The following is a 115,343-nucleotide window of genomic DNA, read 5'->3' on the forward strand; positions in this document are numbered from 1 at the left end:
TGATGGCAGAGAGGTCACACCCGTTCCCATACCGAACACGGAAGTTAAGCTCTCTAGCGCCGATGGTAGTTGGGACCTTGTCCCTGTGAGAGTAGGACGTTGCCAGGCAATATTATTCCGCAGTAGCTCAGCGGTAGAGCTATCGGCTGTTAACCGATCGGTCGTAGGTTCGATTCCTACCTGCGGAGCCATTGGAGAGCTGTCCGAGTTGGCCGAAGGAGCACGATTGGAAATCGTGTATACGTCACAAGCGTATCAAGGGTTCGAATCCCTTGCTCTCCGCCATAGGATTTATAATATTTGGCCCGTTGGTCAAGTGGTTAAGACACCGCCCTTTCACGGCGGTAACACGGGTTCGAATCCCGTACGGGTCACCACTTTGGAGGATTAGCTCAGCTGGGAGAGCACCTGCCTTACAAGCAGGGGGTCGGCGGTTCGATCCCGTCATCCTCCACCATATAAATTATATGAATAGTATTATCGCGGGGTGGAGCAGCACGGTAGCTCGTCGGGCTCATAACCCGAAGGTCGCAGGTTCAAATCCTGTCCCCGCAACCAAATGGTCCCGTGGTGTAGTGGTTAACATGCCTGCCTGTCACGCAGGAGATCGCCGGTTCGACCCCGGTCGGGACCGCCATTTTAATAAGGCTCGGTAGCTCAGTCGGTAGAGCAGAGGACTGAAAATCCTCGTGTCGGCGGTTCGATTCCGTCCCGAGCCACCATTTATCTTAATCATATACGCCGGCTTAGCTCAATTGGTAGAGCAACTGACTTGTAATCAGTAGGTTGGGGGTTCAAGTCCTCTAGCCGGCACCATGTAAGTTTCGGAGGGGTAGCGAAGTGGCTAAACGCGGCGGACTGTAAATCCGCTCCTTCGGGTTCGGCAGTTCGAATCTGCCCCCCTCCACCATTTACATAGGGGCATAGTTTAAAGGTAGAACTGAGGTCTCCAAAACCTCCAGTGTGGGTTCGATTCCTACTGCCCCTGCCAAATATATTTACACAGCATGGCGGCTGTGGCGAAGTGGTTAACGCACCGGATTGTGGCTCCGGCACTCGTGGGTTCGATTCCCATCAGTCGCCCCATTTTTATTTTAAAAATTATAAATAATCTAATGGATACTTACATATAATTAAGTAAGAATTCGATGGGCTATAGCCAAGCGGTAAGGCAACGGACTTTGACTCCGTCATGCGCTGGTTCGAATCCAGCTAGCCCAGCCATTTTTGCGGAAGTAGTTCAGTGGTAGAATACAACCTTGCCAAGGTTGGGGTCGCGGGTTCGAATCCCGTCTTCCGCTCCAGTAAAATTTTATATGGCGGCATAGCCAAGTGGTAAGGCAGAGGTCTGCAAAACCTTTATCACCGGTTCAAATCCGGTTGCCGCCTTTTCTTTTGTGCCGATGTGGCGGAATTGGCAGACGCGCACGACTCAAAATCGTGTTCCTTCGGGAGTGTCGGTTCGACCCCGACCATCGGTATCAAGCAAACGTTGATTTAAACGGTTCTTACGTTCAGTAGGAGCCGTTTTTTCGTGTTCTTAAAAGTTTATTACATACGATTATCTCCTTGTTAAATAAGCGTACTAAATCATGTACCAAAGGGAGGTAAAAGTTGTTATGAAAAGACGTAATAATGATTTAAATGTCAAAGAATTAGCAGTAATTCACGATTCTGTACAATTAGATGTACTGGACTATAAAACCGCTCTACACTTATTCCTTAATGATTGTCAGTTACGTAATTTACGTGACCATACAATTCGATATTATAGGAGTGAATTAACTACGTTTTACAAACTTCTCATGGATCAATCTGTATCCACAAATCCTACTGAAATTACCAGTGAAGTAATTAAGAAAAACGTTATTTTCCATATGAAAGAGGTTCTACAAAGAAAACCGGTTACGATTAATACACGTTTACGGGCTATTAGAGCGTTTTTTAACTTTCTTCATACTGAAAGGTATATTAAATTCAATCCAATGAAAGACGTTAAATTCTTACGTGTCAGAAGGCAAGCTATACCTACATTTAGCAAAGAACAAATAAAAAATTTATTAAAGCAGCCTAATTTAACTACATTTATAGGCTTTCGTGATTATACGGTAATGCTATTACTTTTAGAAACAGGGGTAAGAGCGAATGAACTTGTTGGAATAGCAATTACTGATATTAAATGGGAAGATTCCTTTGTTCATATTCGTAATACAAAAGGATATAAAGAAAGATTAGTACCCATTCAATCATATATGAAAGAAGTATTAAGAAAGTATGTGACGGTTCGAGGATCAATGGAGACGGATGCTTTATTTACTTCAATAGATAATCGACCAATGACAAAGCGACAATTACAAAATCGAATTAGCAAGTATGGAGAAATGGCGAAGATAAAAGATGCTCGTTGCAGCCCCCATACATTTAGACATACGTTCGCTAAATTAAGTGTTCAAAATGGAGCAGGAATATTTGAACTACAACAGATACTTGGGCATACCACAATGGATATGGTTAGAACATATGTGAACTTATTTAGTAATGATGTAAAAGAGAAGCATAAAGAATTTTCACCTTTAAAGATGCTGAATAGATACAAATAAAAAGAAAAAAGCCACCTATTGCAGTAGGTGACTCAAAGTTAATATTCGCTAAAAACTAAATAACGGATATTCCGTACATTTAATACCTTCATTATAAATTTTTAAAAAGTATAATGCAAAGGTTTAATTTCCTATTGTCTTTTTTAGGTACATGTACAGGGATTTCCGAACGTGGGAATGACCTAACACCACGATAAACACTTGAACAGGTTAGCTAAGCCACTGTCATAAAATTAAGCGTTCTAACATATAACGTTTCCTTGTTTGCGTTGTTAGAAGTCTAGGAGAGAACGTCCATAAACGGTTTGGTAAGGTTGCTTGGTGTATTAAGGTACAGGTAGCAACGAATAAGAAAGAAATATTAGGTTACGAAGTAATAAAGGATAATGTCAGTAGTACAAACTCCTTCCCTATATCTTTCAGCATGTTGGACAAGCATAGCATGTTAAAAATTCGTTGTAGGTGAAAATCTAACGTTCAAACAAGGTGTTACTATACGGAATCCTTAACCCGATAGACCATGATAAAAATAACAATGAACGTCTGCTTTATGTTGCATTAACTTTCTTGTTTTTGCAATGTAAGGTAGTCATTCCATGCCCTAGCCGTTGTCCTGTACCCTCATCCCATGATGAAAGACATCTGATCCAAGTCAATACGTTTTATAAAATTTAGAATGAACAAGGTAAGTTATAAATCTTATATAAACCCTTACCGAATAGAAAGAGGGAACAAAGGAAGAACCATTATTTTTAGGTCAAGATGTAGCAAATTGGATTGAATACGCATGGAAAGACTCAAGACAGTCGCATAGGGACGTTTCTAAAATGTTAAAAACTGTAGATGAAGATGAAAAGAAGCTGGGGGGAACATTATTCCCATCAGGTCAAATTAGAGAATCTTGGTTCTTAACTGAAGATGGATTGTATGAAATTTTAATGCAGTCGCGAAAACCAGTTGCTAAACAATTCTCACGGCTTAATTTTCAGCTGTTAATATTTAGATGAAGATGAATCCATGTCCGTCAAATTGACGGGTATGAATATGAACTCGACTTTAATAAATGAGTCAGGTTTATATTCGGCAATTTTGCCGAGTCCTCTTATATCAACATTAAAAATGATAATAATAATGAGTAATATCGTATTTATTGAAAATAACGAGGTAGTAACAGATAGTTTAATGGTGGCTGAAGTATTTGGTAAACGTCATGATAATGTAATGTCTGATATCAATAAGTTAATTGGTTATTCTAGCGATGAATTTTCACTCCTTAATTTTCAGGAGTCAACTTATATCAACGAACGAGCAAGACAATACAAGAAATATAATTTAACTAAAGACGGTTTCACATTATTAGTAATGGGATTCACTGGAGAAGAAGCTTTAAAGTTCAAAATGATGTACATTAATGAATTTAACCGAATGGAACAAGAGTTAAGAAATCGTGATTTAAATTCTTATATGATTGATGATCCGATTGCGAGAGCTGAAAGATGGATTAAAGAACAGCAGGAGAAACAATAGAGCAAATTGAACCATCCATTTTAGATGATACAAACGTTGATTGGGCTATACTTGATAATTTTATCGATTGTGAAGATGAAAAAATAGCTATCCTGTACAATATGCAGGTCAGGTCAAAATTGCCAAATGTAGACGAAGACGAAAAGCGGACTTATGCAATCCATAACTCAGGTCAGAATCGTGAAATTTGGTTCTTAATTGAAGGTGATAGACGCAATTTTGCACACATTCCGTATATGAATTGGAATGATTTTATGCCGATTAATACGTTTATTATTCATAATTGTAATACGCTAAGCATAAACTTTCGTATGAGCGAATGTAATAGCGGTTCGAAAGTTCTAGGTAGCTTAATATAGCAGTAGTTATAACGTACTTAATAACCTCATATGAACTTGTTATGATGCTCTTAATACGTACTTAATAATGCAGATTTAATAACCACTTAACACCCTCTTAATAAGTAAAAAAGCATCCTCTAAATTGAGGACACCCTTTAAAATTCTTCTAACTTTATTTTTCCACCTCTATAGGCTAGTTTAATATTATTTTTCTTTAATTCATTTGCCAACTTGTCCGTTTTAGTAGGTGATTCAAAGAGGTTATAAAACTTGTATATATCTAATTTTGCATCTCTTACAAAATGGCGCAGATCAGAAACAGAACCAGTAAACTCTGCTGGATAATTAGCGTATTTATAATACTCTTTAACATAAATGGACAATGCTTTTGCAATTGTTGGAATGTCCATTCTTGTAAAGTCTGAAGAGGAATTTGAAGTACCATATAATTCAAAGTCATTTCCGTAAAGCATTCTTAACATCTTAACTTCTTTAGGTGTAAATGTATTCATGATATTAATCCTCCAAGTCCTCTAATTTTTTGTTTGGAAATTGTGCTACAAAGTCAAGTATAAGCTTTAATTCATCTTGTTCTAACTCAGTTCCCTTGTGATATTTACGTAGGGCTTCAACAAGACCATAATATTTATAACTATTTAGTATTTCTTCTTCAAGGTTATTTGCTTTTTCTAAGAAAAGTAACGGATTACCTTTATAAGTTTTATCTTTAGCAGTTTCATAATCATTTAAGAAAGCTAAAGGGTTATCACTGTTATTTAATTCTTTTGCAGCGGTTTCTTTTTTATTTTCTTCTTCTGTTAAAAATGACAATGGATTACTATTGCTTGCTTCATAACGTTCAAAATTTGAAAATAAATTGTCTTTGTTCATATTAATACCATCCTTTATTTAACTTTTGATTAGCCCTATCCAAAGAGAAAAGTTTTTTTGGGGGATGTTATTATCCATTCCCCCTGCTATCCGTTTGGTAAGGGCATTACTTTGTTCAATTATTTGTTAGTACAAAATGATTCGTATTATTAATACGTTCTACAACAATTCCACATTTAGATAATTGACTCATTAGATCAGTATCTTGTTTCTTTAATCGTAAGTTATCAGTAGTTGTATTTAGATATTCAGCAACTTGTGGAAATGAAATTGGTTCATTTTTATATGCATAGTATCCTAAAGTTAAAATACTAATGTGCTGAATAAATTCTTTGCGATTCATGTATTTCTTTTTCATAAATTTGCTACCTCCTTAATTTTTAAAATGAATGTACGAGCGAAAGTGAAGTACTAAGCCGTCCGGCAATTGAGGACATATAACAAGCAATATACTTAAAATTAAACTTTTATATTTGTTAAACTTGCTACTTATTAAACCTGTTATTTATTAAACTTGTAAATTTTTAAACTATATATAAAGTTAACTTGTATCAAAGAATAAGAAGTAATTAACGCTCAAAACAACGTTTAGCCTTACTGCCACAATGGATTGAGCGTGATTTAAAACAGTTCAAAAAAGTTACCCATTCGAGCAAATAAGGGTCAAAAAGGTTACCTATTTTTTGGAGCATATGGTGAAGCAGCAAACATACCTCTTAACGTATTATCAGGTTGACCACTTTTTCTATAAAAGATATATGGATTTAATGTGATGAAAGTGTGGCGTTTATCTTCCAGTATCGTTTCTGCAATTACTCCACCTTTTCTTAAACTCCTAAGAAGAGTAGATATTTTCTTTTGATGAATTTCAGTAATTTGTGCAATGCTTTCGATATTAAGATACTGAATTTCCTTAGAATCAATTTCATGAGGATTAATACAAATCATGTTAGTTTCATAATGCACATATGGAAGTAACTTATATAAGAATCCAATTTCAGCAGGTTTTAAGATTTTGCATAGCTGCTTTAATGTTGTAGTAAATAATTTGATTATCTTTTGTTCTTGAGCTTGTCCTCTAAAGTGGTAAGTAGGATTAATACGGTATCCACCTTTAACCGCTTCTAAAATCCCATTACTTTCAAGTGCTTTACATAACCGCTTATTAGTACTATTTGTAATACCTAATGTATGTTCAATATCTACTTTCTTAGTCATAACCGCCCCATCCTTTCCAATTAAAAACCCTGTTCCGAATTCCATATGACACTGTAATTGTAATAAATATCCAAGGTGAACATTTGTTAATTTAGAAATCACTTCTTTAATATTCTCCATATTCGCAAAACTGAAATGACGGTTATCTCTTTCTTTTTCTAATTTGTTCTTATATGCCTGTCTCTGATTTTCAGATATTACTTGTGATTGGGGATTGATAATATCCTCACCTAATACTTCACCAGTTTGTTGATCAACTAAATGTACTAATCGAGATTGAGTCATCAATTCTTCACCTCACTTTCATCTTTTTGTACGTTTTTAACCGTATTTAATTTGTTGTATTGTCTTGTTTTAAGGTTAAATAAGTAACGACAATAAGCTAATTGAGAACTTAGTGATCTAACGTTTAGCTGCAATGTGTTTGCTTTATAAAGTTCAATCATGTTGTCGATTGCAGGTTGTAAACCTTCTTCATATACAATTTCAAACGTAACAAGATGGCCGTCATCTTCCTTTTGAGTTACAGTTACATGACCAATTGATGCTCCTTTAATCGTTGATAATGCAGCAGTTAGCGACATATCAGTTGTGTGAAAAATCTTTTTAACCATAATTAACATTCCTTTCGAATTACCATATTGTGATTTCATAAACCATTAATACTTTGGAATCGTGTGTAATTCTTACGTTTTAAAATTTAGTTAAGGTGTAATTGCTCGAGTGATTTTTATCGAGTGTTACCGAATGATCGTATCGAGTAAAAAACATTTTAAAATTAATGAGGATATTGTTCTTGTGGATGTGATGAAGCCGAGAAAAATAAAGTAAGAAGTAACTGTATACATTCTGTTTTTATTACGCTTAAAAATAGGCAAAACAAAACCCTGCACCGTTAGATACAGGGAAAACAAGGGGTTTCAAAACGTTTAAAACTTGAAACTGTAGTGCTCATTTCTATGCCAATTTGAATTAAGTGGAGATAAGAAGTAGCTGAATCCCTCTTATCTGTAAAACATTATTACTTCATATGTGAAATAATTTCGCGTGATTTTTACGTTAAATAAGTGTAAAAAGGTATGTATATGTAGTGGTAAGGAATAGATGAAGATATGAGGGGGAAGAGTGGTCACCATCTTGTGCGGTGTTAACGAATATATACGAATTGATACGAACGTAAAGATAGTGAAGGGGTAGTTAATTTGTTTTACGAATGAAGGAAGTTTGAAACGATATAAATTAGAATATGAAAAAAGACCATCATAAACGATAGTCTTGTATCAATTCTTATATAATTGTTCAACTGCATTTTCTCTATCTGCTTCTGTTGGTGCTGAATAGCGAAGGATCATATCAGCACTGGAATGACCTGATAAGGATTGAATGATGCTTATATCATGTCCTGCGCGTACAAGGTCAGTAATAAACGTATGTCGTAGTTGATGTACATTGAAACCATATTTATTTATTAAGTGCTGCACACTCCTAACACTAATACGCTCACCTCTATTACTTAGGAATAAGGCTGGGCTATTTCCATTGCGTTCTTCTAAATACTTAGTTAAAGCCCTCCTAGTTTCTACATTCAATGGTATTGTACGTTCTTTATTTCCTTTTCCAATAATCTTAACCGTACCTTTTCTATCGGTAAGGGACATATCATTGATATCTATATTCACTAGTTCACTAACACGTAATCCACTATTTAATAGAAGTAGTACAATAGCCGAGTCTCGCTTGTTGCCTGCTCTATCCACTTCACGTATGAGTTGGTTGCGTTCGTTTCTATCGAGTGATTTAGGTGCCACTTGCTTTAAGTCTTGTTGCTTCACTACACTTATGTCTTCTATTGCTTCTGTCTTATTACTCCACTTACAATACTTCTTTAATGCATTAAATACTTTATTAATAGTTGCTGCTGATTTCTTATGTGAAACCATGTAGTCAATATACTGTTGGACATCAGAACGAGCAAAGCTTTCTAGGTCTGTTCCTGCACCATCAAGCCACTGTTCGAATTGCTTTAATGCATGAGTATACGTCTTAACAGTTGTTACTGACTTCCCTTTTAATGCTTCATTTACGAACTTATGAATCATGATAATTCCTCCCTAAATAATTCTACGCAACTTTTTTTACTTGTTATTCATGTGTTTATGTATGTATTCCGCCTGTTTATATGTATATTTTAGCATAGAATTATAATTCTATGCAATAATTCTGCGCTGATTTAAGGTTGGGAATATGCTTGTTACTTATGCACTCAATAAGAAGTTTTATAGGATCTGACATAATAGCTGAATTAACTGGATGCATATGTAAAAAACATCTTGCCAACCTCTTCCAGTGATAAGACAATATAGGGGGGAGGGGTGGTTTACATTCTGAATAAGTGAATTGTACAAATGAAGGCGCATGACCCTAATTTATTTCACAGGGGAATTTTTAAGAGGGGGGATTTAGATAATGTTCAAATATGCAAAGGTAGCAATTGTTGTTGGAATTATAGCTCTTCTTTCAATTAATATTTATCTAATAAAAAGTAAAGACGTGGAAACTGATACAAAAGAAACTGCTAGTGAAGTACCAAACGAAGATGTTGATCCGATAGATGATAAAGAAACAAAAACGACTGTCACAACTAATCCTCAAAATAGGGATGCAAGTATACAGAAAGCATTAGATGAATCAAAGGACTTTGCGAAAAGGAATTTACCGGATGAAGTAATTGATATGCTATATGATGATAGTGGAGAGAAGAAAGTAATTATCCTTTTTAAAGATGATGTATGGTACAGAAAGTCTAAATTACTTAAAGAAGCAGATACGATGGCATTAGGAAGTATAATAAATTCTAACTTTGAAAAGGCTGGGGTTATACCTAAGGGAGAGAAAATAACAATCATTGTCACAGATAGCCAAGGTAGAGAAGTAGCATATACAAATCCTGCTGATAAAGGATCATGGATAATAACTAATTAAAATAAATTCAAAAGAGCGTTTCTTTATGAAGTGCTTTTTTATTGAAAGAAAGAAATTATGCGTATATCTTGTAGGAACGTACATTCTTTGATACCATTTTTATGTAGTAAATTCCTATAATTGTATAAGGGGTGATGGAGAATGATTTTTGAAGATAGACGTATGCTGAGAGAGAAATTAATTAGAGAGTTGTATAATGATTATTTTGAGAATGCAGGACAAGAAGTATTGATTCGTCTTAACTTAGATGATAAAGAAGATAAGGAAAATCATTTAGCTTATCAATATTTAGAAGAAAAAGGCTTAATCTATTACCGTTCTATATCTAAGGATGGAGGATATGGAGTGAAAATAAATGCGCATGGAATTGATTATGTTGAGAAATAAAGTTTCATACTTATAGGAGGGTTTAATAAAAATGGATGGATATTTGCCTTTAACTAGTATAGAATCTGATAAATTACATTTTTCAACAAAAGCTAAAGAAATTGCAAAATTTATTGAAGTAGTACCTAATAATATTCCTTACGCAATATCTATAAACGGTTCATGGGGGGCAGGAAAGTCAACTATGCTCAATTTTATAGAAGAAGAATTAAACACAGGGATATGTAAAGTTGTACGATTTAATCCTTGGATGATTAATAATAGGGAAGAATTGATTTTGTATTTATTTGAAGAAATTTATGATTGTATAGACAAAGGTTATACAAATGCTAAAGAAAAATTTAAGAGCTATGCTTTAAAAATATCCTCACCATTAGCTAAGCTTACAACTTTAGCCGTATCAATGAGTCAAGGGGTACCTGCTCCTGTAGCAAATCCTGTAGCAAATGCGGTTGGAGATATTGTAAAAGAAACAGGAGAAGCAATATTTAACAAACCATTGTCTAAGCGTAAAAAAGAAGTAATTGATGAACTTGAAATGATGTTTGTTGCGAACGGACAAAAAATTGTAATTATGATTGATGAAGTAGATAGATTATTTCCAGAAGAGATAGTGAATATATTTCAATTGATAAAATCAACTTTAGATCTTCCAGGATTATTTTTTGTTGTGGCGATGGATGAAATTGCTGTATGCGATGCTTTAGAAAGTAAAGGGATAAAGAATCCTTTTATTTACTTGCAAAAAATCTTCCAAAAAAAATATATTGTGAATACACAATACCAGTTGCAGACATTATTTGAAGAATTTATAAATAAGGAAATAAAAGAATCATCTGATACAAAGAATCAAGATCTAAAATATTTATTAGACACATTTATTGAAACTAATGTGGATAATCGTCTTGGGACGGCTGATAATAACTATGTTAGTATGTATAATATTATTAGGGAGCATTTGGAAAATCCGAGAGCTTTTGTGAACTTTAAAGATTTTTTATTTGAAAAATGGGAGCAATATCATAGTGGAATTCCTGAATATAGAGATCGTAATGTGGGATTACAGGTGGCTTTTGTTGTATTATTGAATTTTTATTTGTATCCTCATTATAGTAATCCGCGTTTTGCAGGCTTTCATTACTTATATCAGGATGAACAGAATTCAATTCCTAGTTTTGTTGTACAAGCTAGTACTATAATTCAACAAATAAACGGTGGTGTATCATTTGAATTAAACGCTTTTGTAAAAGAAATAATGTATAATTTACAAAAGTATCCTGACTATATAAAAAGTGTGAAAGAGAAAGTATAAATAATTTTTATGATATTAAATGTATTATCCATGTAGGTATTGTTTATAAAACATTTGTCTCTCGGTAAGGGCGAAAATATATATAAATAATATATGCACTATATAATAGGAAGAAACTCGTTTTATGTCGAACTACTCAACTTGACTAGCCCTTTTAAACGAAATATACTTATTTACAAGATAGTCGTATGTTATGATTTTGTTTAAACTTAAATTGAACGTTAAAGAGCGTATATATATCAATGTTTCTGATGGTTTATGAGGGAAGATTAAATTCTATAACCGACTCAAAATCGTGTTCCTTCGGGAGTGTCGGTTCGACCCCGACCATCGGTATCACGAACGGCGTAATAAAAAAGACTCTACACCAAATGTGTAGAGTCTTTTTTATATTTTCATCATACTAAAGAATAAGCACAAATAGGTACTAAATGATTAAGATAAACGTATTCATGTAGTATTTGAATGTGTCATAATTCTCCCCCTCTATACTCACTTCAAATTTTTTCCTATTTTAATTATACAACAATAGAAAGGAATTAAGGGAATATTATGGAAATCGGTATCGGTGATGTAAAAAACTCTAATAGAAATGGTAGAGTTTTTTTGCTAAATTATGTTATGTGATTCTAAAATTCGTGATAAATGTAGCAATTCATGTATAATATAACTTGTCGAAAGAACAAAATGATAGTGATTTATATTATGTCTGTAATATGAATCAAAAATGAACTTTTTATATTTCTTTTAAAAATGTGTTGAACACACATGATATTTCATATTAATATTTTTATGTAGATTTAAAACCGGAAAGAGAGTGGAAAGTATGGGTCGTAAATGGAATAATATTAAAGATAAAAAAGCATCAAAAGATGCAAATACTAGCCGTATATACGCGAAATTTGGACGTGAAATTTATGTAGCGGCAAAACAAGGCGAGCCAGATCCGGAATCAAACCAAGCGCTTAGAGTGGTATTAGAACGTGCGAAAACATACAATGTTCCAAGAACAATTATCGATCGTGCAGTTGAAAAAGCAAAAGGTGGTTCAGAAGAAAATTATGACGAGCTTCGTTATGAAGGATTCGGACCAAATGGAGCTATGGTAATTGTAGATACACTTACAAACAACGTAAACCGTACTGCAGCAGATGTACGAGCTGCATTTAGCAAAAACGGTGGTAACATGGGTGTAAACGGTTCTGTAGCTTACATGTTTGATGCAACAGCTGTTATCGGTCTTGAAGGGAAAACATCAGATGAAGTTCTTGAGATTTTAATGGAAGCAGATGTGGATGCACGTGACATTCTTGAAGAAGAAGATGCTGTTATCGTGTATGCTGAACCAGATCAATTCCATGCAGTACAATCTGCTCTTAAAGATGCTGGCGTTGAAGAATTTACAGTTGCTGAATTAACAATGCTTGCACAAAACGATGTAACACTTCCTGAAGATGCACAAGCACAATTTGAAAAAATGGTTGATGCATTAGAAGATTTAGAAGATGTGCAACAAGTTTACCACAACGTAGACTTAGGAGAATAATACGATAGAAGCCCCTTTTCATTTAACGGATAGGGGCTTCTTTTTATGAATTTCATTAAGGTGATGAATGAGTAAAGGTATTTTGTTGTAGACAGGGAATATGCTTATAGGGATATGTGAAATATTCATTATTGCTAGGAGGCTTAATATGGAACATAAAACACCAAAGCATATCGTTGCTGTAGCAGGTTATTTAACAAATGAAAAAGACGAAGTGTTATTAGCTAAAGTACATTGGCGATCGGATACATGGGAGTTGCCAGGAGGACAGGTAGAAGAAGGAGAAGCGCTCGATCAAGCAATTTGTAGGGAAATAAAAGAGGAAACAGGATTAACGGTGAAGCCTATCGGTATTACAGGAGTTTACTATAATGCTTCCATGCACATTCTAGCTGTTGTTTTTAAAGTGGCATACGTGAGCGGTGAAATACAAATTCAGCCTGAAGAAATACAAGAGGCTAAATTTGTTGCTTTAAATGAAGAGAACATAGATGAGTACATAACGCGTCCTCATATGAAATCCAGAACGCTTGATGCGATGAGAGCAACACATTGTATTCCGTATGAAACGTGGGAAGTGCAGCCATATAACTTAATAGGAAGATTGTAAAGAAAAGAGTAGCCGGTTTGAGATACAATCAAATCACTACTCTTTTTTGTATACTGTTTAAGAAAAAGGTCAAAATAATAATAGTGTTAGTATTGATTTTAAGAACGTTTGTTCTGTATAATGTATGATATATTATATACATTTAGATTACTAGATACTCAAAAGTATATATATTGGTAGATGATATAATGAAAATAGAGTGCTTTAATATAGAAAGTATAATAGCCTTAAGATTTAATCTGTTATTGGTTTAGCATAATCTATATTCAATATTTCAGATGAATAGTAGATAAAAAAGGACTGTGATACAATACTTTTTTATCCCACTATTTGCCGGGCAATCAGATTGGTGCGTTCTGATTAAAGTTTCACCTTATACCTTACAATGATGTAAGGTATGTGTAAGAGAAATCGATGGGATATTTTTTTACAACAAGGTATTCTTAAAGTAAGAATTATACGCTGTGTGGAAAAGAGGTGTTTAAGATGAAAGAACGAGTATTATCTAGGGTGAACTATCATCAAAAAGTTGCATTAAATCCAATGACTAAGTTTTTGTATAAAGCCATTATTTTATTATTATTGTTAAGTTTCGCGTTATTATTCATTGGAAATGTAATGATCGAGAAAAGTGATATTAGTAAATTACATGTACCGGCTAAGTTAGAGGTGCCAGAATCATTAACACATGCATTTATTGCAACAGAAGATAAAAGGTTTTATCATCATAACGGTTTAGATTATATAGCGATTATCAGAGCGTCTGTTGAGAATATAAAAGCTGGTGGTGTTGTGCAAGGTGGTAGCACAATTACACAACAGTTATCAAAAAATGCTTTTTTAACGAATGAACGTACATTTTCTCGCAAGTGGAAAGAAATTTTTTATACAAAAAAAATTGAACGTACATTTACAAAGGATGAAATTTTAAAATTATATGTAAGTAATATTTATTACGGAGAAGGAGCATGGGGAATTGAAAAAGCAGCAAACCTATACTTCGGTAAAAAGGTGAGCCAATTAACATTGGCTGAAAGTGCAATGATGGCTGCTGTAGTAAAGGCACCTGCTTATTACTCACCGGTACAAAATTATGATAAGGCCGTAGAGAGACGAAATGTCGTTTTGAGATTGATGGAGAAAGAAGGCTATATCAATCATGATGAGTATGTGCAAGCAGTTAGTGAGAAGTTAGTCATACGTCATGATATAAAAACAGAGCAGTCGATGTTAAATAGTGCTCGTGAAAAAGCAGTAAGCTAATGGAAGTTCCTACATAGGAGCTTCTTTTTTTGAATAAATTGTGACAAATCGTGACACAATATCGTCACAATTATTGTGTTTTTGTAATTTATGTGAGCGTGTTCATTGCGTGACGTATATAAGTGTTGATATTATGTGTATTGTGTACAATGCTGTATACAGAATATGAAATTAAAGAGGAATGTATATGAAATCATCGAACAAACTCATGGCTCTTGGTATAGTTTTTTCCATTGCAGTATTGATTGTGATCGGAACGATTGCGTATAGCATCATAAATGACAAAAAAGATAAAGGGAATGAGATGTTTGCTTATTCCACACAACAATCTTTAGGGAAAGATGATGCTCCGGTTAAGGTAGTTGAATTTGGAGACTTCAAATGTCCCGCTTGTCGTACTTGGGATGTAACAGTATTGCCACGATTAAAAGAAGAGTATATTGATAAAGGTAAAGTGCAGTTATACTTTATTAATTTTCCGTTTATTGGGAAAGACTCTGATTTAGGTGCAGCAGCTGGTGAAGCAATTTATAAACAAGATAAAGATTCATTCTGGACTTTCTATGATGAGATTTATCAAAGTCAAAAGAAAGATACGGAAGAATGGATTACAGAAGAATTACTTCTTAACATTGTGAAAGAGAAGCTTCCGAAAGTTGATGTAGATCAATTTAAGAAAGATTTACACAGTAAAGAAATAAAAGAAAAAGTACGTAAAGATTCAGATCGTGCTCAAAAATTAAAAGTTCAAGGTGCTCCTTCAGTATATATAAACGGAAATCTTGCAAATCCTGATTTCGATAGTATGAAGAAGGCGATTGATAAAGAATTGAAAAAGTGATGAGCTACTCATCACTTTTTCGACTTTTTTCGATAAAATTCTTGCTTCCGCTTTTTTTACATGCTATACTACTTTACATAAGTTATTCTAATATCTTATATGTATTTCATATTTGCGGGTGTAGTTTAGTGGTAAAACAAGAGCCTTCCAAGCTCTGGTCGAGAGTTCGATTCTCTTCACCCGCTCCAAATTTTATTAAATGTTTTTCTATAAATTGTGATCAACGCAGTGTTTCGTTTCCGAGATAAACGAGGCATTGCGTTTTTTAATGTTTGGAAAACAGTATTTTATGCGAAAATAGAAGTAAAGAATAGTATTCCAAAAGTGAATTGCTAACCAATAGATCGTTACATAAAGGATGGATTCATCTGAGGAGGCGATTAGGAATGGATTTTGAACAATTAAAGCAAGATGTCATTGCGTATAGTAAAACGATTGGTATAGATAAAATAGGCTTTGCTAGTGCTTCACCATTTGAAGAATTAAAGCAGCGGTTAATCCAGCAGCAACAATTAAATTATCAATCTGGATTTGAAGAGCCTGATATAGAAAAGAGAACGAACCCACAGCTTCTATTACCTGGTGCAAAATCAATTATTGCGATTGCATTAGCGTATCCTTCAAAATTAAAAAATGCACCATTAAGTAAGCGTGGAGAACGCCGTGGGATTTTTTGTCGTGCTTCTTGGGGACAAGATTATCATCTAGTATTACGAGATCGTTTGCAGAAATTAGAAGCATATTTAATCGAAAAACTTCCCGATATAGAAGTTAAGTCAATGGTTGATACGGGTGAATTAAGTGATCGAGCTGTTTCAGAGCGTGCTGGTATTGGATGGAGCGGTAAGAACTGCTCTATTATTACACCTGAATTTGGTTCGTATGTGTATTTAGGAGAAATGATTACAAACGTTCCCTTCCCACCAGATCAGCCGATAGAAGATCAATGCGGGAGCTGTACAAAGTGTATTGATATTTGTCCTACAGGTGCTTTAATACAAGGAGGACAGTTAGATTCGAAGAAGTGTATAGCATTTTTAACACAGACGAAAGGATTCCTACCAGAAGAGTATCGCGACAAAATAGGTAATCGTATTTATGGATGTGATACGTGTCAGACAGTTTGTCCGAAAAATAAAGGAATGGATTTTCATAATCACCCTGAGATGGAACCAGATCCTGAGTTAGTTAAACCGTTATTAACACCGCTTTTAACAATTAGCAATCGTGATTTTAAAGAGAAATATGGAATTATGTCTGGTTCATGGAGAGGTAAAAAACCGTTGCAACGAAATGCGATTTTGGCACTTGCACATTTTAAAGAAGCATCAGCAATTCCAGATTTAATAGGTGTTATGAAAGATGATCCAAGACCAGTGCTTCGCGGGACGGCAGCGTGGGCGCTTGGGAAAATTGGTGGAGACGGCGTGGGCGAAGCTATTGAAAAAGCGATGCAACGTGAGAAAGACGAAGAGGTTCTTCATGAAATGAATCGCGGACTTGAACTGTTAGCGCAGAAAAAAGAGTAGATAATATCTCCCTTTTTCATATTGTAATATGGGAGGGAGACGAAATGGTTGTAAAAATAAATATTGAAAAGCAAGTCCAACACTTTTTAGCATATATAACAGAGAAACGAACAAATGTAGATGGTATTGCTGAAGATTTATTACAAATAGCAAAGAGAAAGAAACAATTATTTCAAAAGCGTAATGCAGAGATAGTAAAAGCAACTGCGGATGTTTCTTTTATGAGGCAATTCAATAATAGCAATCATCAAGAAATTGATTATCAAATACATTTTAAATATTTAATTAAGCATAAAGAATTATTTTATATTGAAGAGGAACAATTAAAGCGAAGGGTTTGTTTAAATAATAGCCGGATAATAGGTGATTATGCTATTGAAGTGCCAGAAGCAGTTGGAATGAGTGAGACATTAGAAAGGGAAGTTACAAAAGAGAAGTACGGTTCCTATCAGTACAACCGTTTAGAGGCAGTTAAATATGCAGAGCGTTGGTGGGATGATCGAAACCCTGCATATCGTAATTTCCCTGATAATTGTACGAATTTTATTTCTCAATGTCTTCATACTGGAGAAGTACCAATGAATGGATATCCTAATATTCGTAAAGGATGGTGGCAAAGGGAGAATCAGTGGAGTTGGAGCTGGGCTGTTGCACACTCTTTTTATTGGTATTTGTCAGGTGCTACATCAGGACTTCGAGCTGAAGCTGTAGAAAGGCCAGAGGACCTTATTCTTGGTGATGTCATCGCTTATGATTTCGAGGATGATGGTAGGTGGAATCATACGACGATTGTAGTAGCAAAAGACGCAGATGGTATGCCACTTGTAAATGCACATTCAGCGAATAGCCGTCGGCGTTATTGGAACTATGAAGATTCTAGTAAATATACACCACAAATGAAATATAAATTCTTTCATATTATTAATGGGTAGAGATTTTTCGCTCAAGTGGTATAATACGTAGTAGACAAAAAACAGAGGTGAATATCGCGTGGGAGTACATGTTGTTTTATATCAACCAGAAATTCCAGCAAATACAGGAAATATTGCTCGTACTTGTGCAGCAACTGGAACAGAATTGCATTTGATTAGACCGCTTGGATTTTCAACGGATGATAAAATGTTAAAGCGTGCAGGATTAGATTATTGGCAGCACGTGAAAATTACGTATTATGATTCAATTGAAGAGTTTTATGAGAAAAATAAAGACGGTGAGTTCTTCTATTTAACAAAGTATGGCGAGAAAGCTCATACAGCGTTTGATTATAGTAAACGTGAGAAGGATTACTACTTTGTATTTGGAAGAGAAACGAACGGTTTACCAGCTAATGTAATCGAAGAAAATTTCGATCATTGTTTACGTATTCCAATGACTGATAAAGTGCGTTCATTAAATTTATCAAATACAGCAGCTATTTTAATTTATGAAGCGTTCCGTCAACAAAATTATCCAGGATTAGATTTAGAAATTGTTTATTAAAAGTCGCCATATGGCGGCTTTTTTTCTAAAAATAAAAGTAAATATGGAATCATACATTTAAAAAAGGGTACATAGTCATATAGAATGGTGATATATGAATAAAAATAGATTAGACGGGTTGAGATAAATATGAAGGAACAATATCGTAATCAAAATACCTTTTTAAGTATGATAGATATGGATTTAATAAGAAGAGGATTATTACATGCTATTCAAGATTTAGTATTTATTGTGAAAGTTATGGATGATGAAACCTTTACATATATTTATGTAAATAAGATAGGTATGGATTATGCAAAGCTAAGCGAAGAATGTTATGGAAAAACGTTTTCTGAAGTATTGCCGAAAGATACGGCGGAAATATTGCAAGTGCAATATGCAAAAGTAGCGAGCGAAGCAAAAGCACATACCTTTTGTGATGTAGTTAGTTTACCAACTGGTAATTTACATTATGAATCTTCACTTAATCCTGTATTTGATGAAGAAGGGGTATGTCAGTTTATTATTTGTATTACGAGGGATATTACAGCTCAAATTGAGGAGAAGATTGAAATAGAGGAAAAACAAATGTTATTTAAGTCATTACTAGAATATAATAATGACTCCATTATATCTATAGATTCTATAGGTAGAATTACATATGCGAATCCAGCAACGTATGAAATATTTGGATATCGATATGAAGAATTAAATAATAAATTTATCTTTGAATTTATTAATAAAGAATATGAAAAAGATTTTCAAATTATATTTAAAGGATCCATGCAAGGAAAAGCGAAGCAAATTGTTTCAAAGAAGTATGTTCATAAAGAAGGGTACGAGCTATATATTTCTCTGAGGACGATTCCGATTATTGTAAATGGTGAAATTGTTGGAGTATATATTGTTACGAGAGATGTTACAAGGCAAGTATTAAATGAGATGAGAACGGAATATTTAGCTTACTATGACCAGTTAACAGGATTAATGAATAGAATTTCATGTGCAAATAAGTTAAATACTTTGTTGAATGATAATACAGAGTTTGCGCTTGTTTTTATAGATTTAGATGAATTTCATCTTATTAATGATACTTTTGGCCATAAAGAAGGAGATAAAGTATTACAAAAAGTTACAGAATGTTTAAGCAGTTTTGAAATAGCTGGTATGCACTTATTTAGAGAACACGATGATCAATTTGTTATGTTAATAGAAAATATAACGAAAGAACGTGTAGAGGGAGTTGCCAAAAACATACTGAAAAGGATTAGTGAACATTTTGTAATCGAAGAAGAGGACGTGTATTTAAGTGCGTCAATCGGAATTGTAATGGCTCCAACAGATGGAGAAGATGAAAAAATATTATTCCAAAGAGTTGATGCTGCTTTGGAAAAAGCAAAAGAAAAAGGAAAAGGGCATTATCATTTTTATTGCAGCGGGTTAGATTGTGAGCGTGAACAAAGATTTATAATAGAAAACCAATTACATCGTGCTATAGAAAAAAATGAATTCTTCTTATATTATCAGCCGCAAATTAATATTGAAACGAAAAAAATAGCTAGTATGGAGGCTTTAATAAGATGGGAGAATAAAGAATTAGGATTTGTCTCTCCCAATCAATTTATTCCGCTAGCAGAAAGAACAGGATTTATTATTAAGCTTGATGAATGGGTAGTAAATGAAGTGTGTCGACAAATACGCGAATGGTTAAATAAAGGATATGAAGTTGTCCCAATTGCAGTTAATATTTCAGCCAGGCATTTTCGCTCTATTACATTAATAGAGATGATTACACGAGCTTTACATAAGTACAATGTACCAGCCCATTTATTAGCGATAGAGGTTACAGAAGGAGCCCTTATACATAAAGATATATCGAAAAGAGTATTGCTACAATTAAAAGAACAAAATTTAAAGATTCATTTAGATGATTTTGGTACAGGATATTCATCTTTAAGTTATTTAAAAACGTATCCAATTGATACTTTGAAAATTGATCGTTCTTTTATGGAAGGTATACATGTAGATGAACGCGATACGAATATTACGGCTGCAATTATTCATTTAGCTCATACGTTGGAATTGAATGTAATTGCAGAAGGGGTAGAAAAAGCAGAACAAATACAATTTTTGAAGGAAAAGAATGTGAAGTTTGTACAAGGTTATTATTATAGCCGCCCTTTATCAAAATATGATGTGGAAAATGTGTATTATAAATAATTGATAAAAAAAGTGATGTGCTAAGAAGCACATCACTTTTTATGTGTACCGGGTTTATCATTGTAACCAGATGTAAAAATAGCTGTAAGAAATGTGAGTGATACACCTAAAATTAATAATAATTTCATACTAATATCCCTCCTATTTTTCAGTTTACGAATCTGAAATATGAATCGAAATGTATGTAATGTTCTTGGAAGAAAAGAATTTATTTAAAATGAATAGAGGTGTAAAAACTTTAATACCTATATTATACAGAATTTTCTTTGAATTTTGGAGAGAATTTTATAGCACTACTGTATATTTCATTTTGATTTAAAGAATGTTTGAGGACATCCTAGCATACCTTTTATAATAATCCGATTGAACAAGGAGATGGGGGAGGAGCTATAATGGATATTCTAAAAAAAATTGAACAGCATCGAGAAGCAGAAGAACGCTTACAATGGGAAGGTACGTTTGCGGAGTATTTGGAGCTTGTGAAGGAAAGACCATGGGTGGCTCAAACAGCACACTCTCGCATTTACAATATGATAAAAGATGCTGGAATTGAAGAAGTAGATGGTAGAAGAAAGTATAACTTCTTTAGTAATCAGTTATTTGGTTTAGAGGATGCTTTAGAACGTCTTGTAGAGGAATATTTTCATCCGTCTGCAAAACGATTAGATGTTAGAAAACGTATTTTATTATTAATGGGTCCTGTTAGTGGAGGGAAATCAACATTAGTTACGATGTTGAAACGAGGATTAGAAACATATTCAAGAACAGATCGAGGAGCAATTTTTGCAATTAAAGGATGCCCAATGCACGAAGATCCGCTTCATTTAATTCCGCACCATTTACGGGATGATTTCTTTGATGAGTATGGAGTTAGAATTGAAGGTAATTTATCGCCTCTCAACGTGATGCGTCTAGAACAAGAGTATGGTTCAAGAATTGAGGATGTCGTTGTAGAGCGTATTTTCTTCTCGGAAGATCGTCGTACAGGGATTGGTACATTTAGCCCATCTGATCCTAAATCACAAGATATTGCGGATTTAACAGGTAGTCTGGACTTTTCAACTATCGCAGAATATGGTTCAGAATCAGATCCACGAGCATATCGTTTCGATGGAGAATTAAATAAGGCAAACCGTGGGATGATGGAATTCCAAGAGATGTTAAAATGCGACGAGAAGTTTTTATGGCATTTATTATCGCTTACGCAAGAAGGGAATTTCAAAGCGGGAAGATTTGCGCTTATTTCAGCAGATGAATTAATTGTAGCGCATACGAATGAAACGGAGTATCGTTCTTTCATAGCAAACAAGAAAAATGAAGCATTACACTCAAGAATTATTGTAATGCCTGTCCCATACAATTTACGAGTGAGTGAAGAAGAACATATTTATGAAAAAATGATTCGTGAAAGTGATGTATCCAATGTTCACATTGCACCACACACACTTCGCGTTGCAGCAATGTTTACTATTTTAACTCGTTTAAAAGATCCGAAGCGTCCAGATATTGATTTAATTAAAAAGATGCGTTTATATGATGGAGAAACGGTAGAAGGTTATAATGCGATTGATGTAGAGGAGCTACAACGTGAATATCAAGATGAAGGCATGAGCGGTATTGACCCTCGTTATGTGATTAACCGAATTTCTTCTACAATTATTCGAAAAGAGGTACCATCTATTAACGCATTAGATGTACTTAGATCGCTAAAAGACGGGTTGGATCAGCATCCGTCAATTAGTAATGAAGATCGAGAGCGTTATATGAATTTCATCTCATTAGCAAGAAAAGAATATGATGAAATTGCGAAGAAAGAAGTACAAAAAGCATTTGTGTATTCATATGAAGAATCGGCGAAGACACTTATGGATAATTACTTAGATAACGTTGAAGCATATTGCAATAAATCAAAATTACGTGACCCATTAACAGGTGAGGAAATGAGTCCAGATGAAAAGCTAATGCGCTCAATTGAGGAGCAAATTGGAATTTCAGAAAATGCTAAGAAAGCATTCCGTGAAGAAATTTTAATTCGCATCTCTGCTTATGCGCGTAAAGGAAAACGCTTTGATTATAACTCACATGAGCGCCTTCGCGAAGCGATTCAGAAAAAACTATTTGCTGATTTAAAAGATATAGTGAAAATTACAACATCAACGAAAACACCAGACGAAAATCAGCTTAAGAAAATTAATGATGTTGTTGCACGCTTAATTGATGAGCATGGCTATAATTCTTCATCTGCGAATGAATTATTACGCTATGTAGGTAGCCTGCTAAACCGATAGTTTGATAACAAAACGCTGTCTCTTGTATTTTGCGGGACAGCGTTTTATTATCCATTCATATGTGTAAAGTGTCATACCTTGTCCAAATATAATAAATTAAGATGCAATTTTATGAATTTATTGTCAATTATTTTTACAATATGCATATGATAGAGTAACCAACCATTCATACGAAAAAAGCCAACACAATACAATATGTTGCAAAGTGTAAATGTGTGCAACTATGCATTGTGTTTCTTTCTTATCAAAGGCTGAATGATTCTTTTCTAGTATGTGAGTGGCAAAATTTTGTTTAGGATGCTCGGAGTATTATATGAAAAACGTTATATATGTTTATGGGATGATTTTCGATGGGCAGTTACTTTTCATTCTAGCTGGCACAGTATAAAACAAAATTTCTAGATTGCTGTTCATATAGGAAGACAATTACAGTAAGGAGGGAAAGAAATGGGTGAAGAAAACCAACCAAATTATACGATTTCACAGGAAAACTGGTCCCTCCATCGCAAAGGATATGACGACCAACAACGCCATCAAGAGAAAGTACAAGAGGCAATTAAAAATAATTTACCCGATCTTGTAACAGAAGAAAGCATTGTTATGTCTAATGGTAAGGATGTTGTAAAAATACCGATTCGCTCTTTAGATGAATATAAGATTAGGTACAATTATGATAAAAACAAACATGTTGGGCAAGGAAATGGTGATAGCAAAGTTGGTGATGTCGTTGCGAGAGATGGATCAGGTGGTCAAAAGCAAAAAGGACCAGGAAAAGGGCAAGGAGCAGGGGATGCGGCTGGAGAAGATTATTATGAAGCTGAAGTTTCTATTTTAGAATTAGAGCAAGCATTTTTCAAAGAATTAGAATTACCTAATTTAAAGAGAAAAGAAATGGACGAAAACCGAATTGAACATGTTGAATTTAATGATATTAGAAAAACAGGATTATGGGGCAACATCGATAAGAAAAGAACGATGATATCCGCATATAAACGAAATGCGATGCGTGGTAAAGCATCTTTCCATCCAATTCATCAAGAAGATTTAAAGTTCCGCACTTGGAATGAAGTATTAAAGCCAGATTCAAAGGCTGTTGTATTAGCGATGATGGATACGAGTGGATCGATGGGAATATGGGAGAAATATATGGCACGGAGCTTCTTTTTCTGGATGACGAGATTTCTACGCACAAAGTATGAAACAGTAGATATTGAATTTATTGCCCATCATACGGAGGCAAAAGTAGTTCCAGAGGAAGAGTTTTTCTCAAAAGGAGAAAGTGGCGGAACAATTTGTTCTTCTGTATACAAAAAAGCACTCGAGCTAATTGATAATAAATATTCACCAGACCGCTATAATATTTATCCATTCCATTTTTCAGACGGTGATAATTTAACATCAGATAATGCTAGATGTGTAAAGCTTGTTGAAGAGTTGATGAAGAAGTGTAATATGTTTGGGTATGGGGAAGTGAATCAGTACAACCGCCATAGTACACTTATGTCAGCCTATAAGAATATTAAAGATGAGAATTTCAGATATTATATTTTAAAGCAAAAAGCAGATGTATTCCATGCGATGAAGAGCTTTTTTAGAGAAGAATCAGGAGAGAAAATGGCATAGCCCCTTTCAAAAAAGGGGTTATTTTTTTGTAAACTTTTTATTTTTTTAGTTGACAATGATAATGAAAATCATTATCATTTATTCGAGATATGGTTACATTTATATTTTGGAGGAGATGTAAAGTTGAAAAGAAATAAAAGAAAACATATAAATGCAATGGTTATAGCGGCGGCGTTATCACTTCCGTTTGCTGTTTATTCAACACCTGCTTTAGCGGCAGTGGCAATTGAGGCGAATAAAACTGGACATGTTTTAGAAGATGGTACATATGACGCTGTTATTAAGGCGTATAAAGATAAAACGAATGAAGAATCTATGGCAGCTGTGTATATAAAAAATCCGAAATTAACAATTGAGAATGGAAAGAAAATTGTAACGGCAACGTTAAGTGATAGTGATTTCTTCCAATATCTAAAAACAGAAGATATTCATACTCCTGGTGTGTTTCATGATGTGAAAGTAATATCAGAAGATAAAAAGAAAAATGGAACGAAAGTGATTCAGTTTGAAGTAGGAGAATTGGGGAAAAGGTATAATATGCAAATGCATATTTATATTCCGACAATGGCCTATGATAATAAGTACCAAGTACAATTTGAAGTAAATACATTGAATTTAGATAAAGATGTTCCAGAAGAACAAAAGGAAAATAAGGAGGATAAAGTAGATCAGCAAGATGAGAATGTAATAGTAGATAAGCAACTACAAAGGCATATTAATAAATATAACTTGAATAGAGAGAATCTAAATACGCCAATAACTAAGGAAGATTTATTAAAAGTTAAATCTTTAATAGTCGTTGAAGCTAAAAGTAAAGGAATAAAAGACGTAAGCGGTCTAGAATATATGACGAACTTAGAAAACTTAACGTTGGAAGAAGTTAAGTTGAAAAATATAAAATTTATCTCGGACTTGAGACAATTAAAATCAGTAAGTATAACCTATGGTGAACTTGAAGATATTGGACCTTTGGCTGAGTTAGAGCATATTGAGTTTTTAACTTTGAGAAACAATAAAATCTCAGATTTAAGCCCATTAAGCCAAATGAAGAAGATTAAAATGCTAGATTTGAATAGTAATGATATAAAAGATATAAAACCATTATTTACAGTGAAATCTTTAAGGACTTTGACTATAGCAAATAATCAAATTAGTAATGCAGGTCTTGAAGGAGTTCACCAATTAAAGAATTTAAAGACATTTGAAATAAGCAATAATGGATTGAGTAATGTTGAACATATTAATGGAATGAATAAATTAATTGAATTAGGGCTTTCAAAAAATGAATTAGTAGATCTTACGCCACTATCAAAATTACCAAGGTTACAGAAACTAAATTTAGAAGAAAACTATATTTCAGATATAACGCCACTTAGTCAATTAACAGGTTTATATGATTTAAAGCTAGGTTCAAATGAAATTCGTGATGTTAGACCGGTTCAAGAGCTAGGAAAAAGAATGTATATTGATATTCAAAGACAAAAAATCTTTTTAGATGATGTAGAAAAAGATAAGGAAGTTAAAATACCTATCTATAATTTACAAGGAGAGCCAATTGATACTATTCAATTGAATAGTGAAGATGGAATAGTTAATAATGCTTCTGTTAAATGGGGTACTACCGGTGAAAAAACATATGAATTTATGTTGGATATAAAGCCAGAAGAGAATCGTATTAAGTTTAATGGAACAGTAATTCAAAATGTTGTTGAAAGGTTAGATGAAAGAAAGGAAACAATTAAAGAGGATAATGAACAAAAGGGAAATGTGATTCTAGATAAAACTTTACAACAACATATTAATAAAGAGAATTTAGGTAGAGAGAATGTAAACGCTCCTATCACAAAAGAAGATTTATTACAGATTAAAAAATTAGAGATACTTAAAGAAAAAGGAAGTGAGATAAAAGATATAACAGGTTTAGAGTACATGACGAACTTAGAAAAACTCACTTTAGAAGGAGTAGGTTTGAAGAATATCGAATTTATCTCGAACTTAGAAAAGTTGAACGATGTGAATGTATCTCATAATCAAATTGAAGATATAACACCACTATCTTCATTAAAAAATCTACAGTGGTTAAATCTTGCGGACAATCATATTAAAGATGTATCGGTTCTTGGTTCCATGCTAGATTTACTTAGCTTAAAATTATCTGGAAATGAGATTCGTGATGTAAGGCCGTTAATACAATTAGGTCAGTGGTTTTCAATTGATGTGGGAAGACAAAAAATCGTTTTAAGTGAAGCGAAAGTAAATGAAGAAATTCAAGTTCCTGTATATGATTTAGAAGGAGAAAGTATTGAGAATATTACGCTAACAAGTGAGGGTGGAACGTTTAATAATGGAGTAATGAAATGGAGTACTCCAGGTGAAAAGGTATATAAATTTGATTTAGATTCGGATGAAATTAGCATAAGGTTTAACGGAACAGTTATACAGAATATAGTAGAAAAAGAAGAAGTGAAAGAACCGGTAAAAGAAGTTGAAGAAACAAAAGAAGAAGTGAAAGAACCGGTAAAAGAAGTTGAAGAAACAAAAGAAGAAGTGAAAGAACCGGTAAAAGAAGTTGAAGAAACAAAAGAAGAAGTAAAAGAGCCAACAAAAGAAGTTGAAGAAGCGAAAGAACCAAAGAAAGAAGTAAAAGAATCAGCGACAGGGTTGGATCAAGAGCCAAAAGGGAATAATCAAGTTGTTGCAAACGAGGGAAGAAAAGCAGACACTTTAAATAAACAACATACTAATAAGCCAGAGGAAGGCAAGAAATCTTTACCATCAACAGGCGGTGAAGCTAGCACATCGACTTTACTTTCTGGAATAACACTTGTTCTTTCCGCACTAAGTATGTTCGTATTTAGAAAGAGATTATTTAAGAAGTAAATAACGTTTAATCTCATTATTATATATAATTAATTTTTTCTTTTTTGAGAAGACATTATCATGGCAGTTTCATTAGAAACATACATATGATGATGTCTTTTTTTATGAGAGAAGGATATTACTGGAGATTGTCTAAGTGTATTAGAAAAGGAGGGGAAGTTATGCATATTAATTCTATTTCAAAGATCGAAGAAGCTGCAGTATTTATTTCGATGATGAATAAAGATAGTACTCAGCATGTTGGTTATTGCGGGGAAAATCATGAAGAAATATTGGACGCTATTCTTCATGGTTTTTCTGATATAGGGTGGGAGAAGTCTTTTGTCGTTTCTTATAATGATAATAATGAAATTGTAGGTGTATTAGGGTTTGATATAGATGAGGTAAGCGAAAGTGCGGAGATTTGGGGGCCTTTTATTATAGCTTCGAATTGGGGAGAGATTGCTTTAAGTATGTGGGAGAAACTTATCGAGAAGATTCCACTTCATATTCAAAAGTTTCATGGATTTTATCAAGTGAAAAATAATAATAGCATCGACTTTATGAAATATTTACAAGCTAAAAAACAAGAGAAACATAGCGTTTTAATTTTAAAGAAAAGTAATGTGGAGCAATGTGCAATGAATCAAATAGAGGAAGCATCTCAACAAGTATTTGAGCAGTTTATTGCTTTACACAATAATGTTTTTCCTAATACATATTATGACGGAAATGAAATTATCGGACGTTTAAGTGATATGAATAAATTATTTGTAAGTATGAAGAATGATAAGTTAGAAGGTTACGTATATGTTGAAGTAAATCCGGAGTTTCAAGAAGCGAATATCGAATTTATTGCAACTGCTGAAAATAGTAGAAGAAAAGGTGTCGGAGAGCGGTTATTACAAGCTGCTATTCAGTATATTTTCTCGTCCCAAGGGATGAAAGAGATAGAACTATGTTTGAATACGAATAATGATCGTGCGATGGAGTTGTACAAGAAAGTAGGGTTTGAGGAGAAGGCATGTTTACAACACTATATAATAGAGTAAAAACCCATTCGTATGAAGATTATATTTCATACGAATGGGTTTTATTTCATTTACTTTGCCGCCCTCGGTAATAACAGATTCAGGACTAATTTGAGGGCCGAATTCTTCTTGTATAAGAGGTGCCAATCGTTACATAACCTTTTTTATTTTTTTCGGAACTTCTTTCGTTTGCAAATTAACGTCTTCTTTTCGTAGCTCTTTAAAGAGTGAAGTAATCATAAGGACGACTACGATAGAAAATGGTAGTGCTGCGATGATCGCTGCAATTTGCAGCGCATTTAATCCTCCAGCTTGTAATAAAATAGCTGCGATGATCGCGATTGTTAATCCCCATATAAGTTTTAAACTATTTTTTGGTGATAAGCTTCCGTTACTCGTTTGCATAGAAACGACAAATGTTGCTGAGTCAGCAGAAGTAACGAAAAATGTGGCTACTAAAATTAACCCGATAATTGTTAAAAATGTAGAGAACGGTAGATGTGAAATAACAGCAAATAATCCAATCTCTGTCCCGTTTTTTGCGATTTCATCAGCTATTCCAAGCGATTGGAACATTTCCATATGGATAGCGGTACCGCCAAATACTGCAAACCAAAATGTACAGATAAGAGTTGGGACTAATACAACTCCAATAATAAATTCTTTTATTGTGCGCCCTTTAGAAATACGAGCGATGAATGTACCGACGAATGGAGACCAAGAGATCCACCATCCCCAATAGAAAATAGTCCAGTTTTCTATCCAAGAAGAAGATTTTTCATTAAATGCTCCTAAATTTAATCCCATACTAGGTAAAGCTCCAATATAAGAACCGAGTGTAGATGTGAAATATTTCATAATAAATACAGTTGGTCCTAAAAGTAAAAAGGAGACGAGTAATATACCTGCAAGAGAGAAATTTAAGTTACTCAAATATTTAATCCCACGATCTAAGCCTGTTTGTGCACTTGTTAAATATAAAACAGCGAAGATGGCGATAAGTATGAGCTGTGTAAGTAAAGTGTTATGAATAGAAGGGAATAAATAGCTTAATCCTCCGGCGATTTGTTGAGCACCAATCCCAACAGATGGCACAATACCGAATACAGTGGCTAAAACAGCTAAAATATCAACTGTTTTTCCGATAGGAGAATTTTTCGATCGATTAAATAATGGAGTAACTGTAGCCCCAATTGTGCTACCTTTTTGTTTGCGGAATGTGAAATATGCAATTGTTAAAGCAACCATTGCGTATAGTGACCATGGAAAGAGACCCCAGTGGAAAAATGAATATTGCATAGCGAGCTTGGCGCTTTCCTCTGTACCTGCTTTTCCTGTTAGTGGATCTGTAAAATGTGAAATCGGTTCAGCGATTCCATAAAAGAGGAGTCCAATTCCCATTCCTGCCCCAAATAACATGGATAGCCAAGATGGATAACTATACTTTGGTTTTTCACCATCTTTACCAAGACGAATAGAACCGTACTTAGAAAATGCTAAATAAGCGGCTAAAATAATCATTGCGGTCATAAGTAGAGAGTAAAACCATCCAAATTTATTAAGGATAAATGAATTTAAGGAAGATGTAACGCTTTGTAAATCATAGCCTTGTATCCAACTTGCCGGGGTAATTCCCCATATGATGAATAATGTTGTTAGCAAGATGGAGATATAAAATACACTGTTTTCTTTTTTTATCATAGAATCCCACCCTTGTTTAATAAAGTTAACAATTATATTAATCATAACAATTAAAGAAATAATTGTCAAAAAATTCTCTTTTTATTACGTGAAAGGATTCGGATTACTTTCGGGAGAAAAAAGGGAATTTGTTCACGATATGTACAAAATGTAGGAAGAAATAATATGAAATATTGCATTTTATATTGTTGTATCTAGATTTTATGTTAAATTCGTGAATGGAATATTTGAATAGGGGGCAAGGATATGAACAAGAAATCAAAAATTAATAAAGTAATGCTTAGCATTAGTACAATGGCTCTATCGCTGGGGGCAATTCAAACTCATGCATCAGCAGAAGAAAAGGTGCCATATAATGTATTGCATTCGAAACCAGTTGGAATTGAAAAACCAGTAGATGAGATTGGACACGTTTCTAAAGCGGAGGAAACATTATCGTTTGAAGAACGGTTAAAAGTAGGAGATTTTTCACAGCGACCAGCATCTATTCCGAACAAAGCGGCAGTAAAGCAAGTTAAAGAAAGCTATTCAATGGCTGATTTAAACAAAATGAATAATCAAGAATTAGTTGAAATGTTAGGCAGTATTAAGTGGTATCAAATTACAGACTTATTCCAGTTTAATGAAGATGCAAAGGCCTTTTATAAAGATAAAGGGAAAATGCAAGTCGTTATAGATGAATTAGCTCATCGAGGTAGTACGTTTACGAGAGATGATTCAAAAGGAATTCAAACATTTACGGAAGTGTTACGTTCAGCTTTTTATCTAGCATTTTATAATAACGAATTAAGTGAATTAAATGAAAGAAGCTTCCAGGATAAATGTTTACCTGCTTTAAAAGCAATTGCGAATAACCCAAACTTTAAGCTAGGTACAGATGAGCAAGATACAGTCGTATCTGCATACGGAAAATTGATTAGTAACGCTTCAAGTGATGTTGAAACGATTCAATACGCAGCTAATATTTTAAAACAATATAATGATAATCTTCATACGTATGTAGGCGATCGTATGAAAGGACAAGCTGTATACGATATTATGCAAGGGATTGACTATGATATACAGTCTTACTTAATTGAGGCTCGTAAAGAAGCGAATGAAACGATGTGGTATGGAAAAGTAGATGGGTTTATTAATGAAATAAATCGTATTGCTCTTCTAAATGAAGTAACACCAGAAAATAAGTGGCTCGTTAATAATGGAATTTACTTTGCTAGTCGTTTAGGGAAGTTTCATAGCAATCCAAATAAAGGATTAGAAGTTGTGACACAGGCAATGCATATGTATCCACGTTTAAGTGAACCGTATTTTGTCGCAGTAGAACAAATTACAACAAATTATAACGGAAAAGATTATAGCGGGAATACAGTAGATTTAGAGAAAATACGTAAAGAAGGAAAAGAGCAGTACTTACCAAAAACGTATACATTTGATGATGGATCTATCGTATTTAAAACAGGAGATAAAGTATCGGAAGAAAAAATTAAGAGACTATACTGGGCTGCAAAGGAAGTAAAAGCGCAGTATCATCGTGTAATTGGGAATGATAAAGCGTTAGAGCCGGGCAATGCAGATGATATATTAACGATCGTAATTTATAACAGTCCAGAAGAGTACCAATTAAATAGACAACTGTATGGATATGAAACGAACAACGGTGGAATTTATATTGAAGAAACAGGAACATTCTTTACATATGAACGTACGCCAGAACAAAGTATTTATAGTTTAGAAGAATTATTCCGCCATGAGTTTACCCATTATCTTCAAGGGAGATATGAAGTGCCAGGTTTATTCGGAAGAGGAGATATGTATCAAAATGAAAGGCTAACTTGGTTCCAAGAAGGAAATGCAGAGTTTTTCGCAGGATCTACTCGTACGAATAACGTTGTACCAAGAAAGAGTATAATTAGCGGATTATCATCTGATCCTGCAAGCCGTTATACAGCAGAGCGTACACTATTTGCTAAATACGGTTCTTGGGATTTCTATAATTACTCGTTCGCATTGCAGTCTTACTTATATACGCATCAGTTTGAAACATTTGATAAAATTCAAGATTTGATTCGTGCGAATGACGTGAAAAATTATGATGCATATCGTGAAAATCTAAGTAAAGATCCTAAGTTAAATAAAGAGTATCAAGAGTATATGCAGCAGTTAATTGATAATCAAGATAAATATAATGTACCGGAAGTAGCAGATGATTATTTAGCTGAACATGCACCGAAATCGTTAACTGAAGTGAAAAAAGAAATTAGTGATACGTTGCCTATGAAAGATACAAAAATGACAAAACATAATTCTCAATTCTTTAATACATTTACATTAGAAGGTACGTATACAGGTAGTGTCACAAAAGGTGAATCAGAAGATTGGAAAGCAATGAGTAAAAGAGTAAATGAATCTTTAGAACAATTGGCGCAAAAAGAATGGAGTGGCTACAAAACTGTTACAGCATACTTCGTCAATTATCGTGTGAATAGTTCAAATGAATTTGAATATGATGTAGTCTTCCATGGAATCGCAAAAGATGATGGAGAAAATAAAGCTCCAACGGTTAATATAAATGGCCCTTATAGCGGTCTTGTAAAAGAGGGAATTCAATTTAAAAGTGATGGCTCAAACGATGAAGATGGAAAAATTGTTTCTTATTTATGGGAATTTGGAGATGGAAGCACAAGTGCAGAAGTGAATCCAGTACATGTATATGAAAGAGAAGGTTCTTATAAAGTATCGTTAAGAGTAAAAGATGATAAAGGCAAAGAGAGCAGAAGCGAAACAACTGTTACGATTAAAGATGGAAGTTTAACAGAATCAGAACCAAATAATCGTCTAGAAGAAGCAAATCGTATCGGGCTAAATAGTACGATAAAAGGCAGTCTTATTGGCGGGGACCACACTGATGTTTATACATTTAATGTAGCATCAGCGAAAGATATCGACATTTCTGTTTTAAATGAGTATGGAATTGGGATGACATGGGTACTTCACCATGAATCAGATATGCAAAATTATGCAGCTTACGGTCAAGCCAATGGGAATCATATAGAAGCGAAATTTAATGCAAAACCAGGCAAGTATTACTTGTATGTATATAAATATGATAATGGTGATGGAACGTACAAATTATCAGTAAAATAAGTGTCTTTCCAATGTATGTTTAACTTTACTTTTTGTGGAAAATAGTATATTATATAGATATATAATATATCGGTTATTTTCTAGGAGGAGCCTGTCACAATGGGTTTCTCCTGTTCTTTTTTAGAGGCCTGTACTGCAGGCTTTTCTTTAAAGGTTAAATAACTGAAAATTAAGAACAATAATCTTTGGAAGAGGTGGGGCATACACATAACAAAAAAGGGATTGTTTAAGAGAGGGGGATAAGAAATGGTTTTGTTTGGTTATCCACTTGAGACAATTTATTTATATGGATTTATTATTGCTACTATACTCACTGTGATTTATATCTTTTTTGGGGATATATTTGAATCCATATTTAGTTTTGGAGGCGGATCGGTATCCGTTGTTACTTTATTACTTAGTTTTTTCGCCATGTTATGTGGACTTAGTTATATAGGAGAATATTTATTTTCCTTTAATAGTATTCTTATTTTCGTGGCTGCATTTGCTATATCCTTTATTGGTGTATTCATAATGAAAATATTAATTTTAAAGCCGATTGCAGAGGCTGAACAAAATACTGTGCAACGTATGGATGAATTCATTGGTTGCAAGGGAGAAGTCATTACGACAATTCCTACAGAAGGATTTGGTGAAGTATTAATATCCTCCCAATTTGGAAGTAATGCAATTCCAGCTAAAACAATTGGGAAAAAAGATATTTCACAAGGAACTGAAGTTATTATTGAGGGAGTCCAAGATGGTGTTTTGCTTGTACAAAACATCGCTTATTCTTTAAAAAAACCAAAATTATAAGGGGGAATTCACATGACGATTCCATTAATTATTGGTGGAGTTTTACTCGCAATTTTAATTCTACTCATTTTAGTATTCATTACGAAGTATCGAACAGTTGGACCAGATGAAGCGTTAATTGTTACAGGGAACTGGCTTGGTGGTGGGAAAAATGTAGTTACCACTGATGATGGAAAGAAGATTAAGATTATTCGCGGTGGCGGTACATTCGTAGTGCCAATCATGCAAAGAGCAGAACCTTTAAGCTTACTAAATTACAAGTTAGAAGTGGGCACACGCGATACGTATACGAAGCAAGGTGTTCCAGTTACAGTAAATGGTGTTTCTATTATTAAAGTAGGTTCTACAATTGAAGAAGTATCGACAGCAGCTGAGCAATATTTAGGAAAAGAAACAGAAGAGTTAAAAGTAGAAGCGAAAGAAGTTTTAGAAGGTCATTTACGTGCGATTTTATCTTCTATGACAGTAGAAGATGCGTATAGTAATAGAGAGCAATTTGCGCAAAAAGTGCATGAAGTAGCTTCTACAGATTTAAAGAAAATGGGTCTTCGCATCGTTTCCTTTACAATTAAAGAAATCATGGATAAGAACGGTTACTTAGATGCACTTGGTCAGCCACAAATTGCGACGGTTAAGCGTGATGCAACAATTGCAAATGCAGAGCGTGAAAAGGAAGCTCGTATTGAAAAAGCTCGTGCTGAGAAAGAAGCGAAAGAAGCTGAATACCAACGTGATGCCCAAATCGCTGAGGCTGAAAAACATAAAGAATTAAAAGTACAATCTTATAAGAGAGAGCAAGAACAAGCTCGTGCAGATGCGGATCTTTCTTACGAATTACAACAAGCGAAAGCGCAACAAGGTGTTACAGAAGAGCAAATGCGTGTTAAAATCATTGAGCGTGAGAAACAAATTGAATTAGAAGAAAAAGAGATTGCGCGTCGTGAAAAGCAATACGATGCAGAAGTAAAGAAAAAAGCAGATGCAGATCGCTATGCTGTTGAGCAATCAGCGGAAGCAGAAAAAGTAAAACAAATGAAAAAGGCAGATGCGGATCAATATAAGATTGAGGCTGAAGCGAGAGCGCGTGCGGAAGAAGTACGTGTGGAAGGTTTAGCGAAGGCGGAAATCGAAAAAGCGCAAGGTCAAGCTAAAGCGGAAGTACAAAAAGCACAAGGTACGGCGGAAGCAGATGTTATTAGGTTAAAAGGTTTAGCAGAAGCAGAAGCGAAACAAAAAATTGCAGAGGCATTTGAGTTATATGGCCAAGCGGCAATTATGGATATGGTACTTAAAATGCTTCCAAGTTATGCGAAGGAAGTTGCAAGCCCACTTAGTAACATTGATAAAATTACAGTTGTTGATACAGGCGGCGGTGGTAAAAATAGCGGCGCCGGAAAAGTTGCAGGTTATGCGACTGATTTAATGGCAACGATGCAAGAAACATTAAAAGCTTCTTCTGGCATTGATTTAAAAGAGTTATTAGAAGGATTTGCTGGAAAAGGAGCGGTTCAACAATTATCAAACGATAAACCTATTGTATCTGTAGTAGAAGATGAGAAAAAAGAAGTAGAAAAAGAAAAAGATAAAGAATAGTATAGTGGGTGGAACCTCTAGTAAGTGAGATACTAGAGGTTCTTCTGTGAATTGTTCGAATAATTTACATTTTAATATATTGTTTTAATTATTTAATTTATATAGAATGAAAAAGGTATGTATTAATTCTTTAATAGAAAAAGAGATAAAGAGTTGATACGTTTTAATCGTATAATTTATATAAAGAAATTAAATGTAAGGTAATTACATTTAAAACGGTATGGAGGGGTAGAAATATGCTTCAAGGGAAATTAAGGAGAAGTAGTTTAAAAGCAAAGTTACTTGTGTCATTTGTTATCATTTTAGTTCTTCCAAGTATTGTAATTGGTTGGACGTCTTATCAACAAGCGAAGACAAATTTTAATGAAACAATTTTACAATCAGCGGAAGATAACGTAAAGATTTTAAATAATGTTATTAATAAAGAGATAGACAGTAAAAAGGTAGACGCAGTATATTTTACAAAGTTATTTAACGGAGTAAGTTACGGAACTGATCAGCTCCAAAATGTGCAAAATAAATTAGAAGAATATAATAAATTACATCCAGAAATAGAAGCAATTTATACGGGATCTAGTACGGGACAATTTATTCAATCACCGTCTATTCAAATGCCAGATGGATACAATCCTACCGAAAGAGATTGGTATAAAGAAGCAGCGAAAAAAAGCGGAGAAGTGGTTATCACAGCCCCATATAAGTCAAGTACAACAGGGAATATTGTTATTACAATAGCAAAACAAAATGAGGATAAGAGCGGTGTTCTCGGTATTGATTTAATTATTAATGGCATTGTAAATACTTCAAAAATGGTCAATATCGGCAAAAAAGGATATGTAGCAATCTTCGACCAATCTAAATATGTAATAGCACATCCGACGATGAAGCCAGGTGACAAAATAGAAGAAAAACTTGAGAAGGAATTGTACAAACAGGAAACAGGTGATTTTAAATTCAAACTCGATGGTGATGATCGCAATATTACCTTTATAACAAATAAGCAGACTGGATGGAAAATAGCAGGAATTATGCCTTCAAAAGAAATTATTGAAGCAGCTAATCCTATTTTCTATAAAACGCTAACTGTTATTGGTATTTCATTAATAATTGGTGGGATTTTAATTTACTTCATAATTGCTTCTATCATTAGTCCGTTAAAACAACTTGTTATATCATCGAAAAAGATTAGTGAAGGCGATTTAACAGAAACAATTACAGTTCATTCTAAAGATGAAATTGGACAGCTAGGAGAAAGTTTTAATGAGATGGCGGCATCATTACATCAGGTCATTTCCAATATAAATACTTCAGCAAGTCACGTGGCGGCATCTTCAGAAGAATTAACAGCTAGTATGAAGCAGACAAGTGAAGCGACGGAACAAATTACACAAGCAATAGAGCAAGTGTCGAGTGGGGCTGAAATACAAACGAAAGAAGTTGAAGAAGGCGCAACATTATTAGAAGAAGTTACAGAAGGAATTCAGCGTGTTGCAGATAGTTCTTCATTAGTATCCACAGCATCTATGTATACGAAGAAAAAGGCTGAAGATGGTGGGAAGTTAGTTGAACAAACTGTGAATCAAATGCAATTAATCCATGAGTCTGTTTCACAATCAGATAAAGTTATTGTTTTGTTAGATGATAAATCAAAACAAATTGGAGCAATTCTTGAGGTGATTCAACATATTGCAGAGCAGACAAATTTGTTAGCGTTAAATGCGGCAATTGAGGCTGCGAGAGCTGGTGAGCAAGGAAGAGGATTTGCAATTGTAGCAGATGAAGTACGAAAATTAGCTGAGCAATCAGGACAGTCTTCTACGGAAATTGGAAAACTAGTGAAAGAGATCCAATTTGATATAAAAGAAACGGTAAGTTCTATGAAGCAAGTTGGGACAGAAGTACAATCAGGACTTGTAGTTGCAAATGAAACGAAGCAAAGCTTTGCTGAAATATTGAAATCTACGGGTGATACAGTTGAACAAATTGATAACATGGTAGATGTAGCGAAGCAAATGACGGTAGATGCAAGACAAGTAAGTGCATCTATTAATGAAATTGCAGCTACGATTGAAGAAAATGCAGCAAGCGTTCAAAATATTGCTGGTTCATCTGAAGAACAATTAGCTTCGGTAGATGAAATAAATGCAGCAGCAGTCCATTTATCACAAATGGCAGAAGAATTACAAGAGATGATTGGTAAGTTTAAAGTGTAATAACGAATGTTAAGAAACGAGGTAATAATTTTACTTCGTTTCTTTTTTTATGAAGAGAAAAAGAAAGAAATATAGAGTAACCATGTTATGATTAAGTATAATTAAAGAGACTGTATATTCTTTAAATTCTATCTTTAATCATGTTAGGGGAATGGTTTTGAAATTAAAAAAATTAAAACTACAACCGAGAATTACATTAACTATTAGTACACTAATTTTAGTTGTACTTCTGTTAACGAGTTATTTATTTTATTACATATTATCTAAAACGGTAGAAGAGCAAATTGGGAAACGGGCTTTGCATGTTGCGAAAACAGTTGCTGCTATACCAGAAATAAAGGAAGCTTTTCAAAAAGAAAATCCAGCTTCTGTCATTCAGCCGATTGCAGAAAAAATTCGAATTGATACAGATGCTGATTTTATTGTAGTTGGAAATAAAGAGGGGATTCGATATGCACACCCTAAGCGAGATAAAATAGGAGAAGCAATGGTTGGTGGAGATAACGAAGGGGTTCTATTAGAAGGGAAATCTTATGTTTCGAGAGCAACTGGATCATTAGGCCCTTCATTACGCGGAAAAGTTCCAATCCGTAATCAGGAAAATGAAATTATTGGCGTGGTGTCTGTTGGATTTTCAATGGACGATATTCATGGTGCAGTAGAAGTGTATGGAAAGCGTGTATTTTGGATTACAATAGCAGGTCTTTTAATTGGGATAATTGGTTCTATATATTTAGCAGGCAGTATAAAAAGAATGATGTTTGGTATGGAGCCAGAAGAAATTTCATCTTTATATGAAGAGCATAGTACAGTGATTCAATCTGTACGTGAAGGGATTATTGTTATTGATCAAAATGGGATGATTAGATTAGTCAATCAAGCAGCTTATGACATTCTTTCATTAGATGAACAACGAAATATTATTGGAGAATTTATTTTAGATGTAATTCCTAATTCAACGATACTAGATGTACTTCAAACTGGGGAAGAACAGTTTGATCGTCAATTAAATATAAAAGGGCAGGCTGTTATTGCGAATCGTCTACCTATTAAAGTAAAGAATAAAGTAACTGGTGTTGTATCGAGCTTACGTTTGAAATCTGAAATGGATCAGTTAACAGCAGAATTATCTCAGACGAAGCAATATACAGAGGCATTACGAGCGCAAACGCATGAATATAATAACTTATTGTATACGCTTTCAGGACTTATCCAGTTAGAATCATATGAAGATGCTTTAGAGCTTATTCATAAGGAAACGGCGGTCTATCAAGATTTTGTTCAATTTATTATGAAGCGAATTCAAAATCCATGGTTAGGTGGGATTTTAATTGGATTCTATAATAGAGCAAGAGAGTTGAAGATTGATTTTATGCTAGACAGAGAGAGTAGCTTAGACAAATTAAGCCCGCATATTGAGAGTAATTATGTCGTTTCTATTTTAGGAAATTTAATTACGAATGCATTTGAAGCGATTGAAAGAAATGAAGAACATAATAAGAAAGTAAGAATGTTTGTAACTGATATCGGAGAAGAAATAGTAATTGAAGTGGAAGACTCAGGACAAGGGATTCATGATGAGGTCATTACTAGCATATTCTATAAAGGCTTCTCGACGAAAGAAGGCGAGAAGCGAGGGTATGGATTAGCAAAAGTGAAAGAGTTAGTAGAAGATTTAAATGGAAGTATCGCAATCGAAAAAGGGGATTTAGGTGGTGCATTGTTTATTATTGCATTACCGAAAGAGAGAGGCGAGTTGTAATGGGTGAGGAGATTGAAGTATTGATTGTAGAAGATGATATTCGAATTGCAGATATTCATCGGCGTTTTACTGGAAAGATTGAGGGATTTAAAGTAATTGGAACAGCGACGACTGGGGAACAAGCGAAAGAATGGTTAGATCTTGTGAAGCCACAGCTTGTTTTATTAGACGTGTACTTACCTGATATGCAAGGAACGGAACTTGTCACATATATTAGGCATAATTTACATGATACAGATATTATTATGATTACAGCTGCATCGGAAACAGATGTAGTGAGGCACGCCCTGCGAGGCGGAGTAACAGATTATATCGTAAAACCACTTATGTTTGATCGATTTAAGACAAGTTTGGAAAATTATAAAAAAAAGCTTGTACAGTTAAAGAAAAATAATCAGTTATCTATAGAACAAATTGAACATTTATGGTCTCAAAGGGGTGTAAAGGGAAATGAAATAGAATATGCGCCGAAAGGTATAGACCCCTTAACTTTAGCAAAAATAAAAAAGCATATGTTAACAGTAAAGGAAGAAGGTATTACTGCGGAAGTGCTAAGCTCAATGGTCGGAGTAAGTAGGTCAACAGCAAGGCGCTATTTAGAGTATTTAATATCTGGGAAAAAAGTTCATGCAGAGCTTATATATGGAAGTGTGGGGAGACCAGAGAGAAGATATTTTCTTGTTTCTTCATAATAAAAAACAGTAGAGGATATATGTCCGCTACTGTTTTTTATTTTATATCGGAATAATCCCAATTACAATTCCAGTAATCAACATGACCATTGTCGTTCCAACTGCCCACAATAAAGTGAAGCGTTGATGTTCACCAAAATCAACTTTAGCCATTCCGACTAATAAATAAGTGGATGCAACAAGAGGGCTTAATAAGTGAACAGGTTGCCCGAGTAAGGAAGCGCGTCCCATTTCAGCTGCACTAATTCCGTAAGTGGCAGCAGCTTTCGTTAAAATAGGTAGTACACCGAAATAAAATGCATCATTGGACATGAAAAATGTGAATGGCATACTAAGAAGAGCTGTAATAATTGGTAGTTGTGGTCCAAGAGCGTCTGGTATAAGAGTTACTACACTTTTAGCCATTGCATCTACCATTTTTGTTCCTGATAAAATCCCAGTGAAAATCCCAGCGGCAAATACGAGAGAAACAACCGCTAATACGTTTCCTGCGTGAGAAGCAATACGCTCTTTCTGTTGCTCTAAGTTCGGATAGTTAATCATAACAGCAATAGCGAAAGCGATTGTAAATAAAACAGGTAACGGCATAACTTCTAGTATGAGACAGACAAGTAAGGTAGCAGTTAATAAAAAGTTAATCCATAGAAGTTTAGGGCGCTTATGAACAGCAGCTTCTACTGTTGCAGCTTGCTCATCCATCGTTTGCATTTGTTTTAAATATTGTACATCCATAATTCCTAAACGCTTTCTTTCTTTTTTTCCAAGATAGTAAGCAACGAAAACTACCCAAAGTGCACCAGCAATCATTCCTGGTATAAGTGGTGTAAAGAGCTCTGATGCGTCTAGTCCAAGTGCACTCATAACACGAGCTGTCGGTCCACCCCACGGTGTAAGATTTGTCACGCCTGCACCTAACATAACAACCCCAGCTAATATAAGTGGATTCATTCCAAGGCGTTTATATAGTGGGTACATTGCGGAAACAGTAATCATATACGTTGTCGTTCCATCCCCATCTAATGAAACGATAATTGTAAGAATTGCTGTGCCAACAACAATTTTTAAAGGATCTCCTTTCACAAATTTCAAAATCCTACTAATGACAGGATCGAATAAACCGCTATCAATCATAATTCCAAAATATAAAATGGCAAACATAAGCATAATACCAGTAGGTGCTAGTTTTTGAATTCCTTCTAACATCATAGGTCCCATGTTTGCATAAAAGCCTCCAATTAATGCGAACGTAATTGGAATTAATATTAATGCTACTAGTGCTGACATACGTTTCGTCATAATTAAAAACATAAAGACAAATACCATCGCAAATCCAAGTAGTGCTAACATGTAATCTCCCCCTCAAAATGATTACGCTTTCAAAATAAAATAAAAATTCAGAAAAAGTTTTTTTTGTTTATCATAAAAGTATCTATTTGAATGGTAAATAATTTGAAAAATAACATCATTAGAAGCATAATTTTTATTTTGGTCATTTTGTTCACGGTAGTTAATTTGAATTTTTTAAAAATAAGCTGCTCTCCATAAGAATGGTAGAATAAGATGAAAATATTGAAGTGTGAAATAGGGAGTAGATTTTATATGAAAACAAGAATGGAAGAGATTTGTAGTTCTTATGAAGGAAAAGTAGAAGAGATTTTTGTTAATGAATCTTCTTACGTATATGAGTGGGAAAAATTAATGATGATCCGAAAAAATAACGGTGAACTTGAAAAGGTTGCAGTCGGCATCAGTGGAAATATAAGATTAGTAAATGTAGTTGTTGGGCAGCAAATTCATACAGGTACATTATTAGTTAGGTTGGAAGATGATTTATTAATTACAGGTTGTGAATGATGAGAGGTGTGTAGAGAGGACTACACATCTTTTTTGTTCTATATATTACAAAAGACACATTGTTTTTTCACAAATCGCACACAAGTTTTTGATATGCTCCTTGTAGAAGATACGGTTAGGGAGGAAATAGAATGAGAACAAAGTATGTGATGCTTGCTATATGCTTATTCTTTGTCTTTACAACTGTAGGATGTGGTAAGAAACAAGCAGAGGCTGTGGCAATTGATGAGAAACATGATAAGTGTGATATTTGCCAAATTGGGGTAATGGATAATCAATTTGCAACACAAATCATTTTAGAAAATGGAAAAGCATTAAAGTTTGATGATATCGGTTGTATGTATAAATGGATGGAGATTAATCCAGGTGAAAAGACGAAAGAAAAATTTGTTCGAGATTATGATTCGAAAGATTGGGTTTCGTTAGAAGACGCTACTTATGTATATGATAAAACAATTACAACACCAATGGCTTATAATGTCATTTCATTTAAAAACAAAAAAGATGCAGAGAGCTTTGTATCTAACTATAAGGGGAAAATTCTTTCGTATAAAGAGCTAGCAGAGCATAAATGGGAAATGAATAAAGAAATGATGGGGAACCCGAAAAAGGGAAATCACGGTGCGCATCATTAATACTAGAAAAAGACAACTATATAGTTGTCTTTTTCTAGTATTATTCAGGTGCAAATATAGAAAAGGTGTAAAATTTTTAGAAGAACGGTTACAATGGAATATAGTAACCTAAAGCAATCATTTATCCCGCTTTAATGGGCAGTAAGACCCCCACCTCAAAATGCAGTGAAAGCAAAGAAGTTAGGTGGGGGGCGGGCTGCCCATAAAAGCCCGATTGGTTCAACTAATAATCAGTGGGGATGAAGAAAACCCCCACTGATTATTAGTTGAACTTTATGTACTTTTTAGAAATGTATACAAATGCGGTAAAATCGTGCTAAACTAATTGCTTCGCTAATATAAGTTTAGATAATCCGATTAAAGAAGGAATATAAAGGGCTTATGGATAAATGTACTCAAGAAGAGTTATTGTATGTGATGGAGGAATGGTTAAGAAAACATTATCTTTCATAGGAGCTGTAGTTGTGAGAAAACAAAAAATTTTATTATGTATGTTATTAGGACTTTTAATGACGGTAGTGGCTTGCGATAAGCAAGAAGAGCCAGAATCGAAACCGGTTCATGTGAAAAACGAAAAGAAAAAAGAGAAGCATAAAGAACAGGAAGAATCTAAAGAAGAAAAAAGTATAAATTTAATGGACAAACAGTTGCTACTTTCTGCAACTCTTGGAGACACAGAAACAGCTATGAAGTTGATCCAAGATGGAGCGAATATAAATGTAGAAGGTGACAACGGAGAAACACCTGTCCTTGCAGCAACGTACCAAAATCATGTAGAGACAGTGAAAGCATTAATTGGTGCAGGGGCTAATATTGAAATTAAAGATGAGAAACAAAGCAATCCACTTCTTTATGCAAGTAGAGAAGGCTATACGGATATTGTAAAAGTATTAATTAATGCAGGAGTTAATACGAAAGAAACGACTAAGTCAGGTGGAACAGCACTTATTTCTGCATCTGAGCGTGGCCATGTAGAGGTCGTAAAAGAATTGTTAGAGCATACAGATATTGATGTGAATTATAAAAATGCTCGTGGTGGAACAGCTTTAGTAGAAGCAATCGTATTAGGAAATGGTAGTGAAAACCATAAGAAAGTAATTCAAATGCTTATTGACCACGGGGCAGATGTAAATATGGCCAATAAGGAAAATATTACGCCACTGCAATATGCTGAAAAAAGAGGTTTTAAAGATATTGCAAATATGTTGAGGGCAGCTGGAGCGAATGAAGTAGTACAGCCACAACAACCAGTAGAATAAAAAACGAAAAATAATCCCATTTAGATAGACAGAATGAAGAAATCAGTTAGCATGATGGATTCAGTAATGTGTATGTAAATGGGATTTTTATTTTGAGCATGAAAAATAGATTGTAAATGGTATATGAAGTAACTAAGGAGGATATAAATGAGGCTCTCAGAACTTGATTTAATAGCAATTCAAGTAGAGGTTTTATTTGTTCATAATCAAGTAGGGAAAATGAAATATGTAAATGAACAAGGAAATCCGAAAGCACCACGTTTTTTTCTTGGCAGAACTCGTGAAGGGAGTATAACGAGATATCATTGTGATCTGGATGATGAAATGGTAAGTAAGATTGAGAACTTAATTCGAGAACCTTCAAATCATATAGAGGTAGCAAAGATTATTCATGTATTAAATGAAGAAAGAACAGTAAAAAATATTTGGATGGGCCCTGCTTTCATGTTCTCTAATAATTTACATAAGCCAACTAGAACAATACAGATAACAGAGAAGAATAAAGAGCTTTTACGAGAAAATTTTCCTCATCTAATAGAACAGATGGAGTGGAGGCAACCTTACTTTGCAATTGTAAAAAATGAAAAGGTAGTTTCTATATGTTGCAGTGCTAGGAGTACGCCTGTAGCTGCTGAGGCGAGTGTGGAAACTTTAGCAGAGTTTCAAGGGAATGGATATGGTACTGATGTTGTTACAGCCTGGGCGATATCAATACAAGAAGATAAACGCATTCCACTTTATAGTACTTCTTGGGATAATTATGCTTCACAAGCAGTTGCAAGAAAACTAAAACTGATTAACTATGGAATGGATTTGCATATTACTTAAATTTTAAAGATAGTGGTTTACTGTTGGGGGTTTATTTTTATATCTAGATTAATGTTAAGGGGATATGGTGAATATTAACATTCGGTTAACGGCTAATTAACAATCTATCAAAACTGACTTAATAAATGCGTAATATAGTAAAGGTAATAAAATAACTAGGGTAGAGAACATTTGAGAACACCCGCTTACATATAACGTGCCACTTTCTTAGGTGTGCTCTATTCCCTAGAGTTCAAATAAGGAGAAAGGTGTTCTATGTAAGTAGGTGTTTTTAGTTTGGATAAAAACAGAAAAGTTAGGTGGAATGTATGTTTAAAGAACCTTATATTGCGATGATAAAGGATTGGAAAGGATACAACACATACAAAAAATTACCGAAAACAGTTTTTCTTATGACGGGTTCAATGCTGGAATTACCAGAGCGTGTATATGAATTACAGAAACATGGACATGATGTCTTTCTTCATTGTGATTTTATACAAGGTTTAAATACGAATACAGAGGAAGCACTTTTGTATATTCAAGACGTTATCGGAGCACAAGGCATTATTTCAACAAAAGGATCGACAATTCGAAATGCCAATAAAATTGGATTAAAAACGATCCAACGTATTTTTATTGTCGATACTTTATCTCTTACAAAATCAATTGAAAATTGTAAAACGACTAAACCGAATGCAGTAGAGATTATGCCTGGTATTATGCCTTCCATTATTAAGCAGTTAGCAGAGGAAATAGAATTTCCTATCATTGCAGGCGGATTGATTCAAACGCGAGAAGATGCAGAAGTTGCCATTCGTGCAGGAGCGAGTGCGATTTCGACGAGTCACTATGAAGTATGGATACAAGAAGAAAAAAGGAGTGCAATCTTGTGATTGAATTGAAAAATGTTTCAAAGGTATATAAAAATGCAGAAGAGACAGCGGTTAAGGGTGTATCGGTTCACATTAAGAAGGGCGAGTTTTTTGTTTTAGTTGGGCCTTCAGGATGTGGGAAAAGCACATTATTACGAATGATCGCTGGCCTAGAAGAAATTTCTTCGGGGGATTTAATTATTAATGAACGTGTTGCTAATGATTTAGAGCCGAAAGATCGTAATCTATCAATGGTATTTCAAAATTATGCACTATACCCACACTTATCTGTAGAAGAAAATATTTTATTTGGACTTAAGGTAAGGAAAGTACAAAAAGAAGAGCGGCAAAAGAGATTAATGGAAGCTATTGAAATGGTAGGGCTGAAAGAGTATGTGAAAATGAAACCAGGTCAATTATCAGGTGGACAAAGACAGCGTGTTGCGCTTGCTAGAGCAATCGTGAGCCAAGCACCGATTTGTTTAATGGATGAACCACTTTCGAATTTAGACGCGAAATTACGTGCGCAAATGAGAATTGAAATTAGAGAAATTCAGCAGCGTTTAGGAATTACAATGATTTACGTTACTCATGATCAAATAGAGGCGATGACTATGGGGGACCGTATCATGGTTTTAAATAAAGGAAGTATACAGCAAGTTGGAACACCGCTTGACATCTATAACGAACCAGCAAATGAATTTGTTGCAAGTTTTATAGGGTCTCCTTCGATGAATATAGATGATGGAGAAGTAGACAAAGAAAAAGGTGTATTACATATAGGGCAATTGCAAATTCCGTTATCTATTGGACAGTTAAAGCAATTACCAGAAGGAATAATTCGCATAGGCATGCGTCCTGAGCATATTGCCCTGTCTGAGGAAGGACAAGAAGTTACGCTACAATCTGTAGAAGTATTAGGCAACGAATCTATATTAAACTTCGCAATAAATGGAACAACTTGGAGTGCAAAAGTCATTGGACAGCTACTCCTGAACAAAGGTGACAAAGTAAAATTATTATTCTCACAAGATAAGTTATGCTTCTTTCATCAAAATACGAATGAACGATTAAAAGTGGTAGCTGAAGAAGAGTTGAAAGTGGTGGCGAAATAATGATTGAAGTAGGCAAGTTACCAGCCCAAGCAAAGGTGGTAAAAAAGAAGAATTTATGGAGTAGAACGAAAGAGTTAAGAATAGGATTATTATTTTTAGCGCCATCTATTTTATTGTTCTCGATTTTTCTTTTTTATCCATTATTTAGGACGATTTACTATAGCTTTTATTTAACAGATATACACGGAGAAGCTAATCTTTTCGTTGGCTTAGAAAATTATCAATACTTATTTTCTGATCCTGCTTTCTACAAAAGCATAAAGTCAACTTTATTATTTGTTGTATATACAGTGCCTACGAGTATTATACTCGCTTTATTTCTTGCATTGATTGCAAATGGAAAAGTAAGAGGTATTGGGGTATTCCGTGTGTTATTTTCTTCCACTATGGGAATATCAGTAGCTGCTAGTGCGGTGATTTGGCTATTTTTATTTCATCCAAGTGTCGGATTATTTAATAATATATTAGCCTCTATGAATCTACCTGCAATCGCATGGTTAACGAGTCCAGATTGGGCATTGTTCTCTGTATCAGTTACAACGGTTTGGGTGAATACAGGATTTGCATTTTTAGTTATATTAGGTGGTTTACAAAACATTGATACGTCTTTATATGAAAGTGCATCTATAGATGGTGCTAGCTATTTATATAAGCTTCGTCGTGTTACATTACCGATGCTATCACCAACTTTATTCTTTATCGTGACAGTAACGTTAATTAGTGCGTTCCAAAGCTTCGGACAAATTGATATTTTAACGCATGGTGGACCAAATGATGCAACGAATTTAATTGTATATTCGATTTATAAAGAGGCATTTGTGAATCATCAATTTGGAACAGCAAGTGCACAAGCGATGGTATTATTTATTTTCATTTTCATTGCTACATTACTTCAATTCAAGTTTGCTGAGAGAAAGGTGCATTATAAATGATCGTTAAACAGTGGAAACAAAATTTCCTATTATACATGCTGCTCATTATTAGTGCAGTAATGGTGTTTTTTCCTGTACTCTATGCATTTTTAATAAGCTTTATGACACCAGACGATATTCAAATGAGAAGGTTATTTCCGACTCAATTTACTTTTGATAATTTTATTAATATTTTTCAAAAAGTACCGCTTTTTACATACTTATATAACAGTTTAGTTGTATCGACAGTTGTTATGATTGGACAACTTATAGTATCAAGCTTAGCAGCGTATGCTTTCGTCTTTCTTCAGTTTAAAGGAAGAAATCTTATTTTCTTCCTGTTTATTTCAACGATGCTTATTCCGTGGGAAGCGACGATGGTACCTAACTTTTTAACGATTCAAAACTTTGGTTGGATCAATAGCTTCGCTGGAATGACAGTGCCGTTTTTTGCAACAGCTTTCGGTATTTTCTTACTACGTCAACACTTTATGACGCTTCCGAATGAACTGAAAGAAGCTGCTTTTATTGAAGGGATTGGAAATGTAAAGTTTTTATTTAGCGTTGTAATTCCGTATTGTAAAACGAGTTTTATTACGCTTGGAGTATATAGTTTTTTAACAACATGGAATATGTACTTATGGCCACTTTTAGTGACCACTGATGAAAAGGTAAGAACAGTCCAAATTGGTGTGAAGCAGCTTCAGTCTCAAGAAGTTGCAACTGATTGGGGAAGCGTAATGGCCGGTGTTACGGTTATCGTAATTCCGACATTGATTCTACTATTTTTAGGGCAAAAGCAATTACAACAAGGATTAACAAAAGGTGCAATTAAATAACTAAGAGAAGGTGAGATTAAAATGAGTCTAGTTAAAAAAGGTGCTGCTCTATTAATGATAGCAACAATGGCATTATCTAGTGCAGCTTGTTCAAATAGTAAAACAGAAGGAAAACCGGAAGCGCAGGCAAAAGTAGCACCAGTTGAAAAAAATGGTGATAAAACTGTAATTCGTTTTTGGCATGCGATGGGTGGAAAAACACAAGGTGTGCTAGATGGGCTTGTTGCAGACTATAATAAGTCGCAAAATAAATACGAGATAAAGGCGGAGTTCCAAGGGACATATGAAGAGTCTTTAACGAAATTTAGAACGATGTCTGCAACGAAAGAAGCGCCAGCTCTTGTTCAGTCGAGTGAAATTACAACAAAATATATGATTGATAGCAAAAAGATTACGCCAATTGATAGCTGGATAAAAAAAGATAAGTACGATACTTCAAAATTGGAAAAAGCAATTACAAATTATTATTCAGTTGATGGAAAAATGTATTCTATGCCATTTAATTCGTCTACACCAGTATTAATTTATAATAAAGATGCTTTCGCAAAGGCGGGCTTAGATCCAGAGAAAGCTCCAAAAACATATGCGGAATTACAAGAAGCAGCGAAAAAGTTAACGATTAAAGAAGGCGGAAATGTAAAACAATATGGATTTTCAATGCTGAATTATGGTTGGTTCTTTGAAGAGTTGTTAGCGACACAAGGCGCTTTATATGTAGATAATGAAAATGGTCGTAAAGATGCTGCAAAGAAAGCTGTATTTAATGGTAAAGAAGGACAAAAAGTATTTGGGATGCTAGATGAGTTAAATAAAGCTGGTGCACTAGGAAAGTATGGAGCAAGTTGGGATGATATTCGTGCGGCGTTCCAGTCTGGACAAGTTGCTATGTATTTAGATTCTTCAGCAGGTGTTCGTGATTTAATTGATGCATCTAAGTTTGATGTAGGCGTTTCATATATTCCATACCCAGAAGATTCAAAACAAAATGGTGTTGTTATTGGTGGAGCATCATTATGGATGACGAATATGGTTTCAGAAGAAACACAACAAGGTGCTTGGGACTTTATGAAATATTTAACGAAGCCAGACGTACAAGCAAAATGGCATACTGCAACAGGCTATTTCTCTATTAATCCAGATGCATATAATGAACCATTAGTAAAAGAGCAATATGAAAAATATCCACAGTTAAAAGTAACAGTAGATCAATTGCAAGCGACGAAACAATCTCCAGCAACACAAGGTGCTTTAATTAGTGTATTCCCAGAATCACGAGATGCAGTTGTAAAAGCATTAGAAGCAATGTATGACGGAAAGAATAGTAAAGAAGCGTTAGATGAAGCTGCCAAAGCGACAGATAGAGCAATTAGCATTTCAGCTCGTACGAGTCAAAAATAAGAGAAAGCCGTATCCGAAAAAGGATACGGCTTTCTTTAGGAGATAAGGGATCAAAAAAATGAAGAAGTCTTATCTCTTTTATATGAGTAAAGGGTCTAGAATGAATCTTGTCCTTTTCATTATTTGTTTAACTCCATTGCAACTTGTTTGCCATTTACGAAAACCTCTGCCACTGCTACCATAACTTCCATCACTTTTTTCATATCTCATCTCTCCTTGTTTTTTGTTTCATTTCTTACTTTTAGTATAAGGAAATATAGCAATCGCAACTATCGAATTGGATGACAAGAGACTTACATTGTTGTAAGGATAATCGTTGTATCTGTAATAAATACGGTTTTAATCTATAATTCTGAAGTTTCTGTCGTTTTGAACTATAATTAGAAAGAGGGGTGATAATATGAAAAGAATTCTTGTTATTAGTGATATTCATGGAGAAATAGAAAAGTTCGAACAGTTACTGGAAGAAGCTCAATACGATGCAAAACAGGATCAATTAATTTTACTGGGAGATTATGTGGATCGTGGTCCAAATGCGCGTGCAGTAATTGAAAAAGTAAAAGAGTTAAAAGAAGATGGAGCCTTCGTTCTAAAGGGCAATCATGAAGATATGATGATTAAGGCGTTAACGACTGATGAGGAACGTTCATGGAACCATTGGGTAAAAAGGAATGGTGGAGACAAGACGTTATACAGCTATGGATTTGTAGAAGAAGATATTGTGGTTAATGAGGAGAATTTCCAAAAAAAGATTTTACAATCTCGTGTATTAGATGAACATGTAAAGTTTATTCAGGAATTAGATCATTACATTGAAACAGAAAAGTATATATTTGTACATGCTGGTGTTGAGCCATTGAAACGAGTTTCTGAATGTGAACCATATACGTTAATGTGGATTCGTAATGAGTTTCATAGTGGGTATAGTGGTGAAAAGGTTGTTGTATTTGGTCATACGGAAACAAAAACGCTTCACGGTAGTGAGAATTGTGGCGTATATTTTGGGAGCAATCGTATTATAGGAATTGATGGCGGTGCTGTATATGGCGGCCAGCTAAATTGTTTAGAATTGCCGAGCAAAAGGGTATATGTAGTAAAAAATTGAAAGAGATAAGGGAAATCTTATTTCTTTCAATTTTTTATTAAGGTAAATTTAAGGAAGAGTCTTTATAATTAATCTTTAAAATTCTGTATCAAGAAAAAGTGTAGAACGAATTAAAAATGAAGTTACAAAATATGATTATATTCTTTTGTTAGGAAAAGCAGGAATGTGATTATAAATAGAATCGAACGATATGGTGGAAGGTGAGAATATGCGCTTACTCGTAGTAGAAGATAATGCTTCTTTATTAGAGTCCATTGTCCAAATATTATGCGATGAATTTGAAGTAGATACAGCATTGAATGGAGAAGATGGATTATTTCTAGCATTACAAAATATATATGACGCTATTTTACTTGATGTGATGATGCCAGAAATGGACGGTTTTGAAGTAATTCAAAAAATACGTGATGAAAAGATTGAAACACCTGTCTTATTTTTGACAGCGAGAGATTCTTTAGAAGATCGCGTGAAAGGGTTGGATTTTGGCGGGGATGACTATATCGTTAAGCCGTTTCAGGCCCCAGAATTAAAAGCAAGAATTCGTGCTTTATTAAGGCGAAGTGGTAGTTTAACAACGAAGCAGACTATTCGATATAAAGGGATTGAACTGTTCGGAAAAGATAAAGATGTTCAAGTAGATGGACAAAGTATGAAGCTAACATTAAAACAATATGAGCTTTTAGAGTACCTTGTTCAAAATAGCGGAAAGATTTTAATGCGTGAACAAATTTTTGATCGTGTTTGGGGATTTGATTCAGATACGACAGTGGCAATTGTAGAAGTGTATGTACATCATTTACGTAAAAAATTAGAGCCATTCGGTTATCAGAAAGATATTCAAACCGTTCGAGGTATTGGATATATATTAAAAGAACAATGAAAAAGGGAAGTATGTTTCAGAAGACGCGTATTCGATTGACTATATTGAATTCATTAGTATTTATCATTTTGATAGGCGTATTAGGTAGTATCATTTATTCTTACACATATAAGCGTATTTATAGTGGAGTAAATGAATCGATAGAAAAAGCCGTTCAACATAGAAAGAATGCAGATGATAAAAAACTACCTAAAAAAATTAGGGGATATCCTCCAATTGGGGATCCAAGGATAATTGAGTTAACTTGGATGGGAAACACGGTGGAGATAGATATTGAAAACGGCAAACGTCGTTTTATCTTTGAAGATAATTTGGAAAAGTTTTCTCCAAAGAAATTAGGAACTTTGCAAGATATAGAAGTACAAGGACAATATTTTAGAATATTTGCATTTCAGAAAGATGCAAAAATAATTCAAATTGCAAGGGATATAACAGCTGAAAAAGAAATGTTACATACTTTATTTTTAATTCTTGTGATAGGTTGTAGCGTAGGAAGTTTATGTGCAATAGGAATTGGCTTTTTCTTAGCTGGTAGGGCACTTGTACCCATTCAAAATTCATGGGAAAAACAGCAGCAATTCGTTTCTGATGCATCACATGAACTAAGGACACCGCTTGCAGTTATTCAATCAAAAACAGATGTTTTATTCCAGTCACCATCCTCTACCATAGAAGAAAAAGCGATGGATATTTCTACAATTTCAAAAGAATGTAGGCGGTTATCGAAACTTGTTAGTAATTTATTATTGCTAGCACGTTCTGATTCTAATCAAATTGAGATGGATAAGAAAACATTTGAACTCGATAAATTGTTAGAAGAAATAGTAGCTCCATATAAGGAGATTGCTTCTTATCAAGAAAAAGAAATGATATTAAAAGTAGAACGTGGCGTATCTTTTATGGGTGATAGAGAGCGGATTCATCAAATGATGGTCATATTGTTAGATAATGCGATGAAGTATACGAATGAAGGTGGTCATATTCAAATCGATTGTACGCAAATGAACAGTTCAATTCGTATACGAGTGAAAGATGATGGGATAGGAGTGAAAGATGAGGATATCCCAAAACTATTTAATCGTTTTTATCAAGGGGATAAAGCGAGAAGTGCGTCAGAAGGAGCGGGATTAGGCCTTTCAATCGCGAACTGGATTGTAGAAAAGCATTATGGGAAAATATTAGTAGAGAGCAGATGGGGAGAGGGTACTTGTTTTGAAGTGATTCTTCCGAAAAACCAAAGAATATAAGTGAGAAGACGATCTTGTTTTTACAAGGTCGTCTTTTTTTAAGGGAAAGTTAAGAAACTATTTTTAACATGTATTGTATACGGAAAGTTCGCCCTATAAAGAAGCGATTATAAAAAGGTATTTGAGTAGATTACATTGATCATAGTGTTATTTCGATTATGAATAGGGAATGATGGAAAAGAAAGTGTAAGAGGGAGGAATTAATTTTGAAAAAGAAAATGATGATGGTATTCACTATTGGAGTAATGAGTTTAAGTATATTAGGGGGTGCCTCTCCTTCTGAAACATCAAAAGGAAAGACAGATTACAAGCAGCGCAATAAAGAACAATTAAACAATGGAAAGATACATGCTGTGCATACAGAAGAAAAGGCGGAGAATTTAGGGATTGAAACGGCAGGGAAAGAACAAATTACGCTAGAAAAAGAAATCCATGAGACGGAAGTAGGAAGAGAAGCGAAGCAGCTAGGAATTTCAATTGAAGGAAAAGATGTTGGAACTCTTTCAGAAGAAATCTATGAAACAAAAGTGAAGCAAGAAGCGTTAAAGTTAGGCATATCAATAGAAAACACATCAATTGTAAATTTGATTACTCAAATTAATACGATTAAAATTAGCGATGAAGCGGATAAATTAGGTATTTCAACAAATGGAAAAGAAATAGAGGAAATTGCGGAAGAAATCTATGGAACGAAAGTAAGAGAGGAAGCAGGGAAGTTAGGGATTTCACAAAAAGGAAAAGAGATAGAAACGTTAGCACAAGAAGTGTATGAGCAAAAAGTACAGGAAGAAGCCAAAAAATATCATATTGATTTGTATGGTAAAGATATATATCAAGTATTAAAAGAAATTAATGAACAAAAAGTATTACAAATGGCAGATGAGCTTAATATGGATAAAACGAATAGGAACGTTCAAGAATTAGCCGAAAAAATAAAAAAAGATCAGCCTGAAAAAGGAAAAGAACTAAATTTTGTACCGGTGATTCGCACGGATGCTGACGCGTTTTATTCGTATTTAACGAACTAAAAAGGGCGTGAGAGTGATACGGAGATGGAAGTGGTATATATGTATGGCTTTACTAGCTATAGCAGTATGGAATGTATATACAAATGGAATTACAAAGTATGTGGAGAAGTTAACATTCTTCAATATACAAAGCGGAAAAGAAGCGGAGTTTAGTAAGGATGGTGAAAAGGTCATCTTATCAAATGTACCTTTCATTCAGCAATTACCAGAACTAGATAGAGGCTGCGAAGTAACGAGCTTAGCGATGATGTTACAATACGCAGGCATTACAGTGGATAAGATGAAATTAGCAAATGAAATAAAGAAAGTTGATTTTATGAACGATGGTGTACGTGGGAATCCAAATGAAGGATTTGTAGGAAATATTTACACCTTTTCTGAATCAGGATATGGTGTATATCATGGACCACTTTTTCAATTAGCGAAAAAGTATTTACCTAACAAAGCTGTGGACTTAACAGGGAAGAGTATAGAAGAACTTTATAAGAGTGTAAAATCAGGACAACCGGTAGTCATGATTACAAATGCAACATTTGCGCCATTAGATGAAGATGAATTTACTACATGGGAAACAACTAGTGGAGATGTTTCTATTACGTATAATGAACATTGTGTTGTACTTGTTGGATATGATAAGGAATTTGTATATATTCGAGATCCTCTAAGTGACAGTTTAGATGTAAAAGTACCGAGAGAGAGTTTTGAAAAGGCCTGGATGCAAATGGGGAGTCAGGCGGTTAGTTATGTGAAAAGCAATTAGTAAGGAATTGTAAGCGGCGTTTTTGTGGGGGCTTTTTGTTACGAAATAAGAGAACTTCAGCATATATAATAAGCTGAAGTTCTCTTATTTTTTATGCTTAAATCTTTAGAAGTAGTGAATATGTAAAAATGCATAATTGACAAAAAAATTACATGTTATCATTATATATTGTTTTATATATGTTACTTATATAAAATTACACAAGTATTCACATTACATAAAGGAGGCTTATTATGCAAAAAATATTTAACTGGGTTAAATGTATGAGTATCAAGAAAAAATTAATCATTTCATTTTTTCTAATTTTAACTATACCAGGACTTATTATCGGTGGTGTTTCATATCAAACTGCCAAAACAAATTTTGAACAACAAATCACAGGTAAAGCAAAGGAAAACATTTCGATTTTAAATACTGTTATTTCTCAAAATATAGAAGAGAAATTTGTTGATGCAGCATACTTTGCAGACATCTTAACAGAGGATACATATCCAAACGGACAAGAAGAAATAGTAAGAACGAAGTTAGTGCAATATATAAAACTTCATCCAGAAGTAGAAGGTATTTATATTGGAACGCAGACAGGAAAGTTTATAAGAGAACCATTTATCCAAATGGATGATGGGTATAATCCAACAGATAGATCTTGGTATAAAGAAGCACATGAAAATAAAGGGAAAGTAATTGTTACTGCACCATATCAATCAGCATCTACAAAAAATATGGTAGTGACAATTGCAAAAGAAGTAAAAGATGGTAAAGGTGTTATAGGAATTAACTTAAATCTAGATAACATCTTGAAAATTTCCAAAATGATTAACATTGGTGAAAAAGGTTATGCAGTTATTTTAGATCAAAATAAGCAAATTGTTAGTCATCCATCTAGAAAACCAGGTGCAAAAGTTACTGATCCTTGGATTAAACCGATTTATGAAGAAAAACAAGGAAATGTCTCTTATACAGAACAAGATGATAAAAAGAATTTAATCTTTGCAACAAATGAGAAAACGGGCTGGAAAGTAGTTGGAGTTATGTTTGATGAAGAAATTACCCAAGCTGCGAATCCAGTATTTTATAAGACTTTTATTGTTATTGCTATCGCTATTGTATTTGGTAGTGTATTAATTTATTTCATTACAAAGTCTATTACAAGACCATTAAGAAAAATAGCTGACTCGGCACATAAAATTAGTAAGGGAGATTTAACAGAGAAAATTACAATCCATTCCAAGGATGACATTGGGAAATTAGGGAATTCCTTTAATGAAATGTCTGCCTCTTTACAAGATGTGATTACTCAAATTAGTTTTTCAGCAGAACATGTCGCTGCATCGGCTGAAGAGTTAACAGCGAGCGTACAGCAAGCAAATGATGCGACAGACCAAATTACAATTGCAATGGAACAAGTATCAGGTGGGGCTGAATCACAAAGTCAAGGTGTTGAAGAAGGTGCGGCTACATTGCAACAAGTAAATACAGCAATTCAAGATGTAACTGGAAGTGCAGAGTCAATTTCTATTTCCTCATTACATGCGCGAGAAAGAGCCAAAGAGGGAGAAGATTTAGTTGAACAAACAGCAAAACAAATGCAGTCTATTTCTAGGTCGGTATCCGAGTCAGATGCTATTATTAAACTTCTTGATGAAAAATCAAAGCAAGTAGGAGCTATTTCTGAAGCAATCCAAAACATCGCTACTCAAACGAACTTATTAGCTTTAAATGCGGCTATTGAAGCAGCAAGAGCAGGTGAACAGGGACGAGGATTTGCTATTGTAGCAGATGAAGTTAGAAAATTAGCGGAGCAGTCCGGAGAATCATCTGGAGAGATTGCAAATTTAATTGCAGAAATTAAGGCTGATATTGAACATACTGTTAAGGCGATGGATAATGTGAATGGGGAAGTCCAACAAGGCCTTGATGTTGTAACAAAAACGAAAGTAAGTTTTACGGAAATTTTAAGTTCTACTACACATATTGTTTCTCAAGTGAATCAAATGGTAGAAACAACGAAGAGAATTGCTGGAGATGCAAATGAAGTGACAAATGCTATTGATGAAATTGCAGCGGCTGCAGAAGAAAATACAGCTAGTATGCAAAGTGTTGCTGCTTCAACAGAAGAACAAATGAATTCAATGGAAGAAATTAGTTCAGCTTCGCAAAATTTAGCTGAGATGGCCGAAGAACTACAAGCGATGACTAGTAAATTTAAAGTATAATAACAGCAGATAAGTAAGGTGAAAATAATATCACCTTACTTATTTTTCTATTCAGCAATTAGGGGAGTCATTAACGGGATGAAAAAAAGAAAAAGACTATGGAATTTATGGAAAACGATTACATTGTTAGTTTGTACAGTTGTAATTTTTTCTTTACTTGTGACAGATATATTAATTAGTCATAATGTAGAACGGACAACGGAGGATAGCCAGGCAGAGAAAGCAAAAACAATTGCACACATTGTGGCGAATGATTCAATTGTAATCGATGGTTTAATTGGGAAGACGGATACTGCTGCAATTCAAACGTATACAAATAGAATATTAAAAAACACAGGTGTTCAATTTATTGTAGTTATGGACATGAATGGAATAAGAAAATCACATCCAAATCCTCAAAAAATAGGTCATCATTTTATTGGGGGAGATGAAGGGCCTGCATTGAAAGGAAAGGAACATGTATCGCTGGCAGAAGGAACTTTAGGTATTTCAATGCGAGTATTTGTACCTGTATTTTCTGAAACAGGTGAACAACTTGGAGCGGTGGCCGTTGGTATTTCAGCAGATAATGTAAAAGAGAGAGTTAAGGAAAGTAGACATATCATTTATATTGGTGTCGGAGTTGGAGTACTAGTCGGAATTATAGGAGCAATATTGCTAGCTAGACATATAAAGAAAAGTTTATTCGGTCTTGAACCTCATAGGATAGCGAAAATTCTTGAAGAAAGAAATACGATGCTACAATCTGTAAAGGAAGGTATTATTGCTGTAGATAAAGAGGCAAATGTAACTTTAATAAATAATGAGGCAAAACGATTGTTTAAGAAAAGTGGATTAGAAGAAGATTTTATCGGTAAAGATGTTGAGTTATATATGCCTAATTCACGTATAAAAGAAGTATTAAAAACGGGAGAAGTACAATTAAACGAAGAACAAAATATTTATGGAATTACAATTGTGACGAATCGTGTTCCTTTATATGTAAAAGGAGAAATAGTTGGCGCAATTGCAACATTTCGTGATAAAACAGAGATTAGAAAATTAGCAGAAGAATTAACTGGTATTAGATTATATGCGGAAGCATTACGGGCACAATCGCATGAATTTATGAATAAAATGCATGTCGTATTAGGGCTTACACATATGAAGCAGTATGAAGAATTACAGAAATATATAAGCGGTATGGTATCAGAGCATCAATATGAAATTGGTGGGATTATGAAAAGAATAAAAAGTCCAGTATTTGCTGGTTTTTTACTCGGGAAACTTAGCTATGCTAGAGAGAAAAATATAAAATTAATTATAAGTGAAGATTCTTACATGCCAGAAATAGAGGATGAAAGTATTACTCATGAATTGATTACGATTGTCGGAAATTTAATTGATAATGCATTAGAGGCAGTGACGAATTGTGAAAAGAAGCAAGTTGAAGTTGAGATACAATATGGGGATACACTAACCATTACAGTACAAGATACGGGAAAAGGTATACAAGAAGAAGAAATAGGGTCATTATTTACGAAAGGTTATTCCACAAAGGGGGATAACCGTGGTTATGGTTTGTATCTTGTAAAAGAAAGTATACAGCGAATAAATGGAGAAATTCATGTGTATTCATTAGTAGGAAAGGGAACAACGATAACAATTGAAATACCTAAAGGTAGGGATGAGAGGCAAATATGATTAAAGTTTTAATTGTAGAAGATGACCCGATGGTAGCAATGTTAAATACGCATTATTTAGAGCAAGTAGGAGGGTTTGAACTTGTTCAAGCAGTGAATTCGGTAAAATCGGCGATAGAAGTATTAGAGGAATCACGAGTAGATTTAGTATTACTTGATATTTTTATGCCTGAAGAGACTGGATTTGAGCTTTTAATGTATATTCGGAACCAAGAAAAAGAAATCGATATTATGATGATTTCAGCTGTACATGATATGGGGAGTATTAAAAAAGCATTACAATATGGCGTAGTAGATTATTTAATTAAACCATTTACATTTGAACGATTTAAAGAAGCATTAACTATATATCGAGAAAAACTTACTTTCATGAAAGAACAACAAAAAATTAGTCAATCGGAATTAGATTCGTTAATTTTGCAAAAAGAAAAAAGAGAACCTACTGTCATGAAAGAGCTTCCGAAAGGATTAACGAAGCAAACGATGCAATTAATTTGGAAGAAGATCGAGTCGTTGAATGGACGAGCGTTTACAACAGATGAAATGGCGCAATTAGTTGGTGTTTCAAGAGTTTCTATTCGAAAGTATGTAATGTTTTTAACAGAAATTGGAGTATTAGAAAACGAAATGGTGTATCAACATGTAGGGAGACCGGTGAGTAAATTAAGATGTATTGACCAAAATAAAATAGCGTTTTACGTATAAGCGACTTATTATAAGTCGCTTATACTTTTTTTAATTACAAAATCAATTACAAAACTTACAAAAACTATTTTTACTATTGAAAGCGTTTTAATATTGTTATTAAGAAAACAAGGGGGTGCCATATGGGAATTCAAAAGGATGTGGAAGCGGTATCATTTTCTGGAGGAAATGAAGTACAAAGAGAATCTTTCGCTTCTAAAATTATAAATGTAAAAATCGGTGTTATACCTTTACCGTTATATGTAGTATTGGCTGCTATTATTTATGGGGCATCTGTATATAATAAATTACCAGCAGATATGATTGGTGGATTTGCAGTTATTATGATCATGGGTATTTTCTTAGGAGACATTGGGATGAGAATTCCAATTTTAAAAAATATCGGTGGTCCAGCAATACTTTCGTTATTTATTCCATCATTACTTGTATTTTTTAACTGGATGAATCCAGCTTCAATGGAAGCTGCGACTATGTTAATGAAAAAATCGAACTTTTTATATTTATATATTTCTTGTTTAGTAGTCGGAAGTATTTTAGGAATGAATCGTAAAGTATTAGTACAAGGTTTCGTTCGTATGTTTATTCCTTTAGTAGTAGGGACGTTAGCTTCTGTAGTAGTAGGGTTATTGGTCGGTTCACTATTTGGATTTGAAATGAAGCAAACATTCTTCTTTATCATTGTACCAATTGTGAGTGGTGGTATCGGGGAAGGAATTTTACCATTGTCGCTAGCCTATAGTGATATTTTAAATGAATCATCAGCAACGTTTGTATCACAGCTTATTCCAGCAGCTATTATTGGAAATATGTTCGCAATTGTGAGTGCAGGGTATATGAAGCGTTTAGGTGAGAAGAAACCGGAGCTTAGTGGTAACGGTGTATTAGTAAAAACAGACAATCAAGCAGAGTTATTAAAAGAACAAAATACAGAGAAGCCAATTGACTTCTCATTAATGGGAGCAGGTTTATTAATTGCGTGTACGTTCTTCATCTTCGGAGGATTTGCTTCTAAGTTCATCGGTATCCCTGGGGCAATCATTATGATCTTCTCGGCAGCACTTGTGAAATACTTTAAATTAATGCCCGCAAAAATGGAGCAAGGAGCATTCCATCTATATAAATTCATTTCGAAGAATTTAACTTGGCCTTTAATGGTTGGACTAGGATTACTATATATTCCGCTAAAAGACGTAGCAGCAGTTCTTTCTGTAGGGTATGTTGTTGTGTGCGCATCAGTTGTTCTTACAATGGTAGCATCAGGTTTTCTTGTAGGGAAAGTGATGAAAATGTATCCAGTTGAATCAGCAATTGTAACTGGATGTCATAGCGGTTTAGGCGGAACTGGAGATGTTGCTATTTTATCAGCTTCAAATCGAATGGAATTAATGCCGTTTGCGCAAATTTCGACTCGTTTAGGCGGGGCAGCAATGGTTGTAACAGCGACAATCTTATTAAAAATGTTTTCATGATTAAACAAGCTAGCTATATTCATATAGCTAGCTTGTCAAATTAAGGGGAGATTATAAGTATGTTAGAAAATCAAATTAATGAAAGATCATTGTTATTGCATAAAGAATTAGTAGGGAAAATTGAGATTACAAGTAAAGTAGAAGTAAATTCAGCGGATGATTTAAGTCTGACATATACACCAGGTGTAGCGGAGTCTTGCAAAGCAATTGCAGCAGATGAAGAAACAGTGTATGACTATACAGCACGTGGGAATATGGTGGCAGTTGTCTCAGACGGAACAGCGGTACTCGGTTTAGGAAACATTGGACCGAAAGCGGCTATGCCTGTTATGGAAGGAAAAAGTATATTATTTAAGAAATTTGCTAATGTAGATGCTTTCCCGTTATGTTTAGGTACGACTGATGTGGATGAAATCGTTACCCTTGTTAAAAATTTAGAGCCTACATTTGCAGGGATCAATTTAGAAGATATTGCAGCGCCGCGTTGTTTTGAAATTGAAAAACGTTTAAAAGAAGAAACGAATATTCCTGTATTCCATGATGATCAACATGGAACAGCTATCGTCGTCTTAGCAGCTGTTATTAATGCATTAAAAGTTGTTAGCAAACAAATGGATCATGTGAAGATTGTTATTAACGGTGCTGGTTCGGCAGGAATTGCAATTGGAAAATTATTATTAAAGGCTGGTGCACAGCACATTACGTTAGTTAGCTTAGAAGGTATTGTTTGTGAAGGGGAAGCATGGATGAACGAAGCGCAAATTGAAGTTTCAAAAAAGACAAATCGAGAACATGTACGTGGAACGTTAAAAGAAGCAATTCATCAGGCTGATATCTTTATCGGTGTATCTGCCCCTAATGTATTAACGAAAGAGCTTGTAAAGACGATGAATGAGAAAGCAATTGTGTTTGCAATGGCGAATCCAATTCCAGAAATCTTCCCTGAGGATGCGTTAGAGGCTGGAGCAGCTGTAGTAGGAACTGGGCGCTCGGATTATGCGAATCAAGTAAATAATGTATTGGCGTTCCCTGGAATATTCCGCGGTGCGTTAGATGTGCGTGCGACTGATATTACAGAAGAAATGAAATTAGCGGCAGCATATGGGATCGCTAACATCATTACGGACGAAGAACGTAATGCGAATTATGTAATCCCAAATCCATTAGATAAAAGAGTTGTTCCAAGTGTTGCTGAAGCAGTAGCGAAAGCAGCGATTGATTCAGGTGTGGCACGAATTACGAGAATACCAAGTTATTAATAGCTAAAAGCAGTGCCTAAAAAGGCACTGCTTTTTTGAGATAAGAAATCAAAATAATGAAGAAGTGTAAAATCATTTATTTATGTTTCCTCATTATTTATTTAATTCCATTGCAACTTGTTTACCATTTACTAAAACTTCAGTTACTGCTACGATCACTTCTATCATTTTTTTCATCTCTCATCTCTCCTCGTGTCATTTCTTACTTTAAGTATAAGAGAAGAGAGATACTTTAACTATCGAAGTATATGACGTAGAAATTACATTGTTGTAAGAAAGTGGTTTATTTTTGTCACTTTACTCAGCGGTGATTACAAACTGATCATAATATTTTTCATTTACATATATGTTTAATACCCATAATCCAGATGAAGGTAGTGACATAGTGAGAGGGAGTTCGTTTGTAGTGGAATCAATTGTATTTGAAGTAGTCCAAGTTGGTTTGGAAGTTTCTTGTTGAAAGAGTACGGGTGTTGGAGTTACTGATCCTTGCTTTAGTGCAATAATAGATAGTTTTCCAGTTGGCATTTCAGGATCTAAAAAGTACCACATCATTTCATTTTTTTCATTTGCGATAATAGGGCTATCGGCCATTGCAATTTTGTCTTCGATACCTCTTAAAGGTATTTTTTCTTGTATGAAGGAGGGTGTTTCTTCCCAATTTACATCTTTTAAAACGCTAAGGTGAAAGAAGGAAGGTGCATTAACTTGAGTGGATGACGTTGCGATAGCTTCTTTTTTAGGTAATTCTGAATCAGGTTGCAATTGCGAGCATCCAGTGATGAGAAAGAAGAACAGTAGCATAGTTCCGATTTTTTTCATGGTGCCACACTCCTAATTTTGATTGTTAGTGTAATTGTATTTGCCAGAAAGCGGGACAATTCCTTTAAAGTATAAAAAGAGGTCGTAAGTTTTGTACGACCTCTTTTGACATTTTTTATATTTGTTCAGATGTAAAGGCTGGCTCATTCTCTTTTTGCGGCATCGTTAAGAAAATAACAGAAAGAACGATACATACGCCGCCTAATAATTGATATGCTCCAAAAGATTCATTCAGCCAAGCGATTGAAACGATGGCAGCTACAAGTGGTTCAATACTAGATAAAATGCTTGTTTCTGTTGCTGCTAAATATTTCAGACTACCGATATAAAGAAGAAAAGAAAGAGTTCCACTTATGATGATAAGAATAAGCATTGAAAAAGTTTTTGTTGTAAAAGTTTGCGAAAGCTCATGCCATCCAAACGAGCGATTACAAATAAGCAGGGCAATGCCGCCAATTAACATCCCCCATCCAATTACTAGGGTTGTTCCGCATTCTTTAATAAGGGAAGCTGGATGAAGGGTATAAAATGCAAATCCAATTGCTGTTAATAGGCCAAAAATAATGGCTTCTTTCGATAAAACAATATTTTCAATTGAACCGTTTGTAATAATAAAGTACGTTCCCGTTAGCGCAGTTATAATTGCGAGTAGTTGCATAGAAGCAGGGAATTTTCGTTGTTCAAATGCGACATAAATGGTAATAAAAACAGGACCTAGAAATTGAAATAATGTCGCTGTGACCGCGTTACTAATATGAACTGTTTCGATAAAGGCGTATTGTGCACCGAGCATGCCGAGAATAGAGAAAATAATAAGTTGTATAGAATGTCTAGGGTGTTTCCAAATTTGAAAAATGTTTTGTTTCTTTATCAGTAAAAAAGATAAAATAAATATTCCCGCAAGCAGCAATCGAATTGTTAAAAAATCAATTGAGGATACATTAGTATGCTGAAATAGCCACTGAATCATTGGACCAGATAATCCCCATAATGTAGCCCCTGTAATAATCATAATGAGTCCGATACGTCTACCATTGTTCATTATCATGTTTCTCCTTTCTGGTATTTGATTTTTTATGTGTGACATGATAAAAGGAATTATATATAACTTCTGGTACTGTAAAAAGTATCAGATTGTAGTTTTATTAAGGGGTCAGATATTATGTTAGAATTAACGCCTAATTTAAATATGAATAGTAAAAAGGCATTGTACGTGCAATTGTATGAGTATATAAAAAAAGAGATTAAAGATGGAACGATTGTCCCTTTTACGAAATTACCGGCTAAGCGAAAGTTAGCGATACATTTACAAGTAAGTAAAAATACAGTAGAGGCAGCGTACGAACAATTACTTGCAGAAGGTTATATTGAGTCGATATCGAGAAAAGGTTATTTTGTATGCAAGATTGAGCAAATGGTTCATGTAGAGGATAGCGAAGAGAGAATAGAAGAAGTACTGTTTCAGGAGAAGAGTTATAAATTTGACTTTACACAAACAGGCATTGATACAAATGCTTTTCCATTCAATATGTATCGGAAAATTGTAAATGAAGTATGGCAGCCGTATAATAACGAACTTCTCTTTCTAGGACACCCTCAAGGGGAAGCGAGCTTAAGAGAAGAGATTACGAATTATTTGTATGAATCTAGAGGTGTACGTTGTTCAGCTAGTCAAATTGTATTAGGTGCGGGAACACAAATATTAGTGAAACTATTGTTTCAATTGTTAAAGGGAAGCAACTATGCAGTGGAAAACCCAGGGTATCATAGGAAAATGGTCGTTTTTGAACAGGGAGAAGAGAAGGTTCAAATGTTGTCTTTAGATAGGGACGGCATTTGTATGGCAGATTTAGAAAATAGCAATGCGAATGTTGTATTTGTTACACCTTCCCATCAGTTTCCATATGGAATGATTATGCCTATTACGAGAAGGACGCAGCTTTTACAATGGGCGAAGAAAGCGAAAGACAGGTATATTATTGAAGATGATTATGATAGTGAATTTCGCTATTCTGGAAAGCCTATACCGGCGCTGCAAGGGTTAGATACAGAGGGGAAAGTTATTTATATGGGGACGCTATCTAAAGCATTATTGCCATCGCTACGGATGAGCTATATGGTGTTGCCGAAGAAATTAATTAAAAAGTATCAACAGCAATATTTATTTTATACACAAAGTGTTTCAAGAATGGACCAAGAAGTGATTAGAAAGTTTTTAAATGAAGGCTATTGGGAAAAACATATTCATAAAATGCGTGTCGTCTACCGAAAAAAGAGGGATCGACTTGTCTTTGAAATAGAAAAGTATTTCTCTAATCGTGTTGAAGTGATAGGAGAAGATTCAGGATTGCACATTTTATTACAAGTGCATAATGGAATGCGAGAAGAAGAATTAATTCAAGAAGCTGCGAAACATAGTATTAAAGTATATCCTGTGTCTACGTACTATAAAGACGGTACTGCGCCTGAAAATGTAGTTTTACTTGGGTTTGCGATATTATCAGAGGAAGAAATTGCAAAAGCGATTCAATTATTAAATATAGCGTGGTTTAGAAAAAAGTAAAAAAACATCCTCATACGAGAGGATGTTTTTTATTATTTATTTTCGTCTAAGAATAAGACCATATGCTCTTCGTCCCAATATTGTCCGTTATATTTTAATGAACGTTCTTGCACACCGAATGTTTTAAATCCTAATGATTCATAAAGTTTTTTTGCTCCATCGTTGCCAACAACAACATCAAGCATAACTTGTTCTACTTCTAAAGATTTAGCAAGTTCAAGACATTCTTTAATAAGTGCTTTTCCTGCTCCAAGTCCGCGTGCTTTTGGAGACACATATACAGAACCGATTTTAGCTTTATGTTCTTGTTTTACATATGGTTTCGTTTCCAGTGTTGCAACCCCGATTAATTTTCCATCTTTGAATGCGCCTAGCGTATAGTTTTCATCTTGTGCTAATTTTTGTGCTTTATATTCAATCGCACACTCTTTATTAATAATATCTTCATAAGAAGAGCTAAAAGCTTCAGGGTTTTGCTTTAATCCTTCTACACGAAGTTCTAAGTAAATTTCCGCTTCGTCTTTTGTTAATACATGGATATCCAATTATATCACCCTCCAAATCTTTGACAAATGTATCTTTACCCCGCTATTTGTGGGCAGTAGACTCCAACTTTAAAATCCAGCGAATGCGCGGAAGTTAGATTGGAGATAACTGCCCGTAAATGCCCGATTGGTTCAACTAATAATCCATGGGGTGAACCATTCCATGGATTAAAGTTTCACTTTATTTTATATTGAAATAAGAATAATTTCAAAAGCTTAGCCTAAATGAGCTGATTTTATGAACAAAATAACACCAGTAGTGTTTACTACTACTGGTGTTTTCACACACATATTATTCAAAAGGTAGCTCAATTATAAAGGTTGTTCCTACCCCTAATTTGCTTGTTACTAGAATGGAACCGTTATGCAATTCCACAATTTCTTTCGCAACAGCTAGCCCGATACCCTTTCCTCCAGTAGCTCTCGTTCTAGATTTATCAACACGATAAAAACGATCGAAAATATGAGGAATATCTTCCTCAGGAATACCTTCACCTTCATCTTGTACACTTATTGTAAAAGAATTTGTTTCTGTGAGTACGCGTATTGTAATAGTGGTGTTTTCTAGCGAATGTTGATAAGCATTGTGTAATAAATTTAACATAACTTGTTCCATACGTCTTTCGTCTATGCAAACTTCTAAATCGTCTTTGCAATATACATGGAGTTGCATTTGTTTGTTAGTTAATGTTGTTTTTGTTTTTTCAACCATTCGTTCTAAAAATGGTTGAAGGGTCACTTTTTGTTTTTTTATAACAAATTGGTGTTGTTCTAATTGTACAAGCATAAATAAATCTTGAACGAGATCAGTTACACTATCTGTTTCATCCTCAATGATTTGTAAGTATTCTTCTCGCTCTTCTTTCGTTAAAGTGTCTCTCTTTGCTACTTTCGCATAACCTTTCATATAGGTCAATGGAGTTAATAGTTCATGGGCGACACTAGCAAGAAATTCATTGCGTTCTTTTTTCATATAAGTTAGTTCACTGGACAAATCTTCAATCGTTTTTGCTAAGCTTCCAAGTTCATCATTCCGTTTAATACCTAATTGAATTGGCTTATTTAATTTTGGCATTTTTTCTGTTGCCCTCTTCATTTTTATAAGCGGTTCTGTAATAACACGAGAAAAAACAAAGACAGAAATAGTTGTTAAAATAACCGTCAATATACTAATAATAAGGAATTGATTCATGAGTTTAAGTAACATTCTTTCTAAGAAAGATGTTTTTAATAACATATATAAATTACCTTGAAATCCTTGAATTTCAATTGGGCTTACTGTTGAGATGAATTTTGATTTTTTCCAATTTCTCTCAATAATTAATCCGTCTTTTGGAATAGGTTCTGTTTTACAAGTAAGTTGTTTTTGCATTTCCTTTGTTACGGGTTCTGAGTTAGAGATAATTTTTCCGTCATTGTCAGTGATAATGATAGTTATATCCGAATTAGCAATTAACTCGGATTCAATTAATCCTTCAGCCGCATGTTCGATAGTGAACTCCTGATACCCATAACGTTTTGGACGTTCAGTGTATTGCTGGTGTTTAGTACGTTCATTCCACTCTGCACGTTTTTTTAGCATTTTACTATAGCGATTACCTTTTTCTAAAAGAGCAAGTGTTTCTTCCTCAATCCGCATTGTTGAAATGCTTTTGTAAAAAGATACGAAAGCAATTGTTTCAATACATAAAGCTAATATTAAAAAGTATGTCCCAATTTTAAGTGAAAGTTTACTCATTTTCTCACCATACCTTATTTCATATAAAGGGTCAGTGGTATGGTATTTTCCACTGACCGAAGTAATTATTCACTTTTCCATTTATATCCGACCTTATAAACAGTTTCTAAGTAATTTTCAACTGGAAATCCTTTTTTACGTAATTTATCACGGATATTGCGAATATGTGAATCGATTGTTCTATATTCAATGTCTGTTTCATAACCCCAAATTTTTTCAATTAAATCATCTCGGCTATAAGCACGGTTTGTATTTTGTAAAAATAGTCCAAGCAACGAGAACTCGATAGGAGTTAGTGAGATTTTTTCATCATATACTGTGACGGTATGTTTCGTTTTATCCCACTCAATACCATTGAAGCTAACGAATCCATCCTTCTTTGTACGGCGTAATATAGCCTCAATTCGTGCAACTAATACATGCTCATCAAATGGTTTTGTAATATAGTCATCTGCGCCGATCGTAAGGCCTTTTACCATATCGTAATTTTGATTACGAGCTGTTAGCATAATGATTGGAACGTTGGAAATTTGACGGATTTGATAGCAAGTATCCCATCCATCCATATTCGGCATCATTACATCTAACAAAACAATATCGAAGTCTTTTTGTTCTATTAACTTTAGTGCTTCAAGGCCAGAGGTAGCTTTCATACAAAAATAGCCACGAGGACTTAAGAACAGATCTAATAATCGTAACATACGTTCTTCATCGTCTACTAATAAAATTTTTACCATAATCTTGTGCACCCCAAACTGTTCATTCTACTTGTATAGTTTACATGAAAATGATAAAAAACTCTTTTTATGTGATTGAGTGGAAGAGTGATTTCTCGCTCAGAGTAATTGACATAAAAAATGCACTAGTTTTGCACAACTATTTTTTATAATAGAAAACGTAGCGACACAAAATACCCTATGTTGCGACATAACGTCATGTCATTTTATTTATAAAATGACAATTCCATTCTATTGTGTATGTGAGATAGAGAGGGTTTTCGTATTCACCTCGCATCGGATAAGAAAAATTTCCTATCTCACACTTTTTTTAAAAGGAGATCATACACATGAATCCAAAAGAAGAAATTTCAAAAAAAGAAAAGCAAGATCGTAATACGGTTGTCATGTGCGTTGCCGTATCTATGGTTATTATTATAAGTTGTGTAAATAAAATTTTGGGGATTTTATAATATAAAAAAAGCTTATTGCTTCTTAAGAAGCAATAAGCTTTTTTCGTTGTTAGGGGGAGTATTTTTATCCGACTTTAATGGGCAGTAAGACCCCCACTTCAAAATGCAGCGAAAGCAAAGAAGTTAGGTGGGGGGCGGGCTTCCCATAAAAGTCCGATTGGTGAGGGCTGATTAAAGTTTCACTTTATATAATAAACCAAGGTAAAATTGCTAATCCAGAAGTTACAATTGCTGTAGTAAATATTAAAACCATAGCTCGTTTGTTTTGTTTCATGTCACATTCTCCTCTACATATCAAGTACATGCGATCAGCGTGGGATGTAGTTCCCCACTGAGTAAAGTTTCACTTTACACTTTTAGTATAATGAATGGAAAGGTTTGGTACGATCGATAAAGGTGACATGAAGATTACATTGTTGTAATGAAAAAAGCACCTTTCTTAATAAGAAGATGCTTTTAAAAACTATATTGAAGTATTAATCATTTAAGAATAGAACCATATGTTCCTCGTCCCAATATTGACCGTTATGTTTTAATGAACGCTCTTGTACGCCGTAAGTTTGGAAACCTAATGATTCATATAATTTTTTTGCTGCATCGTTACCAACTACAACATCGAGCATAAGTTGTTCTACATGTAATTTATCGGCATTCTCGATAATTGCTTTAATGAGAGCCCGTCCTGCTCCAAGGCCACGTGCTTTAGGGGAAACAAAAACGGAACCGATTTTTGCTTTATGTTCTTGTTTAATGAAAGGCTTTGTTTCTAAAGTAGCAATGCCGATTAAATCGTTATCTTTGAAGACCCCTAGAGTATACTTATCCGGATTGCTTAATCGTTTTGCCATAGCAGCTACAGGATCCTCATGTTTCAGAACATCTTCATAAGAAGAGCTAAAAGCTTCCGGGTTCTTCGTTAAACCTTCCATACAAACTTTTAAATATATTTCTGCGTCCTCTGTCGTTAATAAGCGAATTTCCATCGTTGTAACCTCCTTGGTCGATTTTAAATCAAATAAATCCATTACATATATAAGAATGTGTATGCGTTTTGTTAGCAGTCTCTTTTAATTTGTAAAAGAATGAAAAGATATATGCTACAATATTTTGTTTTTAATTATGTAATGAAATTATATATTAACTTTATTAACTATTCAAGTGTTTAATATATTACATTTTCATAACTAAAATAACTCCTCGATTGAGGAGTTATTTTAGTTATTCGATCGATAACCATCAATTCGATGTGGATGTGTGTAAATATTACAAGATTCATTTCTAATAAATCCTACGACGGTAATGCCTAAATCGTGAGCGAGTTGCAATGCTAATTTTGTTGGTGCGGATTTAGATAGAACAATTTCACATCCGATTTTTGAAACTTTGAGTAAAATTTCGGATGAAATGCGTCCGCTAAATGCAATGATTTTTCCTTTAACAGATATATTGTTGCGTAAACAATGTCCATATATTTTATCTAATGCATTATGTCTTCCAATATCCATTCTTGATAGGAGGATATTGTTTCGATCACATAGTGCGGTATTGTGAACACCGCCGGTTTGACGAAAGGTAGTGGAAGATTGTTGTAAAGTATTCATTAAGTAAAAGCATTCTTCAGGAGTAATTTTTACATGTATATCATGTAAATCTTTTGCTTTCGCTGCGTCGTTAACGAAAATAAAACCTTGTCTACCTTTTCCACAGCAGGAAGTGATGTATCGTTTATTATATAAATTTTGATAGAGCGGATTTATTTTTGATGATGTTACATGGACAATTCCGTTATCTTTTTGCACCCATAGTTCTTCAACATCTTTATAAGAAGAAATAATCCCCTCAGAAATTAAAAACCCAATTACCATATCTTCAATATAATTTGGTGTACATACGACTGTTACATATTCTTCACCATTCAATTTAATCGTAATAGGAGATTCTGTAACAATCTCATCAAGTTGTTTTGAAAATGTACCAGATTGATAACGTACAATTGTATACGTTTCTTGCGTAGGCTCCATATTAAATTCCCCTTTTTTATGTATTTCTCTCCCATATTTATCATAAAACAATGGGAAAAATAAAAACACCTATTAGGAAGAAGATCACAGATTATTTTGGTTATTATTGTATATGTACGATATAATAGAAATGTAGAATAGTGAAATTTTCAAGCTTTCGTAGTGATGCCTTATAAACATCTAGAATCGACTTCAAAAGAAAAGTATTTGGGCAGGGCGTTTCAAAAATATGTACAATCCACTTATGAAAACGGATTCATAAGTGGATTGTACAGTTGGTTGTAAGGAGAGGGGAAACTATGGCAGAACAGACAGTCCGTGTAACCGTGGATGGTAAAGAATGTTCCACATCGGGTGAAAAGACGATACTACAATTATTTAACGAGAGTAATTTGGAACATCCTCAAATTTGTCATGTACCAGAAGTAGATCCAATTCAAACTTGTGATACGTGTATTGTAGAAGTAGATGGGAAGTTAATGCGTGCTTGTTCAACGAAAGTAGAGAACGGTATGCATATCGAAAGACAGTCCCAGCGTGCCAAAGAGGCGCAGACTGAGGCGATGGATCGAATATTAGAGAATCATTTATTGTATTGTACCGTGTGTGATAACAATAATGGTAATTGTAAAGTCCATAACACCGTACATATGATGGGAATTGAAGAACAGAAATATCCGTATGAGCCGAAAGTAAGTGCTTGTGAAGTGGATATGTCACATCCGTTTTATCGGTATGATCCAAATCAATGTATTGCTTGTGGACAGTGTGTAGAAGTATGTCAAAACCTACAGGTTAATGAAACTATATCGATAGACTGGAGCTTAGATCGTCCGCGTGTTATATGGGATAATGGTGTAAGTATAAATGACTCATCTTGTGTAAGTTGCGGGCAGTGTGTAACAGTATGTCCATGTAATGCGTTGATGGAGAAATCCATGTTAGGTGAAGCTGGATTTATGACAGGATTAAAACCAGATGTGTTAGATCCGATGATTGATTTTGTAAAAGATGTAGAGCCTGGATATAGTAGTATTTTAGCGGTTTCAGAAGTAGAGGCTGCGATGCGTAAGACGAAAGTGAATAAAACAAAAACAGTTTGTACATTTTGTGGTGTCGGTTGTTCATTCGAAGTATGGACGAAAGATCGCCATATATTAAAAGTGCAACCTGTTTCAGATGCACCAGTTAATGGAATTTCCACATGTGTAAAAGGTAAATTTGGATGGGACTTTGTAAATAGTGAAGATCGAATTACGAAGCCATTAATTCGCCAAGGAGATATGTTTGTTGAAGCTACTTGGGAAGAGGCATTAGAAGTTGTTGCTTCTAACATGCAGCATATTAAATCTGAATACGGCAGCGATGCATTTGGATTTATTTCTTCATCGAAAGTAACAAATGAAGAAAATTACCTTATGCAAAAACTAGCTCGACAAATATATGGAACGAATAATGTAGACAATTGTTCTCGTTATTGTCAATCTCCAGCAACAGACGGTTTATTTAAAACTGTCGGTATGGGCGGAGATGCAGGAACAGTGAAAGATATAGCTGAAGCAGGCCTTGTCATTATCTTTGGTGCGAATCCAACAGAAGGACACCCTGTGCTTGCGACGCGTGTAAAACGTGCTCATAAATTACACGAGCAAAAACTAATCGTAGCAGACCTTCGTAAACATGAAATGGCAGAGCGTGCGGATTTATTTATTCATCCGCGCCAAGGTACGGATTACGTATGGCTTGCTGGTGTTACGAAATATATTGTTGATCAAGATTGGCACGATAAAAAGTTTTTAGCTGAAAATGTGAAGAACTTTGATGAATATAGCACAATGTTAGAAAAGTATACGCTTGAGTATACAGAAGAAATTACGGGGATTTCAAAAGAGAATCTGAAAGAAATGGCTCGTATGATATATGAAGCAGATGGAACTTGTATACTTTGGGGAATGGGTGTAACGCAAAATACAGGAGGAAGTACAACATCTGCTGCTATTTCAAATTTACTGCTTGTTACGGGGAACTATCGTCGTCCTGGTGCAGGCGCATATCCATTACGAGGTCATAATAATGTACAAGGTGCTTGTGATATGGCGACATTACCAAACTGGCTTCCAGGTTATCAAGCAGTATCGGATGATACGCTTCGTGCTAAGTTTGAAAAAGCATACGGCACAACGATTCCGAAAGCACCAGGATTAAATAATATTGCAATGTTACTTGCGGCAGAAGAAGGAAAACTACGTGGTATGTATGTCATGGGGGAAGAAATGGCTTTAGTAGATTCGAATGCCAACCATGTACAACATATTTTAGCGAATTTAGACTTCCTCGTTGTTCAAGATATGTTCTTATCAAAAACAGCTCGTTTTGCTGATGTTATTTTACCAGCGGCACCAAGCTTAGAAAAAGAAGGAACGTTTACGAATACAGAGCGACGTATTCAAAGATTATATGAAGTATTAAAACCGTTAGGTGATTCAAAACCAGACTGGTGGATTTTACAAAAAGTTGCTCGTGCACTAGGCGGGGATTGGAATTATGAAAGTCCAAGTGAAATTATGGACGAAATCGCATCACTTGCACCGTTATACTCTCAAGCAACGTACGACCGTCTAGAAGGTTGGAATAGTTTATGTTGGGGTAGCCATGATGGTAGTGATACACCGCTATTATATGTAGACGGATTTAACTTCCCAGATAAACTAGCTCGTTTATCATTAGATGAATGGGTACCACCGGTTGTAGCGCCAGATGAGTATGATTTACTTTTAAATAATGGACGTATGCTAGAACATTTCCATGAAGGGAATATGACAAATAAGTCGGCTGGTATTTTATCTAAAGTATCTGAAGTATTCGTTGAAATTTCACCTGAACTCGCTATAGAGCGCAATGTGAAAGATGGTGGTCTTGTAGAATTAGCATCACCATTTGGCAAAATTAAAGTACAAGCGCTTATTACTGATCGTGTAACGGGGAAAGAGCTATACTTACCGATGCATGCAACGATAAATGAAGAAGCGATCAATATTTTAACTGGGACGGCAACAGACCTTTATACGTGTACACCGGCGTACAAACAAACGATGGTGAAAATGCGTGTATTACGTGAAAAAGGAAATCGTCCGTTACCATCTTCAAACCCGCGAGATAAAAAGCGTAATCCGCAAAATGGTGTTGAAATCGAGCAAAAATGGCAAAGAAAACAATACGTATCACTCGTGGACTAGGGGGCGGAGATAGTGGCGAAAGAAATTACTTTAATTAAAAAGAAAGTTGTAACAGAGGAAGAACAGAAACAGCAAGTAGCAGATGAACTTCTAAATGAGCTATCTAATAATCGTGAAGCAGTAGAAGAAACGATGCAGCTGTTAGCACAGTTGCAGAAGGCTGGTATATTAGATGCGGCGATTAGTTTACTTGCCGCGAAGGAAGATGTTTCAAAGATCGCTGTGGAGCAATTAAATCGTGAACCAGTTAAAAATGCACTCAACAATATGATGGGGGCCGGAGAAGCTTTATCTTCAGTTGATCCGGAAGTAACGAAACAAATTACATCCAGCTTAGTTACTGGATTACAATTTGCAACAGATGAATTAAATAGTGGTAAAAAAACAAAAGTGATGGATTTCTTTAAAGTGTTAAAAGATCCAGATATCAATAGAGCCATTACATTCGGTTTTAGCTTCTTGAAAGCATTTGGACAAGGATTAGAAAAAAAATAGAGTAAGTGAAAAAGTGATGGGGAGTAACCATCACTTTTTTCATTGTATGTATAAGAGTGTTCATGTTAAGCGGAATATATTATTATTAAAAAGATGGGTTAGAAATGGAAATATGGAATCCATCTCAAATATCGTTTTAGAATGTGGAGGAATATATGCAACACCGTAAAAGACTATCTATACCAGGAGTAATAGGACATTCCTTTCAAACAGTTAAATTTGCTTTTTGGAATGTATTAACCTTTCAACTCGCTTATAAATTATTAGCAGCGATTGTATTTGTCCCGCTATTTGGGATCATTTTTAATAAGTTATTGTATTTGGGTGGTTATGCAAATGCGACGAATGATGAATTATTAGCGTTTTTAAAGACACCATACGGCATTTTGGCAATTGTAATTTTATCATTGTTAGCGCTGTTTCTTATCTTTACGGAATTTGCGGTGCTTATTATTATTTCGTACTTTGCTCATAAAAGGCAAAAGGTGAGATTACGTCCAATTTTGTATAAAACAGTAACGTATTTACCTACCCTTTTCACATATTGCTTACCAGGATTTATTTTATATGCTGTCGTATTGTTACCTCTTTTAAATATGGGATATGAAACAGCATTAATCCCGCAAATTCAAATTCCTAACTTCATTACAGGAGAACTGTTTAAGACTACGATGGGACAAGTTGGTTATTATACATTCTTTGCTGTAGTTGCGTATTTGAACCTTCGCTGGATTTTTGTTCTACCTATTGTTGTTTTGGAGCAAAAGCCATTTCGCGTGGCAGCACGTAAAAGTGCGAAGTTAGTAAATGAAAGCTTTTTTAAAGTACTATTCTTTTTAGTCGGATTTTTTATTTCAATAGGAATTGTGTATGTCCTATTTTTAGGAATATATTTATTGTGTCTATGGGGTGTTTATGAATTTACAAACCCGAAAGGGACATTTGCATTATTAGCGGAATCCACAATGTCTGTATTTTTAACGAGTACATTGTATTTATTTAGCTTTATCGTGACACCATTTTATATTATGGCGATTACGCGATTGTATTTACAAAAGGTTCCAGTTGAAGATGTTTTATTAGAAGAAGGGTTGGATTATTCGAAAACGAAAGCAGATAAATGTTTCTTCCAAAAACATCGTTGGAAATTTATTGGTGTATATATTGTAGGAATTATTACTGCGGGCATGGTTGTTGCTTTTATTGTGACCTTTATTACAAACACATATAAAGAACCGATTATTATGGCTCATCGAGGTTATATTTCAAAAGGTGTAGAGAATACGAAAGAAGCTGTGCAGGGAGCTATTGATGCGAAAGCAGACTACGCTGAAATTGATGTACTTCAAACAAAAGACGGTGAACTAGCAGTTATACATGATTTGAAGTTGAAACGTCTTGCCAATGCTAATGTTCATGTTTCGGATTTAACGATGGACGAGTTAAGACAGCTTACTCTTAGTCAAGATGGGTTTTCAGGACAAATCAGTACACTTGATGAAATCATTAAGGTGGCTAAGGGGAAAATCAAACTTAATATTGAAGTGAAGCTTCATGGTGGCGAAAAAGATTTTGTAAATAAAGTATTAAAAACGATTAAAGATAATGAATTTGAGAAGCAATGTGTCATTCAAACGTTACATTACCCACTTATAAAAGAGTTTAAGCGTGCAAATTCAGATATAAAAGTCGGATATATACTGTATGCAAGTAGAGCCAATTTAAAGAATGTAAAGGCTGATTTTTATGTAGCGGAAGAATACATGTTAAATAAGAAATTAGTAAAAGAAGCAAGGAAGTTAAACAAACCAATTTACGTATGGACGGTAAATGATATGGAAAGTTTAAAGGGATATTATAAGTTAAACGTAGATGGTATCATTACCGATTACCCTGAAGATGCACGTGAAACAATTAAGGTGTTAAAAGAGCAAGAAGCGGAAGAAAGTGATCTGTTTGATAAAATTACGGAAACAACAGATGATTTATTTTCCAAGTTATTTATAAGTTATCCAGCTGCTAGTTAAATGCTAGCAGCTGTTTTTTTATGAAAAGAATATATCCCTAAAGTATTGTGTAAATTAATAAATGTATATGTATACGTCATCATTGGGGTTTCTTACATTGTTACATTATTGTCGAATAATAAATGATTACTGCTTATTTTAAAGGAGTATAATAAAAATAGAGTGATAGATAATGAGATGGAACAAAGAGGGTAATAGAATCAATGTTCCATATATTTACACTATTCTAAATATATAAACTTTAAAAATGTAGTATGTTAGCGTTTTCATAACTTTTAAGTTATGCTAGAATAAGGACATAAGTTATTAATTATTAAAAAAAGAAAAAAGACTTTCTTTTTTCTGTTAATTATAAGGGGGCATTTCATTATGCGTATTGGGGTACCAGCAGAAATTAAAAACAACGAAAACCGTGTGGCAATGACACCAGCAGGTGTTGTACATTTAATTCGTAACAATCACGAAGTATTCATTCAAAAGGGTGCAGGTTTAGGATCTGGTTTCACAGATGCTCAGTATGTTGAAGCAGGAGCAAAAATTGTTGATACAGCTGAAGAAGCTTGGAACATGGAAATGGTTATGAAAGTTAAGGAACCAATTGAAAGCGAATACAAACACTTCAGCGAAGGTTTAATCTTATTCACATACTTACACTTAGCTCCAGAACCAGAATTAACAAAAGCATTAATCGAAAAGAAAGTTGTTTCTATTGCATATGAAACAGTACAATTAGAAAACCGTTCTCTACCATTACTTGCACCTATGAGTGAAGTAGCTGGTCGTATGGCTGCACAAATTGGTGCACAATTCCTTGAGAAGAACAAAGGCGGTAAAGGTATCTTACTTGCAGGTGTTCCAGGGGTTAAACGTGGTAAAGTAACAATCATCGGTGGTGGACAAGCTGGTACAAATGCTGCTAAAATTGCAGTTGGACTAGGTGCGGATGTAACAATCATCGACTTAAGTGCAGAACGTCTTCGTCAATTAGATGACATTTTCGGAAACCAAGTAAAAACTTTAATGTCTAATCCGTACAATATTGCAGAAGCTGTAAAAGAGTCTGATCTTGTAATCGGTGCAGTATTAATCCCAGGTGCAAAAGCGCCAAAACTTGTAACAGAAGAAATGATTCAATCAATGGAACCAGGTTCTGTTGTTGTAGATATCGCGATTGACCAAGGTGGTATTTTCGAAACAACTGACCGTATTACAACTCATGATAACCCAACTTACGAAAAACACGGCGTTGTTCATTATGCAGTTGCAAACATGCCAGGTGCGGTTCCACGTACATCAACTCTTGCATTAACAAACGTAACAGTACCATACGCAGTACAAATTGCGAACAAAGGCTACAAAGAAGCTTGCCTAGGCAACTCTGCGTTACTAAAAGGTATCAACACATTAGACGGCTATGTAACATTCGAAGCAGTTGCAGAAGCTCACGGTGTAGAGTACAAAGGTGCTAAAGAATTATTAGAAGCAGAAACAGTATCTTGCTAATAGAAGCATTATACAAAACAAAATCGAACAATATATAAACCAACATGAGAAGAGCTAAGAGTGAATATCTCTTAGCTCTTCTTGGCAAAAGGGGGCATACATCGTGGCCAACCTATTTAAAAAGAAATCCGTTACGCAATTGTTAGGGGAAAGTAAAAGTAAAACTTTAACGAAAACGCTAGGGGCATTTGACCTAACAATGCTAGGGATTGGTGCGATAATTGGTACAGGAGTACTAGTATTAACAGGATTAGTAGCAGCAAGAGATGCTGGTCCAGCAGTTATCTTTTCATTCATGATTGCAGCGATCGTTTGTGGATTTGCAGCGTTATGTTATGCAGAAGTTGCATCTACACTTCCGGTTTCAGGTAGTGTATACACATATTCATATGCGACAATTGGTGAGTTTATTGCCCACCTAATGGGATGGACATTACTATCTGTATATGTCGTAACAACTGCCGCAGTAGCAGGTGGATGGACAGGTTATTTTAATAACTTAGTGAGTGGATTCGGATTAGAAATTCCAACAGAGTTGTTAAAGATTCCATCACAAGGTGGGATCGTGAATTTACCAGCAGTAGTCATTACATTAGTTTTAACTTGGTTACTATCAAGAGGTACGAAAGAAAGTAAGCGTGTGAATAACATAATGGTATTAATTAAAATTGGTATTGTTATTTTATTCATTGCAGTTGGTGCGTTCTACGTACAACCAGAAAACTGGACACCATTTGCACCATACGGTATGAGCGGAATCTTTGCCGGCGGAGCAGCAGTATTCTTTGCTTTCTTAGGATTTGATGCATTAGCAACTTCTGCTGAAGAAGTAAAAAATCCACAACGTGATTTACCGATTGGTATTATTGCTTCGTTAATTATTTGTACAATTATTTATGTTGTAGTATGTCTCGTTATGACAGGTATGGTTTCTTATAAAGAATTAGATGTACCAGAAGCTATGGCATATGTGTTAGAAGTTGTAGGACAAGATAAAGTAGCAGGTGTAATCGCAGTTGGAGCTGTAATTGGTATTATGGCTGTAATCTTTGCTTACATTTATGCAACGACACGTGTGTTCTTCGCGATGAGCCGTGATGGTTTATTACCAAAATCATTTGCGAAAATTAATAAAAAGACAGAAGCACCAGTATTTTCAACTTGGTTAACAGGTATTGGTAGTGCTTTAATTGCTGGATTTATCGATTTAAAAGAATTGTCGAATTTAGCGAATATTGGAGCATTGTTAACATTTGCGATGGTAGGTGTGTCAGTTATTATTCTTCGTAAAACACATCCGAACTTAAAACGTGGCTTTATGGTACCACTTGTACCAACGCTACCGCTTATTTCAATCGCATGTTGTCTATTCTTAATGTTTAACCTACCATTAACAACATGGATCTACTTCGGTATTTGGTTAGCAATTGGAGTAGTTGTATACTTTGTTTATTCGAAAAAACATAGTCATTTAAAAGACGATGGAAGTTCGCAGGATAATTTAGAACAAGCTAATTAAAAGCTTAATTAAAAGGGATATAAGTATAGTAAGCCTTGTGCGTCTAGGGAACGCGCAAGGCTTTTTTCTTTTGTACAAAGTGTATATTCTTTTTTGTATGAGAATGTAATGGATGCGGAAAATATGTGTAGATCTTTTGAAAATGTGAACGAAATGTTCAAAAAAATATATGATATTTCATTGACACATATGAATAGGCGCTCATATAATAAGAGTATAAGATATATGAATGATTGTTCATATGTTCAAATAAAGAGGTGAGCTATAATGGCTGGAAATAAAGTAGAAACACCACAAGAGACATGTTCTCAAACGATAATTCATGAAGAAGTTGTTGCTCAAGTAAAACAAACAATTCCAACGGATGAAAGTTTAAGTAAAGTAGCAGAATTATTTAAAGTATTAGGCGATCGTACACGTACGAGAATATTACATGCGTTATTTGAAGCTGAAATGTGTGTTTGTGATTTAGCGTATTTATTAGGAATGACACAATCATCTATTTCACATCAGCTTCGTGTATTAAAGCAAGCGAAACTTGTAAAGAATCGTAAAGAAGGAAAGGTCGTTTATTATTCGTTAGCTGACCAGCACGTAATTCATATCTTCGAGCAAGCGTTTGAACACGTAAACGAGGAAGAATAAAAAGAACGCGAGGAGGGAGAACGATGGCTGAAGCATTAGTGAAAAAGAAACTGATGTTAGAAGGTTTAGATTGTGCGAACTGTGCAATGAAAATCGAAAAAGGTGTTGGAAATATAGAAGGAGTAAATTCTTGCTCTGTAAATTTCGCAACAAAAACAATGGTTTTAGAGACAGAACAAAATAAAGAAAACGAAGTTGTTACAGAAGCAAAACAACTCGTTACAAAATTAGAACCGCACATTAAAGTACAAGAAGAAAAAAATACAAAAGTAGCAAAAGAAGTATTTATATTAGAAGGTTTAGATTGCGCAAATTGTGCGATGAAGATTGAAAATAAAGTGAAAGAAATGCCGACTGTTTCAACAGCAACTGTTGATTTCGTATCAAAGAAATTACGAGTTGAGGTAGCGAATAAAAGAGAATTAGAAGCGACTGTAGCCAATATAACAAATGTCGTTCAAAAGTTAGAACCAGATGTGAAAGTTGTTCGTGAAGAAAAGGGTGGTCATGACCATGGACATAGTCATGATCATGGTGAAGCAAATGTGAAAAAGATGGTAGGACGATTAGTGGTCGGCGGAATTTTGACAGCAATCGCTGCATTAGCTGGCTTACCACAAATGATCACAATTCCATTATTCGTCCTTGCGTATGTATTAATCGGTGGAGATATTGTTTGGAGAGCGGTAAGGAACATAACTCGCGGGCAAGTGTTTGATGAGAACTTCTTAATGGCAATTGCAACACTAGGAGCTTTTGCGATTCAGCAATATCCAGAAGCGGTTGCAGTAATGTTATTCTATCAAGTAGGAGAACTATTCCAAAGTATTGCGGTAAACCGTTCTCGAAAATCAATTACATCATTAATGGATATTCGTCCTGATTACGCGAATGTAAAAATTGGAAATGAAACGAAACAAGTATCACCAGAAGATGTACAAATCGGCGATTATATTATCGTGAAACCTGGTGAGAAAGTACCGTTAGACGGAAAAGTAGTTGAAGGAACATCAATGGTAGATACTTCAGCATTGACTGGTGAATCTGTACCACGTGAAGTTGAAGTTGGAAATGATGTATTAAGTGGTTTTGTGAACCAAAATGGTGTATTAACAATTGAAGTTACAAAAGAATTTGGTGAATCAACTGTATCAAAAATTTTAGATTTAGTTCAAAATGCAAGCAGTAAAAAAGCGCCAACAGAAAACTTTATTACGAAGTTCGCGCGTTACTACACTCCAGTTGTAGTAATTACAGCAGCGATCATGGCGTTTATTCCACCACTTATTTTAGAAGGAGCTACATTCTCTGATTGGATTTATAGAGCTTTAGTGTTCTTAGTAATCTCTTGTCCATGTGCGTTAGTTGTATCTATTCCTCTTGGATTCTTTGGAGGTATCGGTGGTGCATCTAAAAGTGGTGTGTTAGTAAAAGGAAGTAACTATTTAGAAGCTTTAAATGATGTGAAATATATTGTTTTTGATAAAACAGGCACATTAACAAAAGGTGTCTTCAAAGTTACAAAAATGGAACCGAGCGAAGGCATTACAAATGAGGAATTATTAGAGTATGCAGCATTTGCTGAAGTGTATTCTAACCATCCAATTGCACAATCGATTCGAAATGCATATGGAAAATCAGTTGATGAAAAAATAATCGATGATTATAACGAAATTTCTGGTCACGGTACAGTCGTAAAAGTACAAGGAAAAGAAATTTTTGCAGGTAATGCTAAATTAATGAGAAAAGAGAACATTACATTTAAGCAACCAGAAACAGTAGGTACATTAGTTCACGTTGCTGTAGATGGAAAATATGCAGGTTATATTGTTATCTCTGATGAGGTAAAAGAAGATTCAAAACAAGCAATTCAAAAGTTAAAAGAGCTAGGTATTAAGAAGACAGTCATGTTAACTGGTGATGCAAAACCAGTTGGTGAAGCTGTTGGTAAAGAATTAGGTTTAGATGAAGTTCACGCAGAACTATTACCGCAACAAAAAGTAGAAGAGATTGAAAAAATTGATGCAGCGAAGCATGGAAAAGAAAAAGTTGCTTTCGTTGGTGATGGTATTAATGATACACCGGTATTAGCAAGAGCCGATGTTGGTATTGCAATGGGTGGTTTAGGATCAGATGCAGCAATTGAAGCAGCAGATATCGTTATTATGACTGATGAGCCTTCAAAAATTGCGACAGCTGTAAACATTGCAAAACGTACACGACGCATTGTGTGGCAAAATATTATCTTTGCATTAGGGGTAAAAGGATTAGTTTTACTGCTTGGTGCTTTCGGTATTGCAACAATGTGGGAAGCGGTTTTCTCAGATGTTGGTGTGACACTACTGGCAGTATTAAATGCAATGCGTGTACTACGAGTGAAAGATTTATAAAAAAGAGGACGCAACCTGCGTCCTCCTTTTTTAGGTTATTCTGTTGAAATTGACTCAATAAAATAATAACAAATATTATTTTGAAAATAAATAACGTAATATTGAAATTTACAAATAAAAAATATTTGTCTTGTTATTTTAATATATTTTTTACAAAGATATATAGCATTGAAAAAAACAGAGAAGGGCAGCTTCTCTGTTTTATTTTTGTATATTTTTTTCAACTTGTTCTCGAACAGTTTGAATGTAATTCATTTTATGATCCCAGCATTCTTGACTTAAATCGACAGGGTATTCTTCAGGATTTAAAGTTCGCATATATTCTTCCCAAAATAGTGCGAGACTTTGTTCATTATATTTTTGAATATCTAATATGCCTGGTAGTTCATATGTTCTTTTACCATTAACAAAAATGTCTTTATGCAGTTCGCGTGCTTCAAAGTTTGTTACAAATTTACTTATATACGTGTGAACAGGATGAAACATTTTTAAGCGTTCTTCTTTTCCTGGTTCTTCACAATCTAAGGCAATATAATCGCCTTCAGCATGATCGTTCACTCGATTGATAATGCGATAAATTCGTTTCAGTCCTGGAGTAGTAATTTTTTCAGGGTTAGATGAAATTTTAATTGTATCATTTAATTTTCCATCAGTATCTTCAATCGCAACGAGTTTATAAACAGCTCCTAAAGCTGGTTGCTCAAAGGACGTAATCAATTTTGTTCCAACGCCCCATACATCAATTTTTGCTCCTTGAGATTTTAAGTGCATAATTGTGTATTCATCTAAATCGCTAGAAGCAATAATTTTTGTATTTGTAAATCCAGCTTCATCTAGTAGTTTTCTTGCCTTTTTAGATAAATAAGCCATATCACCACTATCAAGGCGAATTCCGTAAAAATCGATGCGATCCCCGAACTCTTTCGCCACGCGAATTGCATTTGGAACACCAGATTTTAATGTGTCATATGTATCAACGAGAAAGACGCATTTTTTATGAGTTTCAGCATATTTCTTAAACGCAACATATTCATCACGGTATGCTTGAACGAAAGAGTGTGCATGTGTGCCGGCTACAGGTATTCCGAAGCGTTTCCCAGCCCGTACGTTACTCGTAGATGAGAAACCACCGATAAAGGCAGCACGTGTACCCCAAAGGGCTGCATCGAACTCGTGGGCACGTCTTGTGCCGAATTCTAAAAGTTCATCGTTATTTGCAGCGTGCTTCATACGAGCTGCTTTCGTTGCAATTAATGTTTGGTAATTCACAATGTTTAACAGGGCGGTTTCAATAATTTGTGCTTCGCCGAGCGGTGCATCGACACGTAATAAAGGCTCGTTATTAAAGACAACTTCACCTTCTTGCATACTTCGAATCGTCCCAGTGAATTTCATATTTTGTAAATACTGAAGAAATTCTTCTTCAAATTGTAATTCTGCTAAATAAGCGATATCGCTTTCGGTAAAGCTGAAGTTTTCTATGTACTCTACAATTTTTTCAAGACCAGCAAAAACAGCATAACCATTCTCGAATGGAAGTTTTCGAAAGTATAAATCAAACACCGAGCGGCGGTTATGAATACCATCTTTCCAATATGTATAAGCCATATTAATTTGATATAAATCTGTATGTAAGGCATAGCTATCGTCTTTATAATAAGTCATCGCGAAAACACCTCCATAATTTGGTTATAGTATACCAATTTTTCAAGGCTCGTAGCAAAGAATGGATATGAAAGTATAGTCAAGAGGGAAAAAAATGAAATATTGCATATTTTTTAGAAAATTAACATTTATCAATTTATATTTCTCAAGATTTTATGTATTATTAAAGTAATGGGGGTAAATGAGAATGGAGGAGGACAATGCAACAAACATTAGAAAAAATAGGCAAACAAGTCTTTTATAAGCGGCTACAGCAAAAAATGACACAAGAAGAATTATGTCAGGGCATTTGTTCTGTCTCATACTTAAGTAAAATCGAAAATGGAAAGATCGAAGCATCAGAAGAGATTCTACAATTGCTCTGCGCAAGATTAGAAATTGCCGTGACGGATTTGAGAGATGTAGAAGAGGATGTGAAGGGGAAGCTGGAGGAATGGCATAAAGCTATCGTCCATTTAGAAAGAGAGCGAATTGAGCAAATATATGCTGATTTACAAGAAGAAATGAAGCAAGTAACTGATTTTGAAATTATGAATTATTATGAGCTATTATATGTACGTTATCTTATGATTAAGCGTGATATTGACAATGGAGCAGAAAGATTAAATAAATTAAAAAAAGGGTATAAGAAATTATCTCAGTTTCAAAAAATGTTATTCACATATAACGTTTCATTGTTAAATTGTTTACAAAACAAATGGAAGATAGGATTAGAGAGTTTAATTGAAACGGAAAAAATGGCGAAAGAGCTAAATTATTATGAGAATGGTATTTATTATAATTTAGCATTAGCATATAGCCATTTAGAAAATCCGTATAAAGCTCTGCATTTTGCCAACATTGCAATAGAGGGATTCCGTAATGAGTATAAATTCCGTAATGTGATAAACTGCCAATTTATTATAGCGATTTGTTTTGTAAGGCAAGGGCAATATAAAGAGGCTTTGGATATGTACAATAGTATTTTACGTGAAGCAAGTTCGTTTTCTGAAAATGAGGTAATTATGAGTATCGCATTAAGTAATATTGCCGAAGTCTATGGTAACCAACAACAATATGAAAAGGCTAAGGAATATTATTTGAAAAGTTTGCAATATCACCAACATGAAGATAATAATTACTTAGATACTTTATATCATACAGCATTACAGTGCATTCATTTAAAACAAATGGATGAGGCGAACCAGTGGATAGAAAAAGGTATTTCTATTGCTCAACGACATGAAAAGTATAAAAGGGTATTATATTTATTAGTTATTTTACAATATAAATATTTCCGTACATCGGATGAATATAAGAAGTTTCTAGAATTAGAAGCTATACCATTTTTTAAAGGTGAAGGTAATTTAGTGTATTTAAAACAAGTATATTTAGAAATTGCGCATTACTTCGAAGGGATTCGTAATTTCGAAGAGAGTAGTCGCTATTATAAAGAAACTATTTCATTACTGGAAAAAGGAGAGGAGAAATAGTATGAAAAAAGTGATGTTTTTAGGTATGGTTATTGGGGTTGTATTTTTGACACAGTTTATTGAACAGTATTCATCAAGACCAGATGTTTTAACGCAAGGAACACAAATAGTTGAAACAATTGAATCTTAATAAAAAACCCCTTTCCAATCGGAAAGGGGTTTTTCAATATTTGTTCCTCAAAATTCTACAAAACTTGAGAAAATAATTATTTGAATTTTTAGTATATTAATAGTGGAAACATAATGCTAATATGAAACTACTCTTTTTCAAAAAATAATTTATTAGGGGGAAGGTTCATGAAAAAGAAAAGTTTAGCATTAGTGTTAGCGACAGGAATGGCAGTTACTACGTTTGGAGGGACAGGCTCTGCGTTTGCGGATTCTAAAAATGTGCTCTCGACGAAGAAGTACAATGAGACAGTACAGTCACCAGAGTTTATTTCTGGTGATCTAACTGAAGCAACTGGTAAGAAAGCAGAATCTGTTGTGTTTGATTACTTAAACGCGGCAAAAGGTGATTATAAGTTAGGGGAAAAGAGTGCGCAAGATTCTTTCAAAGTGAAGCAAGTGAAGAAAGATGCTGTAACTGATTCAACAGTATTACGTTTGCAACAAGTATACGAAGGAGTACCTGTATGGGGTTCTACGCAAGTAGCTCACGTAAGTAAAGATGGTTCTTTAAAAGTGCTGTCTGGAACAGTTGCACCTGATTTAGACAAAAAAGAAAAGTTAAAAAATAAAAATAAGATTGAAGGCGCAAAAGCGATTGAAATTGCGCAAAAAGATTTAGGTGTTACACCTAAATATGAGGTAGAACCAAAAGCGGACTTATATGTATATCAAAACGGTGAGGAAACAACATATGCATACGTTGTAAATCTAAACTTCTTAGATCCAAGCCCAGGAAACTATTACTATTTCATTGAGGCAGACAGCGGTAAAGTATTAAATAAATATAATACAATTGATCATGTGACAAATGATGATAAGTCACCTGTTAAACAAGATGCTCCTAAACAGGATGCGAAAGCTGTTATAAAGCCTGTAACAGGAACGAATAAAGTAGGTACTGGTAAAGGTGTATTAGGAGATACGAAGTCGCTTAATACAACGTTATCTGGCTCCTCTTACTATTTACAAGATAATACGCGTGGAGCAACAATTTTCACATACGATGCGAAAAACCGCTCAACATTACCAGGAACATTATGGGCAGATGCAGATAATGTTTTCAATGCAGCGTATGATGCAGCGGCAGTAGACGCTCATTACTATGCGGGAAAAACATATGATTACTATAAAGCTACATTTAATAGAAACTCTATTAATGATGCAGGAGCGCCATTAAAATCAACAGTTCATTACGGAAGCAATTATAATAATGCATTCTGGAACGGATCACAAATGGTATACGGAGATGGTGATGGTGTAACGTTCACTTCATTATCTGGTGGTATTGATGTTATTGGTCACGAATTAACGCATGCTGTTACGGAAAATAGCTCGAATTTAATTTATCAAAATGAATCAGGAGCTTTAAATGAAGCAATTTCTGATATCTTTGGTACTTTAGTAGAATTCTATGATAACCGTAACCCAGACTGGGAGATTGGTGAAGATATTTACACACCTGGCAAACCAGGAGATGCACTTCGTTCTATGAGTGACCCTACTAAATATGGTGATCCAGATCATTATTCTAAGCGTTACACTGGTTCAAGTGATAACGGTGGCGTTCATACAAACAGTGGTATTATTAATAAACAAGCTTATTTATTAGCAAATGGCGGTACACATTACGGTGTAACTGTGACTGGTATCGGTAAAGATAAGCTAGGTGCAATTTACTACCGTGCAAACACACAATATTACACGCAATCTACTACATTTAGCCAAGCTCGTGCTGGTGCAGTACAAGCTGCAGCTGACTTATATGGTGCGAATTCTGCAGAAGTAGCAGCAGTTAAGCAATCATTTAGTGCTGTTGGTATCAACTAAGGCTTTAGAGGATAGCTATTAATAAAATACCTCAAAAATAAAGAAGGAGCATAGGCTCCTTCTTTATTTTTTTCTCCATTTTTTCCACAAATAATACAACCCAATGCAACCTGCGATTGTTACAATCCACTTCGCTTCATTTGTGCCATTCATGACATGGTATGCAGAATATACCTCGATTAACAATGCCGGTATTTTACCTATTGTACTGGCAATACTGAAGGATAGTAATGACATTTTGCCTAGAGCTGCAAATAAAGTCACGATACTAGACGGAATGAAAGGAATGAGGCGGAACGATAGGACGAGTAGAAAGGCCTCTCTACCTTCTACATAAAGTAGGCGTTCTACCTTTGGATACTTATTTACTTTGCTGTGAGTGAATTTCTGAAGACCTATACGATAAATATAAAACGAGATAATAGCCCCTAATGCCTCGCCAGCGATCGAAATAATAGTTCCATTTGTTACACCAAAGAGTTGTATGTTAATAGCGGTCAAAAAAATACTAGGGATAACACCTAAAAGACTGATGATGATGTTGATTAAGATACTAAGTGGAATTGCGATTGAATAATAGTCTGTTAAGAAGTTTTGGATTGATTCAGTCATTGTTTAAAATCCTTTATCTTTTTTTGAATTACACCATATTTCCAGTGTGTAGGCAAGTACAAATTTACATAATGTAGAAAAACGTTGACGAAACACCAATTATATACCTTATATGGGTATTAGGTATGTTTAATTAGGGGTATATTTTATTTTTTGAAAAAATGCCAATAAATCTGTATTTTAAAGGTTTATTGGCATTTTAATGGGTGGTTTAACTCGGGAAATAATCATAAAAACACAGGGGTATATTTTTATTAGGGGCAAAAATAACGGTTTTATGAAAAACGGGTGGTAATATGGCAAAATAGATGAGGAATTTGAAAAATGTGTATGTTTTTTCGATGTGAAATTGACTTTTAGTGAAGTTACGATAATAATCATGAAAGAGGTGATATGATGAAACGAATAAGTAGTCTTTTCTTGAGTAGTTTATTGGCACTCATGCTGATCTTAAGTGGATGTGCAGGAAAAGAACAAAAAACAGAGAAACAAACAGGGAATCAATCGACATCAGTAGAAAAAATTAGTGATAATATTTTAGACGAAATGGAAGGGCCGCCTAAAAATGGTCATACGATTGAAAGACATGTAGGCAAATCAGAAGAAGATTTGAAGAATCGCTTGAAGACAGATAAAGTATCAGCAGCAAGTACATACTATGATAAGGAAACGGCGACGAAAGCTGTAAAAGATAGTTTGAAGCAGCATGATAAGGAAATTCAAGATTGGTTAAAAAATTCTAAAGAGGCTCGTCTCGTATTAAATACAACTCATTCATTCCCGGTTGGAAAAACAATAATAAAGAAAAATATGAATGTAAAAGACAAGTTAGTCAAAACTGTTACTGTTTTAGCGAGAGATAAATCAGGAGATTTAGGATATAAGATCGTTACTTCTTATCCATCTGATAAATAAGAAGGGGGCGTAAATATGTATACGACATTACAATATTTTTTAAAATCGTATTGTACGTTAAGTATCCATGAAGATGAAATAGTAGGCGTGATGGAAGAGTTTATAGAGCAAGAAGATGAAGAAATTGTTTTGAAATTACGCGATGAATTATTATATATGAAGAAAAAGGATGCTTGGGAAGAGGCGTGCGTATTAGCTGCGAAGCAAGGAAATCGTATGTGGTCGTTAGAAGAAACGAAAGACCATCTTGAAACTTTTTTACTATTACTGCAAAAGAAAAAGGCGTGACTTATTCACGCCTTTTTCTTTTTGAAATTTGTTCATTTAATAGTGTCTTATTCTTTTGGAGCGCTTTTATATACGCTTTTTGAAATTTGCCCATTAGATATTACTTCACCGTTTTGTGTAACTTTTTTATATGTAACTGCTGTTATTTTATCAGTAGTCCTACTAATTACTTGAGAAGAAACTTCAACATTTTTACCAGTATTTGTGCCGAAAATACGTGTAGTAATACTACCTCCATTTGAAAATGCTTGAATATAAATATGATTGCCTGTATTGTTTTTAAATTTTAAATCTGGACCATAATCTGCTACTGCTGCATCTTGTCCAAGTGGTAAATAATTTACGGGCATAGAATGATTGCTTCGAGAAACAATTCCTAAATCTGCTCTTAAAGCTGCGCTATATAAAGTACTACTCACTTGGCAAACGCCTCCGCCTGCACTTTGTATAACTTTCCCTTGTGAATATACAGCTGCGGATTTATAACCATGAGCAGCATCTGTTACGCCAACGCGGCCATTAAAACTAAATGTTTCATCAGGTGCGACGATCACTCCACTTAAAGTATTAGCTGACTTATTTACGTTAAAGGATTGATTCCCATTACGACCAGCCATTGGAGTTGAATATTCAGCAATCACTTCTTTAATTCCCATTTTCTGTATATCTTCTGTAGAACGTTCAGGCTTTAATAGTGTAACGGGTAATGTAACGTTAGATGTGCCAGAAGTAATGGCTTGCTGCGTTAAATCAGTTAACTTTTCTTTATCGATTTTTTCTCCATTTTGGCTCTGGCTAATATTTACTGTAGTGCCTTCAATACTTAATTCAGCATTAACGGGATTTTTTAATGTTTCATTATATTTATCCTTCATAAAGTTTTTATAAGCAGTTGTATTTAATTGAGGTGTTAATTTATAGTCACGTTTTACTTCACCGTTCTCAGCTTGTTTCCGCATTTTGTAACGATTTATTGCGTTGCCTTCTTGTTCTTTAAAGATTTTGTCGATAATATCTTTTTCTTTATAATTTATCCCTAAATCTTTCCATGTGTAAGTTTGTTTATCGTTTTGGAATATGTACGTAAGTGATTTTTGATCTAATTCAGTGATTTTTTGATTAATAATAGCTTGAATATCTTTTTTATTTTTTCCATCGAGAGAAATACCTTCAAATGAAGTATTGGGTAATGCAGTAGTATCTAATTGATTATTTAGTTTGGATACATATTGATATCCGCCAACACCGCCAACACAAAGTAATATGCCTCCAGCAATTGCAGAACCGATCAGTATTTTACTTAGCTTCATTTATTTCCCCCCAGAAATTTTTGTATAAATATATGTATTACATTTTTTGTATAAAAATGATGAAAATAACATTATGTACGTACTAGTATACTATTATTTTCACTATGTGTGTAATGTTTTTATAAAAAATGTTACACTGTTGTAATAATTGTCTCTTTTTGTCACAATGTGTACGAAAAATATGTTGAAAATTATAATAAAAAGGCTGTCTAGAAAGTTCTAGCAGCCTTTTTATTATAATTTTTTATGTTCATTTTTATTCGTAACACCGAGATGTTCTTGTAGTGTTGTTGAAATCGTATTGACGCTTTTTTCGTTTGGAACGTAATAATAAATACCACCTATATATTTATCAGTACCTTCTACTTGCATTTTGTCCATTTTTAAATTGGAATCCATTGAATTTTTTGCAATTGTCATCATATCATCAAAAGTTAAATTTGTTTTTAAGTCTTTATCGACAGCGTCTAATAGACCACCGATCTTATTAATGGAATTAAGTGATAGTGCTTTTTGAGCGATAGCTTCTAAAACAAGCTGTTGTCGTTGACCGCGCATATAATCACTATCGATATGACGAGTTCTTGCTAGTGCCAGTGCTTCCTCTCCATTTAAATGTTGACGTCCCTTTTTAAGGTGAACTGCATCTGCTTCATCTTTACTATTTTGTTCTGTGAACTCCACTGGAACATCTACAGTAATCCCACCAAGGGAATCAACAATTTTGATAAAGGATTTAAAGTTGAATTTTACATAGTAGTCAACTGGAACATCTAAAAAGTTCTCTACCGTATCAATCGTGCTATCTACACCACCGAATACGTGCGCATGTGTAATTTTATCGTATTTATCACGTGATTTAATGTATACACGTGAATCACGTGGAATACTGACAAGCTTAACAGATTTATCGTTTTTATTAATTGTGGCAAGTAATAGTGCATCTGTACGAGTTGCTTTTCCGTAATTTTTGTCCCTGATTTCACTTTCATCAACCCCCATAATGAGTACAGAAATGTTATCAGTCATAGGTTTAACGGCTTTTTCACGTTTGCTGGATTTATCCCCACGGCCCAGTTCAGAATAGGCATTACTTAACACAGACTTTGCTTTACTGTATATATGGAAGGAATAGCCTCCGGCTCCAAGTGCTACAACCAGTAATGGAATAAGCAGGAACCAAAGTAGGCGTTTTTTCTTTGAGCGTCCTTTTTTGGCTCGAGTATCTTTGTTCATATCGGATTTCATCATTTTTTCTCCTTTAAAACTATCAAAGTATATACATCTAGAAGCGCATTCAAACACGTAAAAAATATTGTACGCTAAATAAAAGCGATTGTACATGTATAAAAAATAGATGTCTTGATTATTTATAAAGACATCTATTCGTTATTGTATACAAAAGATAGGGAGAAGAAAATGATAAAATTTTACCTAATTACAACATAATGCTTACGATAATTGCAGATAAAATGCTAACGAGAGTTGCTCCGTATAGTAATTTAAGGCCAAATCTGGCAACGACGTTTCCTTGTTCTTCGTTTAATCCTTTTACCGCACCTGAAATAATGCCGATAGAAGAAAAGTTGGCAAAAGAGACGAGGAAGACAGAAATAATACCAACTGTACGAGGAGAAAGGCTATTAGAAATTTTACTAAGATCCATCATGGCTACAAATTCATTCGTTACAAGCTTCGTTGCCATAATGCTACCAGCTGTGACAATTTCAGTACTTGGTACACCGATAAGAAATGCAATTGGTGCAAAGACGTAGCCGATTAATTGCTGGAAAGTAATGCCGAATATAATGAGGAATAGATCATTAATGCAGCTAATTAATGCGACGAATCCGATAAGCATAGCACCGACAACGATAGCTACTCGAAAGCCATCTAGAATGTACTCTCCAAGCATTTCAAAAAAGCTTTGCTTTTCACCTTTTATTTCTAAAATATCTTCGTCATCCCTCACGTCGTAAGGGTTAATGATAAGTACGATAATAAAGCCGCTAAATAAATTGAGAACGAGTGCGGTTACTACATATTTAGGTTCGATCATTGTCATATAGGCACCTACGATAGACATAGATACAGTTGACATGGCAGATGCACAAAGTGTATAAAGACGGTGTTTTGGAATTTGAGCTAATTGTTTTTTGACCGTAATAAAAACTTCTGATTGGCCGACAATGGCAGATGCGATAGCATTGTAAGACTCTAATTTCCCAAGACCATTTATTTTGCTAAGGAAGTAACCAATCCAACGAATGAAAAATGGTAGTATTTTGAAATGTTGCAATATACCAATTAAGACGGAAATGAAGACAATTGGTAATAAGACAGTAAGGAAAAATGGCATTTCACCTTTATTGGCAAGGCCGCCAAATACGAAGTTTATACCATCAGCAGCATACTCGAGTAGCTTTGTAAACAGACTAGAAATGACCCGAATAAGTATGAGGCCAAATTCTGTATTTAATAATAAATAGGTTAAAATTAACTGTATAATAAGCATGATGAAAATAGGTTTCAATTTAATATGTTTCTTATTGTTACTAGCAATATAAGCAAGGAAGAAAACAACGATAAGTCCTACGAAAAAAGTAATAAATTTCATAGTAAGCCCCCTAATAGAGATATTCTGCTATATATGTTTTTCATTTCAAGGGAGAATATGCATCTTTGGTAAAGAAAGGAATAGAGAGAGTATGAATATATGTAGAATACACCACGTTGCAATTATTTGTTCAAATTATGATGTGTCAAAAGATTTTTATAAGAGGATATTAGGTTTTAAAGAGGTAAATGAGGTATATAGAAAGGAACGAGATTCTTATAAGTTAGATTTATGTGTAGGGGGAGAGTATCAAATTGAATTATTTTCATTCCCAAGTCCGCCTGAGCGCCCAAGTTTTCCAGAAGCGTCTGGACTTAGACATTTAGCATTTGCTGTTACAAATATAGAAGAGGCTGTAAACCATTTAAACGAATGTGGTATTGAGACTGAGTCGATACGTATTGATGAAATAACCGGAAAAAAATTTGTTTTTTTCCAAGATCCGGATGGTCTACCTTTAGAATTGTATGAGGTTTGAAATTGGTGAATTTTATATAGGGTTGCTTTTGAGTAAATGAAGAAACTAAAGTGAAACTTCTTTTTTAAAGGAGGTGTCACTTTAGCTAAGAAAGCTAAAGGATATATGTGGATATTTTAAAATTACTGATGGTAGTCATTCTTATTGCATTAACAGGTTTTTTTGTAGCTGTTGAGTTTGCAATTATTAAGGTGCGTAGCAGTCGTATTGACCAACTCGTTAGTGAGAAACGACGAGGAGCATTGGCAGCAAAAAAAGTAACTTCAAATTTAGATGAATATTTATCAGCATGTCAGTTAGGTATTACAATTACCGCTTTAGGGCTTGGGTGGTTAGGCGAGCCGACTATAAAACATTTACTTGAGCCGTTGTTTTTAAAACTACACCTATCTTCTGCAATTGCAAGTACCGTTTCATTTATTATTGCTTTTGCAGTTATTACGTTTTTACATGTTGTTATTGGTGAACTTGCTCCTAAGACGTTCGCCATACAAAGAGCAGAGCAAGTTAGCTTATTATTATCGAAGCCACTTATTTACTTTTACAGAGTAATGTATCCGTTTATTTGGGCTTTAAATGGTTCTGCAAGGCTTGTAACAGGACTATTTGGGTTACATCCAGCTTCTGAGCATGAAGTTGCTCATTCGGAAGAAGAATTACGATTAATCTTATCTGAGAGTTATGAGAGCGGGGAGATTAATCAAAGGGAATTTAAATATGTAAATAATATTTTTGAATTTGATAATAGAGTAGCAAAGGAAATTATGGTGCCTCGTACGGAAGTTGTAGGTTTATATGAGGACGAACCATTTGAAACACATATTAAAATAATCGCACAAGAAAAATATACAAGGTATCCTGTATTTGGTGAAGATAAAGATGAAATCATTGGAATGGTTAATGTAAAGGATTTATTTATTCGTTATATGGATGGTAATCGGGACGAGGAGTGCTCGATTATGCCATATACAAGGCCGGTCATTGAAGTGTTAGAAAATATTCCAATTCATGATTTACTATTACAAATGCAAAGAAAACACATTCCATTAGCTGTGTTGTATGATGAATATGGTGGTACAGCTGGGATTGTTACATTAGAAGATATTTTAGAAGAAATTGTTGGAGAAATTCGAGATGAATACGATGAAGATGAACACCCGCCTATAGAGCATATAAGTGAAGGGTGTAAAATTGTAGAGGGGAAAGTGCTTATTAGTGAAGTAAATGATTTATTTGGCATCCACTTAATCGCTGATGATGTAGATACAATTGGTGGCTGGATTATGGTACAAAAGCAAGTCGTTGCTGAAGGAGATATTATTGAAAAACACGGCTTTTCTTTTAAAGTTCTAGAAAAAGATATGCATCAAATTAAACGAGTGGAAATAAAGAAGGGAGAAGAATGATTTTCTATAAAAGATATATATAGAAAATTAAATGTTTGCGCTTTCAAAAAAGGTGCTATATAGTGAAGGTGGACACTGAAAAATTCTTCTGAATGATACTCGTATTTTTAGAGGGCGAATTTTTTAAATAGGGATTTAGAATGAAAAGTATAGGTGATGAAAATGATAGCAACGAAGGATATACGTATAGAAAAAGATTTTTTAGGTGAAAAGGAAGTACCAAGTAGAGCTTATTATGGTGTACAAACATTACGTGCGGTAGAAAATTTCCCGATTACAGGGTATCGCATTCATCCATCACTCATTACGGCAATGGCAATTGTGAAAAAAGCGGCGGCACTTGCAAATATGGATACTGGTTACTTAGCGAAAGACATTGGACACGAAATTGCAGAGGCAGCACAAGAAATTGTTGATGGGAAATTTCATGATCAATTTATTGTAGATCCAATTCAGGGCGGTGCTGGAACTTCTATTAATATGAATACAAATGAAGTAATCGCTAATCGAGCGTTAGAACGTATGGGATATGAAAAAGGCGAGTATGCAAAAATTAGCCCAAATACGCATGTAAACATGGCTCAGTCAACGAATGATGCGTTTCCAACGGGAATTCATATTGCAACTCTTATGATGTTAGAAGAACTTCTTATTACAATGGAAGAACTTCATGCTGCTTTCCTTGCAAAAGCAAAAGAGTTCGATCACGTCATTAAAATGGGACGTACGCATTTACAAGATGCTGTTCCGATTCGTCTTGGACAAGAATTTGAAGCGTATAGCAGAGTGCTTGCGCGTGATATAAAAAGAATTAAACAATCTCGCCAACATTTATATGAAGTGAATATGGGGGCGACAGCTGTTGGTACGGGATTAAATGCAAACCCTACCTACATTGAACAAGTGGTTAAACACTTACGAACATTTAGCGGATTCCCACTTGTTGGTGCAGAGCATTTAGTTGATGCAACACAAAATACAGATGCATACACAGAAGTATCTGCAGCATTAAAAGTATGTATGATGAATATGTCTAAAATTGCGAACGACCTTCGTATTATGGCATCTGGTCCACGTGTTGGATTGGCGGAAATTCAATTACCAGCTCGTCAACCAGGTTCATCTATTATGCCAGGTAAAGTAAATCCTGTTATGGCAGAAGTAATTAATCAAGTCGCTTTCCAAGTAATTGGTAATGATCACACAATTTGCTTAGCGTCAGAAGCAGGACAACTGGAGCTCAACGTAATGGAGCCTGTGCTTGTATTTAATTTAATTCAATCTATCAGTATTATGAATAACGGATTCCGTGTATTCCGTGAATATTGTATTAAAGGAATTACAGCAAATGAAGAACTGCTGAAGCAATATGTTGAGAAAAGTGTTGGAATTATTACAGCAGTTAACCCTCATATTGGTTATGAAGTAGCATCACGTATTGCACGTGAAGCAATTGAAACAGGAAAATCTGTTCGGGAGTTATGTTTAGAACATGGTGTACTGACAGAAGAAGAATTAGATATTATTTTAGATCCATTCGAAATGACGCATCCTGAAATTGCTGGTGCTTCTTTACTAAAGAATAAGAAGATGTAATGTAAAAAAACACCGATCCATTTGGATCGGTGTTTTATTTTAAAAGATATTAAATACAGCGTTTAATTGAAGTAAGCTAATGATAGCTAAGAAGATTAAACTGTATTTCATTGCTGTTTTAAATAGGGCAGATTCTTTACCAACTAGTCCAACTGCTGCACAAGCAACTGCTACAGATTGTGGTGAAACCATTTTTGCCATTGTACCACCTACTACGTTTAATGCAACAAGAGTAGAAGGAACGATGTTTAATTGATCTGCAGTTACTGCTTGAAGCGGTGCGAATAATGAACCACTTGATACTACTGAACCTGTAATGAATACGCCAATCCATCCTAAGATTGGAGAAAGAATTGGGAATGCATTACCAGTAGAAGAGAATGCAAGTCCAAGTGTAGATGACATACCAGAGTAGTTTTCCACGTAAGCTAAAGCGATAACACTACAGATTGTATACACTGGAGCTTTTAGTTCTTTTATTGTTTCAACCATTAATTCTTTAACCATTTTACCTTTTACGCGGTACACGATAAGTGAAACGATAATTGCTAATACGATTGCAGTAGTTGTAGATGAGAATACATCAAATTTGAAAACCGCTGCGAAAGGTGTATCAGCTTTTGTAATTGGTGTAGTTTTCATAACAGCGTTATGAAGACCAGGGAATTGAATGTTAAATACTAGGTTTGCTAGTGCGCCATCCGGAGCAAATAAAGCTTTAATTGGTTTTAAATTAAAGATTGTTACAAATGCAGTTAAGAATACGAATGGAGACCAAGCATATAAAATTTGATTGAATGTATGAGATTCTTTTTCTTCGTGTTTTTCTTCTTTAGCAGAAGATTTTGGCTGCCAAACACGTAAGAATAATGCAAGAGAGATCATACTTACAACGGCTGCGAAAATATTAGTAAGTTCTGCACCTAAGAAGTAAGTTACAACGAACTGAGTAATTGCGAAAGAAATACCACTTACAAGAATACCTTGCCAAGTTTCTTTAATACCTTTAATTCCATCGACCATTGAAACAAGTAAGAAAGGTAATACAATACTAATGAATGGTAGAATAAGAACAGTTTGACGACCGATAGTTAATGCATCTAATTCAGTTAATTGTGCTGGTACTGTAACTGGGATACCCATAGCGCCCATAGCACCACCAGCGATGTTTGCTACTAAACAAATACCTGCTGCTTTTAATGGATTAAAGCCCATACCTACAAGTAGTGCAGCTGTAATAGCAACTGGAACCCCTAGACCAGCTGCGCCTTCTAAGAAAGCACCGAAAGAATAAGCGATTAATAATACTTGTAAACGTTGATCATTTGTAATGCTTGAAATACTATCACGAATGATGTTGAATTGCTCTGTTTTAACAGTTAATTTGTAAAGGAAAATTGCTGCGATAACGATAGTACAAATTGGGTAAAATCCGGATAAAATACCGAATCCGGCAGATGCTACAGCTACTGTTGCTGGCATTTTATAAACGAATATAGCAAGAATAATAGCGACAATCACACTGTAAAGCCCAGCGATATAACTTTTCATTTTCAGTCCCATTAAACAAATGATGAAGCAAAAAATTGGAAGTGCTGCGATTAGAGCAGATAACCAAATATTGTTTAATGGGTCATAAATTTGTGTCCAAGTACTCATAATAATGACAACTCCTATCTATTTTATGTGAAGAAATTCACATTATTTGTGAAACTATTCACAATCAACTTACATGCTTAGTATATTCTCCTTCAACACTATTGTCAACGTAAAAAAGTATAATTATTCCATAATAGTGTTAAAAGAAATGCTTTGTTCATAAAGTAGACAAAAAGCCCACTCAAATCTATTTGAGTGGGTGAGATAAATGATTTACATATTCTTTTCTTATAGTTGTTTATACATTATTGATCCTACAGCTCTATAATAGAGACCGTCTTTGTATTAAATATAGAGCTGCAGAATGTACCGCTTGCCCTATTTGATCAAGTTAGGAGTGGGACAGGAAATGTATTTAATAGGAAGTATTCCATCATAGTTCAAGCTAGTGAATATGAATTAAAAAGTAATAAGTTAATATTTAATGTTACGGCAGCTCTTTTTACTGAAAATTCCTTTTAGCGTAACAAAGAGGTTAAATATAACCCAAATACGTTACGATAGGTTATCAATTATAGACGGTATTTTACAATATCATTACTGCACATTGCAATGAGGTGAAAATATAACAAAAAGCCTGATAAAACAACGTTTGCAAGCAAAGTATTTGCAGCCCGTTATTTTGCTTTTTCGTTATATCGTATAGTATAATATTCAAAATCAGCAAGGAATTTTTCCTGAGTCCTTTGCTGGTTAAGGTGGAAAAATTTTTCAGCTTTATAGGTTGATAAAGTTATGTCGTAACAGGAAATATAAGAACAGATATATAAATAAATAAAAAGAAAATAAAAACGAAAATGAGGGGAACTTTATGAGCCAAAATCAATTCGAATGTCGTATTTCAGAAGAAGATGTACAAATGTTAAGAGCGTTAGCGCATCCGTTGCGTCTACGCCTAGTAATGGAACTAATGCAACGTGGAACATGTAACGTAACACAATTACAGGAAGTGTTAGAAATTCCGCAATCAACAGTTTCGCAACATTTAACGAAATTAAAACAAAATAAAGTAGTACGCTTTGAACGACGAGGACTGGAAGTGTATTATCAAATTCATAATGATAAAGTAAGTGAAGTAGTAAAAACATTATTTTCTTAAAATTTGAATATTATGGAAAAAGACGTATGGGATCTACGTCTTTTTTTGTTAGAAGGATGATATGAGAAAGAATGTTAATGGGTAAGGAAAAAAGGCTAACCATTAAAATGTTGCTATATGGAATATATTCTAAAAGGAAAAGAAAAGATAGAAAGGAGTGTAATAAGTAAAAGGAGGGATAATAGAATGGATGTAAAACGTGTGAAACAAATTTTATCTTCTTCAAGTAGAATCGACGTTACATATGAAGGTGTACCAGTATGGATTGAGAGCTGTGACGAGCAGAGTGGGGTTGCTCAAGTGTATGATGTATCTAATCCTGGAGAAAGCGTCCACGTGAACGTGACGGCTTTAGAGGAGAAGTAATAGAAAAGACGCTTCTAAATGTTTAGAAGCGTCTTTTTATTTCTTATTCCATCATATGTGCAATTTTCTTAGAGAACATAAGAAGTACTAATCCGAGTACGATTACGATAATACCGATACTTGCGAATACTTCTAAATATCCTAAAGATTGAGTGAAAGCAGCTAATTGTCCTGCTAATAAGTTTGCGAAGCCAGTACCAGCTAACCATACACCCATTAATAATGATGCTAATTTAACAGGAGCGATTGCACTTACCATAGATAATCCGATTGGTGATAAGAATAATTCACCAATTGTATGGAACATGTAAGTGAATACGATGAATAGTAAGTTTGCTTTCATTGTAATGTTACCTTCGTCGCTACCAGTTTTTAATACAGCTAAAGTTAGAACTAAATATCCAATCCCTAGTAAAATCATACCAAATGCCATTTTTGTTGGGATTTTCAAATCACCATTTTTTGTTTTCGAAAGTTTAATCCATAATGCAGAAACAGGTAATGCTAGTAAGATAATGAATAGTGGGTTTACAGATTGGAACCAAGGTGTTGGAATTGTAAATCCACCAATTGTACGATCCACAAACTTATCTGTGTAAAGTGTTAAAGAACTACCTGCTTGCTCAAATCCTGCCCAGAAGAATACTACGAAACAAGTTAAAATTAAAATTGCAGCAGTACGTTTTTTCTCTTGTGTTGTTAAAGGTTTTTTCTCGATTGCTTTTGCATTTTTTTCTTTAGATTTTTTCCCTACAACAGTTGTTCCGATAGACCCTAAGTAACGAGGTGCTAAGAAATTAAAGGCAAGCTGTCCAATAATCATACCGATACAAGCTGTTAAGAAACCGTATCTATAGTCTGCGAAGTAACCGCAAATGAATGGAGCGATAAGAGCACCTAAGTTAATTCCCATGTAGAAGATAGTGAAGGCACTATCACGACGAGAATCGTTTTCGCTATATAATTGACCTAATAAAGTCGAAATATTTGGTTTGAAGAATCCGTTACCAATAACTAATAATCCTAATCCTAAAAATAGTCCAGTTTTTGTGTTCATTGAGAATAGTACAAAGTTACCAATTGCCATGATGATACCACCAATAGTAATGGCATGGCGCTTCGTAATGAAATGGTCAGTTAACCAACCACCGATAATCGGTGTGAAGTATACTAACATTGTGAAAATACCGTAAATTTGAACTGCAACTGCTTTATCAAATCCTAAACCGCCGCTTACTAAGCTCGTTGTTAAATAAAGAACTAATAAGCCACGCATTCCGTAATAACTGAATCTTTCCCATGCTTCTGTAAAGAACAACAAGTATAACCCTGGTGGATGTTTTTTTGGTGATTGTTGCTCTCCAGCTTTGTCTAATTTTAAAGCTGCATCCATTTTTGTTTCCCCCTAATCCTGTATAACGGATATTTATGTAATCATTTTAATTTACAAAATATTTAGAAGTCAATAGAATTATATGGAAATAGAAAGAAAATTTCTAAAAAAGTTCTATTTCACTTCGACCGTTACTGTATTTTGCCCTGAAAACGAGATGATAAGCGTTTTCAAATGTAATAATTGAATTCTAAAAGAAAATAAAATAGTGATTAATCAGAAAATTTAGATTAAAATATTTATTCTGATATAAAGAAAATACATTCTATTTACTTTTATAATATAACATATTGGGAATAAAAATACAAAATGAAATAATGTGACATTTAAGTGAATTGAAAAATAACCAGCTCCATAGAAGCAGAGCTGGCTAAGGAAAGATTATTTAACAAAGCGTTTTTCGATATCATCTAATAGTAGGTTAGCAGCCATTACACCACCAGCTGTATTCCAAATCACATCATCAACTTTGTATGCTTTACCATTTTTTACTGCATTTAAGTTTTTAAATAGCGGATCATTGATATATTCCTTTTCTAATTCAGAGCCTTTTTTCTCGTTTCCTTTATCGAATGTGAAGTAGAATAATACATCGCCATCCATTGCAGAAATACGTTCTTTAGATACGTTACGCTCTGCGAAGTCATCTTTATTTTGATCACCAGGACGTTTAAATCCAAGTTCTTTTAAAATAACACCAGAGAATGTATCACCATGATAAATACGAACATCACCAGGCATGAAGCGAACCATAGAGATTTCTTGATTTACTTTATCACCTAGTTTGGCTTTTAAATCTTTCATACGTTTATCGTAATCAGCTAAAACCTTTTGGCCTTCTTTTTCTTTATTTAATGCTTTCGCATAAAACTTGAAGTTATCTTTCCATTCACCACGTAATGTTTCAGAGAACACAGTAGGTGCAATTGCTTTTAGTTGCTCGTACACTTTTTCGTGACGCATTTTGTTACCTATAATCAAGTCTGGTTGTAAAGAAGCGATTGTTTCTACGTTCACTTGTCCTTCATCACCAACAACTTTTACATCTTTCATTTTATCTTTAATATGTGGATACCATGGATCACCAGTCCAAGATTTTACAGCCCCAACTGGTTTCACACCCAGCTCAAGTAAAGCTTCAGTTCCTTCGTTTGTTAAAATAACTACACGTTTTGGATTAGCAGGAACTTCTGTTTTCCCCATTGCATGTTCAACTGTAATCATTTCTTTTTTTGTATCTTCTTTCGTATTTGATTTTCCACAAGCACTTAAAAGTAGTGAAAAGGCTAATAAAAATACAAATACTGTAAACGATTTCTTTCGCATGAAATTCATTATGTACCCCCTACATAGTGAGAATTTTTTTCAATAGCAAGCATGATAATAATACTTCATGGCCTCGTTGTCAATGAAAATAATTCTCATTTCCGTTGACAATGAGAATTAAGTTGAAATACACTTACAACGTATCATTATACATTGAAGGGGAAACGCTGCATGTTATTAAAAACAAATCAAGCAAAATGGATTGGATTATTTGTTGGGATCATTGCAGTCATTACTTGTATTTGGGGAAGTATTATTTTTGGATATACAAATACGAGTTGGAAATTAGCGTTAGATGCTTTTTTCCATTTTAATGGTTCCAATGAACATATTATTATTCAAAATGTGCGTCTACCAAGGGCATTAATTGCAGCAAGTGTTGGTGCTAGTTTAGCCATTGCAGGTTGTCTTATGCAAACTTTAACGAAGAATCCACTTGCTTCTCCAGATTTTATTGGATTAAATTCAGGTGCTGCTTTCTTCATCGTTGTAGCAATTGTTATTTTTTCCGTGACGTCATTATCAGCCTTCACGTGGATTGCCTTTTTAGGGGCAGCAGTTGCAGCTGTACTTGTATTTGCTTCTAGTTCTTTAGGAAAAGAGGGGACAACACCTCTTAAGTTAACATTAGCAGGGGTCGCAATTAGTGCGTTATTTTCATCATTAACACAAGGATTACTTGTTTTAAATGAAAAGGCGCTTGAAGAAGTATTATTTTGGCTTGCCGGATCTGTGCAAGGAAGAAAGTTAGAAATTTTACAATCTGTATTCCCGTATTTATTAATAGGCTGGATTGCATCTATTATGATGGCAGGGAAAGTAAATACATTGATGATGGGGGAAGACGTTGCAAAGGGACTTGGGCAACGAACGATTTTAATGAAATCATTCGTGTTACTTATTATTGTCCTGTTGTCTGGTGGTTCAGTTGCCGTTGCTGGTCCAATTGGATTTATTGGAATCATTACCCCGCACTTTTCCAGATTTCTTGTTGGAGTAGATCATAGATGGAGAGTGCCGTATAGCGGCTTGTTAGGTGCAATACTATTAATCTTAGCTGATATCGCAGCAAGATATGTCATTATGCCACAAGAAGTACCGGTAGGAGTTATGACAGCATTTATTGGTGCGCCGTTCTTTATTTATATTGCACGTAAGAGAGGGCTTAGCAAATGAAGAAGTATATTCCGTTTCGTATAGGAAAAGGCGGGCTCTCGTTTTTAATGTATAAACGAGCTTGTCTCGTCTTATTCAGTTTACTAGTTGTTTTAATAGGATTATTTTTTGCGAGTGCAGGTATGGGAGACATGAAAATTGCTCCTTATGATGTATGGCAAGCGATCACTGGAAATGGCGATGCGATGTCAAATATGGTTGTAAATAAGTTTCGTATGCCGCGTATTTTAATTGCTATTCTTGTAGGGATCGCACTTGCGATCGCAGGATGTATTTTACAAGGCCTCGTCCGAAATCCACTTGCTTCTCCGGATATTATCGGGATTACAGGTGGTGCAAGTGTTGCAGTTGTATTGTTTTTAGCTATATTTAGTGATAAAAATAATGCGCTAACTGTAAGCATTCATTATATGCCGCTAGCAGCCTTTGTTGGGGCAACAATTGTAGCGCTTTTTGTATATTTATTTGCATGGAGAAATGACGGGTTATCGCCGATTAGTCTTGTTTTAATTGGTGTTGGGTTTTGGGCATTAACGAAAGCGGCAACGACTTTGTTTATGTTATTAGCGCCAATTTATCAAGCAAGTCAAGCGAATGTATGGATTACGGGTACTGTTTACGGTTCTTCATGGCAAAATGTCATGGTACTTGCGCCGTGGGTTCTCATTTTAACGATAATATCATTTATAGCTGCTAGACATTTAAATGCGCAAGAGCTAGGGGATGATATTGCGGTAGGACTTGGTGTTCCTTTAACGAAGTCACGCGTATTCATGTTATTACTTAGTACAGCCTTAATTGGTGGAGCAGTTGCCTTTGCTGGAGGAATTGGATTTGTTGGTTTAATGGCACCTCATATTTCACGAAGACTAGTTGGTTCTTTATATGGTGCATTACTCCCAGTTGCGGCGATCGTTGGTGCAATTTTAGTACTTGCTGCAGATTTAATTGGGCGTACAGTTTTCACCCCACTTGAAATTCCAGCAGGGGTATTTACATCAGCAATTGGTGCACCTTATTTTATTTATTTACTTTATAAAAGTCGGAATTCATAAAGGGAGATGAATATGCAAAAAGCATTGGAGACGAAACGTTTGACGTTGTCTTATGGTGAAACAATTATTATTGATGAGTTGAATTTAGAAATTCCAAAAGGCGAAATTACAATCTTCATTGGTTCTAACGGTTGCGGGAAATCAACTTTATTACGTTCACTAGCTAGATTGTTAAAACCAACAACTGGTGACATTTTGTTAGATAATCAAGCGATTCAAAGTATGCAAACGAAGCAAATTGCCCGTCAAATGGCAATTTTACCGCAAGGACCGCAAGCGCCAGAAGGTCTTACAGTATTGCAACTTGTAAAACAAGGGCGTTATCCATATCAAACATGGCTGAAACAGTGGTCAGAAAAAGACGAAGAAATGGTACAGAAGGCACTTGCAGCAACAGGGATGACAGAATTTGCTGAGCGTGATGTGCATGCTCTTTCAGGTGGACAACGACAACGCGCTTGGATTGCAATGACGCTTGCACAAGATACAGATATTATTTTATTGGATGAGCCTACTACCTATTTAGATATGACTCACCAAATTGAAGTGCTAGATTTATTATTCGAATTAAATGAAAAAGAACAAAGAACAATTGTTATGGTACTACACGATTTAAATTTAGCCTGCCGTTATGCAGACAATATTGTAGCCATTCAAGATAAACAAATATATGCACAAGGTAAGCCAGAAGAAGTAGTAGATGAGAAGCTAGTACGTGATGTATTCCGAATGGAATGTCAAATCAGTACAGATCCATTATTTGGGACGCCACTTTGTATCCCACATGGAAAAGGAAGACGTGTACGTAAAGAGGTTGCTCAGGCAATGAGATAATGAAAAAGACGATGAGGGGTTCATCGTCTTTTTATTTTCGGCAAGAGAATAAGAGGAAGAGGGGGATACGTAAACGACGTTCATATTCTTCCGCGTTTTGAAAATAAGTTTGATCTGGTGTAGCTTCTTTTAAATTTGTAATTGTAAATCCAGCTTGTTGTAATAGTGTAAAATATTCTTCCGTTGTACGATGATATTTAATAACTTCTTGATCAATCCAAGGTTCAACCCGTTTGCCTAGTTTAAAGTAATCATCGACGAGCCAACTCGTTCTTTTTCCGCTCGTTTGCAAGCTTTCAAATGAAGAGGTAATAATAGGGTGTTGAACGCTAAAAGTAAAGGTTCCATTTGTCTTTAAAGTTTCGTACACATTTTGAAAAATGATAGGAAGATGTTCGATATAATGTAAGGCGAGTCTAGATGTTACTAAATCAAAAGTAGAAGGAGGGTATGTGTAGTCTTTGAGGTTTAAAAAATGAACGGCGCCATTTTTGTTTTCTAGTTGTTTTTTAGCTTTTTCATACATAAGTTCGGAGCCTTCAATACCAGTGTAAGAGTGGCAGCCTTTTTCTAATAACTCTTCACCGAACTTAGCATCACCGCAGCCTAAATCAAGAATTCGCTTTCCTTTAACATCACTAATGAGTTGAAAGAAGGCTGGTTTTTCAAGTGCCTCATTTGGGCTATTTTCTCGATATCTTCGCTTCATATATTGTTCAAAAAATGCTTCGTTATTATATACATCTGATTCAGTAAATGCCATGATTGAAGCCTCCTTACATATTTTTTTTATTCTACCAAATATGAAAAGTAAATAATAGATTTCTTGTAATGAATCGTATATAATCTAGAATTGTAAGCGGTTACTTTAAACTATTTTTCTATAATAAATTCTGAAAACGTGTTAAGCTAGTAGAGGGATTATTAGAACTATTAAGACAATAATTCGCTTACATGAACGATGGGAGGCTTCACGATGTCTAGTAAAACACTTGCAAAATTTTTAGAAGAAAATTTAGAGGATTTAAAATCAAAGGGGCTTTATAACGTAATTGATCCGCTTGAAAGTTCAAATGGACCAATCATTACAATTGGTGGAAAAGAATATATTAACTTATCTTCAAACAACTATCTTGGATTAGCAACAGATAGCCGTTTGCAAGAAGCAGCAATTGGTGCAATTCATAAGTACGGCGTTGGAGCAGGAGCTGTTCGTACAATTAACGGTACTTTAGATTTGCATATTAAATTAGAAGAAACAATTGCAAAGTTTAAACATACAGAAGCAGCGATTGCTTATCAATCAGGATTTAACTGTAATATGGCAGCGATTTCAGCTGTTATGGATAAAAATGATGCGATTCTTTCAGACGAATTAAACCATGCTTCCATTATCGATGGTAGTCGTCTATCAAAAGCAAAAATTATCGTTTATAAACATTCTGATATGGAAGATTTACGCCAAAAAGCAATCGCGGCGAAAGAATCAGGTCTTTACAATAAATTAATGGTCATTACAGACGGTGTCTTCTCAATGGATGGAGATGTTGCAAAACTACCAGAAATTGTTGAGATTGCGGAAGAATTAGATTTAATGACATACGTAGATGATGCACACGGTTCAGGTGTACTTGGAAAAGGTGCAGGAACTGTAAAGCACTTCGGTCTATCTGATAAAGTTGATTTCCAAATTGGTACATTGTCAAAAGCAATTGGGGTAATTGGTGGATATGTAGCAGGAAAACAAAACTTAATTGACTGGTTAAAAGTTCGTTCACGTCCATTCTTATTCTCTACAGCATTAACACCAGCTGATGCAGCAGCTTGCATGAGATCCATTGAAATCTTAATGGAAAGCACAGAGTTGCATGATCGTTTATGGGAAAATGGTCGCTATTTAAAACAAGGGTTAAAAGAACTTGGCTTTAACATCGGGGAAAGTGAAACGCCAATTACACCTTGTATTATTGGTGACGAAGTATTAACACAAGAATTTAGTAAACGCCTAAATGAAGAAGGCGTATATGCAAAATCTATCGTGTTCCCAACTGTAGCTAAAGGAACCGGACGCGTTCGTAATATGCCAACAGCAGCTCATACGAAAGAAATGTTGGATGAGGCAATTCGTAAGTATGAAAAAGTAGGGAAAGAAATGGGCATCATTTAAGTAAAGACATCTTTTGAATAGCTTGCAAATGAGGAGTGGGGAAAATGAAAAAAATTCTAGTAACCGGTTCTTTAGGGCAAATTGGTTCTGAACTAGTAATGAAACTTCGTGATGTATACGGCGCATCAAATGTTATTGCAACAGATATTCGTGAAACAGATAGTGAAGTAGTAACATCTGGTCCATTTGAAACGTTAGATGTAACAGATGGACAAAAACTACATGATATCGCAAAGCGTAATGAAGTAGATACAATTATTCATTTAGCAGCTTTACTTTCAGCAACAGCAGAAAAAAATCCATTATTTGCATGGAATTTGAATATGGGCGGACTTGTAAATGCATTAGAAGCAGCTCGTGAATTAAACTGTAAATTCTTCACGCCAAGTTCTATCGGTGCATTTGGTCCATCAACGCCGAAAGATAATACGCCACAAGATACAATTCAGCGCCCTACTACGATGTATGGGGTAAACAAAGTAGCAGGAGAATTACTATGTGATTATTATCATCAAAAATTTGGCGTTGATACGCGCGGTGTACGTTTCCCAGGTTTAATTTCTTATGTAGCTCCTCCAGGAGGGGGAACAACTGATTATGCAGTTGAAATTTATTATGAGGCGATTAAAAAAGGCACATACACCTCATACATTGCAGAAGGAACATACATGGATATGATGTACATGCCAGATGCTTTACAAGCGATCATTTCATTAATGGAAGCTGATCCAAGTAAACTTGTGCATAGAAACGCGTTCAATATTACAGCAATGAGCTTTGAGCCGGAGCAAATCGCAGCATCAATTCGTAAACACATCCCGGCGTTTACGATGGATTACGCTGTAGATCCTGCTCGTCAAACAATCGCTGATAGTTGGCCAAACTCTATTGATGCAACAGCAGCAATGAAAGAGTGGGGCTTTAAAGCAGAATACGATTTAGACAAAATGACAACGGACATGCTTGCTAAGTTAAAAAAAAAGCTCACAGCTGAGTTAGTGATGAATTAATAGGAAGGGTCGATTCTTAGGAATCGACTCTTTTAATTGAAGGAGAAAAGCAACATGCAAAGAGTTGATGTCGTATATGCACTAATACATGACGAAGAAACAGATAAAATATTAATGGTACATAATGTAGAACAAAATGTTTGGTCATTGCCGGGTGGGGCTGTTGAAAAGGGTGAAACGTTAGAGAAAGCTCTAGTAAGGGAAGTAAGAGAAGAGACAGGTTTAACGGCTATGGCAGGTGGACTTGTTGCGATCAATGAAAAATTCTTTGAAGAATCAGGGAATCATGCACTATTATTTACATTCCGAGCGAATGTAGTAGCAGGTGAACTTATTACAGAAGATGAAGAAGAAATTTCTGCAATAGAGTGGGTGGACAGAGCAATTGCAAATGAACGATTCCCATTCTACGATGGTGGATTTGAGGCATTATTAGAAGTAGCCATTCCATACAAGTTTCAGCCAGAAACAAAGTGATTGAAAGAAAAAAAACAGGAGCGCAACGCTCCTGTTTTTTCTATTCAATCGTCTTCAGTAATAACTTTTTCAATAGTGGTTTAATCTTCAAACGTAAATCTTCAGCGTGATTTGCAACTAAGAAGTGATGGTTATAAATGTTCTTCATTAATTGATAAGTTGCTTCTTTCGCTTCGCCTTCTTCGATGAAGATCCCGATTACTTCCATACCACTTTTACGAGCAAGTTTGACAGCTTCATGCGTATCTAAAATACCGTCTTGTTGATAGTCTAGTGCAGAAGGCTCACCGTCTGTGAAGACAAGTAAGAATTTATGCTTTTCTGGTCTTTTTGCAAGCTTTTCAGAAACGATACGAATAATATACCCGTCGCGATTATCTTCTTCTTCGCGAAGCTGCATAATTTCGGGACCAACGTTTGGTAACGTTGAGTTTTTATACGTTACAACTTCATGGATAACGTTCGGCTTATCTTCAGGTTTAGCACTAGAAGCATCTTCCCAAAATCCGCTAATAGCGTGCGGGATTTTTAAAGATTTCAACGCTTCATGGAATAGGACCACACTCTTTTTCGTTTCTTCCATTTTGTTATACATAGAACCAGAGCAGTCCACTAGTAGTTGGAATGCAACGTCGAGCTCTTGTGATTCTTGCCCTTTTTTATAAAACATGCGAGGCTGCTTTTCAGTATAAATACGAAGGAATTTCTTACGAAGTCTTCCGTAATATTTATCACTATTTGCATTCGTTTTATTTTCAATCGTTTTTTCGATAATTTTCTTTAATTCTTTTACATCTTTATTAACGACTGATTTAATAGCTTGGTAATCCTTTTTCTCGTCAGGATTTGGTTTGCGTGCTTCTTTAAATGTATGAGAAGCGCCAGTATTATACTTACCGTATGCACCATCATTTTGACTAGAAGCGTGAGAGGCTCTTGCTTCCTCTGTATCAGCACCATCAAAGTTGGATTGTGTACTTTTTTGAGAAGTACCTTGTACAGAGCCAAGCGCTTGGTCACCATCTTCTGATTCGCGAGCAGTATCACCCATCATATTTGTTTTTGTTCCGCTTTCTAATTCAAAACGTAAAAAGTTCTCATTTTCATTGTTTTTATTTTCACGGTGCCATGTAGAGAAGCTTTCATTCATTTTATTTTTATTCTCATCATCAACGATTTGTGTATCATCATTTGCTAATTTTTCGGGACGGCTGTCTTTTTCATCTGCAATAACAGATAAGTAGAGCGGAGCATGTCCGAAATAGTTGTTAAGCATATCACTTTCAAGAAGCTCCTCTAAACGATAGCGAATTTTCTCAACGATATACATAATATCTTCCGTATTACGAGCTTGGAATGTTTCATGCAGAATAGCTTCAATTTGCTCGAAATATTCATTATTAAACATTTCATATTTATCGCTCGTTAATGAAAGATAGCATAGACAAAATAGACGATCACCGTGATAGTTACGAACGCGATTGATTTCATTTTGTGAGCTAAAGTAATTGCGATACATTTCTTTTCTTCTTTTAAAAACATGCTTTGTGCCAGGGCGTAAGTTTTTTACGATTTCTTCAACACGTAAATCTTCTAATAGAACAAATAATTGTGTTAAAAATTTTTTTAAGGGTGATTCTTGTAATTCAATCGCATAAGAACGAATTAAAGTCATGTCCGAGTAATGTTTATTACCAAGTGCTTTTAAAAACACTTCGCTTTTTAATCCGATTACTGTATCCTCTTCTTTTCGATCATCCCAAAAGTGACTAATGACAACCTTTTTTTCAATTTCGTCGTAGTATGCTTTATAGCCATACTCAAGGTAGGCATCATCTTCTTTGAGAAGGGCATACATTAAGTTTTCCATTTGTAGAAACAGCGACGCATCAATTTTTTTGTCACTAAAAATTTGTCTCATGAATTATCCCTCAAAGAAATAACTTTCTGCTAATTCACGGACAGTCATTTGTTCTGTTTCATCGTTTAATTTTGCGATAATACTACGTTCAATTGCACGCATAACAGGAATATATACACCTAAATCACATGCATCGATAATGCCACGAATACTTGCTGCTTCTTCACTTACGCGGCCGTCACGAGCTAAAGGCATAAGATCGCTTGCAAATGCAACGAACTTTTCAATTGTTGTAACATCGTTTAATTTTGATTCTGCTAATAATAATTCTTTTAATGTATCACCTTGAATGTAAGGAACTTCAATAATAACGAAACGGTTTTTTAACGCTTCGTTTAGTTCACTTGTACCAACGTAACCTTCATTAATGGCAGCGATTACGCGATATTCGTCATCACCGTATACAACTTCTTGTGTAAACGGGTTTGTAATCATTTTACGGTAATCTAATGCACCGTGAAGAAGCGGTAACGTTTCAGGTTTTGCCATATTGATTTCATCAATATATAGGAAATGACCGTTCTTCATCGCTTTCATAAGAGGACCGTTAACGAAAGCAACTTCAGATGCGCCATCTTTCGTTTGTAGTGTGTTGTATCCTAAAATACCTTCTACATCTAGGTCGACAGAACAGTTAATGCTATGCATTGGTTTTTGGAATAAAGAAGAAAGCGTTTCAGCTAGTACTGTTTTACCACTACCAGTTGGTCCTTTTAATAGAATGTTTTTGCCAAGAAGAAGTGCTGTAATAGCATCTTCGATAATGCTATTATCAGATGCTTTATATATTTTTGTACCGATTAAAAGTGCATTTTCACCAGCTTCTTGCTTATTCTTTTCGTGAATTGTAGAGAGCTGTTGTTTTAAATCAGCATGTATATGAAATTGTTCTAACATGTATTTCCCACCTAACATTATTTTCATAAAGTAATACATCTTATGATAACTTGTTTTAATATGGTATGCAAAGAAAAGGGGAGGGGACAAATATAAAAGAAAAAGCAATCAATTGTACATTGATTGCTTATAGTAAAGGAGAAATGAGCCTCATAAAAGACTCTAATATTCGTTTTTTGATACTTCTTTTTTGGAAAGCGTTCCATTTAATTTCAGTGGAATGCTTAAAGTCTTCTTCAAAATCACGTTTAATATCATGAACAGTTTTTGATTCATACAGTACGCTAATAATTTCGTAATTCAATTCAAAGCTTCGTACATCCATATTTGCTGTTCCGATTGTTGCAATTTTATCATCAACAAGTACAAGTTTTGCATGCATAAAGCCATCTTTATAACTATAGATGGAGGCACCAGCTTTTAAAAGTGGAGTGAAGTAGGATTGGGATGCTTGATCACTAATAATACTATCACTTTTACCAGGATATAAAATGCGTACATCTATGCCAGATATTGCACTTAAACGTAATAATGTTAAAGTTTCTTGATCTGGAATAAAATATGGTGTAGCAATCCAAATAGATTTTTTTGCAGAGCCCATAATAGCTAATAACGTATTACGAATGCTCTTATCATCTGAGCTTGGCCCGCTTGCTACAATTTGCACAGCACCTTCTGCACTTGAAACTTCTTTACCTGGGAAGTATTGTCTATTCATAAATTGATCCCAGGAATAGGTTTTCAAACCACTAGATGCATAGAGCCAGTCCTCTAGAAAAATTGCTTGTAATTTATATAACGCTTTTCCTTCGATTTTTAAATGACTATCACGCCAAACGGGAAACTTTTTTGAACGGCCAAGATATTCATCACCGACATTAAGTCCTCCAGTAAAACCAATTTCTCCATCGACAATGACGATTTTACGGTGGTTACGATAATTAACTGTTTCAAGTAACCAAGCTGAAAAAATAGGGTCAAATTCAACAATTTCAATCCCAGCTTCTTTCATAGGTTTTAAAAAGCGTCTTCTTAACGTATTACTTCCTAATCCATCATAAAGGAAGCGTACAATAACACCAGCTTTTGCTTTGTTTATTAAAGCATCCCGGACTTTTGTACCAATCTCATCAGATTTATAAATATAGTATTGAATATGTATGTGATGTTTTGCTTGCTCGATAGCTTGCAAAATTTCTGAAAATGTTTGATCTCCGTTTGTTAAAAGTTTTGTAGTTGTTCTATCTGCGGCAGGCCCGCCTCCAAATTTTTGTACAACTTCTGTTAAATGGGTAGAGCGTTCACTTAATGGGACTTTGAGTGATAACTCTAGTCGTCTTCCTTCTAATATTTCACGGAATAATTTTCTTTGTTCTTCTGAACGATGGAGATGCTTTTTTCTTCTCCAACGGCTACGCCCGAAAATAGAGTATAAAAGTACACCTACAACGGGAAGAAGTGCTAATACTAAAAACCACGCTAAGGTACTTTGAGGAGACCTATTTTCGATAAAAATAACGAATGAAATTCCTACAATTGTAATGGACCAGAGAACGCCGACAAATGTATATAACGAAATATACGATGTATTTAATAGGAAAAGAACGATAGATACAATTGTAAATATTAATAGTAATTGAACGATAGGTTTCTTCATTTCTATATAATTCCTCTAATCTTTCTTCAATATAGACTTCCTAAATAGCGGATGTAATGTGACATTTTTATTATAAATTGTTTTCTGTTTTTTACAAAATGTAGGTATTTCCCCATACTTTCCGCATTTGTCCTACATACAGTGTATTGTTACGTTTTTAAAGAGAAAAGGAGGGTGAATAAAATGTATGGTCGTCCAATTGGAGGATTTGGTCACGGTGGTTTTCATGGTGGTTTTGGACATTCCCCATTTTTTGGTGGAGGTTTCTTTCCAGGGTTTGTAGCAGGAGCATTACTCAGCCCTGGATTTGGTTATGGCGGATATGGTTATCCGTATTACTCGGATTATTCTTATTATACAGGTTACCAACAAGATCCATATTATTCTTACAATACCTATTAAGATGAGAAAATGGAAAAGGAGAGGGGAAATATGAATTATATAGAAAATAACGGATTGTATTATCGTAATCATCATCATGGAGGGCACCATCATAACGGCGGACATCACCACCATGGAGGGCACAATCACCATGATCATCATCACCATCACGGAGGTGGATGGGGCTGGGGTGGCGGCTCATGGGGCGGTGGATTTTTCCCTGGAAGTTTTGCTGGAGGTGTGTTAGGTGGGCTTACAGCTGGCGCACTAACGGGTGCAGCAGGTGGAGGCTACTATCCAGCGCCGTACCCAGTAACTTATCCAGCGCCATACCTAGCGCCATACCCAACGCCATATCCGGGTTATCAGCAAATAACATATCCATACTAAACTAAAAAAAGAGGC

97 protein-coding genes, 16 tRNA genes, 1 rRNA gene and 3 pseudogenes are annotated in these 115,343 nt (G+C 34.7%); 90 read left to right on the plus strand and 27 right to left on the minus strand.

Going from position 1 to position 115,343, the window contains the following annotated elements; translation table 11 throughout:
• The 20 genes and pseudogenes from rrf to ACTFRN_RS16995 all read left to right on the plus strand — a co-directional run.
• Positions 1-108 (plus strand): 5S ribosomal RNA (rrf, locus tag ACTFRN_RS16900); the annotation flags it as partial.
• A gap of 8 nt (positions 109-116) precedes the next feature.
• Positions 117-191, plus strand: a tRNA-Asn gene (locus ACTFRN_RS16905).
• A 2-nt stretch (positions 192-193) separates the two neighbouring features.
• Positions 194-285: transfer RNA gene (locus ACTFRN_RS16910), tRNA-Ser, on the plus strand.
• A 17-nt stretch (positions 286-302) separates the two neighbouring features.
• Positions 303-377 (plus strand) — tRNA-Glu (locus tag ACTFRN_RS16915).
• Between the two features lie 4 nt (positions 378-381).
• A tRNA-Val gene (locus tag ACTFRN_RS16920) sits at positions 382-457 on the plus strand.
• A 24-nt stretch (positions 458-481) separates the two neighbouring features.
• Positions 482-558 (plus strand) — tRNA-Met (locus ACTFRN_RS16925).
• A 3-nt stretch (positions 559-561) separates the two neighbouring features.
• A tRNA-Asp gene (locus ACTFRN_RS16930) sits at positions 562-637 on the plus strand.
• Between the two features lie 9 nt (positions 638-646).
• Positions 647-722 (plus strand) — tRNA-Phe (locus tag ACTFRN_RS16935).
• Positions 723-740: 18 nt separating this feature from the next.
• Positions 741-816 (plus strand) — tRNA-Thr (locus ACTFRN_RS16940).
• A 10-nt stretch (positions 817-826) separates the two neighbouring features.
• Positions 827-910: transfer RNA gene (locus tag ACTFRN_RS16945), tRNA-Tyr, on the plus strand.
• Positions 911-917: 7 nt separating this feature from the next.
• Positions 918-991, plus strand: a tRNA-Trp gene (locus ACTFRN_RS16950).
• Positions 992-1,010: 19 nt separating this feature from the next.
• Positions 1,011-1,086 (plus strand) — tRNA-His (locus ACTFRN_RS16955).
• Between the two features lie 63 nt (positions 1,087-1,149).
• Positions 1,150-1,224 (plus strand) — tRNA-Gln (locus ACTFRN_RS16960).
• A gap of 5 nt (positions 1,225-1,229) precedes the next feature.
• Positions 1,230-1,304, plus strand: a tRNA-Gly gene (locus ACTFRN_RS16965).
• A 14-nt stretch (positions 1,305-1,318) separates the two neighbouring features.
• Positions 1,319-1,389, plus strand: a tRNA-Cys gene (locus ACTFRN_RS16970).
• 10 nt (positions 1,390-1,399) lie between these two features.
• Positions 1,400-1,481, plus strand: a tRNA-Leu gene (locus ACTFRN_RS16975).
• Positions 1,482-1,619: 138 nt separating this feature from the next.
• Positions 1,620-2,600, plus strand: a complete 981-nt coding sequence (locus tag ACTFRN_RS16980) for a tyrosine-type recombinase/integrase (protein WP_016716395.1) — start codon at positions 1,620-1,622, stop codon at positions 2,598-2,600.
• 743 nt (positions 2,601-3,343) lie between these two features.
• Positions 3,344-3,607: pseudogene (locus tag ACTFRN_RS16985) on the plus strand (BRO-N domain-containing protein); the annotation flags it as partial.
• 37 nt (positions 3,608-3,644) lie between these two features.
• Positions 3,645-4,127 carry a Rha family transcriptional regulator gene (locus ACTFRN_RS16990; RefSeq protein WP_229147445.1) on the plus strand — a complete coding sequence of 161 codons (483 nt, stop codon included), beginning with the start codon at positions 3,645-3,647 and terminating at the stop codon, positions 4,125-4,127.
• Positions 4,128-4,246: 119 nt separating this feature from the next.
• Positions 4,247-4,486, plus strand: a complete 240-nt coding sequence (locus ACTFRN_RS16995; protein ID WP_029141045.1) for a hypothetical protein — start codon at positions 4,247-4,249, stop codon at positions 4,484-4,486.
• 137 nt (positions 4,487-4,623) lie between these two features.
• On the opposite strand, the gene ACTFRN_RS17000 is transcribed toward ACTFRN_RS16995, so the two are convergent.
• The 6 genes from ACTFRN_RS17000 to ACTFRN_RS17025 form a co-directional block, all read right to left on the minus strand.
• A complete protein-coding gene (locus ACTFRN_RS17000) occupies positions 4,624-4,980 on the minus strand; it encodes a hypothetical protein (protein WP_001091610.1) in 357 nt (118 codons plus the stop codon).
• 4 nt (positions 4,981-4,984) lie between these two features.
• Positions 4,985-5,359 (minus strand): hypothetical protein, encoded by a 375-nt coding sequence (locus ACTFRN_RS17005; protein WP_001030776.1) that lies wholly within the window; start codon positions 5,357-5,359, stop codon positions 4,985-4,987.
• Positions 5,360-5,474: 115 nt separating this feature from the next.
• Positions 5,475-5,717 carry a hypothetical protein gene (locus ACTFRN_RS17010; protein WP_016716398.1) on the minus strand — a complete coding sequence of 81 codons (243 nt, stop codon included), beginning with the start codon at positions 5,715-5,717 and terminating at the stop codon, positions 5,475-5,477.
• Between the two features lie 314 nt (positions 5,718-6,031).
• On the minus strand, positions 6,032-6,862 hold the full coding sequence (locus ACTFRN_RS17015; RefSeq protein ID WP_016716399.1) for a hypothetical protein: 831 nt from the start codon (positions 6,860-6,862) through the stop codon (positions 6,032-6,034).
• Entirely contained in the window at positions 6,862-7,191 is a 330-nt protein-coding gene (locus ACTFRN_RS17020) for a hypothetical protein (RefSeq protein ID WP_016716400.1), read from the minus strand. The genes ACTFRN_RS17015 and ACTFRN_RS17020 overlap by 1 nt, the downstream gene beginning before the upstream one ends.
• A 666-nt stretch (positions 7,192-7,857) precedes the next feature.
• Positions 7,858-8,676, minus strand: a complete 819-nt coding sequence (locus ACTFRN_RS17025; RefSeq protein WP_016716401.1) for a tyrosine-type recombinase/integrase — start codon at positions 8,674-8,676, stop codon at positions 7,858-7,860.
• Between the two features lie 367 nt (positions 8,677-9,043).
• On the opposite strand from ACTFRN_RS17025, the gene ACTFRN_RS17030 reads away from it, so the two are divergent.
• The 16 genes from ACTFRN_RS17030 to ACTFRN_RS17105 all read left to right on the plus strand — a co-directional run bounded on the left by ACTFRN_RS17030 (position 9,044) and on the right by ACTFRN_RS17105 (position 28,547).
• Complete coding sequence (locus tag ACTFRN_RS17030; protein ID WP_016716402.1) at positions 9,044-9,559, plus strand: hypothetical protein; 516 nt, start codon at positions 9,044-9,046, stop codon at positions 9,557-9,559.
• A gap of 141 nt (positions 9,560-9,700) precedes the next feature.
• Positions 9,701-9,946 carry a hypothetical protein gene (locus ACTFRN_RS17035; RefSeq protein WP_016716403.1) on the plus strand — a complete coding sequence of 82 codons (246 nt, stop codon included), beginning with the start codon at positions 9,701-9,703 and terminating at the stop codon, positions 9,944-9,946.
• A 31-nt stretch (positions 9,947-9,977) separates the two neighbouring features.
• Entirely contained in the window at positions 9,978-11,258 is a 1,281-nt protein-coding gene (locus ACTFRN_RS17040) for a KAP family P-loop NTPase fold protein (protein WP_016716404.1), read from the plus strand.
• An 826-nt stretch (positions 11,259-12,084) separates the two neighbouring features.
• Positions 12,085-12,804 carry a YebC/PmpR family DNA-binding transcriptional regulator gene (locus ACTFRN_RS17045; RefSeq protein ID WP_000532946.1) on the plus strand — a complete coding sequence of 240 codons (720 nt, stop codon included), beginning with the start codon at positions 12,085-12,087 and terminating at the stop codon, positions 12,802-12,804.
• Between the two features lie 148 nt (positions 12,805-12,952).
• Positions 12,953-13,414, plus strand: a complete 462-nt coding sequence (locus ACTFRN_RS17050) for an NUDIX hydrolase (RefSeq protein ID WP_000400448.1) — start codon at positions 12,953-12,955, stop codon at positions 13,412-13,414.
• Positions 13,415-13,900: 486 nt separating this feature from the next.
• Positions 13,901-14,677: a transglycosylase domain-containing protein gene (locus ACTFRN_RS17055; protein WP_000664712.1), complete on the plus strand. Its 777-nt coding sequence runs from the start codon at positions 13,901-13,903 to the stop codon at positions 14,675-14,677.
• Positions 14,678-14,864: 187 nt separating this feature from the next.
• The gene (locus ACTFRN_RS17060; RefSeq protein WP_000842720.1) at positions 14,865-15,518 is read left to right on the plus strand and encodes a DsbA family protein; all 654 of its coding nucleotides are present in this window, start codon (positions 14,865-14,867) and stop codon (positions 15,516-15,518) included.
• A 114-nt stretch (positions 15,519-15,632) separates the two neighbouring features.
• Positions 15,633-15,706 (plus strand) — tRNA-Gly (locus ACTFRN_RS17065).
• Between the two features lie 198 nt (positions 15,707-15,904).
• A complete protein-coding gene (queG, locus tag ACTFRN_RS17070) occupies positions 15,905-17,047 on the plus strand; it encodes a tRNA epoxyqueuosine(34) reductase QueG (protein ID WP_000345218.1) in 1,143 nt (380 codons plus the stop codon).
• Positions 17,048-17,091: 44 nt separating this feature from the next.
• Positions 17,092-17,979, plus strand: a complete 888-nt coding sequence (locus ACTFRN_RS17075; protein WP_000260538.1) for an amidase domain-containing protein — start codon at positions 17,092-17,094, stop codon at positions 17,977-17,979.
• A gap of 58 nt (positions 17,980-18,037) precedes the next feature.
• Positions 18,038-18,526 carry a tRNA (uridine(34)/cytosine(34)/5-carboxymethylaminomethyluridine(34)-2'-O)-methyltransferase TrmL gene (gene trmL, locus ACTFRN_RS17080; RefSeq protein ID WP_000538147.1) on the plus strand — a complete coding sequence of 163 codons (489 nt, stop codon included), beginning with the start codon at positions 18,038-18,040 and terminating at the stop codon, positions 18,524-18,526.
• Positions 18,527-18,655: 129 nt separating this feature from the next.
• Entirely contained in the window at positions 18,656-20,725 is a 2,070-nt protein-coding gene (locus ACTFRN_RS17085) for a sensor domain-containing protein (protein ID WP_000664292.1), read from the plus strand.
• Between the two features lie 392 nt (positions 20,726-21,117).
• Complete coding sequence (locus ACTFRN_RS17090) at positions 21,118-23,013, plus strand: PrkA family serine protein kinase (protein WP_000353283.1); 1,896 nt, start codon at positions 21,118-21,120, stop codon at positions 23,011-23,013.
• Between the two features lie 447 nt (positions 23,014-23,460).
• On the plus strand, positions 23,461-24,636 hold the full coding sequence (gene yhbH, locus ACTFRN_RS17095; protein ID WP_000503513.1) for a sporulation protein YhbH: 1,176 nt from the start codon (positions 23,461-23,463) through the stop codon (positions 24,634-24,636).
• A 123-nt stretch (positions 24,637-24,759) separates the two neighbouring features.
• Entirely contained in the window at positions 24,760-27,516 is a 2,757-nt protein-coding gene (locus tag ACTFRN_RS17100) for a leucine-rich repeat domain-containing protein (RefSeq protein ID WP_088106328.1), read from the plus strand.
• 161 nt (positions 27,517-27,677) lie between these two features.
• Positions 27,678-28,547, plus strand: a complete 870-nt coding sequence (locus ACTFRN_RS17105) for a GNAT family N-acetyltransferase (protein WP_049111091.1) — start codon at positions 27,678-27,680, stop codon at positions 28,545-28,547.
• A 129-nt stretch (positions 28,548-28,676) separates the two neighbouring features.
• Here ACTFRN_RS17105 and opuD read toward each other — a convergent pair whose 3' ends face one another.
• Complete coding sequence (opuD, locus tag ACTFRN_RS17110) at positions 28,677-30,227, minus strand: glycine betaine transporter OpuD (protein ID WP_070805164.1); 1,551 nt, start codon at positions 30,225-30,227, stop codon at positions 28,677-28,679.
• A gap of 246 nt (positions 30,228-30,473) precedes the next feature.
• On the opposite strand from opuD, the gene colA reads away from it, so the two are divergent.
• From colA to ACTFRN_RS17145, 7 genes and pseudogenes are all read left to right on the plus strand, one after another.
• The gene (gene colA, locus ACTFRN_RS17115; RefSeq protein ID WP_088106329.1) at positions 30,474-33,371 is read left to right on the plus strand and encodes a collagenase ColA; all 2,898 of its coding nucleotides are present in this window, start codon (positions 30,474-30,476) and stop codon (positions 33,369-33,371) included.
• 246 nt (positions 33,372-33,617) lie between these two features.
• Positions 33,618-34,166, plus strand: a complete 549-nt coding sequence (locus ACTFRN_RS17120; RefSeq protein ID WP_000242441.1) for an NfeD family protein — start codon at positions 33,618-33,620, stop codon at positions 34,164-34,166.
• 12 nt (positions 34,167-34,178) lie between these two features.
• Complete coding sequence (locus ACTFRN_RS17125) at positions 34,179-35,759, plus strand: flotillin family protein (protein WP_000155025.1); 1,581 nt, start codon at positions 34,179-34,181, stop codon at positions 35,757-35,759.
• Between the two features lie 236 nt (positions 35,760-35,995).
• Positions 35,996-37,033, plus strand: a pseudogene (locus tag ACTFRN_RS17130) (HAMP domain-containing protein); the annotation flags it as partial.
• A gap of 78 nt (positions 37,034-37,111) precedes the next feature.
• On the plus strand, positions 37,112-37,972 hold the full coding sequence (locus ACTFRN_RS17135; protein ID WP_374702013.1) for a methyl-accepting chemotaxis protein: 861 nt from the start codon (positions 37,112-37,114) through the stop codon (positions 37,970-37,972).
• 151 nt (positions 37,973-38,123) lie between these two features.
• Positions 38,124-39,734, plus strand: a complete 1,611-nt coding sequence (locus ACTFRN_RS17140) for an ATP-binding protein (protein ID WP_073530756.1) — start codon at positions 38,124-38,126, stop codon at positions 39,732-39,734.
• Entirely contained in the window at positions 39,734-40,426 is a 693-nt protein-coding gene (locus tag ACTFRN_RS17145) for a response regulator (protein WP_000503478.1), read from the plus strand. The genes ACTFRN_RS17140 and ACTFRN_RS17145 overlap by 1 nt, the downstream gene beginning before the upstream one ends.
• A 42-nt stretch (positions 40,427-40,468) precedes the next feature.
• On the opposite strand, the gene ACTFRN_RS17150 is transcribed toward ACTFRN_RS17145, so the two are convergent.
• On the minus strand, positions 40,469-41,773 hold the full coding sequence (locus ACTFRN_RS17150) for a CitMHS family transporter (RefSeq protein ID WP_000880457.1): 1,305 nt from the start codon (positions 41,771-41,773) through the stop codon (positions 40,469-40,471).
• Positions 41,774-42,025: 252 nt separating this feature from the next.
• On the opposite strand from ACTFRN_RS17150, the gene ACTFRN_RS17155 reads away from it, so the two are divergent.
• The 20 genes and pseudogenes from ACTFRN_RS17155 (at position 42,026) to ACTFRN_RS17250 (ending at position 62,470) form a co-directional block, all read left to right on the plus strand.
• On the plus strand, positions 42,026-42,280 hold the full coding sequence (locus tag ACTFRN_RS17155) for a biotin/lipoyl-binding protein (protein ID WP_000857646.1): 255 nt from the start codon (positions 42,026-42,028) through the stop codon (positions 42,278-42,280).
• 131 nt (positions 42,281-42,411) lie between these two features.
• The gene (locus ACTFRN_RS17160; RefSeq protein ID WP_088106332.1) at positions 42,412-42,915 is read left to right on the plus strand and encodes a nitrous oxide reductase accessory protein NosL; all 504 of its coding nucleotides are present in this window, start codon (positions 42,412-42,414) and stop codon (positions 42,913-42,915) included.
• A 389-nt stretch (positions 42,916-43,304) separates the two neighbouring features.
• Entirely contained in the window at positions 43,305-44,174 is an 870-nt protein-coding gene (locus ACTFRN_RS17165; RefSeq protein ID WP_000287347.1) for an ankyrin repeat domain-containing protein, read from the plus strand.
• Positions 44,175-44,321: 147 nt separating this feature from the next.
• Positions 44,322-45,002 (plus strand): GNAT family N-acetyltransferase, encoded by a 681-nt coding sequence (locus ACTFRN_RS17170; protein ID WP_014893331.1) that lies wholly within the window; start codon positions 44,322-44,324, stop codon positions 45,000-45,002.
• A 308-nt stretch (positions 45,003-45,310) separates the two neighbouring features.
• Complete coding sequence (locus ACTFRN_RS17175; RefSeq protein WP_000472010.1) at positions 45,311-45,877, plus strand: glycerol-3-phosphate responsive antiterminator; 567 nt, start codon at positions 45,311-45,313, stop codon at positions 45,875-45,877.
• Positions 45,874-46,971: an ABC transporter ATP-binding protein gene (locus ACTFRN_RS17180; protein WP_124878378.1), complete on the plus strand. Its 1,098-nt coding sequence runs from the start codon at positions 45,874-45,876 to the stop codon at positions 46,969-46,971. The genes ACTFRN_RS17175 and ACTFRN_RS17180 overlap by 4 nt, the downstream gene beginning before the upstream one ends.
• Positions 46,971-47,903, plus strand: a complete 933-nt coding sequence (locus ACTFRN_RS17185) for a carbohydrate ABC transporter permease (RefSeq protein ID WP_000573570.1) — start codon at positions 46,971-46,973, stop codon at positions 47,901-47,903. The genes ACTFRN_RS17180 and ACTFRN_RS17185 overlap by 1 nt, the downstream gene beginning before the upstream one ends.
• Entirely contained in the window at positions 47,900-48,721 is an 822-nt protein-coding gene (locus ACTFRN_RS17190) for a carbohydrate ABC transporter permease (RefSeq protein WP_000635951.1), read from the plus strand. The genes ACTFRN_RS17185 and ACTFRN_RS17190 overlap by 4 nt, the downstream gene beginning before the upstream one ends.
• Positions 48,722-48,742: 21 nt before the next feature.
• Positions 48,743-50,119, plus strand: a complete 1,377-nt coding sequence (locus ACTFRN_RS17195) for an ABC transporter substrate-binding protein (RefSeq protein ID WP_000060585.1) — start codon at positions 48,743-48,745, stop codon at positions 50,117-50,119.
• Between the two features lie 400 nt (positions 50,120-50,519).
• Complete coding sequence (locus ACTFRN_RS17200) at positions 50,520-51,224, plus strand: metallophosphoesterase family protein (protein WP_000821960.1); 705 nt, start codon at positions 50,520-50,522, stop codon at positions 51,222-51,224.
• Positions 51,225-51,432: 208 nt separating this feature from the next.
• Positions 51,433-52,104 carry a response regulator transcription factor gene (locus ACTFRN_RS17205; RefSeq protein ID WP_001238610.1) on the plus strand — a complete coding sequence of 224 codons (672 nt, stop codon included), beginning with the start codon at positions 51,433-51,435 and terminating at the stop codon, positions 52,102-52,104.
• Positions 52,101-53,351, plus strand: coding sequence for a sensor histidine kinase (locus ACTFRN_RS17210; RefSeq protein ID WP_014893330.1), 1,251 nt, complete (start codon positions 52,101-52,103; stop codon positions 53,349-53,351). The genes ACTFRN_RS17205 and ACTFRN_RS17210 overlap by 4 nt, the downstream gene beginning before the upstream one ends.
• A gap of 206 nt (positions 53,352-53,557) precedes the next feature.
• Complete coding sequence (locus tag ACTFRN_RS17215; RefSeq protein ID WP_014893329.1) at positions 53,558-54,379, plus strand: hypothetical protein; 822 nt, start codon at positions 53,558-53,560, stop codon at positions 54,377-54,379.
• Between the two features lie 13 nt (positions 54,380-54,392).
• A complete protein-coding gene (locus tag ACTFRN_RS17220; protein ID WP_041184472.1) occupies positions 54,393-55,139 on the plus strand; it encodes a C39 family peptidase in 747 nt (248 codons plus the stop codon).
• A 263-nt stretch (positions 55,140-55,402) separates the two neighbouring features.
• Positions 55,403-56,416: pseudogene (locus ACTFRN_RS17225) on the plus strand (HAMP domain-containing protein); the annotation flags it as partial.
• Positions 56,417-56,536: 120 nt separating this feature from the next.
• A complete protein-coding gene (locus tag ACTFRN_RS17230; RefSeq protein ID WP_440038342.1) occupies positions 56,537-57,355 on the plus strand; it encodes a methyl-accepting chemotaxis protein in 819 nt (272 codons plus the stop codon).
• A 78-nt stretch (positions 57,356-57,433) separates the two neighbouring features.
• The gene (locus tag ACTFRN_RS17235; protein ID WP_000746418.1) at positions 57,434-59,038 is read left to right on the plus strand and encodes a sensor histidine kinase; all 1,605 of its coding nucleotides are present in this window, start codon (positions 57,434-57,436) and stop codon (positions 59,036-59,038) included.
• Positions 59,035-59,742: a response regulator gene (locus ACTFRN_RS17240; RefSeq protein WP_000598676.1), complete on the plus strand. Its 708-nt coding sequence runs from the start codon at positions 59,035-59,037 to the stop codon at positions 59,740-59,742. The genes ACTFRN_RS17235 and ACTFRN_RS17240 overlap by 4 nt, the downstream gene beginning before the upstream one ends.
• Positions 59,743-59,864: 122 nt before the next feature.
• Positions 59,865-61,211, plus strand: coding sequence for a 2-hydroxycarboxylate transporter family protein (locus ACTFRN_RS17245; protein ID WP_000512692.1), 1,347 nt, complete (start codon positions 59,865-59,867; stop codon positions 61,209-61,211).
• Positions 61,212-61,270: 59 nt separating this feature from the next.
• Positions 61,271-62,470 carry an NAD(P)-dependent malic enzyme gene (locus tag ACTFRN_RS17250; RefSeq protein ID WP_000892419.1) on the plus strand — a complete coding sequence of 400 codons (1,200 nt, stop codon included), beginning with the start codon at positions 61,271-61,273 and terminating at the stop codon, positions 62,468-62,470.
• Positions 62,471-62,767: 297 nt separating this feature from the next.
• Here the strand turns inward: ACTFRN_RS17250 and ACTFRN_RS17255 are convergent, their stop codons facing one another.
• Complete coding sequence (locus ACTFRN_RS17255; RefSeq protein ID WP_049111768.1) at positions 62,768-63,292, minus strand: DUF4871 domain-containing protein; 525 nt, start codon at positions 63,290-63,292, stop codon at positions 62,768-62,770.
• Between the two features lie 115 nt (positions 63,293-63,407).
• On the minus strand, positions 63,408-64,334 hold the full coding sequence (locus ACTFRN_RS17260; RefSeq protein WP_001059048.1) for a DMT family transporter: 927 nt from the start codon (positions 64,332-64,334) through the stop codon (positions 63,408-63,410).
• A 120-nt stretch (positions 64,335-64,454) separates the two neighbouring features.
• On the opposite strand from ACTFRN_RS17260, the gene pdxR reads away from it, so the two are divergent.
• Positions 64,455-65,855 carry a MocR-like pyridoxine biosynthesis transcription factor PdxR gene (pdxR, locus tag ACTFRN_RS17265; RefSeq protein ID WP_000891907.1) on the plus strand — a complete coding sequence of 467 codons (1,401 nt, stop codon included), beginning with the start codon at positions 64,455-64,457 and terminating at the stop codon, positions 65,853-65,855.
• Positions 65,856-65,887: 32 nt separating this feature from the next.
• Here pdxR and ACTFRN_RS17270 read toward each other — a convergent pair whose 3' ends face one another.
• The 3 genes from ACTFRN_RS17270 to ACTFRN_RS17280 all read right to left on the minus strand — a co-directional run bounded on the left by ACTFRN_RS17270 (position 65,888) and on the right by ACTFRN_RS17280 (position 68,875).
• On the minus strand, positions 65,888-66,400 hold the full coding sequence (locus ACTFRN_RS17270) for a GNAT family N-acetyltransferase (RefSeq protein WP_000351212.1): 513 nt from the start codon (positions 66,398-66,400) through the stop codon (positions 65,888-65,890).
• Positions 66,401-66,692: 292 nt separating this feature from the next.
• Positions 66,693-68,138 (minus strand): HAMP domain-containing sensor histidine kinase, encoded by a 1,446-nt coding sequence (locus ACTFRN_RS17275; protein ID WP_000041015.1) that lies wholly within the window; start codon positions 68,136-68,138, stop codon positions 66,693-66,695.
• A gap of 65 nt (positions 68,139-68,203) precedes the next feature.
• The gene (locus ACTFRN_RS17280) at positions 68,204-68,875 is read right to left on the minus strand and encodes a response regulator transcription factor (RefSeq protein WP_000238954.1); all 672 of its coding nucleotides are present in this window, start codon (positions 68,873-68,875) and stop codon (positions 68,204-68,206) included.
• A 329-nt stretch (positions 68,876-69,204) separates the two neighbouring features.
• Between ACTFRN_RS17280 and ACTFRN_RS17285 the strand changes: the two genes are divergently transcribed.
• Positions 69,205-69,327 (plus strand): hypothetical protein, encoded by a 123-nt coding sequence (locus ACTFRN_RS17285; protein WP_001068392.1) that lies wholly within the window; start codon positions 69,205-69,207, stop codon positions 69,325-69,327.
• A 476-nt stretch (positions 69,328-69,803) separates the two neighbouring features.
• On the opposite strand, the gene ACTFRN_RS17290 is transcribed toward ACTFRN_RS17285, so the two are convergent.
• Together ACTFRN_RS17290 and fdhD are read right to left on the minus strand one after the other, a co-directional pair.
• Complete coding sequence (locus tag ACTFRN_RS17290; RefSeq protein ID WP_000405875.1) at positions 69,804-70,310, minus strand: GNAT family N-acetyltransferase; 507 nt, start codon at positions 70,308-70,310, stop codon at positions 69,804-69,806.
• A 231-nt stretch (positions 70,311-70,541) separates the two neighbouring features.
• Positions 70,542-71,348: a formate dehydrogenase accessory sulfurtransferase FdhD gene (fdhD, locus tag ACTFRN_RS17295; RefSeq protein ID WP_048552721.1), complete on the minus strand. Its 807-nt coding sequence runs from the start codon at positions 71,346-71,348 to the stop codon at positions 70,542-70,544.
• Between the two features lie 299 nt (positions 71,349-71,647).
• On the opposite strand from fdhD, the gene fdhF reads away from it, so the two are divergent.
• The 7 genes from fdhF (at position 71,648) to ACTFRN_RS17330 (ending at position 83,163) form a co-directional block, all read left to right on the plus strand.
• A complete protein-coding gene (gene fdhF / locus ACTFRN_RS17300) occupies positions 71,648-74,584 on the plus strand; it encodes a formate dehydrogenase subunit alpha (RefSeq protein ID WP_088106333.1) in 2,937 nt (978 codons plus the stop codon).
• A 12-nt stretch (positions 74,585-74,596) separates the two neighbouring features.
• The gene (locus tag ACTFRN_RS17305) at positions 74,597-75,079 is read left to right on the plus strand and encodes a DUF1641 domain-containing protein (protein ID WP_001040529.1); all 483 of its coding nucleotides are present in this window, start codon (positions 74,597-74,599) and stop codon (positions 75,077-75,079) included.
• Between the two features lie 155 nt (positions 75,080-75,234).
• Entirely contained in the window at positions 75,235-77,106 is a 1,872-nt protein-coding gene (locus ACTFRN_RS17310) for a glycerophosphoryl diester phosphodiesterase membrane domain-containing protein (RefSeq protein WP_088106334.1), read from the plus strand.
• 369 nt (positions 77,107-77,475) lie between these two features.
• The gene (gene ald / locus ACTFRN_RS17315) at positions 77,476-78,609 is read left to right on the plus strand and encodes an alanine dehydrogenase (RefSeq protein WP_001219745.1); all 1,134 of its coding nucleotides are present in this window, start codon (positions 77,476-77,478) and stop codon (positions 78,607-78,609) included.
• 103 nt (positions 78,610-78,712) lie between these two features.
• Positions 78,713-80,128 (plus strand): amino acid permease, encoded by a 1,416-nt coding sequence (locus ACTFRN_RS17320; RefSeq protein ID WP_074568363.1) that lies wholly within the window; start codon positions 78,713-78,715, stop codon positions 80,126-80,128.
• Positions 80,129-80,395: 267 nt separating this feature from the next.
• Complete coding sequence (locus tag ACTFRN_RS17325) at positions 80,396-80,773, plus strand: ArsR/SmtB family transcription factor (RefSeq protein ID WP_000918376.1); 378 nt, start codon at positions 80,396-80,398, stop codon at positions 80,771-80,773.
• 23 nt (positions 80,774-80,796) lie between these two features.
• Complete coding sequence (locus ACTFRN_RS17330) at positions 80,797-83,163, plus strand: heavy metal translocating P-type ATPase (protein ID WP_088106335.1); 2,367 nt, start codon at positions 80,797-80,799, stop codon at positions 83,161-83,163.
• A 201-nt stretch (positions 83,164-83,364) separates the two neighbouring features.
• Here ACTFRN_RS17330 and ACTFRN_RS17335 read toward each other — a convergent pair whose 3' ends face one another.
• Complete coding sequence (locus ACTFRN_RS17335) at positions 83,365-84,828, minus strand: nicotinate phosphoribosyltransferase (protein ID WP_000222902.1); 1,464 nt, start codon at positions 84,826-84,828, stop codon at positions 83,365-83,367.
• 200 nt (positions 84,829-85,028) lie between these two features.
• Between ACTFRN_RS17335 and ACTFRN_RS17340 the strand changes: the two genes are divergently transcribed.
• From ACTFRN_RS17340 to ACTFRN_RS17350, 3 genes are all read left to right on the plus strand, one after another.
• Positions 85,029-86,300, plus strand: a complete 1,272-nt coding sequence (locus ACTFRN_RS17340; RefSeq protein WP_001187942.1) for a tetratricopeptide repeat protein — start codon at positions 85,029-85,031, stop codon at positions 86,298-86,300.
• 1 nt (position 86,301) lies between these two features.
• Positions 86,302-86,430, plus strand: coding sequence for an NprX family peptide pheromone (locus ACTFRN_RS17345; protein WP_139254109.1), 129 nt, complete (start codon positions 86,302-86,304; stop codon positions 86,428-86,430).
• A gap of 167 nt (positions 86,431-86,597) precedes the next feature.
• On the plus strand, positions 86,598-88,298 hold the full coding sequence (locus ACTFRN_RS17350; protein ID WP_000730366.1) for a M4 family metallopeptidase: 1,701 nt from the start codon (positions 86,598-86,600) through the stop codon (positions 88,296-88,298).
• Between the two features lie 63 nt (positions 88,299-88,361).
• On the opposite strand, the gene ACTFRN_RS17355 is transcribed toward ACTFRN_RS17350, so the two are convergent.
• On the minus strand, positions 88,362-88,910 hold the full coding sequence (locus tag ACTFRN_RS17355; protein ID WP_000140360.1) for a TVP38/TMEM64 family protein: 549 nt from the start codon (positions 88,908-88,910) through the stop codon (positions 88,362-88,364).
• 396 nt (positions 88,911-89,306) lie between these two features.
• On the opposite strand from ACTFRN_RS17355, the gene ACTFRN_RS17360 reads away from it, so the two are divergent.
• Both ACTFRN_RS17360 and ACTFRN_RS17365 read left to right on the plus strand, forming a co-directional pair.
• Complete coding sequence (locus tag ACTFRN_RS17360; RefSeq protein ID WP_124878370.1) at positions 89,307-89,825, plus strand: RNase A-like domain-containing lipoprotein; 519 nt, start codon at positions 89,307-89,309, stop codon at positions 89,823-89,825.
• 15 nt (positions 89,826-89,840) lie between these two features.
• Positions 89,841-90,113 carry a hypothetical protein gene (locus tag ACTFRN_RS17365; protein ID WP_074568365.1) on the plus strand — a complete coding sequence of 91 codons (273 nt, stop codon included), beginning with the start codon at positions 89,841-89,843 and terminating at the stop codon, positions 90,111-90,113.
• 47 nt (positions 90,114-90,160) lie between these two features.
• Here the strand turns inward: ACTFRN_RS17365 and ACTFRN_RS17370 are convergent, their stop codons facing one another.
• The 3 genes from ACTFRN_RS17370 to ACTFRN_RS17380 all read right to left on the minus strand — a co-directional run bounded on the left by ACTFRN_RS17370 (position 90,161) and on the right by ACTFRN_RS17380 (position 94,040).
• A complete protein-coding gene (locus ACTFRN_RS17370) occupies positions 90,161-91,423 on the minus strand; it encodes a VanW family protein (RefSeq protein WP_074568366.1) in 1,263 nt (420 codons plus the stop codon).
• 234 nt (positions 91,424-91,657) lie between these two features.
• The gene (locus ACTFRN_RS17375; RefSeq protein ID WP_014893323.1) at positions 91,658-92,674 is read right to left on the minus strand and encodes an LCP family protein; all 1,017 of its coding nucleotides are present in this window, start codon (positions 92,672-92,674) and stop codon (positions 91,658-91,660) included.
• A gap of 187 nt (positions 92,675-92,861) precedes the next feature.
• Positions 92,862-94,040 (minus strand): NupC/NupG family nucleoside CNT transporter, encoded by a 1,179-nt coding sequence (locus ACTFRN_RS17380; protein ID WP_000668861.1) that lies wholly within the window; start codon positions 94,038-94,040, stop codon positions 92,862-92,864.
• A 91-nt stretch (positions 94,041-94,131) separates the two neighbouring features.
• Here ACTFRN_RS17380 and gloA2 point away from each other — a divergent pair, with 91 nt between their 5' ends.
• The 3 genes from gloA2 (at position 94,132) to aspA (ending at position 97,520) form a co-directional block, all read left to right on the plus strand.
• Positions 94,132-94,518 (plus strand): SMU1112c/YaeR family gloxylase I-like metalloprotein, encoded by a 387-nt coding sequence (gloA2, locus tag ACTFRN_RS17385; RefSeq protein WP_014893322.1) that lies wholly within the window; start codon positions 94,132-94,134, stop codon positions 94,516-94,518.
• Positions 94,519-94,625: 107 nt separating this feature from the next.
• Positions 94,626-95,924, plus strand: coding sequence for a hemolysin family protein (locus ACTFRN_RS17390; RefSeq protein ID WP_000353306.1), 1,299 nt, complete (start codon positions 94,626-94,628; stop codon positions 95,922-95,924).
• A gap of 162 nt (positions 95,925-96,086) precedes the next feature.
• Entirely contained in the window at positions 96,087-97,520 is a 1,434-nt protein-coding gene (aspA, locus tag ACTFRN_RS17395) for an aspartate ammonia-lyase (RefSeq protein ID WP_000562154.1), read from the plus strand.
• A 39-nt stretch (positions 97,521-97,559) separates the two neighbouring features.
• Here aspA and ACTFRN_RS17400 read toward each other — a convergent pair whose 3' ends face one another.
• Complete coding sequence (locus tag ACTFRN_RS17400; protein ID WP_046646284.1) at positions 97,560-99,179, minus strand: L-lactate permease; 1,620 nt, start codon at positions 99,177-99,179, stop codon at positions 97,560-97,562.
• 811 nt (positions 99,180-99,990) lie between these two features.
• On the opposite strand from ACTFRN_RS17400, the gene ACTFRN_RS17405 reads away from it, so the two are divergent.
• Together ACTFRN_RS17405 and ACTFRN_RS17410 are read left to right on the plus strand one after the other, a co-directional pair.
• Positions 99,991-100,278: an ArsR/SmtB family transcription factor gene (locus ACTFRN_RS17405; RefSeq protein ID WP_000081429.1), complete on the plus strand. Its 288-nt coding sequence runs from the start codon at positions 99,991-99,993 to the stop codon at positions 100,276-100,278.
• Between the two features lie 186 nt (positions 100,279-100,464).
• Positions 100,465-100,644, plus strand: a complete 180-nt coding sequence (locus ACTFRN_RS17410; protein ID WP_000382683.1) for an acid-soluble spore protein H — start codon at positions 100,465-100,467, stop codon at positions 100,642-100,644.
• Positions 100,645-100,687: 43 nt separating this feature from the next.
• On the opposite strand, the gene ACTFRN_RS17415 is transcribed toward ACTFRN_RS17410, so the two are convergent.
• Together ACTFRN_RS17415 and ACTFRN_RS17420 are read right to left on the minus strand one after the other, a co-directional pair.
• On the minus strand, positions 100,688-102,037 hold the full coding sequence (locus ACTFRN_RS17415; RefSeq protein ID WP_000338308.1) for a peptide MFS transporter: 1,350 nt from the start codon (positions 102,035-102,037) through the stop codon (positions 100,688-100,690).
• A gap of 381 nt (positions 102,038-102,418) precedes the next feature.
• Positions 102,419-103,372: an ABC transporter substrate-binding protein gene (locus ACTFRN_RS17420; RefSeq protein ID WP_088106336.1), complete on the minus strand. Its 954-nt coding sequence runs from the start codon at positions 103,370-103,372 to the stop codon at positions 102,419-102,421.
• A gap of 162 nt (positions 103,373-103,534) precedes the next feature.
• Between ACTFRN_RS17420 and ACTFRN_RS17425 the strand changes: the two genes are divergently transcribed.
• From ACTFRN_RS17425 to ACTFRN_RS17435, 3 genes are read left to right on the plus strand one after another with little or no spacing between them, the layout of a single operon-like run.
• Positions 103,535-104,539, plus strand: a complete 1,005-nt coding sequence (locus ACTFRN_RS17425) for a FecCD family ABC transporter permease (protein WP_000925208.1) — start codon at positions 103,535-103,537, stop codon at positions 104,537-104,539.
• Positions 104,536-105,594, plus strand: a complete 1,059-nt coding sequence (locus tag ACTFRN_RS17430; protein WP_088106337.1) for a FecCD family ABC transporter permease — start codon at positions 104,536-104,538, stop codon at positions 105,592-105,594. The genes ACTFRN_RS17425 and ACTFRN_RS17430 overlap by 4 nt, the downstream gene beginning before the upstream one ends.
• Before the next feature lie 12 nt (positions 105,595-105,606).
• The gene (locus tag ACTFRN_RS17435) at positions 105,607-106,428 is read left to right on the plus strand and encodes an ABC transporter ATP-binding protein (RefSeq protein ID WP_001167956.1); all 822 of its coding nucleotides are present in this window, start codon (positions 105,607-105,609) and stop codon (positions 106,426-106,428) included.
• Between the two features lie 31 nt (positions 106,429-106,459).
• Here the strand turns inward: ACTFRN_RS17435 and ACTFRN_RS17440 are convergent, their stop codons facing one another.
• Positions 106,460-107,191 carry a class I SAM-dependent DNA methyltransferase gene (locus ACTFRN_RS17440; protein ID WP_000885935.1) on the minus strand — a complete coding sequence of 244 codons (732 nt, stop codon included), beginning with the start codon at positions 107,189-107,191 and terminating at the stop codon, positions 106,460-106,462.
• A gap of 213 nt (positions 107,192-107,404) precedes the next feature.
• Between ACTFRN_RS17440 and ACTFRN_RS17445 the strand changes: the two genes are divergently transcribed.
• Genes ACTFRN_RS17445 through ACTFRN_RS17455 form a run of 3 tightly spaced genes read left to right on the plus strand, consistent with a single transcriptional unit; the run spans position 107,405 to position 110,082 of the window.
• Positions 107,405-108,595 carry a glycine C-acetyltransferase gene (locus ACTFRN_RS17445; protein WP_000095906.1) on the plus strand — a complete coding sequence of 397 codons (1,191 nt, stop codon included), beginning with the start codon at positions 107,405-107,407 and terminating at the stop codon, positions 108,593-108,595.
• A 44-nt stretch (positions 108,596-108,639) separates the two neighbouring features.
• On the plus strand, positions 108,640-109,605 hold the full coding sequence (locus tag ACTFRN_RS17450; protein WP_000723136.1) for an L-threonine 3-dehydrogenase: 966 nt from the start codon (positions 108,640-108,642) through the stop codon (positions 109,603-109,605).
• 54 nt (positions 109,606-109,659) lie between these two features.
• Positions 109,660-110,082: an NUDIX hydrolase gene (locus tag ACTFRN_RS17455; protein WP_088106338.1), complete on the plus strand. Its 423-nt coding sequence runs from the start codon at positions 109,660-109,662 to the stop codon at positions 110,080-110,082.
• A gap of 40 nt (positions 110,083-110,122) precedes the next feature.
• Here the strand turns inward: ACTFRN_RS17455 and ACTFRN_RS17460 are convergent, their stop codons facing one another.
• The 3 genes from ACTFRN_RS17460 to ACTFRN_RS17470 all read right to left on the minus strand — a co-directional run bounded on the left by ACTFRN_RS17460 (position 110,123) and on the right by ACTFRN_RS17470 (position 114,557).
• On the minus strand, positions 110,123-112,003 hold the full coding sequence (locus ACTFRN_RS17460; protein ID WP_016716444.1) for a vWA domain-containing protein: 1,881 nt from the start codon (positions 112,001-112,003) through the stop codon (positions 110,123-110,125).
• Positions 112,004-112,006: 3 nt separating this feature from the next.
• Positions 112,007-112,900 (minus strand): ATP-binding protein, encoded by an 894-nt coding sequence (locus ACTFRN_RS17465; RefSeq protein WP_074615332.1) that lies wholly within the window; start codon positions 112,898-112,900, stop codon positions 112,007-112,009.
• Between the two features lie 127 nt (positions 112,901-113,027).
• On the minus strand, positions 113,028-114,557 hold the full coding sequence (locus tag ACTFRN_RS17470; RefSeq protein WP_000743047.1) for a cardiolipin synthase: 1,530 nt from the start codon (positions 114,555-114,557) through the stop codon (positions 113,028-113,030).
• 183 nt (positions 114,558-114,740) lie between these two features.
• Between ACTFRN_RS17470 and ACTFRN_RS17475 the strand changes: the two genes are divergently transcribed.
• Together ACTFRN_RS17475 and ACTFRN_RS17480 are read left to right on the plus strand one after the other, a co-directional pair.
• Positions 114,741-114,959, plus strand: a complete 219-nt coding sequence (locus ACTFRN_RS17475) for a hypothetical protein (RefSeq protein ID WP_000274348.1) — start codon at positions 114,741-114,743, stop codon at positions 114,957-114,959.
• A 30-nt stretch (positions 114,960-114,989) separates the two neighbouring features.
• Positions 114,990-115,328 (plus strand): cobalt transporter, encoded by a 339-nt coding sequence (locus ACTFRN_RS17480; RefSeq protein WP_088106339.1) that lies wholly within the window; start codon positions 114,990-114,992, stop codon positions 115,326-115,328.
• The last annotated feature ends 15 nt before the right edge of the window (positions 115,329-115,343 follow it).

The organism is Bacillus cereus group sp. MYBK245-2 (assembly GCF_051916145.1).
GTDB classification, from domain to species: Bacteria; Bacillota; Bacilli; order Bacillales; family Bacillaceae_G; genus Bacillus_A; species Bacillus_A pacificus.

Bases quoted from the DNA above. Each gene is read 5' to 3' on its own strand.
- ACTFRN_RS17085 (WP_000664292.1), top strand. From the start codon at position 18,656: ATGAAGGAACAATATCGTAATCAAAATACCTTTTTAAGTATGATAGAT.
- ACTFRN_RS17045 (WP_000532946.1), top strand. From the start codon at position 12,085: ATGGGTCGTAAATGGAATAATATTAAAGATAAAAAAGCATCAAAAGAT.
- ACTFRN_RS17310 (WP_088106334.1), top strand. From the start codon at position 75,235: ATGCAACACCGTAAAAGACTATCTATACCAGGAGTAATAGGACATTCC.
- ACTFRN_RS17020 (WP_016716400.1), bottom strand. From the start codon at position 7,191: ATGGTTAAAAAGATTTTTCACACAACTGATATGTCGCTAACTGCTGCA.
- ACTFRN_RS17170 (WP_014893331.1), top strand. From the start codon at position 44,322: ATGAGGCTCTCAGAACTTGATTTAATAGCAATTCAAGTAGAGGTTTTA.
- ACTFRN_RS17280 (WP_000238954.1), bottom strand. From the start codon at position 68,875: ATGGTAAAAATTTTATTAGTAGACGATGAAGAACGTATGTTACGATTA.
- ACTFRN_RS17260 (WP_001059048.1), bottom strand. From the start codon at position 64,334: ATGAACAATGGTAGACGTATCGGACTCATTATGATTATTACAGGGGCT.
- fdhF (WP_088106333.1), top strand. From the start codon at position 71,648: ATGGCAGAACAGACAGTCCGTGTAACCGTGGATGGTAAAGAATGTTCC.
- ACTFRN_RS17200 (WP_000821960.1), top strand. From the start codon at position 50,520: ATGAAAAGAATTCTTGTTATTAGTGATATTCATGGAGAAATAGAAAAG.
- aspA (WP_000562154.1), top strand. From the start codon at position 96,087: ATGATAGCAACGAAGGATATACGTATAGAAAAAGATTTTTTAGGTGAA.
- ACTFRN_RS17455 (WP_088106338.1), top strand. From the start codon at position 109,660: ATGCAAAGAGTTGATGTCGTATATGCACTAATACATGACGAAGAAACA.
- ACTFRN_RS17460 (WP_016716444.1), bottom strand. From the start codon at position 112,003: ATGAGACAAATTTTTAGTGACAAAAAAATTGATGCGTCGCTGTTTCTA.
- ACTFRN_RS17355 (WP_000140360.1), bottom strand. From the start codon at position 88,910: ATGACTGAATCAATCCAAAACTTCTTAACAGACTATTATTCAATCGCA.
- fdhD (WP_048552721.1), bottom strand. From the start codon at position 71,348: ATGGAGCCTACGCAAGAAACGTATACAATTGTACGTTATCAATCTGGT.
- ACTFRN_RS17075 (WP_000260538.1), top strand. From the start codon at position 17,092: ATGGTTGTAAAAATAAATATTGAAAAGCAAGTCCAACACTTTTTAGCA.
- ACTFRN_RS17290 (WP_000405875.1), bottom strand. From the start codon at position 70,310: ATGGAAATTCGCTTATTAACGACAGAGGACGCAGAAATATATTTAAAA.
- ACTFRN_RS17450 (WP_000723136.1), top strand. From the start codon at position 108,640: ATGAAAAAAATTCTAGTAACCGGTTCTTTAGGGCAAATTGGTTCTGAA.
- ACTFRN_RS17050 (WP_000400448.1), top strand. From the start codon at position 12,953: ATGGAACATAAAACACCAAAGCATATCGTTGCTGTAGCAGGTTATTTA.
- pdxR (WP_000891907.1), top strand. From the start codon at position 64,455: ATGTTAGAATTAACGCCTAATTTAAATATGAATAGTAAAAAGGCATTG.
- ACTFRN_RS17010 (WP_016716398.1), bottom strand. From the start codon at position 5,717: ATGAAAAAGAAATACATGAATCGCAAAGAATTTATTCAGCACATTAGT.
- ACTFRN_RS17060 (WP_000842720.1), top strand. From the start codon at position 14,865: ATGAAATCATCGAACAAACTCATGGCTCTTGGTATAGTTTTTTCCATT.
- ACTFRN_RS17235 (WP_000746418.1), top strand. From the start codon at position 57,434: ATGAAAAAAAGAAAAAGACTATGGAATTTATGGAAAACGATTACATTG.
- ACTFRN_RS17345 (WP_139254109.1), top strand. From the start codon at position 86,302: ATGAAAAAAGTGATGTTTTTAGGTATGGTTATTGGGGTTGTATTTTTG.
- ACTFRN_RS17210 (WP_014893330.1), top strand. From the start codon at position 52,101: ATGAAAAAGGGAAGTATGTTTCAGAAGACGCGTATTCGATTGACTATA.
- ACTFRN_RS17405 (WP_000081429.1), top strand. From the start codon at position 99,991: ATGAGCCAAAATCAATTCGAATGTCGTATTTCAGAAGAAGATGTACAA.
- ACTFRN_RS17330 (WP_088106335.1), top strand. From the start codon at position 80,797: ATGGCTGAAGCATTAGTGAAAAAGAAACTGATGTTAGAAGGTTTAGAT.
- ACTFRN_RS16990 (WP_229147445.1), top strand. From the start codon at position 3,645: ATGAACTCGACTTTAATAAATGAGTCAGGTTTATATTCGGCAATTTTG.
- ACTFRN_RS17015 (WP_016716399.1), bottom strand. From the start codon at position 6,862: ATGACTCAATCTCGATTAGTACATTTAGTTGATCAACAAACTGGTGAA.
- ACTFRN_RS17250 (WP_000892419.1), top strand. From the start codon at position 61,271: ATGTTAGAAAATCAAATTAATGAAAGATCATTGTTATTGCATAAAGAA.
- ACTFRN_RS17440 (WP_000885935.1), bottom strand. From the start codon at position 107,191: ATGGCATTTACTGAATCAGATGTATATAATAACGAAGCATTTTTTGAA.
- ACTFRN_RS17150 (WP_000880457.1), bottom strand. From the start codon at position 41,773: ATGTTAGCACTACTTGGATTTGCGATGGTATTTGTCTTTATGTTTTTA.
- ACTFRN_RS17195 (WP_000060585.1), top strand. From the start codon at position 48,743: ATGAGTCTAGTTAAAAAAGGTGCTGCTCTATTAATGATAGCAACAATG.
- ACTFRN_RS17245 (WP_000512692.1), top strand. From the start codon at position 59,865: ATGGGAATTCAAAAGGATGTGGAAGCGGTATCATTTTCTGGAGGAAAT.
- ACTFRN_RS17055 (WP_000664712.1), top strand. From the start codon at position 13,901: ATGAAAGAACGAGTATTATCTAGGGTGAACTATCATCAAAAAGTTGCA.
- gloA2 (WP_014893322.1), top strand. From the start codon at position 94,132: ATGAATATATGTAGAATACACCACGTTGCAATTATTTGTTCAAATTAT.
- ACTFRN_RS17380 (WP_000668861.1), bottom strand. From the start codon at position 94,040: ATGAAATTTATTACTTTTTTCGTAGGACTTATCGTTGTTTTCTTCCTT.
- ACTFRN_RS17340 (WP_001187942.1), top strand. From the start codon at position 85,029: ATGCAACAAACATTAGAAAAAATAGGCAAACAAGTCTTTTATAAGCGG.
- ACTFRN_RS17325 (WP_000918376.1), top strand. From the start codon at position 80,396: ATGGCTGGAAATAAAGTAGAAACACCACAAGAGACATGTTCTCAAACG.
- ACTFRN_RS17120 (WP_000242441.1), top strand. From the start codon at position 33,618: ATGGTTTTGTTTGGTTATCCACTTGAGACAATTTATTTATATGGATTT.
- ACTFRN_RS17425 (WP_000925208.1), top strand. From the start codon at position 103,535: ATGTTATTAAAAACAAATCAAGCAAAATGGATTGGATTATTTGTTGGG.
- ACTFRN_RS17400 (WP_046646284.1), bottom strand. From the start codon at position 99,179: ATGAGTACTTGGACACAAATTTATGACCCATTAAACAATATTTGGTTA.
- ACTFRN_RS17285 (WP_001068392.1), top strand. From the start codon at position 69,205: ATGAATCCAAAAGAAGAAATTTCAAAAAAAGAAAAGCAAGATCGTAAT.
- ACTFRN_RS17190 (WP_000635951.1), top strand. From the start codon at position 47,900: ATGATCGTTAAACAGTGGAAACAAAATTTCCTATTATACATGCTGCTC.
- ACTFRN_RS17365 (WP_074568365.1), top strand. From the start codon at position 89,841: ATGTATACGACATTACAATATTTTTTAAAATCGTATTGTACGTTAAGT.
- ald (WP_001219745.1), top strand. From the start codon at position 77,476: ATGCGTATTGGGGTACCAGCAGAAATTAAAAACAACGAAAACCGTGTG.
- ACTFRN_RS16980 (WP_016716395.1), top strand. From the start codon at position 1,620: ATGAAAAGACGTAATAATGATTTAAATGTCAAAGAATTAGCAGTAATT.
- ACTFRN_RS17040 (WP_016716404.1), top strand. From the start codon at position 9,978: ATGGATGGATATTTGCCTTTAACTAGTATAGAATCTGATAAATTACAT.
- ACTFRN_RS17240 (WP_000598676.1), top strand. From the start codon at position 59,035: ATGATTAAAGTTTTAATTGTAGAAGATGACCCGATGGTAGCAATGTTA.
- ACTFRN_RS17030 (WP_016716402.1), top strand. From the start codon at position 9,044: ATGTTCAAATATGCAAAGGTAGCAATTGTTGTTGGAATTATAGCTCTT.
- ACTFRN_RS17165 (WP_000287347.1), top strand. From the start codon at position 43,305: ATGTACTCAAGAAGAGTTATTGTATGTGATGGAGGAATGGTTAAGAAA.
- ACTFRN_RS17230 (WP_440038342.1), top strand. From the start codon at position 56,537: ATGGAACAAGTATCAGGTGGGGCTGAATCACAAAGTCAAGGTGTTGAA.
- ACTFRN_RS17000 (WP_001091610.1), bottom strand. From the start codon at position 4,980: ATGAATACATTTACACCTAAAGAAGTTAAGATGTTAAGAATGCTTTAC.
- opuD (WP_070805164.1), bottom strand. From the start codon at position 30,227: ATGATAAAAAAAGAAAACAGTGTATTTTATATCTCCATCTTGCTAACA.
- ACTFRN_RS17470 (WP_000743047.1), bottom strand. From the start codon at position 114,557: ATGAAGAAACCTATCGTTCAATTACTATTAATATTTACAATTGTATCT.
- ACTFRN_RS17105 (WP_049111091.1), top strand. From the start codon at position 27,678: ATGCATATTAATTCTATTTCAAAGATCGAAGAAGCTGCAGTATTTATT.
- ACTFRN_RS17420 (WP_088106336.1), bottom strand. From the start codon at position 103,372: ATGAATTTCATGCGAAAGAAATCGTTTACAGTATTTGTATTTTTATTA.
- queG (WP_000345218.1), top strand. From the start codon at position 15,905: ATGGATTTTGAACAATTAAAGCAAGATGTCATTGCGTATAGTAAAACG.
- ACTFRN_RS17370 (WP_074568366.1), bottom strand. From the start codon at position 91,423: ATGAAGCTAAGTAAAATACTGATCGGTTCTGCAATTGCTGGAGGCATA.
- ACTFRN_RS17145 (WP_000503478.1), top strand. From the start codon at position 39,734: ATGGGTGAGGAGATTGAAGTATTGATTGTAGAAGATGATATTCGAATT.
- ACTFRN_RS17135 (WP_374702013.1), top strand. From the start codon at position 37,112: ATGAAGCAGACAAGTGAAGCGACGGAACAAATTACACAAGCAATAGAG.
- ACTFRN_RS17335 (WP_000222902.1), bottom strand. From the start codon at position 84,828: ATGACTTATTATAAAGACGATAGCTATGCCTTACATACAGATTTATAT.
- ACTFRN_RS17025 (WP_016716401.1), bottom strand. From the start codon at position 8,676: ATGATTCATAAGTTCGTAAATGAAGCATTAAAAGGGAAGTCAGTAACA.
- ACTFRN_RS17140 (WP_073530756.1), top strand. From the start codon at position 38,124: ATGGTTTTGAAATTAAAAAAATTAAAACTACAACCGAGAATTACATTA.
- ACTFRN_RS17175 (WP_000472010.1), top strand. From the start codon at position 45,311: ATGTTTAAAGAACCTTATATTGCGATGATAAAGGATTGGAAAGGATAC.
- ACTFRN_RS17350 (WP_000730366.1), top strand. From the start codon at position 86,598: ATGAAAAAGAAAAGTTTAGCATTAGTGTTAGCGACAGGAATGGCAGTT.
- ACTFRN_RS17410 (WP_000382683.1), top strand. From the start codon at position 100,465: ATGGATGTAAAACGTGTGAAACAAATTTTATCTTCTTCAAGTAGAATC.
- ACTFRN_RS17475 (WP_000274348.1), top strand. From the start codon at position 114,741: ATGTATGGTCGTCCAATTGGAGGATTTGGTCACGGTGGTTTTCATGGT.
- ACTFRN_RS17125 (WP_000155025.1), top strand. From the start codon at position 34,179: ATGACGATTCCATTAATTATTGGTGGAGTTTTACTCGCAATTTTAATT.
- ACTFRN_RS17090 (WP_000353283.1), top strand. From the start codon at position 21,118: ATGGATATTCTAAAAAAAATTGAACAGCATCGAGAAGCAGAAGAACGC.
- ACTFRN_RS17465 (WP_074615332.1), bottom strand. From the start codon at position 112,900: ATGTTAGAACAATTTCATATACATGCTGATTTAAAACAACAGCTCTCT.
- ACTFRN_RS17480 (WP_088106339.1), top strand. From the start codon at position 114,990: ATGAATTATATAGAAAATAACGGATTGTATTATCGTAATCATCATCAT.
- yhbH (WP_000503513.1), top strand. From the start codon at position 23,461: ATGGGTGAAGAAAACCAACCAAATTATACGATTTCACAGGAAAACTGG.
- ACTFRN_RS17160 (WP_088106332.1), top strand. From the start codon at position 42,412: ATGAGAACAAAGTATGTGATGCTTGCTATATGCTTATTCTTTGTCTTT.
- ACTFRN_RS17155 (WP_000857646.1), top strand. From the start codon at position 42,026: ATGAAAACAAGAATGGAAGAGATTTGTAGTTCTTATGAAGGAAAAGTA.
- ACTFRN_RS17035 (WP_016716403.1), top strand. From the start codon at position 9,701: ATGATTTTTGAAGATAGACGTATGCTGAGAGAGAAATTAATTAGAGAG.
- ACTFRN_RS17205 (WP_001238610.1), top strand. From the start codon at position 51,433: ATGCGCTTACTCGTAGTAGAAGATAATGCTTCTTTATTAGAGTCCATT.
- ACTFRN_RS17360 (WP_124878370.1), top strand. From the start codon at position 89,307: ATGAAACGAATAAGTAGTCTTTTCTTGAGTAGTTTATTGGCACTCATG.
- ACTFRN_RS17435 (WP_001167956.1), top strand. From the start codon at position 105,607: ATGCAAAAAGCATTGGAGACGAAACGTTTGACGTTGTCTTATGGTGAA.
- ACTFRN_RS17375 (WP_014893323.1), bottom strand. From the start codon at position 92,674: ATGATGAAATCCGATATGAACAAAGATACTCGAGCCAAAAAAGGACGC.
- ACTFRN_RS17255 (WP_049111768.1), bottom strand. From the start codon at position 63,292: ATGAAAAAAATCGGAACTATGCTACTGTTCTTCTTTCTCATCACTGGA.
- ACTFRN_RS17430 (WP_088106337.1), top strand. From the start codon at position 104,536: ATGAAGAAGTATATTCCGTTTCGTATAGGAAAAGGCGGGCTCTCGTTT.
- ACTFRN_RS17275 (WP_000041015.1), bottom strand. From the start codon at position 68,138: ATGAGTAAACTTTCACTTAAAATTGGGACATACTTTTTAATATTAGCT.
- ACTFRN_RS17185 (WP_000573570.1), top strand. From the start codon at position 46,971: ATGATTGAAGTAGGCAAGTTACCAGCCCAAGCAAAGGTGGTAAAAAAG.
- colA (WP_088106329.1), top strand. From the start codon at position 30,474: ATGAACAAGAAATCAAAAATTAATAAAGTAATGCTTAGCATTAGTACA.
- ACTFRN_RS17005 (WP_001030776.1), bottom strand. From the start codon at position 5,359: ATGAACAAAGACAATTTATTTTCAAATTTTGAACGTTATGAAGCAAGC.
- ACTFRN_RS17415 (WP_000338308.1), bottom strand. From the start codon at position 102,037: ATGGATGCAGCTTTAAAATTAGACAAAGCTGGAGAGCAACAATCACCA.
- ACTFRN_RS17445 (WP_000095906.1), top strand. From the start codon at position 107,405: ATGTCTAGTAAAACACTTGCAAAATTTTTAGAAGAAAATTTAGAGGAT.